The following is a 114,223-nucleotide window of genomic DNA, read 5'->3' as shown; positions in this document are numbered from 1 at the left end:
GGCCACGAGGAGCACCACCATCATGACGCCGATGCCGGTGGCCGTGACCATGAGCATGAAGCGGTGCGCCGGAGCGGTCCAGACGGTGAGGGCGGCGAGGACGACGGTCAGCACCGGAAGCCAGGTGCCGACGATGTTCAGCAGCCGCAGCGCGCTCTGGGCATTGTTGAGCTGGTCGGTCCTGAACAGGGTGACCGTGCGGTCGGGAGCCGGGATGACGGACGCCTTCTGGAAGCCCGCGTCGACCAGCCGCTGCTTGACCTGGTCCACGACGACCCCGATGTCCAGCTGCACGGTGTCGCCCTGGGCGCGCAGGGCGCCGCTCTCGTTGCCCGTCAGCATGTTGACCACCGAGGAGTGGGCCCGCTGGTTGGCGTTCACCCACACCTGCTCGAAGAAGTCGCTGGTGATCACCTTGCTGATGGTGCGGTGCACGACGTCGGTGACGGCGCTGCGCAGCGGGCCGGTCAGCGCGGAGGAGGCGTCCACGACCCGCCGGGGCGCCCCCGCGTCCGCGAGTGCCTTGGTGAGGGACGCGGTGATCGCCTGCACGTCGATCTCGTCGACGACCCGGGTGGTCAGCTTGTCGGTGACGGCGTTCTGCACGGCCGGTTCCGAGGCCAGCGGCGCCACTGTCTGCACATAGCGGTCGGTGTCGAACACCTGCGAGTGAACCCACGCGGCGACCACCGCCAGGGGAGCGAGTACGAGCGTCACGACCAGCAGCAGCGAGGCGCCCACGCGGCGCGCGCGGCGGTGCCGTACGTACGCCGCGCGCCGCAACCGCTCGTACTCCTCGCGCTCGGAGGCGCTCAGGGGCTGCGAGGACGGGGGTTCGCCGGGAGGCCCGGCGGGGGGCGGGGGCCCGGCGGGGGGTGGAGGGCCGGCGGGGGGCGGAGGGCCGGTCGAGGCCCCGCCGGGCGCCGGGGTGCCGTCGGGGGGCTGGTCGGCGCCGGAGGCTGAGGGTCCGGATGCTGGGGTCGAGGCCATGCGTCCTCCTCGGTCGTTCGGGCCGGCCGGGTGGGAGCGCCGGGTGCTGCCGTGCGTCCGTGAGTCCGTGCGGGGACGGCGGGTCGTGGACGCGACGCGCGCGAGCGGTGCCGGGTCCCGCAGGCCCGGCCCGCGCCCGCGAAGGGGCCAGGGCTCAGACGGGGGCGGCCGGGCCCGTCCGGAGTCCGCCGCGGGCCCGGCGCAGCGCCGCCCGCCAGGCGAAGGCGACGCCCACCTCCACCACTCCGAGCAGGACCAGCCACAGACCGAGCAGCCGGGTCAGCGCGACCGCCGACTCCACCGGCAGCGCGAGGACCACGATCCCCGCGACGATGCCCAGGGCCGCGGCGCCGAAGACGAAGCCGCGGTGCGGCAGCCAGCTGGCAGCGATGGCCGTATAACCGGTCAGCATCCCGGTCACCAGCCAGACGACCCCCACGATCAGCGAGAGGGCGGCGATGGTCTGCAACGGGTTGCGCAGGCACAGCACCCCGGCCAGGACGAACAGCACCGCCATGAGCAGGCCGGGCAGCCGTTCCCCCGGCTCCCGGGCGAAGGCCGCGACGAACCGGAACACGCCGGCCACGAGCAGGTAGAGCCCGATCACGACGGCCAGCACGTGCAGGGTCTCGTCCGGCCAGACCAGGATCAGGACGCCCGGCACGAGCGTGGCCAGTGCCGAGCCCAGCATCCAGCTCCAGGAACCGCCGAGCTCCGCGAGCAGGGCCTCGGGGTCACCGGCGGTGTCCGCGACCGTCCCGTCGGGCGTGTGCTCCGGTCCGGTTCGCGGCGCACGCGATGCGGTCATGGTTCCTCCTCGCGTGGTCGGTCGGGTCGCTGCCGGACCGCCTACGGGACGGTGTGCGGGGACCTCACCCCGTCACGGTGCCGCGCCCGCGTGACGGCCGGGTCACCCGTGACGGGTGATTCGACCGCACCGCCGCGGGAGTGAGGCGGGGCCCGGATCCGCGCAGCGGGCCCTCCCACGGGGAACGATCCGTGCGAGATGAGCGAACCTCCTGGTGGCGGGCCGCAGGACGCCCCGCCCGGTCAGCCCCCCGAACGGCCTCCCGGGCAGCGGGACGCCCGGCCGCGCCCGAGCCACCGGGCCGCCCTCACGTCGCTGGTCCGGAGCGCGAGCATCACCACGGCGTTCGTCCTCGCGTACTACCTGCTCCCCATGGACCAGGAGAGCACCCTGAGGACGACCACGATCCTGGTGGGCGGACTGCTGGGGGTGGGGCTGGTGTTCGGCTGGGAGGTCCGGGTGATCGCGCGCTCGCCCCATCCCCGGCTGCGGGCCGTGGAGGCTTTCGCCACCACGCTGTCGATGTTCCTGCTGCTCTTCGCCAGTGCCTACTACCTGGTGGAACGCGGGATTCCGGGCACCTTCAGCGAGTCGCTGACCAGAACGGACGCCCTGTACTTCGCGCTCACCACGTTCGCCACCGTCGGCTACGGGGACATCGTCGCGGTGACCCAGATGGGGCGCGTCATGGCGATGCTCCAGATGGTCGGAGGGCTGCTGCTCGTCGGCCTCGCCGCGCGGGTGCTGACGGCCGCCGTCGAGACGGGCCTGCGACAGGCCGACAGGAAGCCGCCCCTCGAATGAAGGGGTCGGTGACCGGCTCGGTCAGCGGCTCGGTCAGCGGCTCCGTGAAAGCCCCCGTGGCCGGCACGGTGAAGGGCTCGGTGGGCGGCTCGGTGGAGGGCGCGTCACTCCGGCAGCCGGCGCATCTCCAGGACCCGTAGCCCCAGCGACTGACAGCGGTCGAGCAGTCCGTAGAGGTGGGCCTCGTCCACCACCGGCCCGAACAGGACCGTCTGGCCGGAGATCACCACGTGGTCCAGCTCCGGGAAGGCTTCCGCCAGCGTCTCCGAGATGTGCCCGTCGACGCGGATCTCATAGCGCATGAGCTGCCCTTCCGCGGACGCGGTTGGCCGTCGGGGCTGACTGCGCCCTCCCCAGCGATACTCCGTCGAGCCGTTCCGCCGGGCCTCACCCGGCACAGGTGAGGCCCGGCGGGCCCGGTCCGGGCGGGCCCGGCAGCCCCGGCAGGCGCGGTCCGGGCAGGCGCGGTCCGGGCAGGCGCGGTCCGGGCAGGCGCGGTCCGGGCAGGCGCGGTCCGGGCGGGCGTGGTCCGGGCGGGCGTGGTCCGGGCGGGCCCGGGCGGAAAACGTCTCCGGTGCCTGGGCGTCAGTGCGTGAGCGTCAGTTTGAACGCGATGATCAGCAGGCCGATCACCAGGTTCACCGAGGCCGTCACGGCGACCAGGGCCCAGGACGCCCCGGCCCGCCGGGCCGCCGCCGCCGACCAGCCCATCTGCCCGGCCACGGCGACGGCGAGCGCCAGCCAGATCGCGCCCCGCACGTCCAGCCCCAGCAGCGGGCTGACGGCCACGGCGACGGCCGGCGGCACCGCGGCCTTGACGATCGGCCACTCGTCCCGGCACACGTGCAGCACGGTCCGCCGGTCCAGCGACTCCTGCGCCAGCCGCGCGCCGAACAGCTGGGCGTGCACATGGGCGATCCAGAACACCACCCCGGTGAGCAGCAGCAGGACGACCAGCTCGACGCGCGGGTACGCCCCGAGGGCGCCGGCGCCGACCACGACGGAGGCGGCGAGCAGGGAACCGTAGACGCCGCCGGTGTAGTCGGCGTGGGCCCTGCGCTCGGCGGCGCGGGCGCGGGCCTCGACGGTGCGGGGTCTGGGCATCTCGGCCGCTCAGTGGGGCGCCCCGGCCGCGGTGCCGGGCGTGGTAGGGGTACGGCGATCCGGCCGCCCGGCCGGCAGGCCCCCCGTGACCAGGAAGCTCGCCAGGGTGACGCCGGCGGTGACCAGGATCGCCGCCTTCAGTCCGGCGAGCTGCGCCGACGCGTAGGCGTTCGTGACCCCCTTCACCTGGGACGGCGGCAGGCCGGCCTGCTTCGCCGCCGCGCGCACCTGATCGGTGGCGACGAAACTCACCCCCGACTCCAGGGCGATGCTCGTCTGCTGACGGGCCCGTTCCGACAGGCGCGGATCGTCGGCGACGTACGTCGTGAAGGCCTGGGCCAGGGCGCCGATCAGCACGGAGCCGACGAGGGCGGTGCCCAGCGAGGAGCCGAGGTTCTGGGCCGTGAACTGCAGACCGCCGACCTCGCTGCGCTCCTCCTCGCCGGCCCCGGACTGGACGACGTTGCCCAACTGGGACGCGAGCAGTCCCATGCCCACGCCCAGCAGCGCCATCGCCCCGGCGAACTGCGCGTCGTCGATGACCGGCTTGATCGTGGCCAGCAGCCACACGACGGCCACCAGCAGACAGGTCAGCGCGAGCCGGACCATCCGCCGCGGTCCGGCGACCCGGCCGACCCGGGAGGCGACGGCCGACGCCAACAGCATGGCGACGGACACCGGCAGCAGCCGCAGCCCCGTCCGAAAGGCGTCGAACCCCTGCACCACCTGCAGGTACAGCGGGATGGCGAAGAACAGGCCAAGCAGGATGAGGTTCTGGCTCACCAGCATCGTCAGGCCGGAGCGGAGAGCGGGCCTGCGCAGCAGCGCCAGATGGACGAGCGGGTCCCGGCCGTGCGCCTCGCGCCCGCGCTCCCAGGCGTGGAACCGGACCAGGATCAGGACCCCGGCGGTGATCACGAACAGGGTGGGCGCGAAGCCGAAGACGGTGAACGGGGCGTTCCGGGGTTCGAGCCATCCCCAGGTGCTGCTCTGCAGCACGCCGAAGACGCAGAGCGCGAGTCCGGCCGCCGAGAGTGCGGCGCCCACGCCGTCCAGCCGGGGGCGCGGGCCGGTGCGGCCGGACTCGGCGACCCAGCCCCGGAGCGCCAGCATGATCAGTACGACCACGACCTCACCGGCGAACACCAGCCGCCAGGTCAGGTATGTGGTCAGCCAGCCGCCGAGCAGCGGACCCACCGCGATGCCCGCGCCGGCGAGGCCGCCGATCACGCCGTAGGCGACGGCACGGTCCGGCCCCCGGTAGGACTCCGCGACGAGCGCCGCCATGGCGGGCAGCACCATGGCGGCGCCGAGTCCCTCGACGATCGACCAGCCGAGGGTGAGCATCCAGAGGGTGGGTGCCAGGGCGGTGAGGGCCGAGCCGGTGCCGTAGACGGCCAGTCCGAGCAGGAACAGCCGGCGCCGTCCGTGGATGTCGCCGAGCTTGCCTCCGAGGATCATGAAGGCCGCCATCACCAGCGCGTAGAGCGTGATCACCGCCTGGATGGCGGTGACCTCGGTGTCGAAGTCCTCGACCAGGCGGCTGATCGACACGTTCATGACGGAGGTGTCGAGCACCATCAGGAACTGGGCCGTGCCGAGGACGATCAGAGCCCGCCAGTGCGCCACGGTGTCCACCTCGCCGAGTCGGCCCGGGTTCCGGCCGCCACGGCCGGCCGCGGCGGCGGGACGGCGCCCGCCGCTGCTCCCATGGCACCCGAGCCGCCGGCCGGCCGCCTCACCCGCGACGGGCGAGGCGCGGGGACTCGCGCGGACGCACAGGCTCACGGGCACCCGGGCACCCGGGCACCCGGGCTCACGGACGCACAGACTCAGGGGCTCAGGGGCTCAGGGGCTCAGGGGCTCAGGGGCTCGCGGAGTCACGGGCTCGGGGCTCGGGGGTGACGCCCACAGGGGCAGGACAGCCGGGCGGCTCCCGCGGCCGACACGGCTGACGTCGGCTGTGCCGTGCTCGCGGCGATCACATCAGGTGGAGCTCGCGGGCGCGTCGTACCGCGTCGTTGCGCCGGTTGACACCGAGCTTGCGGTACGCGGTCTTCAGGTGCGTCTTCACCGTGTTCACCGAGACGAAGAGGTCGGCGGCGATCTCCTCGGTCGACATCAGCTGCGCGAGGCGCTGGAGGACGTCCCGCTCGCGGGCGCTCAGCGGCTCGACGACCGGCGCCGGTGCCGGGCCGCCGGCGGGCGGCGGCCCGGGGCGCCGGCTGAGCCAGTCCGCGGCGAGCTCCTGCGCCGGCTCCGTGGCCAGCAGGGGCCGGATCCACGGACCGGCTTCGAGGAACGGACGCCGCAGCCGCTCCCGGCGGGCGTGCCGGAGCGCCTGGGTGACGAGGCGCCGGGCGGTGGCCCCGTCCCCCGCCAGGTCGGCGGCCTGGGCCCGCACCAGCAGGGCCCGGACCGTGATCGCCGGGCCGCCGTCGGGCTCCGCGGCGTGGACACCGTCCAGTACGCGCAGTGCCTCGGCGAGGCGCCCGGCCGCCAGGTGGGCCCGGGCGGCCTCCACGGCGCAGGCCGTGCGGTGGCGGGCCGCCTCGTCGAGCACCGTCAAGGCCGCCTCGGGGCGGCCCTCCGCCAGGTGCGCGGCCGAGGCGACCAGGGCCGCGTGCTCCTGCGCCCACGGGGAGGCGACGGCGGCGGTGACGCCGGACCCGGCGACTTCGAGGGCGGCCTGCGCGTCCCCGCGCGCCAGCACCAGCCGTCCGCCGACGATGATCCGCGCCGCCGCGGCCACCGGATCGGGGGCTCCGTGCCCGACGGCGGTCGCCTGGTCCAGGAGGGCCTGGGCCACGTCCAGTTCGTCGCGGTCGACCGCCACGGCCGCCAGGACCAGTTGCCCGATGCCGGAGCCGGACGGCTGCGGCACGCTGAACCGCTCGGCGTCGCTGATCGCGGCCGCCGCCTTGCGCTCCGCCCGGCTCGGCCGGCCTTCGAGGTAGTCGATCAGCGCCAGGTGGCACAGGGACTCCTCGCGCGGCAGCGCGGTCGAGGCGCCGCCGTGGGCGGCAACCACGGCCGACAGGGCGGCGCGTGCCTCCTCGAAGCGCCCCGCCCACAGGCGGGCCGCGCCCAGGTGGGTCTGGAGCAGGGCGGGCAGCTCGGGGTGCCGTTCCAGTGCTTCGGACGCAAGATCCCGCTGGGCCAGTCGCGCCTTGAGCGCCGCCCGTTCCGCTCGGCCGGGGGCACCGGTCAGCCGGGCCGCGAGAGTCTGCAGCAGGGCGCAGTTCAGGTGGACGGCCGCCGCGTCCGGCAGCTCGCGGCCCAGCTCCCGCTCGACCTGCTGCAGGTGGGCCAGGCCACGCTCGACGTCTCCCTCGGACAGGGCGCGGGCCGCCCGGACGAGGTTCGCCTCGGGGCCCTCGGCGTCCGGCGCCATCCGTGCGAACAGCTCGCCCAGGTCGTCGGAGCGCAGGCCCAGGAAGAGCTGGCCGATCGCCAGGTCGTCGACGAGGACCCGGGCGGTGAAGTCCCAGTCGCCCGCGGCGGCGCCGTGCGCGAGCGTCTCCGGCAGCGGTCCCGACCTCCGCAGCCAGGCGGCCGCCCTGCGGTGCAGCTCGCTCTCCAGCCCGGGGAAGCGGACCCGAAGATGGGCCCGGAGGATCTCCGCGAACAGCGGGTGCAGGCGGTACCACGAGTGCCCCAGGTGTTGGACGAACGCGTTCGCCCGGTGCAGCTCGGCGAGCCGGGGCTCGGCGTGCCGCTGCCCGGTCACCGCATTCGCCAGTTCGGGGCAGAACCGGTCCAGGACACTGACCCGCAGCAGCAGCTCCTGCGTCTCGGCGGACTGCCGTTTGAGCACCTCGGCGAGCAGGAAGTCGGCGACGGCGCTCTGCCCGGCCTCGAACTCCTTCAGGTACGTCTCCGGGTCGCTGCTCTCCTGCGCGGCCAGCGCGCACAGCCGCAGGCCGGCGGCCCATCCCTGGGTCCGCCCCACCAGCGCGCGCACCCCGTCCCCGCTCAGCCGCAGTCCGTGCAGGTCGAGCAGCGTGGCCGCCTCTTCGGGGGTGAAGGCCAGTTCCGCGTCGCGGATCTCGGTGATGGTGCCCAGCGCCCGGTAGCGGTGCAGGGGCAGGAGCGGCTCGGTGCGGGTGACGAGGACCAGGCGCAGGCCCTGCCCGGCATGGCGGAGAACGAACTCGAGCTGGTCCGCGATCTCCGGGGTGGTCACGAGATCGTACTCGTCGAGGATCACGACGGCGGGGCGGTCCCGGCCGCTGAGCCCGGCGGCGAGCCTGGCCAGCAGGGTGCGATCGACCCGGCTCGGGTCCGCGGGGCTGCCGACCTCGTCGACCGCCCGCATCCGCACCCCGCCGGCGCGCAGGGCCTGCAGCAGATAGGCCCAGAAGACGCCGGGGGCCTGGTCGGCCGGGTCGCAGGTCAGCCAGGCGACCGGCTGTTCCAGGTGCTCCGCCCAGTCGGCGGCCAGCAGGGTCTTGCCCGCGCCCGCGCCTCCGTTGATCATCGTCAGCGGGGTCTCCAGCGCCCGGTCGAGGTGCTCGACGAGGCGTTCACGGCGGATGAACGTGGCCGGCCGGATGGGCACGGCGAACCGGGTGCGCAGAAACGGATCGCCCACCGGGTCCCTGCGCGGGACGTCCGACTCCGGGGTGTTCTCGTTGTTCTCACCGAGTGCAGCCACGACGCTCACCACCACTGTTCGTCAGGCCATGGGCAGCGCTCTCTCGCTCATGATCTCAGTGTTTGCGCGAACGGGCGCGCGGGGCAGGGTCCGACGTCCTGTGGAGGGGGCCCACCGGATACCCCCGCGGGGTTCGCTACGTCCGCTGGACCGGGCCACCCAGACCGGTGAGGGCGCCGACCGGATCGAGGTCCGGGGTGCCTCGGGGCCACCAGTCCTCGCGCCCCGGTTCGGACTCGTAGGCGTACCAGAGCCCGTCCCGGCCCAGCCGCAGCTGGACCTGGCCGTGGGGGTGGGTGAGGTGGTTCCGCCAGGGGCGGAAGACGGGCAGGTCGGCCGCGAGGAGGAGCGGGCGGGCGCGGTCGAACCGTCCCGCCGGCGGGTCCCACGGCTCCTCCAGAACCGCCAGCCCCTCCGGGCCGCCCTGCCGCCAGGCGGCGACCGCGCGGGCCAGGTCGGCCGGGGTGCGGCCGGTGGCGGAGGCCAGCGAGGCGTACAGGGAGCGGGTGGCGGCGGTCAGCCCGGCGCCGGGACGGGCGGCGGCGAGGCGCACCGCGTCCTCCCACAGGGTCAGCTCGCCGACCGGGTCGCGGCCGGTGGTCAGCAGGGCGTGCGCCCGGGCGGCCGCGTCGGTGGCCAACTGGTCCAGCGCGAACGGGTCCGGGCCGCCCGGCGCGCCCGGGTACACCGGGGGCTGCTCCGGGTGCGGGGGCGGGGGCAGCGGGGCCGGGAGCGGCGGCAGGCCGCGCGGCGCCAGCGCGTCACCGGCAGGGACGCCCGGCAACGGCGCCGGTGCACGGTCCTGGGCGGCGCGGGCCGCGCGGGTGGCGCTCAGTCGGGAGAGGGCGTCGAGCAGCTCGCGCTCGCCCCGGCCGCGGAGCAGCAGCAGGACGAACGGGTCGGCGTCCAGCAGGCGGGCGGTCTGGTAGCAGAGGGCGGCGGCGTGCTTGCAGGGGTGGCCCCGGTCGGGGCAGCTGCAGTGCGGCTCCAGATCGCCGGGACCGGGCAGCAGGGGGACCCCGCAGTCGGCCAGGGAAGGGGGCATCTCCTTGTCGAGCAGGGCGGCGATGTGCCCCGGCCGCTCGGCCGCCGCGTCCAGGAACCGGTCCCAGGCCGCGCCGTCCAGCGTCCTCAGCCGCACCTGCACCCGGTACGGGCGCGGACGGCTCCCCTGTACGTAGGCGAGCACGAGCCCGGGGGTGACGGTGATGGCGTCCACATGCCCCTGCTCCGCGTAACCGCGCCCCCGCACCAGCCGCGCCACGTCCAGGGCGCCCTCCTCCAGCGCGGCGATCCAGGCGTTCCCCCACCAGGTCCCCGCGAACCCGGAACCGTCCGACGCCCGAGGCGCAAACGCCGGAAAGGTCCGCCGCAGCTCCCCATCGCGTCGCGGCACGGCCATGGTGTGGGGGACCCGCGGGGGTGCGGGGGGCGTCGGGGGCGCGGGGGGCATCAGGGGCGTGCGAGTCGCGGGTGGTGCCGGAGTCGCGGAGGACGCCGGAATCGCGGAGGACGCCGGAATCGCGGGAGTCGCCGGAGTCGCGGGAGCAGAGGGAGTCGCCGAGGGAGCCGGAATCGCGGCGGACTCGGGGGACGTGGGAGTCGCGGACGACGCCGGAATCACGGAGGAGGCGGGGGACGCGGAGGCGGCGTCCGCGGCGCGGACGGGGAGCGCGGGTGCAGCGGGTACGGAGGCGGCGTCCGCGGAGCGGGCGGGGAGCGCGGGGGCGGGCGGGTCGACGGGCTCGGGCGCGGACTCGTCCTGGCGCGGGTGGGTCGGCGGCCGGTGCGCCACCCGCCCGTGTGCGTCGGTCGTCCGCCGGTGCGGGGTGGGGTCGCCGGAGGGGGCGGCAGCCCCGCCCGGGGACGGGGCGGTGCCTGCGGCGGAGATCCGCGAGCGGTCCACGGCGCGGTACGGCTGCTCGGCGGACTCGGTCGCGTCCGCGCCGTCGGACCCACGGGCGTGAGTCCTTTGTGTGGCCGTGGGAGCCGTCCTCGATCGGCTTCCCGTCCCGCCGTCCGTCTCCCCCTCCCCCGGAACCGGGCCGGCCGCCGTCGAAGGCATACGGAACGCCTGGGCCACCAAGTCGCGCATCTCTTGGGCCCGCGTGCCGGCGCCCCGGCCCGACGCGTCGCCCCGCGACCGGCGGACGGCGGGCTCGGTCCTGCGACGGGGGCGGACCTCGGCCGACCCGGCTTCCGTCGCGCGCGCACCGGTCGACACGGCTTCCGTCGCGGGCCGCTGATCCGCTTGTGCCGCGTTTCGAGCCCGCGCAGCGCGCAGCGCCTCACGGGCCACGTCGGCGGGACGTGCGCCGCTCGGGCGCGCTTCTCCGCCACGAACCGGACTCCCGGCCGCATCCGCGGGTTCACCGGTGTCCTCATCCGGTCGCCCCGGCGACTCCCGCAACCCGCCGCCTGCGGGCCGCGGGAGCGCCCCGCCCCTCTGATCCCCCGGTTCGCCGGTCACTCGGGCTGGGTCGTCCGCCGCTCGGGCTCGATCGTGCGAGGGTGGCCGCGTCGCCGGACCGCCCGTTTCTGCCGTCACCGATTCCCGCGACGCGGCGACCGGGGCGGCGGGCTCCGCGGGCTCACCGGGCCGGACGAACTCCGCGCCCGCACCGCAGCCGCCGGACTCCGTACCGTCGCGGCCGGAGGACTCCGTGACCTCGCGCCTGGTGGACTCCGCCGCGGTGCTGTCGGCGCTATGTGCACCGGCACCACGGCCGACGGCGGCCGCCCCTGCACCGCGTCCAGCCACATCCGCAGCGTCACTGCGGTCGGCGGGGGCCGCCCGGTCGGCGCGCCGGTCCGAGACGGCACGGCGCAGGGCCGCGCGGGCGGCATCGGCCGGGCGGCCGGCATCGGCCGGGCGGGCGGCATCGGCCGGGCGGGCGGTATCCGTCGGGCGGGGCGGGTCGGCCGGGCGGGCGGTATCCGCCGGATGGGGCGGGTGGCTGATCGGGTCGCTCAAGGGCCGGGACGGTGCGCGTTCGGTCTCGTCGCCCGTCGCCGACTGCTGTTCGCGAGCGGCCCGCAGGGCGCGGCGGGCCGCGTCGGCGGGCCGGTGTTCCGGGTGGCCGGGTTCCGCGTGACCGGACCGCGGGGCCGTGGGCTGGTGGTCAGGCACTGGACGGCCGGATTCCGAAGTCCCGGAGTCCGGATGCCCGGGTGCCAGGTGCGCCGTGGTGGGCCGCGCGGCAGGTGCCGTGGTGTCGGCCGGCGGCTCCTGCCTGCCCGGGCCCGGGACGTCGGTGTCGGTTCGCTCGGGAGCCATCACGCCTCCCTCCGCAGCGACACCAGGTCGGACAGCTCGCGGTCGGTGAGTTCCGTGAGGGCCGACTCGCCGGAGCCGAGGATCGCGTCGGCCAGGGCACGCTTGGCGGCGAGCATCTCGGCGATGCGGTCCTCGACGGTGCCCTCGGTGATCAGCCGGTGCACCTGCACCGGCTGGGTCTGGCCGATGCGGTACGCGCGGTCGGTGGCCTGCTCCTCGACGGCCGGGTTCCACCAGCGGTCGAAGTGCACGACGTGGCCCGCGCGGGTGAGGTTCAGGCCGGTGCCGGCCGCCTTCAGCGACAGTACCAGGACGGGAATCGCCCCGCTCTGGAAGCGGTCCACCATGCGCTCGCGCTCCGGCACCGGGGTGCCGCCGTGCAGCAGGTCCACGGGGACCGCGCGGGCGGTGAGGTGTGAGGCGATGAGCCGGGCCATGCCGACGTACTGGGTGAAGACGAGGGCCGAACCGTCCTCGGCGAGCAGGGTGTCCAGCAGTTCGTCCAGCAGGGCGAGCTTGCCGGAGCGCGCGGCGAGCCGGTCCGCGCCGCCGCGCGGGTGTTCGTCCTTCAGGTAGAGCGCGGGGTGGTCGCAGATCTGCTTGAGCGAGGTCAGCAGCTTGAGCACCATGCCCCGGCGGGCGATGCCCCGGGCGGTCTCGATGGCCAGCAGTGACTCGCGCACCACCGCCTCGTACAGCGCGGCCTGCTCACGGGTGAGCGGGACCGGGTGGTCCGTCTCCGTCTTGGGCGGCAGTTCGGGGACGATGCCGGGATCGGACTTGCGGCGGCGCAGCAGGAAGGGCCGCACCAGGCGGGCCAGGCGCTCCACCGCCTCCTCGTCCTCGCCGTTCTCCACCGCGCGCGCGTGCCGGGCGCGGAAGGACTTCAGGGGGCCCAGGAGGCCGGGGGTGGTCCAGTCGAGGAGGGCCCACAGCTCGGAGAGGTTGTTCTCGACGGGGGTGCCGGTGAGGGCCACGCGCGCGGGCGACGGGATGGTGCGCAGTGCCTTCGCCGTCGCCGAGTAGGGGTTCTTGACGTGCTGTGCCTCGTCGGCGACGACCATGCCCCACGGCTGCTCGGCGAGCCGGGCCGCCGTGGACCGCATGGTGCCGTACGTGGTGAGCACGAAGCCGGCGTCGAGGCCGTCCAGGGTGCGGTCCGGGCCGTGGAAGCGCCGGACGGGCACGCCGGGCGCGAACCGGGTGATCTCCCGCTGCCAGTTGCCCAGCAGGGAGGCCGGACAGACCACCAGGGTCGGTTCCCTGCGGGCCCGCTTCAGGTGCAGGGCGATGAGGGTGACCGTCTTGCCGAGGCCCATGTCGTCGGCGAGGCAGCCGCCGAGGCCGAGGGAGGTCATCAGGTCGAGCCAGGCCAGGCCCCGCAGTTGGTAGTCGCGGAGGGTGGCGCGCAGCCCCTGCGGCGGTTCCGCGGGAGCCACCCCCGCCGTCAGCCGGGTGCGCAGCGCCGCGAGCGCGCCGACCGGGACCGCCTCGACGGTCTCGCCGTCGACGTCGGCGGTGCCGGTGAGGGCGACGGAGAGCGCGTCGACGGGGTCGAGCAGGCCCAGCTCGCGTTTGCGGGCCTTGCGGACGAGGGCCGGGTCGACGAGCACCCAGCGGTCCCGCAGGCGCACGACCGGGCGGTGCGCCTCGGCGAGCGCGTCCATCTCGGCGTCGGTGAGCTCGTCGCCGCCGAGGGCCAGTTGCCAGCCGAACCGCAGCAGTTCCTCACTCTCGAAGAAGCCGGTGCCGTCGGTCGCCGAGCCCGGCGCGGCCCGCACCACCGCGGCCGCGGTCAGGTCCTGCGCCAGGTCCCGGGGCCAGTGCACCGCCACGCCGGCCGCCGCGAGCCGGGTCGCGGCGACCCCGAGCAGGTCGGTCAGCTCGTCCTCCGACAGCGCGAGCACGTCGGCCACGTCCTGCTCGGCGAGCCGGTCCAGCGGGGGCCAGACACGGGCCGCGCGCCGCACCGCGAGCGCGGCGTCCACCTGCGCGCGGGGACCGAACGCCGTGTCGGCCTCGCCCGCCCACAGCGCGGCCGCGTCGGTCACGAGGGTCGGGTCGGCGAGGCTGTGCACCTGTACGACCGCCGCGCCCGCGTTGCGTGCCGGCCCGGCCGCGTCGCCGCCGGTCCCCGCCCCGGCGTCGAAGAGGTCGTAGGCCGCCAGGTCCAGGCGGAGCGAGATCCGCACCCCGGCGTCCATGCCGGCGGCGACCTCCGCGGCCCAGTCGTGGGCGTCCGGCAGACGCTGCGGCCTGCGGTCCGCGAAGGGCCTGCCGGAGGCGAACGGCGCGGCGGGGGTGCGGGGCAGGGTGTCGGCGACCGCGTCGAGGAAGGCGCGGACCAGCGCTTCCGGTTCCGGCAGACGGAGCGGGCCGGGGCCGGGCAGCGGGACCGCGTGGCCCTCGTACGGCAGGGCGGCGGCGATGGCGCGCAGGTGGGCGATGTCGTCCGGGTCCAGGGGGCCCGCGCGCCAGGCGTCCTGCCCGGCGGGGGTCAGGCCGGGCAGCAGGCGGCCGCGGGCGGTGAGCCGCAGCGCGTGCAGGGCGGCGGCGCCCCAGCAGGCGGTGGCGGGGTGGGCGGCCGGGTCGTGCCGCGCGCGCACCAGGTGCGGCAGCGCTTCCTCCAGGGGCAGCGCGAGCGCGGCGGCGGGCTTGCGGCGGGCGCCCGCTCCGTGCCGTCGGACGACCGTCAGTTCCGCGTGTACGGGCGGGGCGACGGGCCACACCTCGCCCTCGGGGTCCCAGAAGGCGACGCGGCCGTCGCGCGGGAGGGGGGCGGGCAGGAAGACGGAGGCGAGCCGCACGGACACGGCGTCCGCCGCCGGGTCCGCCACCGCCACGTCGCTCATACGTCCTGTCACCTCCCGCACCCTGGTCGAATCGATCGTCTTCGACTCTACGGGCGGGGTCTGACAATCGGCCCCGGCGAGGGGTCAGGGGACGGTGCGGGAGACGACGTAGACCATGGGGAGCACCGGGTTGGACATGTTGACGACCACGTCCTGAGTGGGGGCCGGGTTCTTCTGGCCGTGGTGGAGGCCCCACCACGGGCCCGGGTCCGCGAAGGTCCAGCCGGTGACCCGCCGGTCGCGGGCGCCGACGCTGATCTCGCCCCTCTTCAGATCGCTCCGGCTGACGCCCATCGCGGTGAGGAACGTCTCGAGACCGGGCTGGGTGGTCCGGAACTGGACGTAGAGGCGGCTGGTCTTCCAGTTGTTCGTCTCGTAGTAGGCGACCCGGTCCGCCGGGTGCGGGATCGGGACCTGGTAGAGGCGGCGCTGGACCTTCGAGGGGTAACCGGCGGTGAGGCCGGTCGCCGAGTACTTGGCCTCCTTGTCCTTGCCGCTGTTGCGGCTCTGGTTGGCGGAGATCACCAGGTAGCCGGCCGGGACGCCGATGAGCAGCACGATGATCAGCAGGGTGAGGGCCCTGCGGCGGTTGCGGTGGCGGCGGTCCTCGGGCCGGGGCGGCGGCTCGTCCGGGGGCGCCGCCTGGCGTGGCAGCGACATGGTCACAGGGCCTCCCGGGTCGCGCGCCGGGCCTCCGCGTACCGCCCGTAGCGCTCGTACCGCTCGACCCGGCGGCGCTTGGCGCGCCGGAAGCGCCGGGCGACCAGCCGGGCCAGGTCGGCGGCGCCCACCATGCCGGCCTCGGGACCGAGCTGGGCGCGGACGATCCGGGCCTCGGGGCGGTAGCCGCGGCCGGTGAGGTGGCGCTTGAAGGCGTCCCGCGCGGGCCCGATGAGCAGGTCGTCGGCCGCCGAGACGCCACCGCCGATGACGAAGCAGGACGGGTCGAGGGCGGCGGCCAGGTTGGCGATGCCGACGCCGAGCCACTGGCCGATGTCCTGGAGCAGCTCGACGCACATGGCGTCGCCCTCGCGGGCCAGCTCGGTGATCAGCGGGCCGGTGATGTCGGAGATGTTGCCGTTGACGCGCTCGATGATCCCGTAGGCGACCGGGGAGTCGGCGGCGGCCAGTTCGCGGGCCTCGCGGACCAGCGCGTTGCCGGAGCTGTACTGCTCCCAGCAGCCGCGGTTGCCGCAGGGGCAGCGGTGTCCGCCGGGCACCACCTGCATGTGCCCGAACTCGCCCGCGACCCCGTACTTGCCGCGCTTGACCTGCCCGTCCTCCAGGATCGCGCCGCCGATGCCCGTGCCCAGCGTGATCATGACGAGGTGGTCCTCGCCGCGGCCGGCGCCGAAGCGCCACTCGGCCCAGGCGGCGGCGTTGGCGTCGTTGTCCACCAGCACCGGGACCGACAGGCGCTCGGAGAGGCGGTCGCGCAGCGGCTCGTTGCGCCAGGACAGATGGGGCGCGAACAGCACCCGGTTGCGGTCGGCGTCGACCCAGCCGGCCGCACCGATCCCGACGGCGTGCACGTCGTGCCGGTCGGACAGGTCCAGCACCAGCTCGGCGATGGTGTCCTCGACGACCTTGGGGCTCTTGGACTTGTCCGGGGTCTCCGCGCGGAGCTTCTCCAGGATGTTGCCGTCGGCGTCGACGACGCCCGCCATCACCTTGGTGCCCCCGATGTCGATCCCGACCGTCGGCACGCGGGGCGCCGTCAGCAGCGAGCGGCGCTCGCGCGTGCCGACCGTCCGCAGGACGGGGGCGCGCCGGGAGCCGATGGGGGCGGCGAGGTCGCGGTAGGTGCTCATCGGGGCCGATTCTGCCGCACGCTCACGTCGAATGCCGCACAGGGAGGGTGGGGGCGGTGCCCCCGTCCGCCCGGCGCGAGGACGTCCGGGCAGGTCACGGGCTCGCCTCCGCACCGGCGGCCGGGGCCCCGACCCCAGTTGCAACCCCGGCCTCCGCCGCAGCCCCGGACGCACCCGTAGCCGGCGCCGTGGCCACAGCCGCACCCACGCTAAGAGACGCGACGCAGCTCATGACGCAGATCCTCCAGGTCGCTCCCGCCCGCCATCTGCCGGGCCAGCTCGTCCACGGTGATCTCCTCCCGTGTGTGATGCCCCGCCATGGCCCCGCGTCGCAGGAGGACGAACCGGTCACCCACCAGGTACGCGTGATGCGGGTTGTGGGTGATCAACACCACGCCCAGGCCCTCGTCCCGTGCGGCAGCCACATACTTCAGCACCACGCCCGACTGCTTGACGCCGAGCGCCGCGGTCGGCTCGTCGAGCACGAGGACCTTGGCGCCGAAGTGCACCGCGCGCGCGATCGCCACGCACTGCCGCTCGCCGCCCGACAGGGTGCCGATGGGCTGGTCGACGTCGCGCAGGTCGATGCCCATGCGCCGCAGTTCGGCGCGGGTGGTCCGGCGCATGAGGTCGACGTCCATGCGCTTGAAGGGGCCGCTGCCCTTGCGCGGTTCGGAGCCGAGGAAGAAGTTGCGCCACACCGGCATGAGGGGGACGACGGCGAGGTCCTGGTAGACCGTGGCGATACCGCGGTCCAGGGCCTCGCGCGGGGAGGACAGCCGGGTCTCCTCTCCCTCGATGCGCAGCAGGCCCTCGTCGTGCCGGTGCAGGCCCGAGATGATCTTGATCAGGGTGGACTTGCCGGCGCCGTTGTCGCCGAGGACGCAGGTGATCTGCCCGGGGTGGACCTCCAGGGAGACCCCTTCGAGGGCGCGCACGGTGCCGTAGCGCTTGCTGACACCGGACAGCTCCACGAGCGGTGCGGCGGTGGCGGGTACGGCGGTGTCGGTCTGCGTCACTTGGCGGCCTCCGCGCGCTTGCGGACCCAGGCGTTGAGCAGGGTCGCGAGGAGCAGCATCGCCCCGAGGAAGAACTTGAACCAGTCGGGGTTCCACTCGGCGAAGACGATGCCCTTGCTGGTCATGCCGAACAGGAGCGCGCCGACCGCAGAGCCGACGGCGCTGCCGTAGCCGCCGGTGATCAGGCAGCCGCCGATCACGGCGGCGATGATGTAGATCAGCTCGTTGCCGACGCCCTCGCCGGACTGCACGGCGTCGTAGGAGAAGAGCAGGTGCTGACCGGAGATCCAGGCGCCGAGCGCCACACCCGTGTAGAGGCCGATCCGGGTCCGGGCGACCGGTACGCCGACCGCGCGGGCCGCGTCCTTGTTGCCGCCGACCGCGAAGATCCAGTTGCCCGTGCGGGTGCGCAGCAGGATCCAGGAGGCCAGGGCGACCAGGCCGAGCCACCACACGATGGTGATCTTGAAGTCGACGCCGCCGACGGTCAGCGCGGAGGCGAAGACGGCGTGCGCGGAGGGGAAGCCCTCCATGTCGGCGATCGTCTTGGTCGAGACCGTGCCGTCGATGAGCTTGGTGAAGCCGAGGTTCATGCCGGTCAGCATCAGGAAGGTGCCGAGAGTGACGATGAAGCTCGGCAGGCCGGTCCGCGTCAGCACGAAGCCGTTCAAGGCGCCGATCGCCAGGGTGATCAGCAGCGACACGCCCGCGCCCACCCAGACGTTCGCCGTCATCTGGTAGCTGAACATCGACGAGACCAGCGCGGACGACGTCACCAGCACGCCTGCCGACAGGTCGAACTCGCCGCCGATCATCAGCAGCGCGACCGGGACGGCCATGATGCCGATCGTCGAGGACGCGTAGAGCACGGTGCTCAGGCTGGAGGCGCGCAGGAAGCCGTCCGCGGCGAACGCGAAGAACAGGAGGACGGCGAGCGCGCCGACGACCGAGCCCAGCTCGGGGCGGGAGAGCAGCTTCCGCAGCGGGGAGGCGCGCAGAATCCTTTCGTCAGCGGTGGCCCGGGGGGCGGCGGGGGCGGGGTCGCCGTCCGGCCGGCCACCTGGGGTGGCCACCGGCCTCCCACCGCGGGGGGCGTCCGGGGTGGTCTCGGGGGTGCCGTCCGTCGCGGCGCTCATCGGGTGCCCCGCTTCGTGTACTCCTCCAGCGCGGCCGCCTGCTCCTTGGTGACGATCTGCGGGCCGGTCAGCACCGGCCGGCCGCCGCCGAGGACGTCGCCGTTGTACTTGTAGAGCCACAGCAAGTCCACGGCCTGGTAGCCCTGGAGGTACGGCTGCTGGTCAACGGCGAAACCGAGTGTGCCGTCCTTCAGCTCGGCGGCGACCTTGGCGTTGAGGTCGAAGGTGTCGATCTCGGCCTTGCTGCCCGCGTCCGCCCGGGCCTTCACGGCGGTGTCCGCGTAGGGGGCGCCGAGCGTGACGACCGCGTCGACGGACGTGTCCGCCTGGAGCCCGGCCTCGATCGCGGACTGCACGTCGGGCATGTTGGTGCCGTTGACGTAGAGGTTCTCCACCGTGCCGCCGAAGGTCTTCGCGACACCGGCGCAGCGCTGCTCGTGACCGACGTTGCCCTGCTCGTGCAGGACGCACAGCGCCTTCTTGCGGCCGCGCCTGGTCAGCTCGTCGCCCACCGCCTCGCCGGCCACGGTCTCGTCCTGGCCGACATGGGTGAGCGCGCCGAAGGCCTTGGACCGGGCCGAACCGGAGTTGACCGTGATGACGGGGATGCCGGCCTTCTCCGCGCGGGCCACGGCGGCCTTGAGCGCGTCGGGCTTGGCGAGCGAGACGATGATCCCGTCGACCTTCTTGTCGACCGCCGCGTCCACGAGCTGCGCCTGCTGCTGGGCCTCGTCGTCGTGCGAGTACAGGAAGTCGACGTTGTCCTTGACGGCGGCCTGCTTGGCGCCGCTCTGCACGATGTCCCAGAAGGTGTCGCCGTCACCGGAGTGGGTGATCATCGCGAAGGTCCAGCGGGGCGTGTTCACCGCCGCCCTGCCCCGGGCCGCCGCGGCCTCGCGGGCGTCCTCCGCGCGCTTGCCGCCGGTGCTGCTGCACCCCGCGAGGGACAGCGTGACAGCCCCCGCGAGCGCGATGCCTAGCCAGGTTGGAAACCGTGCCACGAGGCCGTGCCCTTCTTGCCGTGTTCGAACGTACGCAAGGGGCCGATGACAGACTCATCAGCCCCGAACGTCGCATTATCGAACACATGCCCAGCGGCGGGGGCGGGCGGGGAGCGCCGCGCGGTCACATTGTCCGAACATTACGACGGCCGTACGGCGGTCGTGCGACAGGGGTAGGACGGTCGTGCGACGGTCCTACGGCGCCCGCGCGGCGGCCGCGAGGCGGGTCCGGGACGGCCCGGGACGGGCCCTGGGGCGGTGCGGGGCCCCCTCAGGGTCGTACGAGCAGCTGGAACTCGAAGGAGTAGCGGGACGGCCGGTACGTGTGCGTGCCGAACTCGACGGCGCGTCCGGTGTCGTCGAAGGTGGTGCGCTGCATGGTGAGCAGCGGGGCACCCTCCGCCTCGCCGAGCCGCTCGGCCTCGGCGGCGGTGGCGGCACGGGCGCCGATGGACTGCCGGGCGCTGTGCAGGGTGATCCCGGCGGAACGCATCAGGCGGTACAGGCCGGTGGCCTCCAGCTGCGCGGTGTCCAGGTCGAGCAGGCCCGGCGGAAGGTAATTGATCAGGTACGCCATCGGTTCGCCGTGCGCGAGCCGCAGCCGCTCCACCCGGTGCAGATCACCGTCCTCGGGCACGCCGAGCGCGGCGGCGATCTCGGCGGACGCCGGCACGACGGTGTTGACCAGGACCTTGGTCGCCGGGCGCTGCCCGGCCGCCTCCAGGTCGTCGTAGAGGCTGCTGAGCTCCAGCGGGCGCTTGACCTGGCTGTGCACGACCTGGGTGCCGACACCGCGGCGGCGCACCAGCAGGCCCTTGTCCACCAGGGACTGGATGGCCTGGCGGACCGTGGGCCGGGACAGCCCGAGGCGTCCGGCCAGCTCGATCTCGTTGCCCAGAAGGCTGCCGGGCGTGAGTGTTCCGTGCTCGATCGCGGCCTCCAGCTGCTGGGACAGCTGGAAGTACAACGGCACCGGAGAGCTCCGGTCCACTCGGAGCTCGATGGCCACGGTCGGGTCCACTTGAGGTTTGGGCACGGCCACGAGCGTAACGCCGTGGCCTGTTGACGGGAAGTCGTGTAGTCAGATTGTCAGGACATGCACATTGACAGCGTCCCGGGTCGGCCATCACTTTGTTTCCCATGCGCATCGGGGTCATCGGAACGGGCCGCATCGGCACCGTTCACGCGAACACACTCAGTCGCCATCGCGAGGTCGGGTCGCTGATCCTCACGGACGCCGATCCGGCACGGGCGCAGGAACTCGCCCACCGGCTGGGCGAGACGGCGGCGCCGGGCATGGACGAGATCTTCAAGTGGGGTGTGGACGCCGTGGTGATCACCACGGCGACGTCCGCCCACGCCGAACTGATCGGTCGGGCAGCACGCTCGGGCCTTCCGGTGTTCTGCGAGAAGCCGATCGCGCTGGACCTGCCGGGCACGCTGCAGGCGCTCGCCGAGGTGGACGCGGCCGGGACGGTCCTCCAGATGGGCTTCCAGCGCCGCTTCGACACCGGTTACACCGGCGCCCGGGAGGCGGTGCGCTCGGGGCGGCTCGGTCGCCTGCACACCGTCCGCGCGATGACCTCGGACCAGAAACCGCCCCCGGCGGCGTACCTGCCGCTGTCCGGCGGGCTGTTCCGGGACACCCTGATCCACGACTTCGACGTACTGCGCTGGGTGACGGGGCGCGAGGTCGTCGATGTGTACGCGGCCGGGTCCGACGCCGGGCCGGCGATGTTCCGCGAGGCGGGCGACGTCGACACGGGCGCGGCGCTGCTCACCCTGGACGACGGCACGCTCGCCACGGCGACGGCGACCCGGTTGAACGGCGCGGGGTACGACGTCCGCATGGAGCTGGCCGGTGAACTGGACCAGATCGTGGTCGGCCTGGACGACCGCACGCCGATCGCGTCCACCGAACCGACCGGGCCGCCGGCCGCGGACAAGCCCTGGACCGGGTTCCTGGAGCGCTTCGGGCCCGCGTACGCGGCCGAGTTGTGCGCCTTCGTCGAGGTCGTGCGCGGCGAACGGGCCAACCCGTGCGACGGCCGCGAGGCGCTGCAGGCACTGCGCGTCGCCGAGGCCTGCGAGCTGTCCCGACGCGAACGGCGCCCGGTCGCCCTCGCGGAGATCCCGGGGGGCCCGGGAGGCACGGCGGGAGCGGGCGCCGGGCCCCGGTGACCGGCCAGCGGGACGGCGGGGCGCCCACTTGCGGTGACCGGCGGCGCGCGGGCAGCGCGCCGGGCGCCTGCCCACGGACGGCACGGGAGTCGGAGGCCGATACCGGGGCCGGACGCCCGTGCCGTTGCCGTTGCGGTTGCGGTTGCGGTTGCCGTTGCCGTTGCCGTTGGACGGTCAACGCGTGACGGTTTTCGCGAAGTGACGCTACGGCGCGTCCTCTTCGCGGAGTCCCGCGTCATGGGCGAGCAGGGCGATCTGGACGCGGTGGTTGAAGGCGAGCTTGGCGAGGACGCGCGAGACGTGGGTCTTGACGGTGGCCACGCTCAGCCCTACCAGCCGACCGGCGCCGTTCGGCCGGCCGCTCCGCGCGCGGGCAGGCCGGCGGGGTGGAAACCGGCGCTCGGTGCGCGCCGCTTACGTCGAACGACTGGGGTCAGCCGACCTCATCCGCTGGGATGAGCTGCCCCCCGGCCGGGCTCCGGCGAGGTGCTGGTGGACGTGCTGGCCACCACCGTCAACCCGGTGGACACGTTCGTCCGTTCGGGCCTCTTCCGTACGCCGCTGAGCTTCCCGTTCGTCATCGGTCGGGACCTCGTGGGCGCGGTGGCGGCAGCGGGGTCCGGCTTCGCGGTGGGCGAGCCGGGGTGGTGCAACAGCCTCGGCCACCAGGGCCGGCAGGGCGCGGCCGCCGAGCAGGCGGTGGTGCCGGCCGTCCGGCTCCACCGGCTGCCGTGCGGCGTGCGCCCGGAGGAGGCGGTGGCCGTGTTCCATCCCGCGACCACCGCCCACCCGGCCCTCTTCACCCCCGGCGGCCTGCGCGCGGGCGACGCCGTCCTGGTCGGCGGCGCGGCGGCAACGTGGGCGGTGCGCTGCTCGAGTTGGCGGAGCGGGCGGGCGCGTGCGTGCTCGCCACCGCCTCACCGCGCGACCACGGGCACGTGCGCTCACTGGGCGCGGCCGAAGCCGTGGAGGCGCCACGCGTGAAGAAACCGGACGTGACGACCGTGTACTCGTGGTAATGACTTGCTCTCCCTGCTGACGAGCCGGCGCACTGCGGATGCATCCCGGTAGCCGGACGACTGCTGGGGCAGGACGCCTTCCCGGTTGGAAGACGGTCCCGTCCTGCGTGTACGGGTAGGGCCCGCCCTGGTCGAGCAGGTCGAGCGTTTTCCGGGAGTCAACCTCCCAGCCCGTCCGGCGCTCTCGCCGGGAGGGGCTACGGTCAGGCGTCCTCCGGGAGCTCGTAGGAGCCGTAGCGCGGGCGGCCCGCGACGTCGTACGACTGGATGGAGACGCCCGCGGCGGTGACGCGGCCGCCGGTGTGGATGAAGGCGGTGGGGACGGCCCCCTCCGCGAAGAGCCGGCGCCCCGCGCCGAGCACGACGGGGAACGTCAGCAGGTGCACGGTGTCCACGAGGTCCTGGGCGAACAGGGAGCGGGCGAGCGCGCCGCTGCCGTGGACCTGGAGCTCGCCGGCGGTGCGCTCCTTGAGGGCGGTGACCTCCTTGGCGAGGTCGCCGCCGATCACCGTGGTGCCCTGCCAGGCGGGGTCGGTCAGGGTCGAGGAGGCGACGTACTTCGGCAGGCCGTTGAGCCGGGAGGCGATGGGGTCGGCGGGGTCGGTCATTTTCGGCCAGTAGCCGGCGAAGATGTCGTACGTCCGGCGGCCGAGCAGGAAGGCGCCCGCACGGTCGAAGACCTCGGTGACGAACCGGCCGAAGTCCTCGTCGCCGTACGGAACGCTCCAGCCGCCCTGCTCGAAGCCGCCGCTGGTGTCCTCCCGGGGGCCGCCGGGGGCCTGGTAGACGCCGTCGAGGGTGACGAAGGTCGTGAGGACGAGCTTGCCCATGGGGGGCCTTCCTTCCTGGGGAGGGATCCCCGAGCCGGGATCCCCGAGCCGGTTTCCAGGGGCGGTCTCCCTGGTCATCAGCTCAGACCCCGCCGCCGTCCGCAACTCATCGGTCGATCGCCGGATTCCCCCCTGCCGGGCCGGCGCACCTCACCGGTCGCTCGGGCCGGCTCAGCCGCCCAGTTCCTGGTGGCGGGCCGCCAGGTGGGCGGCGCCCTCGTCCGTCAGGGAGCCGAACAGGCGCAGGCGGGAGATGCCTCCGTCCGGAAAGATGTCCACGCGCGCGTGGGTGCCGACGACGGGCGCGGGCAGGACGAAGCGGTGGGCGGTGTCCGGCTGGAGGCGGGTGCGCGGCAGGACCTCCGTCCACTCGCCGTCCTCCCCGTCCCGCACCGAGACGGACGCCCAGCCGGCGCTGTTCCCCTTGAGACAGGCCGTGTCGATCTCGATCGCGCGGATCCGGGACCGCGCGACGAGCCGGTAGCGGATCCAGTCGTTGCCCCGGTCGCGGCGGCGCCGGGTCTCCCAGCCGTCGTCCATCTTGCGGGAGCGCCCCGGCTGGATGGTGTTGGTGGCCGGTGAGTAGAAGCGGTCGGAGGCGTCCTCGACCCGGCCGCCGTTCTCCAGGGCGACGACGTCGAAGGTGCCGAGCACTTCCAGCCATTTCGGGTCCGGCACGACGTCGCCGTACACGCGCAGCCGCGCGATGCCGCCGTCCGGGTGCTGGTTGACCCGCAGGTGGGTGACGCGCTGTTCGGCGTCCACCGCGAAGCCGTTGGCCGCGTGGCCGCCGACAGGGGTGCGCGGCACCAGCGTCGTCCACTTCACGTCGTCGGCGAGGAGCTCCTCCGGCGAGGGGGAGCCGGGTACGCAGGTGGCCTCGATGGAGACGGCCTGCGGGTAGTTGCCGCGGAAGTGGGCGGTGTCGACGACGATGCCGCGGACCACGCCGGGCGCGCCGAGGCGGATCAGCGCCCAGTCGTGGTCGTCGGCGGTGGGCCAGGGACGCTCGGCCGAGGTGCCGCGGCGGCGCCGGGTCTCCCAGCCGTCCATGACCTTGCCCTTGTGCCCGAAGCGCTCGGGGTCGAACTCGGCACGCCCGGGCAGCAGCAGGTTCTCGCGCTCGGCGAAGAACTCGTCGTTGGCGGCGACGACTCCGGCGCCGAGCCGCCGGTCGGCGAGGTCGGCGTGGTGCGTGAAGGGGAAGTCGGCGGTGCGGTAGTCCGCGTAGGGGTCGCCCCCTCCGTACGGGTTCGCGTCGCCGGTGAAGCGGGGCCAACGGGCTTGCTGCTGCGCCGTCACGGTGATCAGGTCGTCCTCTCGGGGTCTGCCGGATGCGGATGGGGGCGCGGAGGCGCGGGGGGTCAGGGCGTTCTGGTCAGCAGGCGTCCCCTCGGCTCGGTGAACTCGCCGTCCGCCAGGATGCGTTCACCACGCAGCCAGGTGGACTTGACCACGCCGTACAGGGTGCGGCCCGCGTAGGCGGTGACGTGGTTGCGGTGCTGGAGTGCGGCCGGGTCGACTGTGAACGACTCGTCGGGCGCGAGGACGGCGAAGTCGGCGTCCCGGCCCGCCTCGATGGCGCCCTTGCGGTCGAGGCCGACGAGGGCGGCGGTGCGCGCGGACATCCAGCGGACCACGTCCTCCAGGACGTGACCGCGCCCGCGTGCCTCGGTCCACACCGCCGGCAGGCTCAGCTGCAGGCCGGAGATGCCGCCCCAGGCGGTGGCGAAGTCGTCCGTCTTGAGGTCGGCCGTGGACGGCGAGTGGTCGGTGACCACACAGTCGATCGTGCCGTCCGCGAGCGCCTGCCACAGCAGGTCCTGGTTGGCGGCCTCGCGGATGGGCGGGCAGCACTTGAACTCGCTGGCGCCGTCCGGGACTTCCTCGGCAGTCAGCGTGAGGTAGTGCGGACACGTCTCGACGGTCAGCCGTACGCCCTCCGCCTTGGCCGCGGCGATCAGCGGCAGCGCGTCGCCGGACGACAGGTGGAGCACGTGCACGCGCGCGTCCAGCCGCTTCGCCTGGGCGATCAGGCCGGCGACGGCGGTGTCCTCGGCGTCGCGCGGCCGGGAGGCGAGGAAGTCGGCGTACCGGGGGCCGCCGTGCTGCGGCGCGGCGGCGAGGTGGTGCGGGTCCTCGGCGTGCACGATCAGCAGGCCGCCGAACCCGGCGATCTCGGCCAGGGACCCTGTCAGCCGGTCCTGCGTCAGGTGCGGGAACTCCTCCACGCCCGAGGGCGACAGGAACGCCTTGAAGCCGAAGACTCCGGCGTCGTGGAGCGGGCGCAGGTCCTTGAGGTTGTCGGGCAGCGCACCGCCCCAGAAGCCGACGTCGACGTGGGCCTTGTCCCGGGCCACCTCCCGCTTGATCCGCAGATGCTCCACCGTCGTGGTCGGCGGTAGGGAGTTGAGCGGCATGTCGATCACGGTGGTGATGCCGCCGGCCGCCGCCGCGCGGGTGGCGGTCCAGAAGCCCTCCCACTCGGTGCGGCCCGGGTCGTTGACGTGCACGTGGGTGTCGACGAGGCCGGGCAGCAGGACGTCGTCCCCCAGGTCCTCCACCCGGGCCCCGGCGGGCGCCGCCGCGTCGTGGGCCAGTACGGCCGTGATCCGGCCGCCGGCGACCGCGACCGCCGCGGCGCGCGTCCCCTCGGGCGTGATGACGCGCGTCGAGCGCAGCACCAGTTCAGCGTCGGACACCCGGACCCCTCTCTCCCGCTCTCTCCTGCCAGATTTCAACGTTCTGTTGAAGAAGTCTTCTCCGCCGCCCGCACCTCGTCAAGGGGCACACCGCCCCACGGCACCCGGAGGCCGCCCATCGGCTGCCTCGAGGGCCCCCTTGACGGCTCCCCCCATCACCGCCTGGACGTTTCCACAAGGCGGAATTATAATTCCAGTGAGCAGAACGCAGGTCCGCGTAAAGCGGGGGGTCGACCGGCCCCCGGGATAGGCTTTGGCCCTTCCTGCCCGCCCTGAAAGGAACGTGCCGTGCCGACGTCCAGCGCCAGCACCACCGACTCCGCCAAGTCCTCCGCCGGTGGCGGGGTCCAGTCCCTCGAGCGCGCCTTCGACCTGCTCGAGCGGATGGCGGACGCGGGCGGCGAAGTCGGCCTGAGTGAGCTCTCCGCGAGCAGCGGACTCCCCCTGCCCACCATCCACCGCCTGATGCGCACCCTCGTGGTCTGCGGGTACGTCCGTCAGCAGCCCAACCGGAGGTACGCGCTCGGCCCCCGGCTGATCCGCCTCGGCGAGTCCGCCTCGCGGCTGCTCGGCACCTGGGCCCGCCCGTATCTGGCCCGGCTGGTCGAGGAGACCGGCGAGACGGCGAACATGGCGCTGCTCGACGGCGACGAGGTCGTGTACGTGGCGCAGGTGCCCTCCAAGCACTCCATGCGCATGTTCACCGAGGTCGGCCGCCGGGTCCTGCCGCACTCCACCGGCGTGGGCAAGGCGCTGCTCGCGCACACCCCGGACGCCGAGGTGCGGGCGCTGCTCGCCCGCACCGGCATGCCCGCCGCCACCGAGAAGACGATCACCACGCCCGAGGGTTTCCTGGCAGCGCTGGCGGACGTGCGCCGGCTCGGCTACGCACTCGACGACAACGAGCAGGAGATAGGCGTCCGCTGCCTCGCGGTCCTGGTGCCCGACTCCCCCACCGCCGCCGCGATCTCCATCTCCGGGCCGGCGGGCCGGGTCACGGAGGCGGCCACGGAGAAGATGGTGCCCATCATCCAGCAGGTGGCGGTGGAGCTGTCCCAGGCCCTGGCCAGCTCGGGCCCCACAGGCTGAGCCCCCGCGTCCGGCCTCGGGCGACCAGGGCGGTCAGCCGCCCGTCCCGCATCTCGCGTACCGCGTCCGCCTGTTGGAGGTGGGCGCGGTCGTGTGTCACCAGGACGGTCGCCGTGCCGCGCTCGCGGGTGAGCCGGGCCGGCAGGTCCACCACGACCGCCTCCCGGCGACCCGGGTGTGCCCGGCGCCGGCACGGCCGCCCGGCCGTACGGCCCGTCAGCGGCGCCGGGGCGGCTCCCCGAACAGGTCCACCGCGGCCCGGACCTCCGACAGCCCGCGGGCCAGGGCGCTGACCGAGCCGATCGAGCCGGCGATCAGCAGCAGGGAGCGGCGCAGCCGGGGCATCTCGGGTGTGCCGTGGGCCGTCATCGCGGCCAGCGCGGCGAGTTCGTCCTCGGCGATGGCACGATCGGGGAACTCCACGGGATGAGCGGCGAGTTGGCGGCGCAGTCGGGACACGGCGGTGCGCAGTTCCGCCACTTTCGGGTCCTCGCCGCTGCCGGTCACCGGCCTCTGCTCCAAGCTCCGCAACACAGCCCTCCCCGTCGCACCCCGTCGTGCGCAGTTCGCAGTGCTCCCGGCGCACACCCCTGTGGAGCGAGCGCGGCGCCGGGGGACGCGGGTCAGTAAACGCCACCCGATACGGGATGCGCCACCATGAGGACCGAAATTCAGTCCTCGCTCAAACGCACGATCGACGGGCGGTCAGGTATGCAGGACCCATGACACGCACAGACGACGAGGTGGCCGGGCTGGTGCTGGCCGCCGGCGGTGGGCGCAGACTCGGGGGGCGGCCCAAGGCGTTGCTCGAACACCGGGGGCGGCCGCTCGTGGAGCACGCGGTCGGGGTGCTGCGGGCGGCCGGCTGCACCCGCGTCCATGTGGTCCTCGGGGCGCGGGCCGCAGCCGTACGGGAGCGGGCGGAGCTGTCCGGCTGCGTGGTGGTGGAGAACCCGGACTGGGAGCGGGGCATGGGCACCTCGCTGCGGGCCGGGCTGGAGTCCCTGGCCGGTACGGGCGCCCGGTCGGCGCTGGTGCTGCTCGTCGACCAGCCCGGCATCGGGGCCGAGGCGGTGGCCCGGGTGCGCGCCGCGCACCGGGACGAGCGGTCGCTGGCGTCGGCGGCGTACGACGGGGTGCGCGGCCACCCCGTCCTGCTCGGCGCGGCCCACTGGGCGGGTGTCGCGGCGGGCGCGACCGGCGACCGGGGGGCGCGCGCCTATCTGAAGGCGCACGAGGAGGAGATCACCCTGGTCGAGTGCGGGGACGTGGCCCGGCCCCACGACATCGACACCGAGGCGGATCTGCGGCATCTGGAGTGATGCGGGGAAGGCGAACCTGGAGTGAGCGGGATGGCACCGAGCGCCACCTTGCCTCGACCCGGAGATTCTCGACATCAACAAACCATTGAACTTCCACCATGAGGAAACTAGTATCCACTGATCAGAAGCCTCCACCCGCTCCCCGGGCGCCCTCCGCCCCTTTCGTACCGCTTGGCATCCCGTGCCACGGCAGGGTGGCCAGGAACGTGGTCCGCTGAAGAAGCTCCCCGAAGGAAGTGACAGCTCATGTCCGCACCAGCGCCGTCCCCGCTGGCCATCGTCGACGCCGAGCCCCTGCCCCGCCAGGAGGAGGTCCTCTCCGACGCGGCGCTCGCCTTCGTGGCCGAGCTGCACCGGCGGTTCACCCCCCGCCGCGACGAACTCCTCGCCCGCCGCGCGGAGCGCCGCGCCGAGATCGCCCGGACCTCCACCCTCGACTTCCTCCCCGAGACGGCCGCGATCCGCGCGGACGACTCCTGGAAGGTGGCCCCTGCCCCGGCCGCGCTGGAGGACCGCCGGGTCGAGATCACCGGTCCCACCGACCGCAAGATGACCATCAACGCGCTCAACTCGGGTGCGCGGGTCTGGCTCGCCGACTTCGAGGACGCCTCCGCCCCGACCTGGGAGAACGTCGTCCTCGGCCAGCTCAACCTGATCGACGCCTATACCCGGAACATCGACTTCACCGACCCCGCGTCCGGCAAGTCCTACGCCCTGCGGCCGGACGAGGAGCTCGCCACTGTCGTCATGCGCCCGCGCGGCTGGCACCTGAACGAGCGTCACCTCGTCGACGAGCGCGGCACCGCGGTGCCCGGCGCCCTCGTCGACTTCGGCCTGTACTTCTTCCACAACGCCCGGCGCCTGCTCGACCTCGGCAAGGGCCCGTACTTCTACCTGCCGAAGACGGAGTCGCGCCTGGAGGCCCGCCTCTGGAACGACGTCTTCGTCTTCGCGCAGGACCACCTCGGCGTCCCGCAGGGCACCGTCCGCGCCACCGTCCTGATCGAGACGATCACGGCGGCGTACGAGATGGAGGAGATCCTCTACGAACTGCGCGACCACGCCTCCGGGTTGAACGCGGGCCGCTGGGACTACCTGTTCTCCATCGTGAAGAACTTCCGTGACGGCGGCGCCAGGTTCGTCCTGCCGGACCGCAACGCGGTCACGATGACCGCCCCGTTCATGCGGGCGTACACCGAACTCCTCGTCCGCACCTGTCACAAGCGCGGCGCGCACGCGATCGGCGGCATGGCGGCGTTCATCCCCTCCCGCCGGGACGCGGAGGTCAACAAGGTCGCCTTCGAGAAGGTCCGCGCCGACAAGGACCGCGAGGCGAACGACGGTTTCGACGGCTCGTGGGTCGCCCACCCCGACCTGGTGCCGATCGCCATGGAGTCCTTCGACAAGGTCCTCGGCGACCGGCCGAACCAGAAGGACCGGCTGCGCGAGGACGTCCACGTCGAGGCCGCCGACCTGATCGCGATCGACTCCCTCGACGCCCGGCCCACCTACGCGGGCCTGGTCAACGCCGTCCAGGTCGGCATCCGCTACATCGAGGCCTGGCTGCGCGGCCTCGGCGCGGTCGCCATCTTCAATCTCATGGAGGACGCGGCCACCGCCGAGATCTCCCGGTCGCAGATCTGGCAGTGGATCAACGCGGGGGTGGAGTTCGAGAACGGCGAGAAGGCCACGCCGGAACTCGCCCGCCGGGTCGCCGCCGAGGAACTGGAGAACATCCGCGCCGAGATCGGCGCCGAGGCCTTCGCCTCGGGCCACTGGCAGCAGGCCCACGACCTGCTGCTGAAGGTCTCCCTCGACGAGGACTACGCCGACTTCCTGACGCTTCCGGCGTACGAGCAGCTCAAGGGCTGACCGGGAAGCGACGTCCGGCTGCCGGCCGGTGCCCGGCCGGGCGGCGGTCGGCCGGGCGGCGCGGGTGCGGTCGGCCGGTCACCCCGTCGGCGCGCCACCGGGGTCAGCCCAGGTGCGCCGACCAGTCCTGTTCCGCGGCCGGCTTGCCGTGCAGGTCGGGGACCCGCTTGAGCCAGTCCGGCCGCCCCCGCTCGGTCCGCTCCGCGCGCCGGGCCTCCTCCGCGGCGAGCTCCTCCCGGCTGGGGAAGTCGGTCGGCAGCCAGGCCGCCGAGGCCCGCGCCCGGGCGTGCAGATGCCCGACGTACGCCGCGCGGACCTCGTCCGGCGTCGCGAAGCCCGGCTCACCGTCGAGCCAGGCGTCCGGGACCTCCGCGACGATCTCCCGCAGCAGGTCCTCGGTCACCTTGGGGGCCAGTTCGGCGTCGGCCGCCCGCACGTCCGGGGCGTAGTGGCCGAGGGCGTGGTGGCGGAAGTCGTACGCCTTCTCCGGCGACGACGTGTCCCAGCGGTGGTGGAAGACGAGGGCGGCGCCGTGGTCGATGAGCCACAGGCGCGGGGGCGCGATGCCGAGCGTGGGCCAGACCATCAGGTTCGAGCTGTGCACGGTGCGGTCGACGTTCGCGGTCAGCGCGTCGAGCCAGACGATCCGCCCCGCCTCCAGCGGGTCCACGGGGAAGCTCTTCGCGACCTCGGGGGTGAAGTCCCGCGCGCCCGGCAGGTGGTCCATGCCGAGGTTGAGGCCCCCGCTGGCGGTGTGCAGGTCGCGCACCTCCTGGTGCGGTTCGTGCCCGGCGATCGCCGGGTCGAAGTGCACCAGGACCAGCTCCGGGAAGCGCAGCCCGAGGGCACGCGCCAGCTCGCCCACGACGACCTCGGCGACCAGCGCCTTGCGGCCCTGCGCGGAGCCGGTGAACTTCACGACGTAGGTGCCGAGGTCGTCGGCCTCCACGACGGCGGGCACGGAGCCGCCGGAGTGCAGGGGTGCGACGTAACGGGTCGCGGTGACCTCTCTCAGCATCTTCCCAAGCCCCAAAGATCGCTTGCCCTGCATTTCATGACGTCAGCAGCCGGTCAATGGTAGTGCGCCCGGGGTGGGGACGGGGGCTCTAGAGGATCCCGCGCTCGCTCGCGCGCGCCAGGGCCTCCACACGGTTGCGGGCGCCCAGCTTCTCCAGCGTCCGCTGGAGATAGGTCTTGACCGTGTTCCGGCTCAGGCCGAGCACGTCGGCGATCTCCGGGTTGGTCTCGCCCATGGCCACCCTGCGCAGGATCTCGTACTCGCGGCGGGTCAGGCCGCTCTCCTTGAGCCTTCGGTTGAGCAGCACGGTGAGCAGATGGTCCGGACTGGTGCGGACCACTCTCTCCCCGGCATCGACCCGGCGGACGATGTCCACCAGGTCCGACCGCTCCGCGTCCTTGACGACCACGGCGTGCGCGCCGGCGTCGAGTGCCTCCTCCAGGGCGGCGTGCTCGGGATAGGCGGTGAAGATCACCACCTTCACGCCGGGAACACGGGTGCGCAGCTCCCGGACGACCTCGGGGGCGAGCATGTCGGGCAGGCGCAGGTCCAGCAGGACCACGTCCGGCACCAGCCGCTCGGCCTCGCTGATCGCCTCCCGCCCCGAGCTCGCGTATCCGGACACGTTGATCCAGGAGGCGTTGCCGAGCGCCAGGGCGACGCCGTCGCGGACGATGGGGTGGTCGTCCACGACCAGCACGCGCACCGTCGGCTCGTTCACGCCGGCACCCACATCTGGACGGTCACGCCGCCGTCCTCGTTGCCGCCTACGGTGACCCGGCCGCCCACCCGTTCCAGGCGCTCCGACATGGTGGACAGACCGATGCCGCCGCAGGAGCCGTCCTGCGGCGGCAGACCCGCACCGTCGTCGGCGACGGTCACACCCACACCCCCGGACAGGGCGAACACGCTCACCACGACGGAACGGGCGCGCGCGTGCTTCTCGACGTTCAGCAGGGCCTCCCGCGCCGCATCGGTCAGTGCTCTGATCCGGCCCGGCGCCAGGCCCGGCACCTGGGTCACCATGATCAGCCGGGCGATCACGCCCGTACGCTCCTGGAAGGCCCTGCAGTCACCGCGCAGCGCGACGCCGAGAGCGACCTCCTCCGGAGGCGCGTGCAGCGCGTGCAGCGACACGCGCAACGCGGCGGCCGCCTGGATCGCCTGCTCCTCCAGGTCTCCCAGACGTGCCGACACGGCGTCCCCGGCCGGCAACTCCTCGGCCAGCGTGCGGATGCCCGTGCCCAGGGTGAACAGCATGGCCCCCACGGTGTCGTGCAGGTCCAGCGCGAGCCGGCGCCGTTCCTCGTGCACGGCGACCTCCGCCGCGTGACGGGCACGCTCGGCGACCACGGCGGCCGCCGCGGCCCGGCTCGCCGCCAGTTCCAGGGCCCCGGTCGTCCGGTCGCCGAACACGGAGGTCTCCCGGTTCGCGCCGTAGAGGATGCCCAGCAGCCGGTCGTCGTGGACGACGGGCACGGCGATCATCGCGCCGAGCCCCTCGGTCTCCGCCTGCGCGTTGAAGTGGTGGGTGATGGTGTCGGAGCGGCGGTAGTCACTGACCCACAGTGGCCGGCGCCGGAGCATCACCTGCCCGCCCAGCCCGCACCCGGCGGAGACGACCAGGCCGTCCACGGCGGGCGTGCGGGCGTGGACCACGTGTCCGAGCACCAGCTGGTCGGCGCCGTCAGGTTCACCCACCCACGCGACGTCCACCCCGCTCAGCCGGGGAACGTCGTCCACGATGCGGCGCATGGCGACGGACTGGTCGAGCAGAGCGAGGACCTGGCTGTATCCCTCGGTGAGCTCGAACAGGGCGCTCGGCAGCGGCCGGTCCCGGCTCCCGTCTGACACGTTCGTCATGGTAGGTCGTCTCCCGCGGGCGGACCAGGAGTGGACGTGCGCACTCCGGGCCCACATCCTCCCCCTCCACCGGTGCCCTGACCATCTCCGAATGGAGACCTCCGAACTCATATCTCCCCCTGGAGCTACCCGCGCCCCCGTGCGGCGCCCAGGATCGCGGCACGAGCCGCAGCGGCCGGTGCGGTGGCCGAGCCGCGCACCGGCATCGAGATCTAAGGAACACCCACGCACATGCCCAGCCGCCACCCCATGCCCAGCACCATGCAGGCCGTGCCCCTGCTCGTGAGAAGACTGCTGGAGAACGGCATGAAGCTGCACGGTGGCAGTGAGGTCGTCACCGCCACCGAGACCGGCACCCGCAGCGCCGACTACGCCCGCGTCGGCCGCAACGCCGCCGCGCTCGCCCACGCGCTGGCCGGCCTCGGCGTCCGGCCCGGCGACCGGGTGGCCACCTTCATGTGGAACAACCAGGAGCACCTGGAGGCGTACCTCGCCGTGCCCGCCATGGGCGCCGTGATCCACCCTCTGAACATCCGTCTCTTCCCCGAGCAGCTCACCTACATCGCCGATCACGCCGAGGACACGGCCGTCATCGTCGACGGCTCCCTGCTTCCGGCCTTCTCCGCGCTGTTGCCCGGCATGCGCACGGTGCGGCACGTCATCGTCAACGGGGAGGCGGAGTCCGCACTCGTGCCCGGCGCCCCGGTGACCGTCCACGACTACGGGCGGCTGCTGGAGGGCCGGCCCGGGTCGTACGACTGGCCGGACCTGGACGAGAACCAGGCGGCGGCCATGTGCTACACCTCCGGGACCACGGGCAACCCCAAGGGCGTGGTCTACAGCCACCGCTCGCTGTACCTGCACTCCCTGGGCATCAGCCTGCCGGACCTGATGAACATCTCCGCCCGGGACCGCCTGCTCGCCATCGTCCCGCAGTTCCACGCCCAGGCCTGGGGCCTGCCGTACGCGGCCTTCCTCACCGGCGCCTCGCTCGCCATGCCGGACAGGTTCCTGGCACCCGCGCCGCTCGCGCGCTTCATCGCCGCCTCCCGCCCCAACAAGGGCGCGGGCGTGCCGACCGTGTGGCAGGGCCTGGCCGACCACGTCCGGCAGCATCCCGGCGCCGACATCTCCAGCCTCGAGGAGGCCGTCGTGGGCGGCTCCTCCTGCCCGCCCTCGCTGATGCGGGCCTACGAGGACGAGCTGGGCATCCGGCTGCTGCACGCCTGGGGGATGACCGAGGTCTCGCCGCTGGGCGCCCTGGCCCGCGCCCCCGAGGGCGCCGACGGAGAGGACGCCTGGCGGTACCGCCTCAGCCAGGGCCGCTTCCCGGCGCCGGTGGAGGCACGGATCGTCGGCCAGGACGGGGCCGTTCTGCCCTGGGACGGGCTGAGCGTCGGGGAGTTGGAGGTGCGCGGTCCCTGGATCACCGGCTCCTACCACCTCGACGAGGACCCGGAGAAGTTCCACGACGGCTGGCTGCGCACCGGTGACGTCGGAACGATCAGTGCCGACGGTTTCCTCACCCTCACCGACCGGGTCAAGGACGTGATCAAGTCGGGCGGGGAGTGGATCTCCTCCGTCGAGCTGGAGAACCACCTCATGGCGCACCCGGCGGTGGCCGAGGCGTGCGTCGTCGCGGTCCCGGACGACAAATGGGGGGAGCGTCCCCTGGCCACGGTCGTGCTCCGGGACGGGAGCGGCACCACGCACGGCGAGCTGCGGGAGTTCCTCGCCGGCAAGGTGGCCGCCTGGCAGCTGCCGGAGCGCTGGGTGCTTCTCGAGGCGGTGCCCAGGACGTCCGTCGGCAAGTTCGACAAGAAGGCGCTGCGCAAGCAGTACGCGGACGGGGAGCTGGCCGTCGACGTCGTCACGTGAGCCGCACCCCGTCCGAGACCATCCACCCATCTCCCCGAGGAACTGTCATGAGCCGCATGACCCCGCCCCCCGATGGGGATCCTCAGTCGGTGTCGGCCCTGTATCTGAGCCGCCTCGACCACGAGTCCCTGTATTCCGACGCGGAGCTGCTCCGGGCCATCGCCGAGACCGTCGAACGGGTCGGCGGACGGCGGGAGCTCGCCGGCCGGTACGCCGACACGCTGCGCGAGGAGGCCGCGGGGGGCGGCCTCCGGCGCGGCGAAAGGCACAGGTGGGCCCGCCGCATGGCGCGGGAGCTCGCCCGCGACCCCGTCGGTGTCGACCACCGGCTCGTGCACCGGGCGGCCGGCGGCCCGGGCACCGAGCCGCCGAGAGGGACGTCATGAGCCCGGCGGTCCCCCCGCCACCGCCGCGGGGGCCCGATCCGGGGCAGGGCCCCGGTCCATGGCAGAACTCCGGTCCGGGGCAGGACTCCGGCCCCTGGCAGGGACCGGGGTCATGGACGGACCCCGGGCCCTGGCCACGTCCCGCCGCTCCTCACGGGCGGCCGATGCCCCCGCCCCGTCCGCACCCCGCCGCGGACGGAGCACCGCGCTCGGCCGCGTACCACTCCGCGACGTACCCGGCACCGTACGTCCCCGAGCGGCCCCAGGACGATCCGGCCCTGCTTCGTCTGCGCACGGCACGCCGCCGTCCGGTCTTCACCGTGGCCGGCGCGGTCGTCGCGCTCTACCTCCTCAACGCCCTGCTGGCGAGCGAGGCGCGCGGGTTGCTGGCGGTACGGATCGCCGGGCCGCTGAACACGGGTCTGGCCATGAGCCTCCTGCAGTGCCTCACCACCGTCTGGGCGGTCCACTGGTACAACCGCCATGCCAGGACCCACTTCGACCCCGGCCCGCGTCCGGGGGACCGGTTCGGCTCGGTGGAGGACACGCGATGACCACTGCCGCATCCCTGGCCGCCGCCGGCTCGTTCCCGGTGTTCGTGGTCTTCGCGGCCTTCGTGGCCAGCGCGCTGTTCCTGGCCCTGTGGGTCACGACGGACCGGGTCACCCCGGGCGACTTCTACGTGAGCGACGGCCGGCTCACGCCGACCCGCAACGGTGTCGCGCTCTTCGGTGACTACATGTCGGCCGCGACCCTGCTCGGCTCCCCCGGGGTGGTCGCGCTGGCGGGGTACGACGGCATCTCCTACCTGCTGGGCCCGATCGTCGCCTGGGTGGTGATGCTCCTGCTGATCGCCGAGCCGTTCCACAGCACCGGGCGCTACACGATCGGTGACAGCCTGGGGCGGCGGCTGCGTCCCCGGTCCGTGCATCTGGCCTCGGGCGTCTCCGCCCTCGTCATCTCGCTGGTGTACCTGATCGCCCAGCTGGTCGGCGCCGGGGCACTCGCCGCGCCGATCCTCGGTCTGGACGGCACCGGAGCGCGGCAGATCATGGTCGGGGCGCTCGGGATCCTCATGGTGATCTACGTACTCATCGGCGGCATGCGGGCGACGACCGCCGTGCAGCTGGTCAAGGCCGTCCTGCTGCTCGGCGGTGGCGGATGGCTGGCCGTCCTCGTCATGTCGCGCTACGGCTGGAACCCGTCGGTCCTGCTGACCCGGGCGGCGGACCACAGCGGGCTGCGGGAGGCCTTCATGCGGCCGGGCGTGCGCTACGGCGACGACGGCGTGGGCAGGCTCGACTCGCTCAGCCTGCAACTGGCCGTGCTGCTGGGAGCCGCGGGGCTGCCGCACCTGCTCATGCGGCTCGGGGCGGTGCCCACCGCACCTGCGGCACGCGGATCGGTCACGGTGGCGACCCGTCTGACGGTGGTGTTCTGCCTGACGGGCGGTGTGCTCGGGTTCGGCGCGGTGGCCGTGCTCGGCCGCGGCACCATCACCGCGGACAGCGCCACGGGCAACTCCGCCGTCCTGCTCCTGACGGAGCGTCTCGGCGGGGCGTTCCTGCTCACCATGATCTCGTGCGTCGCCTTCACCACGATCCTGGCGGTGGTCGCCGGAATCGTGCTGGCCGCGTCGACCGCGCTGGCCCACGACCTCTACCAGGTCGCGCTGCGGGCGGGCAGGGCGTCGGAGAAGAGCGAACTCCTGGTCGCCAGGGGCGGGGTGCTGCTCATCGGGGTCACCGCCACGGGACTGTCCATGTACGCCCAGGGTCAGAACATCTCGTTCCTGGTGGGCCTGGCCTTCGCCGTCGCGGCCTCCGCGATCCTGCCGGCGCTGCTGTACCACCTGTACTGGAGGCGCTTCACCACCGGGGGAGCGCTCTGGAGCATGTACGGCGGACTGCTCTCCTCGGTGCTGCTGGTGCTGCTCTCCCCCGCCCTGTCCGGCGGGCCGGCGTCGCTGCTGCCGGACATGGACTTCGCCGTCTTCCCGCTCAGCAACCCGGCGCTGGTGTCCATCCCGCTCGGCTTCCTGTTCGGCTGGCTGGGGTCGGTCCTCGACCGGAGGGAACGGGGCGGGGCGGAGTACGCCGAACTGGAGGCGCGGGTCCTGCTGGGAACCGGAGCGAGCCCGTCCGGCGGAACCGGCCCGTGACAGGGAGACCGCCGGGTCACTGAGCCGCCGTGACCGATCCGCCGTCCCCCGGCCCACCTCGGGCGGGGGACGGCACATGCGTCAGAGGCCGGGCGTTCCGGCGGACGGGAGTCCCGTCAGCAGACGGTGGGCCTCCAGCGCGAGGTGGATCTCGCTCGCCCCCACCGGGTCGGCGGGTGAGCGCCCGGTGAGCTCCTGTACGCGCCGCAGGCGGTGGGTCACGGTGTTGCGGTGGCAGTACATCCGGGCGGCCGTCTCGGTGGCGGACCCGCCCGAGGCGAACCACCGGCTCAGCGTTTCCAGCAGCACGTCCCTTTCGTGCGGCGGGAGTTCGAGAACGGGGCTGAGTACCGTGCGCACCGCGTGCCGGGCCGAGTCGGGGGCGCTCACCACCATCAGGCGGACTGGTGAGTCGCCGTACGAGACCACCTCGCTGCTGCCCGGCTCGACGCAGGCGCAGGCGAGCCGCGCCTGGCGGAAGGCGCTGGGCACCTGCTCCAGGCCGTGGAAGAGAGTGCTCACCCCCACCCGCCCGGCGCCTCGCCGGCGAATGAGCTCCATGGCCTGGGCGAGGCCCCGGGGAGACCGCAGCGAGAGCAGCCCCACCTGCGCGTCCTCCTCCTGCCGCCAGACCGACCAGATGCCGAGGACCCGCAGCGCGCCCTCCACGTCGTACAGCGAACCCTCGTCCGCCGGGCGCGCCCCGGCTCCGCACTCGGCACTCACCACGGCGAAGACGCCGCGCTGCGGCAGCCGCAGCGCGTCGGCGCACTCCCACAGGTGCGTGCTCTCGTCCAGCCTGCCGTCGAGCAGCGCGGCGAGCAGCAGGCTTCTGACCTGCCGGTCGTGGTGGGCCCTTTCGGTCATGGTCTCGCGATAGGCAGTCGCCACCGCGTCGGTGAAGGCGTCACTGACCGACCAGACGGCCGTGGCGACGTACGGCATCTCCCGGGCGACGGTGTCTCCCGCCTCGCTCAGGACGCACTCCCACAGGAACCGTCCGGCCAGCCGGTAGGCGTGCGTCACCGCCGACAGCGGCACCCCGTGCTCTGCCTTGAAACGGCCGGTGTCGTGCGGCACGCGCAGGTCGAGGGCGTCCCGGCCCAGCTGGGTGACCATGGAGTGCAGGTTGTCCGCGCAGGAGGTGCGCAGCTGGTCGTGCTTCACATGGCCGTGGTCGCGGTAGGCGTCCTCCTCCTGCGTGATCCGGCAGGTGAGGAGGTCGGCGAACCGGTCGATCCCCGGCAGCAGCACGTCGACCAGCTTGCGCAGGCCGTCGTCGGTTCCCGCGCCGTCGTCCGTCCGCGCGCACGCCCCGTCGTCCGTTCGCGCGCCGTCGTCCTCGCGTACGCCGTTGTTCTGGGAGATGACAGTCATGGGAGCTCCCGCAGCGAAGTGAGCGGGACCGCCGGGCGGGCGGTCCCACCCCGTCGGGCCAGTGGCCCGGTACCGGCCGGGCCACTGGCAGGGTAGCCACGCGACGTGGCGGTGGCGAGAGGCCGCCGGCCTCAGACGCCGGCGGCCGCCGTGCCGCGGATGAGGTCGGCCGCCCGCTCCGCGATCATGATCGTCGGCGCGTTGGTGTTGCCCCGCACGACGGTCGGCATGACGGAGGCGTCGACCACCCGAAGCCCCGCCACACCGTGCACGCGCAGCTCGTGGTCGACCACCGGGCCGATCGCGCAGGTGCTCGTGGGGTGGTAGAGGGTCTGCAGCTCGCGCCGCGCGTACGCCAGGAGGTCGGCCTCGCTGTCGGACGCCGGCGTCAGGAAGTCGGCTCTGCGGTGCGCCCGCAGGGCGGGCCGCCCGACGATGTCCAGCACCAGCCGCAGCGCGCGGACCGCCGTCGCCCGGTCCTCCTCGGTGGCCAGGTAGTTGTGCAGGATGCGCGGCTTCGCGCTGGGCAGCGCCGAACGCAACAGGACCTTTCCCCGGCTGGTGGGAGCGAGCAGCACCGCGCCGACGTGGAAGGCGTGGTCGGTGGCCGCTCCCAGCCCCTCCTGGTGGAACATCGCCGGTACGGCGTGGATCTGCACGTCCGGGGCGTCGAGACCGTCGGTGGTCCGGAAGAACCCGCCGCCCTCGCCGGCATTCGAGGTGAGGGGCCCGCGGCCCTCGGTCTCCAGCAGCCGCAGGTTCTCCGGGGTCTCCGCGGTGAGCAGGGACTCGGTGTCGGTGAGGTGGACGACGGCCAGGTGCGGATGGTCCTGGAGGTTCTCGCCCACCGGCAGGTCCACTCTGGGAGTGATGCCGAGGGTGGTGAGTTCGTCGGCGACGCCGATCCCGGAGAGCATGAGCAGCTGCGGCGAGTTGTACGCGCCCGCCGAGAGGACGACCTCACGCTCGCACCGGAGCTCCTGCGTCGTCCCCTCCCGGTCCACCTCGACACCGACGGCCCGTTCCGCGTCGAAGAGGATCCTGGTGCACTGCGCCCCGGTGAGCACGGACAGGTTGGAGCGTTCTCGCGCCGGCTTCAGGTAGGCGGTGGCCGTACTGCACCGCAGGCCCCCACGCTGGGTCAGCTCGTAGTAACCGACACCGTCCTGCCCGGGCCCGTTGAAGTCGGGGTTGAACTCGTGGCCCGCCTGCCGCGCCGCCGCCACGAAGGCGTCGACGAGGGGGCTGCGGGAGCGTCCGGGGCTGACCGGGAGCGGGCCGCCGGCGCCGTGCCACTCGGAGGCGCCGCCGTGGTGGTCCTCCGAGCGCAGGAAGTACGGCAGGACGTCGTCCCAGCCCCAGCCCTTGGCTCCGGCGGCGGCCCAGGAGTCGTAGTCCCGGCGGTTGCCGCGGATGTAGATCATGGCGTTCATCGAGGAGGACCCGCCGAGCATCCGGCCACGCGGCAGATAGCGCCGCCGGTCTCCCAGGCCCGGTTCGGGTTCGGTGAGGTAGTCCCAGTCGTACTTGCTGCGGAACAGCTTGGCGAACGCGGCCGGAACGTGGATCTCCTGCGCGTCGTCGGCCGGTCCGGCCTCCACGAGCAGGACGCGTACGTCCGGGTCCTCGCTGAGCCGGGCGGCGAGCACACAGCCCGCGGAACCCGCGCCCACGATGATGTAGTCGTACATGAGGTGTCCTCTCCGGCGCCGGGGGCCGGCGGCCGACGGGCGGTCAGTGCTGGATGGCCTTGGTCTCCAGGAACTCCTCGAAGCCCAGGCGTCCGGCCTCCCGGCCGACGCCCGACTGCTTGTAACCGCCGAACGGGGCGAGGGGGTTGAAGGCGCCGCCGTTCACGTCGACCATTCCGGCCCGGATCCGCCGGGCGACGGTCCGCGCCCGCTCGGGGTCACCGGACCACACGGCGCCGGCGAGACCGTAGGGCGTGTCGTTGGCGATGGCGACGGCCTCCTCCTCGGTGTCGTAGGGAAGGATCGACAGCACGGGCCCGAAGATCTCCTCGCGGGCGATGGTCATGTCGTTGGTGACGTCGGTGAAGACGGTGGGGGCGACGAAGTAGCCGGGCCCGTCGTGCGGGGCGTCGGGGCCGCCGGTGAGCAGGGTGGCGCCCTCGGCGATCCCGGTCGCGATGTAGTCGCGGACCCGCTTGAGCTGGACGTCGGAGACCATGGGACCGATCTGCGTCTCCTCGTTCTGGGGGTCTCCGACGCGGTACCCGCGCGCCGCCTCGGCGGCGATCCGCCCGGCCTCCACGAGCTTGTCACGGGGAACCAGCATGCGGGTGAGGGCGATACAGGTCTGGCCGGAATTGAGGTAGCACTTGGCCACTCCGTCGGTGACCGCGGCCCGGAGGTCGGCGTCGTCCAGGATGATGTTGGGTGACTTGCCGCCGAGTTCGAGCGCCACCTTCTTGACGGTCCCCGCCGCGAGCGCCGCCACCCGGCGGCCGGCCCGGGTCGATCCGGTGAAGGAGACCATCGCCACGTCGGGGTGGTCCACCAGTGCCTCGCCCACCACCGGACCGTATCCGGTGACCACGTTGAACACTCCGGCGGGCAGCCCCACCGACTCGGTGATCTCCGCCAGCAGCATCGCGGACAGGGGGGCCACCTCGGACGGCTTGAGCACGACGGTGCAGCCCGCGGCCAGCGCGAGCGCCACCTTCAGCGAGACCTGGTGGAGCGGAAAGTTCCACGGCGTGATGCAGCCGACGACCCCGACGGGCTCGCGGACGACGTGGGAGTTGCCGATCTCCTCGGGCCCGAAGTCGAAGCCGGATGCCAGCTCGGCGGCGTGTCCGAAGGTGAAGACGGGCAGTCCCGACTGCAGGACCCGGCTCTCCTGGACGGGGGTACCGACCTCGCTCGCCACCAGGCGCGCGATGTCCTCCGCGCGCTCCTCCAGCGCCTGGTGGATCCGCGTCAGATAGTCCGCACGGACCTGGGGGGAGGCCTGGGACCACGTCTCGAACGCCCGGGCGGCGGCGCGCACCGCCCGGTCGACGTCCTCGGGCGTACCGGCCACGACCGAGCCGATCACCTTTTCGTCCGCGGGGTTGACGACCTCGATCGCCTCGGGGTTCGGCGCCTGCGTCCACTGCCCGTCGATGAAGTGCCCGCCGTATGCCTTCATGCCTGCGCTCCCTTGCCACCTGTCAGCCGGATGTTTCCGGGGCAGTGTGCGTGAGCCGTCACGGCGGGGTCGATGGAGCGGTGAAGCCGGATCGGCCCGCCCGATTGTGCGTCTGCACATCCGCCCGGCTGCGGGAGGGGCAGCGCGCCGAAGACGGAGCCCTCAGCGGGCCGGAGACGGAGCCTGCCCCGCGTCCCGTCAGCCGTCGCCGGCCGTGGGCCCCCGTGCGGATCCGGCGGTCTCGCCGTGCCCCTCGGCCGGGATTCACCTGCTGACCAGCGGGTTCGGCAGCGGCAGGTAGCGGGCGTCGGCGCCGGCCGCGCCCATCCAGCGCAGCAGCAGGTTCGTCTTTCCGGGGAGGGTGGGGGACGTCAGCAGGCGGGGGATCTCGGGCAGATCGTGCCGGGCCAGCTCCCGGCGGGCGGCGGACCACGGGTCGAGGCCGCGGTGGCGTTCGACGAGGGCGGCGGCGATCTCGGCGAGGTGGTTGACGACCAGGCAGTACACCAGCCGCTCCCACCCGGCCTCCCGGGACACCTCCGGCAGCAGCTTCACGCCCTCCGCGTCCCGGAAGAGCGCCTGCACGGGCGTTCCGCCGCTGTCGACCGCGATCAGCGAGTTCTGCAGATGCGCCTCCAGGACGACGCCGTGGCGGGCGAACACCGTCAGGACGGGCGGCACGACCTGGCGCAGATACGCCTCCCACCACCGCGCCGGATCCGCCGGGCCGTCGAGCGGGCTGCCGTCGAAGCCCTCGGCGAGAGCGGCGGCCAGCAGCGGGGTCGCGCCGGGCCGGACGTGCCCGCGCACCCCGTCACGGACCAGCACCGCCAGCTCCTCGTGGGCGAAGGCGGCCGTGCGGTGGCCGCGGTCGCTCAGCCAGGCCGCGGGGCCGTCCAGCTCGGCGAAGGCGCGCGTCACGGCGGTGTCGGTGCGGCACAGCCTCACCAGGTCGTGCCGCCACAACCGGCGCACGTCGTTGGTGATGCGCACATCGAGGCTGAACTTCAGGAAGAGGTCCAGGTCGGGGGCGTACACCGTGCGCACGGCCGCCGTCGGCCAGGTGCCGAAACCGGTGCTGCCCAGCCGGACGAGGCGGCCGTCCGCGAAGGCGGCGTCGAGTTCACGGCCGACGAGGTCGAGCTGCCAGGGGTGCGCGGGCAGCAGCCGGTAGCCGGGCGGGGCCTGACCGAGGGCGTCCAGGGCCGAGGTGTCGCCCTCCTCGACGACGGCGTCCTCGCGCACGCCGAGCAGCACCAGCGGGAAGCTCGCGTGCGCCTCGGGCGCGTACGGCAGCCAGGAGACGACCGGGCCGCCGCCCCGGGCCTTGGGCGCGGGGTGATAGGGATGGCCGGTGACGAGGGCCTGCTCGGAGCGCTGGTACGGGTCGCCGGGCGGCGGCGTCCGGTCGCGGGCGGCGAGCAGTGCCGCCACCGCGTCCCGGCTGTCGATCATCTCTGCGGGCAGTTCGTCGTTGGACAGGCCGGTGTGCCGGCGCAGCTCCTCGGCCACCAGTTTCACCAGTTCGGTGTGGCCGACGCGGTGCCAGGCGCCCTCGGTGTACACCTCGGGTTCGGCGGGCCGCCGTCCGCCGCGCACCCGCAGCAGCCGGCCCCCGCCCGGCAGCCGGTACACCCGCCGTCCCGCCCGGTCCGGGCGCGGCTGCGCCACCTCCCGGATCAGGCAGTTCAGCAGGGGCGCGGCCGCGTAGGCGTCGGCGCGCGCTCCGACGTCGGCGCTGGGGGGCATGAGCTCCACGCGTTCCATTCGTTCCATACGTCCAGACGGTGCGAGGGTGATCAGTATGTCTGTCCGGAGCCCGCTACCGTGACGCCCGATCCGGACCCGAGGAGCCCGACCGTGCACCGCTTTCCCACCGCCGAGGACGAGGTCGCCGAGGAGCTGGCCGCCGCCCGCCCCGGTCTCCTGCCACGGTACGCGGCGGAGCTGCCCGGTGCCCGGGCCGCCGTGCTGTCCCGGCTGTGGCGCGCACTGGCCCACGAGCCGCTGCCGTGGATCACGCGGCGCGAGACCGCGCGGGAGGGGATGGTCCTGTGGTTGTCCGACGGCCGCCGGCTGCGCGGACCGGCGGCGGACCCGTACGCCACCGGCGCGTACGTCACCGCCGTACGCCTGGGCGGGGAGGTGTACGAGGATCCGGCCCGTCTCATGACGGTCCTGCGGGTGCCGCACGGTACGGCGCTGGCCGCCGAACTCGGGCACAGCGTGGCGTCGTTGGCGCTGTCCCGGGCCGGCCGGGCTGCCGGCACCGGGACCGGACACGAGGTCGGGGGCGGGGCCGGACACGAGGTCGGGGGCGGGGACGGGGCCGGACACGAGGTCGGGGGCGGGGGCCACGTCGGGGGCGAGCACGGGCGCGAGCCCGGGGGCGAGGCTCACCCGAAGGAGTGGCCGGTCGAGGACTGGGAGTGGGAGCAGCGGGTGGTCGACGGGCATCCCTTCCACCCCAACTGCCGCTCCAGGCCCGGTTTCTCGGTCGCCGAGCAGCTCGCGTACGCGCCGGAGCACGGGCCGGTGGTGGAGCTGGGACTGGTGCCGGTGCCGGCTGCGGAGTGCCTGGTGACCGGGGTCTGGCCCAAGGACCTGCGCGACGGCGGGCGGTTGCTGGTCCCGGTGCATCCCTGGCAGGCGGCGCATGTGCTCGAGCGCGGTCGCGGAGACGGCGGGTTCGCGGCGCACCCGCTGATGTCGCTGCGCACCCTGGCGGTTCCCGGCGGCCCGCACGTCAAGACCGCGCTGACCGCCCGGCTGACGTCGTCGGTGCGGGACATCTCCGTCGCCTCGGTCGCCGCCTCGGCCGGCCTGTCGGCCTTCGGCGAGGAACTGGCCGCGCGCAGCGGCGGCCTGCTGCACGTCACCCGCACGCTCGCCGCGGCCACCGCCCACTCCCCCGACCTGGCGGCGCAGTGGCGCGAGTCGCCCCGCCGGTACGCGTCCGCCGGGGAGCACGTGCTGCCGGTGGCGGCGCTGGCGACCACCGGCCTGCCCGAGTCCCCCCTCTGGCTGTCCGACTTCACGCGCCTGGCACTGACCGTCGGCCTGCGGCTGCTGGAGCTGGGCGTGGCCCTGGAGGCGCACGGCCAGAACCTCCTCGTGGTGCTGTCCTCCTCGGGCGCGCCGCTGCGCCTGGTCTACCGCGACCTCGCCGACATCCGCGTCGGTCCCGCCCGGCTGGCCCGGCACGGCATCGGGGTGTCCGGGCTGCCCGGCCGGATCCTCACCGACGATCCGACCGCCCTGCGGCGCAAGCTGTTCGGGTCGCTGGTGGCGGGGGCGCTGGCGGGCACGGCGGGCTCGGGCCCGGCCCTGCGGGCGGCCCTGGAGACGGCCGTACGGGATCTGCCGCGCACCCCGGACCTGGTGGCGCTGTGCGAACAGCCACTGCCCGCGAAGGCGTTGACGCTGATGCGGCTGTCCCCCGGGACGCCCGGCGACCTGTGGGCGGCGCTGCCCAACCCGCTCGTTTTGGAGCCCGGGAGGTCCGGTCAATAAGATCCGCCGATGATCACAAGACAACGGCTGGCGGCAGGGGTATGTGCTCTGCTCGCCGCCCTGACGGCCGGGTTGGCCTTCCCCACGGCGGCGACGGCCGGCGAGCCGGACGGCAAGGCCGCCCCTAAGGTCGAACTCGTCCTGGACGTCAGCGGTTCCATGCGCGCGCGGGACATCGACGGCGGGTCGCGGATGGCCGCGGCGAAGCAGGCGTTCAACGAGGTGCTCGACGCCACGCCCGAGGAGGTCCAGCTCGGCATACGCACCCTCGGCGCCAACTACCGCGGCAACGACCGGAAGACGGGCTGCAAGGACACCGCGCAGCTCTATCCGGTCGGCCCGCTCGACCGCACCGGGGCGAAGACGGCGGTCGCGACGCTGGCGCCGACCGGCTGGACGCCGATCGGTCCCGCGCTGCTGAAGGCGGCCACGGACCTCGACGGCGGTGACGGCACCCGCCGCATCGTCCTGATCAGCGACGGCGAGGACACCTGCCAGCCGCTGGACCCGTGCGAGGTGGCCCGCGAGATCGCCGCCAAGGGCATCGGCCTGACCATCGACACCCTCGGCCTGGTGCCGGACGCCAAGACCCGCGACCAGCTCAGCTGCATCGCGGACGCGACCGGCGGCACCTACACCTCCGTGCGGCACAAGGAGGAACTCTCCGACCGCGTGGGTCAGTTGGTGGAGCGGGCGGCCGATCCGGTGGTGACGCCGGTCGCCACCGAGGGCGCCGGCGCGTGCGCGAACGCCCCCTCGCTGAAGTCCGGTCTCTACACCGACCGCGAGGAGTTCGGGCAGCAGCGCTGGTACCGGGTGGACGTGAACCCGGGCCAGGAGCTGCGCACTTCGGTGAGCGTGGCGGCCGACCGGGCCGTGAACCCGGACTACGGGGTGCTGCTGCGGGCGGTGACCGTGCACGGCCGGGAGATCGTGCGCGGCGAGAGCGCGGGCAACGGCCGTACCGATGTGATCTCCACGGGGCTGCGCTATCCGAAGCAGGACAGCGACGACGACAACGCACCCGCCGAGACCGTGTGTCTGCAGGTGACCAACTCCTTCTCGCCGGGCGCCGGGGTGAAGACCACACCGGGTCTGCCGCTGGAGCTGACCGTCGACGTGGTGGACGGCCCGGACCCGGCGAGCGACGTGGCCGCCTTCGGCCTCGGCCGCGGCTGGTGGCTGCTCGGCGTACTGGTATTGGCCGGCTTCGTCGCGGGTCTGCTGTGGGGCTGGCTCTCGCGCTGGCGGGTCGCGGTCTGGAGGACGAACTGATGCGTATCACCCGTGTGTTGAGCACCGCCCTGCTGGCCCTCGGGCTGGCCGCGGGCCCCGCGGCGGCCGACTCCTCCCCCTCGGCGAGCCCCTCCGGCGACGGCGGTGCGCCGACCGAGGCGGGCACGTCGTTCCGTACGGCGACCGAGATCGAGCAGGGGCAGCAGGCCACCGCGACCGGTTCCACCGGCGACTACCTGTACTGGTCCTTCCCCGCGGACGCCGGACAGCGCCCCACCGTGAAGGCCACGGTCAAGCTGCCGGACACGCACACCGCGCAGACCTGGCAGATCGACGTGTACGACGGTCTGCGCCGCCGTCAGTCCTGCCAGTACGGCGCCCAGACCCGCACCGCCGCCCCGGGCACGGCCTCCGTGGAGCTGGCCTGCGTGCTGCGCACGGTGCGCGCCTGGTCGGAACCGTGGGCGAACGACCCGCTGCCGGGCACGTACTACGTCCGGCTGACGGTGGTCGGGCTGCAGTCCTCCGACCTGGGTCTGCCGGTCCGCGCCGAGGTGCGGGCCGACTCCGCGGACATCGGCGGCGCGGCCGCGGTGGACGGCTCCCTGGCGAAGCCGCTCGTCCCCGGGATCGCGGTCAAGTCCGCCGACGACGAGGACGGTTCGGCGAGGTCGGCGGTGCTGTCCGCCGTGAAGCCGGACGACGGCTGGTCCTCCGGCTGGTGGTCCGACCGGTGGGTGTGGACGGCGATCGGCGGGGCACTGGCCGCGCTCGCCGGGGTCGGCGGCTACGCGCTGACCCGCGGATCGGGACGGCCCTCCCAGGTGCCCCCGGGCGCCTGATCTCCCCCTGGCCCCATGGAAGGCCCGCCACCCGGCGGGCCTTCTTCGCTGCCCCCGCGGCGGCCTGCCCTGCCGCTCGCCCCCTCGGCCGCGCCTGCGACCCGTGCGCTCACCGCCTCACCCCGCATCCTGCGCTCACGCACCGCGTACCGCGCTCAAGCACCGCGCCCCCCTCACGGCTGAGGGGGCGCGTCACGCCTCGCGCAGCGCCTTGGCGGGCAGGCCGTCCCCGGTCACCGACACGCGTCCGGCCCGGACCGCCTCCGGCAGGTTCGTCTCCCCGCGGCCGATGGCCGCGCAGGTGGCGGAGTCGAGGACCAGCCGGGCGTCCGGTTCCGTCGGCGCGGGGCCGTCCCCGTAGACCGGGCCGTCCTGGGCACCGGCGTGGAGGTGGAAGGTCCCCTCCTCCAGCCGGACCTCGACGAGCCCCTCCCCCGGCAGCCCGCGCAGCAGGGGCAGCGCGAACCAGTGGGCGCGCACCGCGTCGGTGGGCCGCCGCTCGCCCAGCTCGGCCTCCCCCCACGTCCCGAGCGCCTGGAGTACGGGCAGCAACGCACGCCCACGCGCCGTGAGTTCGTAGACGTAGGCGGCACCCGGGGGCGGCAGCCGGCGGCGGGTCGTCAGGCCGTCGCGCTCCATGTCCTTCAGCCGGGAGGCGAGCATGTCGGTGCTCACGCCCGGCAGGTCGGCGTGCAGGTCCGTGTAGCGGCGCGGGCCGGCCAGGAGTTCGCGGACGATCAGCAGGGTCCAGCGGTCACCGACGACGTCGAGCGCGCGGGCGGCGGAACAGTACTGGTCGTAGCTGCGGCGAGGTGACATGCGGCGCAGTCTAGCGATGTTGTTGGACTTTCCAAGCTCGCACTTGGTAAAACCAAGCAACACCAGTCACCGGAGGGGAAGCGGCCCATGGAATTCCGGCAGTCGAGCAAACTCAGCGAGGTCTGTTACGAGATCCGCGGCCCGGTCATCGAGCACGCCGACGCGCTGGAGGAGGCCGGGCACAGCGTGCTGCGGCTCAACACCGGCAACCCCGCGCTCTTCGGCTTCGAGGCGCCGGAGGAGATCCTCCAGGACATGATCCGGATGCTGCCGCGGGCGCACGGCTACACCGACTCGCGCGGTGTGCTCTCCGCCCGCCGGGCCGTCGCCCAGCGCTACCAGACCCTCGGCCTGGAGGTGGACGTCGACGACGTGTTCCTGGGCAACGGCGTCTCCGAACTGGTGTCGATGGCGGTGCAGGCACTGGTCGAGGACGGCGACGAAATCCTCATTCCGGCCCCCGACTTCCCGCTCTGGACGGCCGTGACCACCCTGGCCGGCGGCAAGGCGGTCCACTACCTGTGCGACGAGCAGGCCGACTGGTACCCCGACCTCGACGACATGGCCTCGAAGATCACCGACCGCACCAAGGCCGTCGTGATCATCAACCCGAACAACCCGACCGGCGCGGTCTACCCCAAGGAGATCCTGGAGGGCATCCTCGACCTCGCCCGCCGCCACGGTCTGATGGTGTTCGCCGACGAGATCTACGACCAGATCCTCTACGACGACGCCGTGCACCACTCGACGGCGGCCCTCGCCCCCGACCTGGTGGTCCTCACCTTCTGCGGCCTGTCGAAGACGTACCGGGTGGCGGGCTTCCGCTCGGGCTGGCTGGTCGTCACCGGCCCGAGGCAGCACGCGAAGGACTACCTGGAGGGCCTGACCATGCTGGCCTCCATGCGCCTGTGCGCCAACGCGCCCGCCCAGTACGCCATCCAGGCCGCGCTCGGCGGCCGCCAGTCCGTCCGCGAGCTCACCGCGCCGGGCGGGAGGCTGCGCGAACAGCGCGACGTGGCCTGGGAGAAGCTCAACGAGATCCCCGGTGTGTCGTGCGTGAAGCCCAAGGGCGCGCTGTACGCCTTCCCCCGCCTGGACCCCAAGGTGCACCGGATCCACGACGACGAGAAATTCGTCCTGGACCTGCTGCTGCGCGAGAAGATCCAGGTCGTCCAGGGCACGGGCTTCAACTGGCCGGCACCGGACCACTTCCGCATCCTCACCCTGCCGCACGCCGAGGACCTGGAGGCGGCGATCGGCCGTATCGGCCGCTTCCTCGGCGGGTACCGCCAGTAACGGGCGATCGGCCGTATCGGCCGCTTCCTCGGCGGGTACCGCCAGTAGCGGACGGCCGTCCCGGATGCTTCGGTACAGAGGTACGGCGACAATGGGACACCGTGCCGACGGGCACGGGAGGAAGGGCGCGACGTGGGTGATCTCTTTCTCGTCCGGCACGGGGAGACCGAGTGGTCCCGTTCCGGGCGGCACACCGGCCGGACGGACGTCCCGCTGACCGAGCACGGCCGGGAGGAGGCACGCCGGCTGGTGCCGCTGGTCCGCTCCCACCGGATCGGTGCCGCGTTCGTCAGCCCTGCGCAGCGGGCCCGGGAGACCGCCCAGCTGATCGGGGTCCAGGACGCCCGCGTCGACGCGGACCTGCGGGAGTGGGACTACGGCGGCTACGAGGGCGTGACGACCCCCGACATCCAGCGCACCCGGCCCGGCTGGTTCCTGTTCACCGACGGCGTCGCCCCGGGGCCGCCGGAGCACCCCGGGGAGACGCCCGAGCAGGTCGGGGAGCGGGCCGACCGGATGCTCGCCAAGGTGGACGCCGCGCTCGCCAACACCGAGGGCATCGTCCTGCTGGTGGCGCACGGGCACTTCCTGCGGGTGCTCACCGCCCGGCGGCTCGGCCTGGAGCCCGCCGCGGGCGCGCTGTTCCAGTTGGCCACGGGCACGGTGTGCCGGCTGGGCACGGAGCACGGTCGGCCGGTGGTCGCGGGCTGGAACATCCGGCCCGGCGGCCCCGCGTGAGCGGGCGGACGGCCGGCGCGGGCCGGACTGTCGTACCCCCGTCGTAGTCTTCGAAGTGGCCGACCGCGTGCCCGACCGCGGCGCCGGAAGGCCGTCGACCACACCGTGCACCGGCCGGACGGGGAGGAGGACGCCGTGACACGACCGCCGACCGCCGCGCAGCGCCGGGTCATCGACGCCGCCGACCCCGTGACCGGACGGCTCAGTGGCACGCAGGCGCAGCTCGCGGCCCTGGTGCGCCGGGGCCTCGCCTTCCGGCACCCGCGCCCGCCGCACGACCACTTCCTGACCCCGGCGGGACATCGTGCGCGCGAGGCGGAGCCGCAGGCCCCCGCCCCCGTGGAGGCACCCGCGCCCGCCGGCGTGTTCTCCGCGCGCGTCGGCGGCGAGGAGAAGCCCGACGGCGCCGGGCCCGCCCGGGCCCGGGAGGTGCGCAGCGCGTGGGAGGGACTGCTCGAACTGCGCCGGATGACCGATCCGCACGGCGTCACGGACCGCCCCTGCGGCTGGGAGCGTGCGCATCTGGTGCAGGCCGCCGCGCTGGCCCTGGAGGCGGACGGGCACCGTCCTGCGGGCCCGGACGGCGACGGATACCGGGTGCGGGCGACCCCGCAGCCGGAGGCGGTCGCGGTGTACGAGCCGGACCCCGCGGCGCTGCGGGCCTGCGCGGCCACGCTGGAGCGGGCGGGGTGGCAGGCGGGCGAGTACACCGAGCCGCGGACGCGACGGCGCTATCTGCTGGCCTCGCCCCGCAGGGTGTGACGGACATGCCGTGGCGGACATGCCAGGATCGGGGGCCGGAGCCCACCGAACCGCACAGGGGAGAAGGTCCAGCATGAGCGTGCCGTTTTCCGTCCGGGTGACCGTCCGCGGGTACGAGACCGACACACAGGGGCACCTCAACCAGGCGGTGTACCTCAACTACGCGGAACACGCCCGCTGGTCGCTGTTGCGGGCGGCCGGCATCAGCCAGGCCGGACTCGTCGCCCGGGGCATCGGCCCGGTGGCCCTGGAGACGACCATCCGCTACCGGCGGGAACTCCTCGCCGGCGACGAGGTGGACGTGACGTGCGCGTTCGAGTGGGGCGGCGGCAAGACCTTCCGCATCGAGCAGACGATCCGCAGGACCGACGGCACGGTCGCCGCCGAGATCACGGGTGTCGGCGGCCTGCTGGACCTGAAGGCCAGGAAACTGGTGCCCGACCCGCGGGAGCACTTCAAGGAACTCGCCGCCGACCCGGGCCTGTTCGGGCTGTAGTCGCGGGCCGTGGGCGGACGGGTGGCGGTGCCGCCCCCGCCGCGGGGCCTCGAGGGCTCGGCGGGCCGCCGCGCCGATCTCGTGGTGCGGAGGGAGGAGAGCGCCCCACCTGAGCCGGACCCCACTGACGACGGACCAAAGGGAGAACCGCGCATGACCAGCGCCACCCCTCTGCCGCGACGCGGCCTGTTCAAGGCCGGCCTGGCCGCCTCGGCCGCCGTGGTCGTTCCCGCCTCGGCGGCGGCCGCCTCGGCCGCACCCGCGGGCGGCCCCGGGGAACCACGGCGTGCCGAAGCCGAGTTGCGTGACCTGGAACGACGGTATGCCGCCCGGTTGGGCGTGTACGGGAGGACACCGCTCGTGCTGACCGTGCTGTCGTCGAAGTCCGCCCGGGACGCGCCGGTGGACAACGCGCTGATCGCCGACGCGGCCCGCGTCCTCGCGCGCGCTCTCGCCCCCGGCGAGTGACCGCCCGGGCGGGACGCGCCGAAACCGGATGCGTTCCGCCCCGGCGGCCTGCGATGCTTCCGGTCCATGGCCGTACGACGTACCAGACCCAGCCTCTGCATCTCCGTCGACATCGAGGCGGACGGGCCCATCCCCGGTCCGTACTCGATGCTGAGCCTCGGCGCCGCGGTCGCGGGGACGCAGGACGCGGACGGCTTCACGGCCGCCGATCCGACCCGGCACACCTTCTACCGCGAACTGCGTCCGATCAGTACGGAGTTCGTGCCCGAGGCGCTGGCTGTCAGCGGCCTGGACCGGGAGCGGCTCGGCCGGGAGGGGGCCGAGCCGGCGGCCGCGCTCACCGAGTTCACCGACTGGGTGCGCGAGGTGAGCGCGGGGGCGCAGCCGGTGATGTGCGGCTATCCGGCGGCGTTCGACTGGATGTTCCTGTACTGGTACCTGATCCGCTTCACCGGGACGAGCCCCTTCGGGCACTCCGGGTGCCTGGACATGAAGACGCTGTACGCCGTGAAGGCGGGCCTGCCGCTGCGGGCCGTCGCCAAGGGCACGATGCCGCGCGGTCTGCTCTCCCGCCGCAGGCACACGCACCACGCCCTCGACGACGCCGTGGAGCAGGCGGAGCTGTTCGCCAACCTCATGGCGTGGCCGGGTCCGGGGCCCGCCCCGGACGCCGGCTGACGTCGTCCCCGCTCAGTGCACCGCCGCGATCTCCTCCCCCGCCTCCATCGGATGGGTCACGTCCCGGGCCTCCCGCCCCTTGCCCAGGTGGTTGAGGACCAGGTTGAGCAGGACCGCGGTCACGCAGCCGGTCGAGATGCCCGAGTCCAGGACGATCCGCGCGGTCTCGGGGAAGGCGTGGTAGAACCCCGGCGCGGTGATGGGGATGATGCCGACGGCGAGGGAGACGGCGACGATCAGGACGTTGTTGTCCCGGTCGAGTCCGGCCCGTACGAGGGTCTGGATGCCGCTCGCCGCCACCGAGCCGAACAGGACGACGCCCGCGCCCCCGAGCACCGGGCGCGGCACGACGGCGATGAGCGAGGCGGCCATCGGGCACAGCCCCATCAGCACCAGGAAGCCGCCGCCGAAGGCCACGACGAAGCGGCTGCGGACGCGGGTCATGGCGACGAGGCCGATGTTCTGTGCGAAGGCGCTGCACATGAAGCCGTTGAACAGCGGGCTGAGCGCGGAGCCGAGGGTGTCGGCGCGCAGGCCCGCGGCGATCGTCCTCTCGTCCGCCGGGCGTTCCACGATCTCGCCCAGCGCCAGCATGTCGGCCGTGGACTCGGTCATGGAGACGACCATCACGACGCACATCGACAGGACGGCGGCGATGTGGAACTGCGGGGCACCGAAGTGGAAGGGCGTCGGGAAGCCGACGAGCCGCGCGTCCGCCACCGGCCCGAAGTCCGTGACGCCGAACGGGACGGCGACCAGGGTGCCGGCGACCAGGCCGAGCAGGACGGCGATCTGCTTGACGAAACCACGGGTGAAGCGGCGCAGCAGCAGGACGAGGACGAGGGTGATGCCCGCGAGGGCGAGGTAGGTGGTCGAACCGTAGTCGTCGGCGGCGGGGTTCGGCCCCTGGGCCCAGCCGAAGGCGACCGGCAGCAGGGAGACGCCGATGAGGGTGATCACCGTGCCGGTGACGACGGGCGGGAAGAAGCGGACCGCCTTGCAGAAGACGGGGGCGGCGAGGAAGCCGAGGAGTCCCGCCACGATCACCGCGCCGAAGATGATCGGAAGGGCGTCGGACTTGTCCTCGGTGGAGGCGACGACGGCGGTCATGGGGGCGACACCGGCGAAGGTGACTCCGTTGACGAAGGGCAGCCGGGCGCCGATCTTCCAGATGCCCAGCGTCTGCAGGAAGGTCGCGAGGCCCGCGGTGAACAGGCAGGCGCCGGTGAGGAAGGTGAGTTCGGTGCCGGACAGGCCTATGGCCGCGCCGACGATCAGGGGCGGGGCGACGACTCCCGCGTACATGGCGGCCACGTGCTGCAGACCGCTGGTCACCATCTTCAGGGCGGGGAGTTTCTCGTCGACGGGGTGGATCCCGTCGACCACGAAGGTCTCGTCAACAGGGTGGGCGGACACGGCGGCTCTCCTCCGGTCGGTTGCGCGTCGGCTCCGACGCGGGTTTCAGGGAGGTGGTGCGACGGTCGTGCGGGACCGGGGGTGGGGCCCTGGGAGGGCCCCGGGAGGGGACGGTGACCGTTCCGGGGCGCGCGCGTCCGCGCGCGCCCCGGAGGCGGCCCGCCGCGAACCCCGCTCGGGTCCACGGCTGCCGGCCGGGAGCCGTCCCTCCCGGCCGGAGTCCTGGAACTGCTCAGTTCCGCGCGGCGATCCGCGCCAGGCGCCGGGCCTCGTCCCGCGTGGAGCGGGCGATGGCGTCCTCGTCGGCGTGCAGCAGGCGCCCGTGCTCGACGATCTGGCGCCCGTCGGTGAAGGAGGCCGTCACCGGGGCGGCCGCGCCGAAGACCAGGGCGGTCACCGGGTCGGCGATGGAGGAGTGGGCCAGAGTGCCGAGGTCCCACAGCACGAGGTCGGCCAGCTTGCCCGGCTCCAGGGAGCCGATCTGGTCGGCGCGGCCGAGGACCTGGGCACCTCCGTAGGTGCCGAGGCGCAGCGCCTGGCGGGCACTCAGGGCGGTCTCGCGGTGCGGGCCGAGACGGTTGATCAGCAGGGCGTTGCGCAGTTCGGTGTGGAGTTCGCCGGACTCGTTGGAGGCGGTGCCGTCGACGCCGAGGCCGACCGGGACACCGGCGGCGAGCATGTCGGGGACGCGGGCGATGCCGGCGGCGAGACGGGCGTTGGAGGAGGGGCAGTGGGCGACGCCGGTCCCGGTCCGGGCGAAGGCGGCGATGTCGGAGTCGTTCATGTGGACGCAGTGCGCCATCCACACGTCCCGGCCGAGCCAGCCGGTGGACTCGAAGTAGTCGGTGGGGCCCATGCCGAAGAGCTCGTGGCAGAACTTCTCCTCCTCCACCGTCTCCGAGCCGTGGGTGTGCAGCCGTACGCCCTTGCGGCGGGCCAGTTCGGCGCCCTGCCTCAGCAGGTCGGTGGAGACGGAGAAGGGCGAGCAGGGGGCGACGGCCACCTGGGTCATGGCGTCGAAGGAGGCGTCGTGGTGCTCGTCGACGGTGGCCTCGGTGGCGGCCAGCGCGTCCTCGAGGCTCTCGACGGCGAAGTCCGGCGGCAGGCCGCCGTCCGACTCGCCGCGGTCCATGGAGCCGCGGGCCAGGGTGAAGCGGACGCCCATCTCGCGGGCGGCGCGGATGATGGCGCCGGACAGGTCGCCGGATCCGCGCGGGAAGACGTAGTGGTGGTCCATCGCGGTGGTGACGCCGCCGCGGGCCATCATCGCGAGCGAGCCCTGGGCGGCCGCGTGCACCATCGGCTCGTCGATGCGCGCCCAGGTCGGGTACAGCGCGACCAGCCAGTCGAACAGGTTGTGGTCGGTGGCCAGGCCCCGGGTGATCCACTGGTAGAAGTGGTGGTGGGTGTTGACCAGTCCGGGCGTGACCAGGTGCCCGGTGGCGTCGATGCGGCGGTCGACGTTCTCCAGGCCGCCGGGGGCCCTGCCCGCGCCGAGCGACTCGATGCGGTTGCCCGCGATGACGAGGTGACCGCTCTCGTACTCGGTGTCGTCGGCGTCCACGGTCGCGATCGAGCAGTTCTCGATGACGATGCGCCGGTCTGCTGCCATGGTTCGTCCTTTGCGCTGATGTGGAGAGGGCACGGCAGGACCCCGGGGGATTCGGGTGCCGTGGCCGGGAGGCGGGCTCCCGGCCACGGGTGCCGAGAATGCCGGTTCAGCAGGGGTCAGAGGTTGGTGAGGTCCGCGGGGATCCGCGCCTCGCAGCCGTCCCGCAGGACGGTGGCCTCGATCAGGCCGTAGGGCCGGTCGGCGGCCAAGTACACCTCGTTGTCGTTCTTCAGCCCGAAGGGCTCCAGGTCTACGAGGAAGTGGTGCTGGTTGGGCAGCGAGAAGCGGACCTCGTCGATCTCGCCGCGGTGGTCGATGATGCGCGAGCCCATCTGGTACAGCGTCTGCTGCAGGGAGAGGGAGTACGTGTCGGCGAAGGCCTGGAGCATGTGCTTGCGCGTCTGCTCGTAGGACTCCTCCCAGTCGGGCATCGTCCGCGCGTCGTCGGTCCAGTTGAACCGCCAGCGGGCGGCCACCCGGGTGGCCAGGATGCGGTCGTAGGCCTCCGGGAGCGTCGTGTACTTGTCCTTGACGAAGCCCCAGAACTCGGAGTCGGTCGAGTTCATCACGACGAGGTCCTTGAGGCCGGAGACCACCTCCCACGAGGAGCCGTCGTACGTGATCTGCGTCAGGCGCGTCTCCTGGCCCTTGCGGACGAAGGAGTGGGCGCCCTTCCCGGCGTGCTCGATCCGGTCCCAGGCGTACTCCTCGACCCGGATGCGGGCCCGGTGGATCGCCGCCTGGCTGGTGACGAAGTGGCGGGCGAGGTGGACGCCGAACTGCTCGGCGGACTCGATGCCGTGCTCCTTGGCGAAGGCGAACACGGTGTTCTTGGTGGTGTCGGTCGGCAGGACGTTTGCGTTGGAGCCGGAGTAGTGGACCTCCCCCATGTCACCGGAGAGGGCGACGGAGACGTTCAGGTCCTTGATGTGGTGGGTGGTGCCGTCGCGCGTGATCCTGACGACCCGGTTCTCGGCCTTGCCGTACTGGTTCTGTCCCAGAACTGCCATGTGTCTGCTAGCTCCCTCGGTAAACGGAGTAGCCGAACGGGTTGAGCAGCAGCGGTACGTGGTAGTGCTCGCCCGGTACGACGGCGAAGGTGATCGCCACCTCGGGGAAGAACACCGCGCCGGCACCGCTGTCCCGATTCGCGGGGGCGTCCTGCTGCGCCTCGGCTCGCTTCTTCTCGAAGTACGGCTCGACGGCGAAGTCCAGCCGTACGTGGGTGGTTCCCTCCGGCAGGGCCGGCAGGTCCCTGCACCGCCCGTCCGCGTCGGTCGCGGAGCCGCCGAGCGCCTGCCAGTCCGCCTCCCGGCCACCGCGGGCGAGGAGATGGACGGCGACGCCCGCGGCGGGGCGGCCGACGCTGGTGTCCAGGATGTGCGTGGACACGGAGGCGGTGGTCTCGGTGCTCATGCGGTTCCCTCTTCAAGGAGTCGGGCCAGCCGGATGCGGTTGATCTTTCCCAGCTCGGTGCGGACGATCTCCCGCTCCCGCTCCGGCGCGTTGCCGATCCGCTCCTTGACCGCGTCCCGCATCTGCTCGCCGGTCCGGCCAGTGGCGCAGATGAGAAAGACGTGGCCGAATTTCTCCTGGTAGGCCAGGTTCAGTTCCAGCATCTCCGCCCTGAGCTCGTCGGAGGCGCCGGCCATGCCCCGCTGCTCGCGGGCCGAGGCCGGGTCCCCGGGCTTGGGGCGGCCGATCGGCGGGTGGCCGGCCATCGCCTCCTGGAGGTCCTCGCCGGTCAGCTCCGCCGTGGCGGCGTCACTGGCGGCGTAGAGGTCCTCGGCGGTGGAATACGGGCGGGCTGCGAGCAGCCGGCCGTTCCATGCCGTGGAGGCGCACACCTCGTGGAGCGCGGCGCGGGCCGCGGGCTCCTCCAGGGCGTTGAGGCGGGCGAGGCCCGGGGGCGTGGCAGTCGAAGTCACGGGTGCCTCCGTGGCCGTTTCGGCCGTCGTGCTGAACGGGCTGCGTTCAGCTAACGCCCTCCGAAAGTCGACGTCAACACTTTGTTGAAAACTCGGTGTTCGAGACCGCCGCCGGGAATCGGGGCGGCGGTTCGTCGCGCGGGACGTCTTCGGGCGGGCCGCGTCCGTCCCGGGTCGGGCCCCTCTGTGCCGGTCAGGACCCCTGCCCGGGTCAGGCCCCCTTCTCGCGGTTGAGGTAGTTGTAGACGGTGAAGCGGCTCACCCCGAGCGCGCTCGCCACGGTCTCCACGCCGTGCCGCACCGAGAAGGCGCCGCGCGCCTCCAGGACCCGTACGACCTCCTGCTTGGCCTTGCGGTCCAGGTCCGCCAGCGGCCGGCCCCGCTTGCGTTCCATGGCGGCCAGGATGTGGTCGAGGGAGTCGGCCAGTTGCGGCAGGCGTACGGCGACGGCGTCGGCGCCCTGCCAGGAGAGCACCACGTCGTCGGGGCCGGCCTCGTCCGGCGGGAGCATCTCGCCGCCGATCGCGTCGACCAGCGGTTTCACGGCCGCGATGAAGGTCTCCTCACCCGCAGCGGTCACCGGTCCTCCCCGAGGACGTTGACCTGCAGCGAGATCCGGGTGGCACCGGCCTCGAGACTCCTGCGCAGCAGGGTGTCCACGGCGGTGAGCACGGCGTCGGCGCCGCCCTCGGCCGTGTTGCCGAACGGACCGACGTCGACCGCGTCCAGCTCGGCGGCCTCGATCACCTCGCGGGCCGCCAGCGCGTGCGCCGGTGCCTCGTCGAGGTCGAAGGGCTCGGTCGTGAACTCCACTTTCAGTCGCACTGTGCCCCCATGGCATCCGCTCCGACCCGCGCGTTCCGCCAGGTCCGCGGTCGGGGCCGGACCACCTCGGCCGCTTGGTGAGACCTTAACGGACGCGCGTGCGGACCCGGCCGCGGAAGACCGCCGCGGAAAACCACCGCCCGCGCGACGGACACGGCGCCCCGCCGCGTAGAGCAGATGACGCGCATCCGCACAGGGAGGGGACGGCACGGTGGCAGGGCGGACAGGCAAGGGCGCACTCCGAGGGGCGACGGGCACGGCGCTAGCGGCGGCCGCGATGGCGGCGCTGACCGCGTCCCAGGCGCCGGGCGCGTTTCCGGCCGGGACCTCGGAGCCCGCGCCGCGGGCGGCACCCGCCGATCACGGCCCCAGCGTGTCCGGTGACACGCCCTACCGCACCGGGCTCCCGCCGCTGCGGACCGGGAAGCCGAAGGAGGACAACGAGCCGGAGGTCACGGGCGGCGCCCTGCCGGCGAGCGTCTTCGCGGCCTATCGGCGCGCCGAGGCGGAGCTGGCGCGCAGCGCGCCGGGGTGCCGGCTGCGCTGGCAACTGCTCGCCGCGATCGGGCAGGTGGAGTCGGGGCAGGCGCGGGGCGGCCGGGTGGCGCCGGACGGTACGGCCGTGCCGCCGATCCTCGGGCCGAGGCTGGCCGGCGGCGCCTTCGCGGTCGTCCGCGACACCGACGGCGGCGCCTACGACGGGGACGCGGAGTTCGACCGCGCGGTCGGCCCGATGCAGTTCATCCCCTCGACCTGGGCCCGCTGGGGCGCGGACGGCAACGGCGACGGACGGGCGGACCCGGACAACGTCTTCGACGCGGCCCTCGCCGCCGGACGCTACCTGTGCGCGGGCGGGCGGGACCTGTCCGACCCGGCCGAACTGGACCGGGCGATCCTCGGCTACAACCACTCGGAGGTCTACCTGCGCACGGTTCGGGCCTGGTACGCGTACTTCCTGGACGGGCACCGGGTGGTGCCCGACCTGCCGGCCGGGTCCCCGGCGCGGCCGGAGCCGTCCCGGCGGGGGCGGCCGGAGCCCTCGCCGCGGCCGCGGGCCCACCGGCCCGGGCCGGGCGCCTCGGCGTCCTCCGCGCCGTCCGCGGCGCCGTCCGCCCCCTCCCCCACTCCGTCCGGCACGGCGGCGGCAGGGCGGGAGACGGACGCGCCGGCGCTTCCGGTCCCCACCCCGAGCCTCACGCTGAGCAACCCACTGCCCACTGACGGCCCGCTGACCAGCGACGGCGGGAATCCGATCGGCGCCACCCCCTCCCCAACCGCGGCTACCCGGCGGTAATGTCGCCACCCGCCGGACGGAACGGGTCCGGCGGGTGAGCGCAAAGGGGCCCTCATGGCGACGGACATGCCCGCGGAGACGTCCGGGGACGCGGCGGCCGGCATACAGGCGGCCCACGACCGTTGGCAGCGCATGTGGAGTCACCGTGAGCACCTGCTCAAGGTGGCCCGGCGCCGGTCGATGAGCCCGGAGGACGCCGAGGACGCCGTGCACGAGGCCATGCTGCGCGCCGCCGAGCGCCCGGACCTCGACGACGAGCGCCTCGCCGCCTGGCTGACCACCGTGACCATGCGGCTGTGCGTCGACCGGTACCGGCAGGTCAACCGGGAGGCCGAGGTGCGCAGCAGCCCCACCCTCGCGGCGCCGGTCCCGGTGCCCGTCGAGGAGGCGGTGTGCGACCGCGCCGAGGCGAAGTGGGTGGCGGTGCGCAGCGGTGAACTGCCCGCCCGTCAGGCGGAGGCTCTGCGGCTGAGGTCACAGGACCTGGACGTCGGCCAGGTCGCCGTGCGGATGGGCCTGAGCTACCGGACCGTCGAGTCGCTGCTGGCCCGGGCGCGGCGCACGCTGCGCGCCTCGCTGGCCGGGACGCTCGGGGTCGCGCTGTTCCTCATCGGGTACGGCCGGCCGCGCGCGGGCGGCAAGGCGCAGGCGGCGGCGGTCACCTCGACGGCGGCGACCCTGGTGGTCGCGGGGCTGGTGCTGCCGTTCACGCTTCACTCGGACGGAGGCGGGGGCGGCACGGACACACCGTCGCGGCGGGCGCCCGTATCCGGCGGCGCACCGGCGTTCCGGACCGACGACTCCGGGCGGTTGCCCGCCCCTGCGGTGCGGTGGCCCTCGCCCACGGCGCCCACGACCCCGCGGGGCGGCGCGAAGGCTCCGGCTACCGGCGGAACGTTCCTGCCGCTGTCCGTGCCGTCGCTGCCCGAGGTCCCGCCGTCTCCGCTGGCGGGCTTGCCGACCCCGGAGGTGCCCCAGGTGCCCTCGGTTCCGAAGGTTCCGGACCTGCCGGGCTCCTCCGCCCTCCCGTCGCTCCCGCCGCCTCCGTCACTCCCGTCCGTCGGACCCCTCACGTCGCCCCAGGTGAAGCCGAACACGTCCGCCGTGCCGTCCCCCTCGCTCTCGGCCCCCGCACCGGGCGCGCCCTCCGGAGCACTGCCGTAGGGCCTCTCCTCCGGATCTCGCCGGGGGGCCTCGGAAGGCACCGTCGCCCGGGGCCGGCCCGATCCGGAAGCAGGGCCCTGGCCCGCCGATCGCCCCGTCAAACCAGCCCGCGAAAAAAAATAGCCGGCCCCGCGACGGACGCCCCGCCCCTCCCCGTAGAGCAGGTGTACGAGCTGCTCTACGCGGGCGAAGGGTGTACCGGATGGGTGTCGAGATCTGTGTGGAAGGGCTGACCAAGTCCTTCGGTCACCAGGTCATCTGGCAGGACGTGTCGCTCACGCTGCCCGCCGGGGAGGTCTCGGTCATGCTCGGCCCCTCGGGCACGGGCAAGTCGGTGTTCCTCAAGACGCTCGTCGGGCTGCTCAAGCCGGACCGCGGATCGGTCCGGATCGCGGGCCGGGACATCACCAGGCTGCGGGAGCGCGACCTGTACGAGGTGCGGAAGCTGTTCGGCGTGCTGTTCCAGGACGGCGCGCTGTTCGGCTCGATGAACCTGTACGACAACATCGCCTTCCCGCTGCGCGAGCACACCCGCAAGTCCGAGAGCGAGATCCGGCGGATCGTGCTGGAGAAGATGGACATGGTCGGGCTGCTCGGCTCCGAGGGGAAGCTGCCCGGCGAGATCTCCGGCGGGATGCGCAAACGCGCCGGACTCGCGCGGGCACTGGTGCTCGATCCGGAGATCATCCTCTTCGACGAGCCCGACTCCGGCCTCGACCCGGTGCGCGTGGCGTACCTGAACCAGCTGATCGTCGACCTCAACGCGCAGATCGACGCGACGTTCCTGATCGTCACGCACGACATCGCCTCGGCCCGCCAGGTGCCCGACAACATCGGGCTGCTGTTCCGGCGCGAGCTGGTGATGTTCGGTCCGCGCGAGCAGTTGCTCACCAGTGACGAACCGGTCGTGCGCCAGTTCCTGAACGGACGGATGCAGGGCCCTATCGGCATGGCGGAGGAGAAGGACGCGGCCCAGGTCGAGCAGGAACTCGCCGAGCTGGACGCCCCCGCGAAGACCCCCGGCAGCGAGGCGATGACTCCCCGCCTGCTGCCGGGCCCGGGCATCTCCCGGCCGCCGCGATGGGAGGCGATCGCGAGACGGGAGGACGAGTTGCAGCGGAAGGAGGTGAGGAGCGCGTGAGCCTGTCCCCGACCGGAGCGCTGCGGCAATCGGGCAACCTGTTCGCGATGGCGCTGGACGTCGTCCGGGCCCTGCCCCGACGGCCCTTCCAGGCACGGGAGTTCATCCAGCAGGCGTGGTTCGTGGCGAGCGTCACCATCCTGCCCACGGCCCTGGTGTCCATCCCCTTCGGCGCGGTCATCGCCCTGCAGATCGGCAGCCTGACCCGGCAGCTGGGCGCCCAGTCCTTCTCCGGGGCCGCCTCGGTGCTGGCCGTCCTGCGCGAGGCCTCGCCCATCGTCACCGCGCTGCTGATCGCGGGCGCGGGCGGTACGGCGATCTGCGCGGACCTCGGGGCACGCAGGATCCGCGACGAGATCGACGCGATGCAGGTGCTCGGCATCGACCCGATCCACCGGCTCGTCGTCCCCCGCGTGCTGGCCTCGATGGTGGTGGCCGTGCTGCTGAACGGCCTGGTGTCGGTCGTGGGCGTGGCGGGCGGCTATTTCTTCAACGTCGTCCTCCAGAACGGCACGCCCGGCGCGTATCTGGCGTCGTTCACCACCCTCGCCCAGCTGTCGGACCTGTGGGCGGCGGAGTTCAAGGCGCTGGTGTTCGGGGCGATCGCCGCGATCGTCGCCTCCTACAAGGGGCTGACCGCGCAGGGCGGTCCGAAGGGGGTCGGCGACGCCGTCAACCAGTCGGTGGTGATCACCTTCATGCTGCTGTTCGTGACCAACTTCGTGATGACCGCGGTGTACTTCCAGGTCGTCCCGCAGAGGGGTTGAGCGATGTCACTTCTCGAACGCCCCCTGCGCTCCCTGGAGGAGCTGGGCACCCAACTCTCCTTCTACGGCCGCTCGCTGGCGTGGACAGGCCGTACGCTGCGCCGCTACAAGAAGGAGGTCCTGCGGCTGCTCGCCGAGGTGAGCTTCGGCCGGGGCGCGCTCGCGGTCGTGGGCGGCACGGTCGGCGTGATCGCCTTCCTGTCGTTCTTCACCGGCACCGAGGTCGGCCTGCAGGGCTACGCGGCGCTGAACCAGCTCGGCACATCCAACTTCGTGGCGTTTCTCTCGGCGTACTTCAACACCCGGGAGATCGCCCCGCTGGTGGCCGGGCTCGCCCTGTCGGCGACGGTCGGCGCGGGCTTCACGGCCCAGCTCGGCGCGATGCGGATCAGCGAGGAGACCGACGCGCTGGAGGTGATGGGCGTCCCCTCGCTGCCGTTCCTGGTGACGACCCGGATGATCGCCGGATTCGTCGCCGTGATCCCGCTGTACGTGGTCGGGCTGCTGTCCTCGTACCTGGCCGCCCGCACCATCACCACGGGCTACTACGGTCAGTCGACCGGCACCTACGACCACTACTTCCACCAGTACCTGCCGCCGGTCGACGTGCTGTGGTCCTTCGGCAAGGTGATCGTCTTCGCGGTCCTGATCATCCTGGTGCACTGCTACTACGGCTACCACGCGAGCGGCGGGCCGGCCGGGGTCGGGGTCGCGGTGGGGCGTGCGGTGCGCACCTCCATCGTCGCCGTCAACGTCCTGGACTTCTTCCTGAGCCTGGCGATCTGGGGCGCCAGCACGACCGTACGGATCGCGGGGTGACACGGGTGAGAGTGCTGAGACTCAGGCTGTACGGGATCGTCTTCCTCACCGTGCTGGCGCTGCTGCTGTCGCTCGCCGTCGCCGTCTACCGGCAGGCGTTCACCCCGGTCGTGCGCATCACGCTGGAGGCCGACACCCTCGGCAACCAGCTCGATCCGCGGGCCGACGTCAAGCTGCGCGGGCTGCTGGTCGGCGAGGTGCGGGCGGTGCACGCGGACGGCGCGAAGGCCACGCTCGACCTCGCGCTCCAGCCGGAGTACGTCCGGTACATCCCGGCGGACGTGCACGCCCGGCTGCTGCCCAAGACGCTGTTCGGCGAGAAGTACGTCGACCTCGTGGCCCCCGCCGGCTCCACGGCCCGGTCCGTGCGCGCCGGGGACGTCATCACGCAGGACCGCACGAAGGCCGGCATCGAGGTGCAGCAGCTGATGAACGACCTGCTGCCCCTGCTGCGGACCGTCCGGCCGGGTGAACTCAACGCCACCCTCTCGGCGTTCGCGACCGCCCTGGAGGGCCGCGGGGACCGGATCGGCGGCAACCTGACCCGCGTCGACGCCTACCTGCGCCGCCTGAACCCGCATCTGCCGTCCCTGAAGGAGGACATCTCGCGCCTCGCCGACGTGGCCCGGGTGTACGGCGACGCCGCGCCCGACCTGATGAACATCCTGCGCAACACCGTCACCACCAGCCGCACCATCGTGGAGAAGCAGGACCGGCTGGCCGCCGCACTGCGCGGCACCGCGACGGTCGCTGGCACCGCGCGGGACTTCTTCGACACCAACGGCGACCGGCTGATCACCCTCGGCCGGGTCTCCCGCCCCACGCTGGAGCTCTTCGCCCGCTACTCCCCCGAGTACCCCTGTCTGCTGAACGGCCTGGTCCGGCAGGAGCAGGTGTCGGAGGACGCGTTCCGCGGCGGCGAGATGCGGATCACCCTCGAAGTCGTCCGCCCGCAGGGCGCGTACCGGCCCGGCGAGGAGCCGCGGTACGGCGAGCGGTCGGGGCCGGACTGCCGGGGCATGCCCCATCCGCAGGTGCCCGGACCCAAGCCCAGACTCGACGACGGCACGTCGTCCGGTGGTTCGGACGGCTCACCGCCCGGAGGTTCCCCCGTGTCCTCGACCGCGGCCGAACAGCGCGCCGTCGCCTCGCTGGTGTCCCCCGTCCTGGGTGTCCCCGCGGACCGCGTGCCGCCCGTCACGACCCTGCTGTTCGGGCCGCTGGCCCGCGGAACGGCGGTGAGCGTCGCATGAGGACGAAGCGCCGTACGGAGACCAGCCGGGCCCGGCGAACCGCCGCGCCGCTGGTCAAGTTCAGCCTCTTCGCGCTGGTCACGATCGTGGCGACGGCTCTGCTCGCCGCCACGATCGTCAATGTCTCCTTCACCCCCGAGGACACGTACCACGCCGTGTTCAGCGACGTCACCGGCCTGGAGAAGGGCGACGACATCCGGGTCGCCGGGGTGCGGGTCGGCCAGGTCGAGGACATCGGGATCAAGGACCGGACGCTGGCGGAGGTCACCTTCACCGTCGCCGCGAACCGCCCGCTGCTCACCAGCACCCGCGCGGTCGTCCGCTACCGCAACCTGGTCGGGCAGCGGTACGTGGCGCTGACCGAGGGCGCGGGCGACGGCACCCGGCTGCGGCCGGACGGCACCATCCCGCTGTCCCGGACCCAGCCCGCGCTGGACCTCAACGCGCTGCTGAACGGCTTCAAGCCGCTGTTCGCCGCGCTCAGCCCGAACGACGTCAACCAGCTCGCCACCGAGATCATCCGGACCCTGCAGGGCGAGGGCGGCACGGTGAACAGCCTGCTCGCGCACACCGCGTCGCTCACCACGACGCTCGCGGACCGCGACCGGCTCATCGGCTCCGTGATCGGCAACCTCAACACCGTGCTGGCGACGCTCGACAAGCGCGGTGCCCGCTTCTCCGGACTGCTCACCCAGCTGCGCCGGGTGATCTCCGGGCTGTCCGCCGACCGCAAGCCCATCGGCGACTCCCTGGCGAACATCGGCGACCTCACGGACGCCACCTCCGGACTGCTGACGGACGCGCGTCCGGCGCTGAAGGACGACATCGCCGGGCTGAACCGGCTCACCGGAACCATGAACAGGAACGAGAAGACCGTGGAGGGCGTGCTGAAGCGGCTGCCGAACAAGCTCAACGCGATGACGGGGACCGCGTCCTACGGCTCGTGGTTCAACTTCTACCTCTGCGACTTCGACGGCCGCATCGTGCTGCCGAAGACGAAGCAGGTGCTCAGCCCCGAGTTCCACGTGGCGCAGGCGAGGTGCGGCGGATGAGCGGGCCCAGTCCGCGGGGCGGGTCCCGGCGCCCGCGCCCCGAACCGATGTTCACGGTGAAGGTCCTGCCGCCGAAGCTGCCGAGGCCGAGACTGCCCGGGCCTCGTGTCCCTTCGCGCGGCGGCGGACGGGCCCATCCCCAACCCCTGTTCACGGTGAAGGTCCTGCCGCCGAAGCTGCCGATGCTGCCCAAGCCGAAGCCCAAGCCGACGCCGACGCCGGCCGGGCTCGGCGCCCCTTCGGGCGGCAGCAGGCGTCCCCGCCCCGAACCGATGTTCACGGTGAAGGTCCTGCCGCCGAAGCTGCCCGGCCTCCGGCTGCGCCGGCCGCGGCTGAAGCCGTTCCGTGAGCGCAACCCCGTGGTCGTCGGCGCCGTCGGCCTCACCGTCCTCGCGCTGCTGACGGTCGCCGCGTTCAACGCCGACAGCCTGCCGCTCATCGGCGGCGGGAAGACGTACAGCGCGGCCTTCTCGGAGGCGGGCGGGCTCAAGCCGGGGGACGAGGTGCGGATCGCCGGGGTCAAGGTCGGCAAGGTGGACGGCGTCGACCTGGACGGCGACCACGTCAAGGTCACCTTCAAGATCAAGGGCGACCCGGCGATGGGCACCACGACCGGCGCGGCGATCCGGGTCAAGACGGTCCTGGGCGCCAAGTACCTCGCCCTGTATCCCAAGGGACCCGGCCGGCTGCGGCCGGACAGCGAGATCCCGCTGGGCAGGACGGTGTCCGCGTACGACGTCGTCGAGGCGTTCAGCGACCTGACGACCACGACCGAGGAGGTCGACACCCGGCGGCTCGCCAAGGCGCTGGACACGATCTCCACCACCTTCCAGGACTCGCCCGCGGAGGTGCGGGCGTCCATCAAGGGACTGTCGAGGATCTCCCGTACCGTCGCCTCCCGCGACGCGGCGCTGCACGACCTCCTCGACCACGCGCACGGAGTGACCGGCGTACTGGCCGCGCACACCAAGGACTTCTCGGCGCTGGTGAAGGACGGCGACAAGCTGTTCAAGGAGATCAGCAGGCGGCGCGCGGCGATCCACCGGCTGCTCAAGAGCTCCGCCCTGCTGGGCATCGAGCTCTCCGGACTGGTCGAGGACAACCGCAAGGAGATCGGGCCCGCCCTGAAGAACCTCAACATCTTCGTCACCATGCTCGAACGCAACCAGGCGAGCCTCGACCGCAGCGTCGAGCTGCTCGCCCCCTACATCCGGCTCTTCACCAACACCCTGGGCAACGGCCGCTGGTTCGACTCGTACATCCAGAACATGGTCGCCGCCCCGGTCGTGCCGCGGTCGGGAGGCTCGCGATGACCCGACGCCTGCCCGCCCGCCGCACCCTGGCCCTGCTCACCGCGCTCGCGGTCGTCGCCGCGCTCGCCGTGGCGCTGTGGCCGCGCTCCACACCCGTACGCGTCACCGCGTACTTCCCGCGCACGGTCGGCATCTACCCCGGCTCGGACGTCCGCGTCCTCGGCGTCCCCATCGGCCGGGTCGAGAAGATCGTGCCGGAGGGTGGCCGGGTGCGCGTGGAGCTGTCGTTCGACGAGGGGCGCAAGGTCCCCGCCGACGCGCGGGCCGCCATCATCAACTCCTCGGTGGTCAGCGACCGTTACGTGCAGATGCTGCCCGTGTACCGCAAGGGGCCGGTGCTGCGGGACGGCGCCGTCATCCCCGAGTCGCGCACGGCCGTCCCCGTCGAGCTGGACCGGATCTTCGACAGTCTGCACACCACCGCCGACGCGCTCGGCCCGAAGGGCGCCAACCAGGACGGCTCCCTCTCGCGCCTGCTCGGGGTCAGCGCGGACAACCTGGACGGCCAGGGCAGGAACCTCAACCAGACGGTCGAGGACCTCTCCCAGGCGGTCACCACGCTGTCCGACGGGCGGGGCGACCTGTTCGGCACCGTGCGCAACCTGCAGGTGTTCACGGCCGCGCTGGCGGCCCACGACAAGAGCGTACGGTCCTTCGACACCAGCCTCGCCGAGGTGGCGAAGCAGCTCTCCGGTGAGCGCAAGGACCTCGCGGCGGCGCTGCTGCACCTGGGCACGGCGCTCGGAGAGGTGTCCGACTTCGTGCGGAACAACAAGAAGTCGCTGACGTCGGACGTCAAGGGCCTGAGCAAGGTCACCAAGGTCCTCGTCACCCAACGCGCAGCCCTGGAGGAACTGTTGACGGTCGCCCCCGCCGGCCTGTCGAACCTGCAGAACGCCTACAACCCGGCGGCCGGCACGCTCGACACCCGCAACAACGCGCAGGGCCCGCAGGACCCGGCGTCCCTGCTGTGCTCCCTGCTGCGGACGACCGGGGACACGGGCGGCCGGAACCCGAGCTGCGCGGAGCTGCGCAAGCTCTTCGACTCCCTGCCCGAGGTGCCGCCGGCCCCGTCGGCGACGGGCACGGTGGACCGGACGCTCGGCGGGATCCTGGGGGCCCGGGCATGAGCGCGCCGCGCCGGGCCAGGACGGTCGCGTGGACGGCGGCCGGCTCACTGGTGCTGACGGGCTGCTCGTTCAACGGCTGGTACGACGTCCCGCTCCCCGGCGGGGCCGCCGCGGACGGCCACGCCTACCACGTCACCGTCGAGTTCCGGGACGTCCTCGATCTGGTGCCGCAGTCGGCGGTCAAGGTGAACGACGTCACCGTGGGCGCGGTGGAGAAGGTCGAACTGGACGGCTGGCACGCACGGGTGCGACTGCGCGTCGCCGACTCGGTCAAGCTGCCCGCCAACGCGGTCGCCGGCCTGCGGCAGACCAGCATGCTGGGCGAGAAGTACGTGGCCCTGGCCGCGCCGGCCGGCACCCCGCCCGTCGGACGGCTCCGCGACGGCGCCGTGATCCCGCTGTCGCGCAGCGGCCGCAACCCGGAGATCGAGGAGGTGCTGTCCGCCCTGTCCGCACTCCTCAACGGCGGCGGCGTGGCCCAGCTGAAGACGATCACGGTGGAGCTGAACAAGGCCCTGGCCGGCCGGGAGAACCGGGTCAGGTCCCTGCTGAAGCAGCTCGACACGTTCATCGGCGGACTCGACGAGCAGCGCGGGGAGATCGTCCGCGCGCTCAAGGGCATCGACCGGCTGGCCAAGCGCCTGAAGAAGGAGCGGAAGACCATCGCCCGGGCCGTCGACACGCTCCCGCCCGCGCTGAAGGTCCTCGCCGACCAGCGCCGGGACCTGACGAAGATGCTCACCGCGCTGTCGGACCTCGGCAAGACGGGCACGAGGGTCGTCAAGGCCTCGCGGGACGACACGGTGGCCAACCTGGAGCAGCTGCGGCCGATCCTGCGGCAGCTCAACAGGGCGGGCAACGATCTGCCCAACTCGCTCGAGTTGCTGACCACGTACCCGTTCCCGCGCAACGCCGTCGACGCCGTCAAGGGCGACTACGTCAACCTCCGGATCAACGCCGACCTCGACCTGGCGGGCATCTACGGCAACCTCACCGGCAAGCCCGGCAAGGGCGGCTCCGGAAAGGGGCCGGGCCCGGCGCCGTCGCTCCCGGGCCTGCCCAGCAAGCCGGGCCTGCCGAGTGTTCCCGGCCTGCCGACGCCCACGCCCCTGCCGAGCACCCCGGGCCTGCCGAAGGTGCCGAAGCCGTCGACGAGTTCCCCGCCACCGACGGACGGCGGGGGCGGGTCCCTGTGCCCACCGGTGTGCACCGCGGGCTACGACATCGCGGGCTACGGCACCGCGGGGGACGAGCGCCGCCTCCCGCCGGGGATCGACCTCGCTCTCGCCGCACTCATGCTGAAGGGGATGCAGCCGTGATCACACGTACGGTCAAGGCCCAGTTGCTCGCCTTCGCCGCGGTCACCGCCGTCGGGGTGTCGTACGTCGGTGCCGAGTACACGGGCCTGGCGGATCGCGTCCTCCACCGCGGCTACACGGTACGGGCCGACTTCGCCGAGTCCGGGGGCGTGTTCCCCGGCGCCGAGGTCACCTACCGCGGGGTGCCGGTCGGGCGCGTGGCCGCTCTGCGGCCGACCCGCTCCGGGGTCTCGGTGGCTCTGCGGATCGAGGACGGCAAGCCGCGGATCCCGGCCGACGCCCTGGCCGTGGTCGCCGACCGCTCGGCGGTGGGCGAACAGTACGTCGACCTGCAGCCCCGGCACCTGGACGGCCCGTACCTGAAGGACGGCAGCCCCATCCCGCGCGGGCACACCCGCACCCCGCTGCCCGTCACCGACCTCGTGCTCAGCCTGGACCGGCTGGTGAACTCCGTGGGCAAGGACGATCTGCGCACCACCGTCGACGAACTGGGCAAGGCGTTCGCCGGCACCGGGCCCCGGCTCGGCCGCCTGGTCGACTCCGGCAACGCGCTCGTCGAGTCGGCGTCGGACTCCCTGCCGCAGACGGTCTCGCTGATCGAGGACTCGCGCAAGGTGCTCAAGACACAGGCCGACCAGGGCTCGGCGATCAAGTCCTTCTCCCGTGACCTGGCGACGCTGACCGCGCAGGTGAAGTCGAGCGACGGCGACCTGCGCCGACTGATCGGCAACACCGCGCCCGCCGCCGAGCAGATCGACTCGCTGCTCAGGTCCACCCGGCCGCAGTTGCCGGTGCTGCTGGCCAACCTCATCAGCGGCGGCCAGGTGACCCTGGCGCGGCTGCCCGGGGTCGAACAGGCCCTGGTCACCTTCCCGGTGGTGGTCGCGGGCAGCTACACGGTCCTGCCCGGCGACGGCACCACCCACTTCGGGCTCGTCGTCAACGCCGACGACCCGCCGGCGTGCACCCGGGGCTACGGGACGCGGCGACGCGACCCCGCCGACACGAGCACGCGGGCGGCGAACACCGGCGCCCGCTGCACGGCACCGCGCGGCAGCGCGACTTCGGTGCGCGGCGCGCAGAACGCGCCCGGCGCGCAGGCTGGTTCGGGTACGGCGAACCAGTCCGCGTACGTCACCCCGTACGACCCGGAGACCGGCACCGCCACCGGCCCGGACGGGACGCCCGTCGAGATCGGCTCGACGGGCGGCGAACGGACCACGTTCGGAAAGGAGTCGTGGCAATGGCTGCTCGTCGGGCCGATGGCCTGAAAGCCGACGGCAAGGAAGCCCGCACGGAGACCGGGGGCACGGACATCGAGGGCACCAAGGCCGAGGGCGCGAACGCCGGGGGGCCGGACTCCGAGGGCACGAAGGCCGAGGACACGGACATCCGGGACACGAAGGCCGGGGACACGAAGGCCGAGGCCGGGAAAGCCGGGAGCATGCGGCGGAACCGCCGCATGCTGCTGCTCACCGGCCTGGTCGGAGTGACCGTCCTGACGGCCGTGCTGTCGGGCTGGCTGGGCGTGCGGCTGTCCGAGCGGCGCGCGGACGAGCAGCGCCGCCAGGACGTCCTGGCCGCGGCCCGCCAGTCGGCGCTGAACTTCACCTCGCTCGACTACCGCCACTACGGCCGGGACAGCGGGAACGTGCTGAAGGACGCCACCGGCGACTTCAAGAAGCAGTTCGCCGCGCAGACCGCCGAGTTGACCAAGCTGGTCGCCCGGAACAAGTCGGTGTCCGAGGGGCAGGTCCTCGAAGCGGGCATCGTGCGGTCCGACGACCACGCGGCGCGGGTCCTGGTCGTCGCGGACAGCAAGGTGACCAACACCGCCGTGCCCGAGGGACAGGCACGCACCTACCGGCTCCAGCTCGACCTCGTGCGTCAGGGCGGCCGCTGGCTGACCTCCGGCGTCGAGTTCGTGGGCTGACCGCGCCGCGTCCCGTACCACCAGGCAGCACCAGTGAGGAGAACGACCGTGGCGAACCCGACGACCCGGACCCGCGGAGCCGGCGCCCCCGCGCGGCGCACCATGACCGCGGCCGCCCGCGCGGCGGCCAAGCGTGCCGCGCGGGGGGAGCGCCCGGAGCCCGAGGCGCCCTCGGAGCACCCTGGGCACGAGGAGCGCGACACGCCCGTCGTCGCCGATGACGACTCGACGGAGGCGGACACACAGGCAGCGGCAGACGCCCAGTCAGGGGCAGCGGCAGGGACAGCGGCGGAAACGGAAGCGTACGCCGGGGCCGATACGGAGACGGATGCGGAGCCGGAGGGCGCGCCCGCCTGGCGGCCCGGGCGGCGACTGCTCACCGGGGCGCTCTGCGTTCTGCTCGTGCTGGGCCTGGTCGCCGTGGCCGTGCTCGGATGGCAGTACCGGGAGGGGCGGCGGACGGACGAGGCCCGGACCGAGGCGCTCGCGGCCGCGCGGAAGGCGGCACCGGTCGTGCTGTCGTACGACTACCGGCACCTGGACCAGGACTTCGCCCGGGCCCGCGCCTGCCTGACCGGGGCCTTCCGCCAGCAGTACGTCAAGACCACGCGGACGGTGGTGGGCCCGACCGCGAAGAAGTACCACGGCGTGGTGAAGGCGACGGTGGCGGCGCCCTCGGACGGCGGCGACCCGGCGGCCTCCGTCGTGTCGGCCACGCCGGACCGGGTCGTCGCCCTGCTCTTCGTCAACCAGGTCACCCGGAGCACCCAGGTGGAGGGTTCCCGGCTGGACCTCAACCGGGTGCGGATGACGCTGACCCGCACCTCGTCGGGCTGGAAGGTGAGCGCCGTGGACGCGCTCTGAACCGGGAGCCGGCCCTCCCCCACTCCACTGGTGCCCCCGCGCGGCTCGCGCGGGGGCACTTCTGCGTGCGCGCTCTTGACAGCCTTCCCGAGCCGACGGCAGGATTTCCGTTAAGCAGAATGTTGTTTCCGCAATACGGAATAGGAGCGGTGCCCCGATGGGATTCGCAGACCAGCGCTTCAACGTCAACCTGTCGATCCTCTTCACGGAACTCCCGCTCCTGGAGCGCCCCGCGGCCGCCGCCGCGGCCGGCTTCACCGCCGTCGAACTGTGGTGGCCCTGGGTCGACTCCCCCACCCCCGAGCGGTCCGAGATCGACGCGCTGAGGAAGGCGATCGAGACCGCGGGCGTGCGGCTGACCGGCCTGAACTTCTACGCCGGACGGCTGCCGGGCCCGGACCGCGGCGCCCTGTCGGTCCCCGGTGAGGAGTCGGAGAGGTTCCGCGCCAACATCGAGGTGGCCGCCGGCCTCGCCGAGTCGCTGGGGTGCGGGGCGCTCAACGCGCTCTACGGCAACCGCGTGGACGGCGTGGACCCGGCCGAGCAGGACGCGCTCGCGCTGGAGAACCTGGTCCTCGCGGCCCGGGCCGCCGACCGGATCGGCGCGATGCTGCTGATCGAGGCCCTGAACCGGCCCGAGTCGCCGCTGTACCCGCTGGTGTCGGCGCCGGCCGCGGTGGACGTGGCCGACCGGGTCAACGCGGCGACAGGCCTCGGGAACGCGAAGTTCCTGATGGACCTGTACCACCTGTCGATGAACGGCGAGGACCTGCCGGCGGTGATCGAGCGGTTCGCCGCGAGGACCGGGCACGTGCAGATCGCCGACAACCCCGGCCGCGGCGCCCCGGGCACGGGTTCGCTCCCGCTGGAGGACCTGCTCGACCGGCTGCGGAAGGCCGGATACGACGGCTGGGTGGGCCTGGAGTACAAGCCGGGCGACCGGCCGAGCGCCGAGTCCTTCGCCTGGCTGCCGGCCGAGGCCCGCGCCGCCCGCTGAGCGCCGATCCCACGACACAGCAGACCAGTCAGAGAGGCCCTCGCATGACCACTCTTCCCAAGATCGCCTGGATCGGCCTCGGCATCATGGGCTCCCCCATGTCCGAGAACCTGGTCAAGGCGGGTTACGACGTCACCGGTTTCACGCTGGAGCGGGAGAAGCTGGACCGTCTGGCCGCCGCCGGCGGCACCGCGGCCGGCTCGGTCGCCGAGGCCGTCCGGGACGCCGACGTGATCATCACGATGGTGCCCGCGTCCCCGCAGGTCGAGGCCGTCGCCTACGGTCCGGACGGCATCCTCGACAACGCGCGCCCGGGCGCCCTGCTGATCGACATGTCCTCGATCACCCCGCAGACCTCCATCGACCTGGCCGCCGCCGCCGGGGAGAAGGGCATCCGAGTCCTCGACGCCCCGGTGTCGGGCGGTGAGGCCGGCGCGATCGAGGCCGTACTGTCGATCATGGTCGGCGGTGAGCGGGCCGACTTCGACGCGGCGAAGCCGATCTTCGAGGTGCTGGGCAGGACCGTCGTGCTGTGCGGTCCGCACGGCTCGGGCCAGACGGTGAAGGCCGCGAACCAGCTGATCGTGGCGGTGAACATCCAGGCGTGCGCCGAGGCCGTGGTGTTCCTCGAGAAGTCGGGCGTGGACCTGAGGGCGGCACTGGACGTCCTCAACGGCGGGCTGGCCGGCTCGACCGTGCTGACCCGCAAGAAGGACAACTTCCTGGACCGGGACTTCAAGCCCGGCTTCCGTGTCGACCTGCACCACAAGGACATGGGCATCGTCACGGACGCCGCCCGAACCGTGGGCGCGGCCCTGCCGGTCGGCGCCGTGGTGGCCCAACTGGTCGCGTCCCTGCGCGCCCAGGGCGACGGCGGCCTCGACCACTCCGCCCTGCTGCGGGCCGTGGAGCGCCTCTCCGGCGCCCGGATCTGACCCGCGGCCCCCAGAACTCCGGGTGGCGCCGCCGCCGACACCTGTCCTGTCGCGCCCGGGCGGCGGCGCCACCCGGAACCATCCACGACCGACCGGGACGACAGTCCGAGGACTGAAGTCCCCGAGACCGCGCGCGGAGTCCGACGGAGATCGTGACTCCCCGCGCAGCCCGCGCGGTCCGCCGGCGACCCGGACGAGGGGTGGCCGGGCAGTGGCCGCGCGGGCGGGGCGAGGACCGCGGCGGTGTGCGAGCCAGTGCGGTGGTGAAGGTCCCGGACCGTCCTCTCGACCAGAGGGAGAACGCTTTCCGGAGCCGTCGCATCCGCCGCGGTCCCAGCCCATTCCGTCCCCTCGGCCGTGCGCCACGCGCACCGCGTGTGCCATGTGCGTCACGCACGCCTCGTACGCCATGCACGCCTCGTACGCCAGGTGCGAGACCCCCGACCCCGTCCGGCGGCGCGAACGTCCTGTCGCGCCCAGCCTCGCGCCGTCGGACGGCCAGAACCGGCCACCTCATCGGCCCCCTCACCGGTCGCGAGCGCCGGACGCGGAGGACAGCCCGCGTCCGGCGCCTTCCGTCGTCCTCCGGGGTGCGGACCCGGGCCGCCGGCAGCAGCCTGAAGGCATGGACAGCCCCGCGCAGCATCCGCACATCGTGGTCCACGCCCCGGCCCTGGACGGCTCCCGGCGGGTCACCGAGGGCGATGTGACCCTCGGGCTCGCGTCCCATCTGGACGACGTCGTCGAGATCCTCCGGCTGGCGGACCTGGACCGCGTCGAGGTGGAGGAGAGCGATCTCATCGAGTGGCAGGGCGGCGGCCCGGACGACTGGCCGGGTCTGACGGAGCACGACGACGTCTGAGCCCCGCGCCCGGGACGGGCCCCCGCCCCGGCCCGCGTACGGCGATGTGCGTGCGCGCCCGGCCCCGCGTACGGCGATGTGCGTATCCCGGCTACGGCATGCTCAAATCAACCTCTGAACCCGGCGGAAGACGCTTCGAGCACTGCCCGCGCAGGGAACATTCACCCCACACGGGGCCCGCCGGCACGGGGGCGGCGGGCCCCGCGCCACGTGGGGGGTCTCATGGACGGCGTGCCGGCGAACCAACTCGGGCCACACGAAGTCGCGTTGCTGCGCGGCGGTTCCCGCGCCGCCGTCCAGGTCTGCGTCCTGGCCCTGCATCTGCACGGCGCCGTCGGCGCCGGACGCGGCGGCACGATGCGGGTCACCGTACGGTCCCCGGGCGGTGCAAGGGAGTTGCCCGCCCTTCCTCCGCTGACGAAGGCGGTGCACGCGGCGCTGTACCGGCCCGCGGGAATGGGGCAGTTGCTGGAACGGCGTGGCGTGGTCCGGGCCCTCGCCGCCCTGCGGCGCGATCTCCGGGCCGCGGGGCTGCTGCGTGCCGTCCCGCCCGGCCGCACGGCCCGCGGCCGGCGCGCGCTCCGCGCCCTGCGCGGGGAGCATCCGCAGCCCTCGGCCCGGGCCGGCCTGTCCACGGAAGCCGTGCTGCTCGCGGTCGCCCTGTACGGCGACCGGGCCCTGACCTCGCTCGTGCCGCGCTTCACGCGGGAGGCCGGGCTCGTCGGGCGCGGCGGAACCACCGAGCGCGCGTGGCCGGAGTCCTGGAGCGGCGGGGGCGGGGACGGGGTCGGCTCCGGCTGCGGCACGGTGTGACCGGAGCAGGAGCCGGAACCGGAGCCGGTACGGCGGGCGCGCGTCGACGCGAAAGGCCGGCCCACCTACAGGGTGAGCCGCCCTTTACCGCGCCCGGCTGACGCCCCATCAGTTTTACGGCCTCAGCGTCCTGATGGCGGTCGGCGCGTGACCCGGCTCGGTCGCGATCTCCTCGAACTCGACGACGTCGCCGATGTCGTTGGTCGTCGACATCGAGATGTTGGTGACCCGCTCCAGGAGGGCCTCCACGACGACCGGCACCCGGTACTCGGCGGCCAGCTTCTTGGCCTGCTCGAAGGCCGCGCCGAGCTCGCCGGGGTCGGTGACGCGGATCGCCCTGCAGCCGAGGCCCTCGGCCACCTTGACGTGGTCGACGCCGTAGACGCCCAGCTCGGGCGAGTTGATGTTCTCGAACTCCAGCTTGACCTGGAAGTCCATGTCGAACGCCCGCTGCGCCTGGCGGATCAGGCCGAGGTAGGAGTTGTTCACCAGGACGTGGACGTAGGGGATCCGGTGCTGGGCGCCGACGGCCAGTTCCTCGATCATGAACTGGAAGTCGTAGTCGCCGGAGAGGGCGACGACCTGCGCCCCCGGGTCGGCCTTCGCCACCCCGAGAGCGGCCGGTACGGTCCAGCCGAGGGGTCCCGCCTGGCCGCAGTTGATCCAGTGCCGGGGCCGGTAGACGTGCAGCATCTGGGCGCCGGCGATCTGCGAGAGGCCGATGGTGGAGACGTACCGCGTCTCCGGTCCGAAGGCCTTGTTCATCTCCTCGTAGACGCGCTGCGGCTTGATCGGGATGTCGTCGAAGTGGGTACGGCGCTGGAGCGTCGCCCTCTTCTCCTGTGTGGACGCCGCCCAGGCGGAACGGTCGGGCAGTCCGCCCCGCGCCCTCACCTCCTGTGCCACATCGACGAAGAGCTCCAGCGCGGCCCTCGCGTCGGAGGCGATGCCGTAGTCGGGGGCGAAGATCCTGCCGATCTGGGTGGGCTCGATGTCGACGTGCACGAAGGTGCGGCCGGCCGTGTAGACGTCGATGCGGCCGGTGTGGCGGTTGGCCCAGCGGTTGCCGATGCCGAGGACGAAGTCGGACTCCAGGAAGGTCGCGTTGCCGTAGCGGTGCGAGGTCTGCAGGCCGACCATGCCCGCGTTCAGCTCGTGGTCGTCCGGGATGGCGCCCCAGCCCATCAGGGTGGGGACGACCGGAGTGCCCGTCAGCTCGGCGAACTCCACGAGGAGTTCACAGGCGTCGGCGTTGACGACGCCGCCCCCGGCGACGATCAGCGGCCGCTCGGCGGCGTTCAGCATCCCGAGCGCCTTCTCGATCTGCACGCGGGTCGCGGCGGGCTTGTAGACCGGGAGCGGCTCATAGGTCTCCGGGTCGAACTCGATCTCGGTCTGCTGGACGTCGACCGGCAGGTCGATCAGGACGGGACCCGGGCGGCCGGAGCGCATCAGGTGGAACGCCTGCTGGAAGACGCCGGGGACCTGCGCCGCCTCCAGGACGGTCACCGCCATCTTGGTCACCGGCGTGGCGATGGAGGCGATGTCGACGGCCTGGAAGTCCTCCTTGTGGATCACGGCGGTCGGCGCCTGGCCGGTGACGCACAGGATCGGGACGGAGTCGCCGATGGCCGAGTACAGGCCGGTGATCATGTCGGTGCCGGCGGGGCCCGAGGTGCCGATGCAGACGCCGATGTTGCCGGGACGCGTACGGGTGTAGCCCTCGGCCATGTGCGAGGCGCCCTCGACGTGCCGGGCGAGGGTGTGGTGGATGCCGCCGGAAGCCTTGAGCGCCGCGTAGAAGGGATTGATCGCCGCGCCCGGCACCCCGAAGGCGTCGGTGACGCCCTCGCACTTGAGGATCTCAACTGCCGCGCGGGCAGCGGTCATTCGAGCCATCGAGTACTCCTGCTTCGGCTGTCGGATTCGCACTCCGTCGCGCCCCGCGGAAGCTTCTTCCGTATAATGGAAAGTACTTTCTGCAATCTGGAAGCAATGTAGGCGCGGCGGGCCAAGGGCGTCAAGAGACGGCAGCCGGGGGGGGCGGGCGGTACGTGAAGCGGCGGACAGACCGGGGGCGGCTGGAGCACGATGGGACCGCTCCCTCGATCCGACGTCCTGGAGTGGGCCCATGCCCGAGAGCGTGCCGGTGCGCTGCCCGGCCTGTCGGCGCGAGCACGTCTACACCGCGCCGTCCTATCCCTGCGCGTGCGGGGCGCCGGTCGCCCCGTCGCTGGACCGGAGCGGCGCGCCCGCCCCGGTCGCCCACCGCGTCTGGGACGAGGACTGGATCACCGTCCGCTGCGGATCGTGCGGCCGCCGCGACCAGTGGCCCCGCCCGGAACTGGGCTGCCCGTGCGGGACGTTCCTGCGGATCCCGCTGAGGGAGGCGGCACCGGCGGCGGGGTCCGCACCCGCCGAGAGCGTCCCGGCCGCCCCCGCTCCCCCGCCGCGCCCCGCCTTCCAGCCCGTCACGATCCGTACCGCACGTGACGCGGTCACCGCCGCCGCGCTCTATCTGCGCTGGCTCGGCTACGAGGACATCCGCCGCTCCGACCAGCGGCCCCCGGCCGGCGTCGGCCTCGCCGCCCGGGGGCTGCTCGCCCAGGTCGACCCGGCGGTGCGGCCGGCCTCGCTGCGGGACGTGGAGTGCCTGTGGCTGACGGCGATGACGGAGTCCGCGGGCTGCGCCTACTTCTCCCTGGCCGGATACACCGACGACGCCCGCGGCCGCGCCGACGCGCTGGGCATCCCGCTGTTCGTCCTCGACCTCACGGGCACCCCGCAGCCGGTGAACGAACCGGCCGCCACGCTGCGCTCCACGGGCGCCTGAGCGGCCACCGCACCGGCATGGGCGGGACCCCGGCAGCCTTGTGCGCCACCGACTGCGCACGCGACCGGGGCCCGCCGTCGAGCATGTGTCTCATGCTCCGTCGGATACGGTTCACACCCCGTACTCCTCCCGCAGCTCGACCTTGCGCACCTTTCCCGACACCGTCATCGGGAAGGCGTCCAGGACGCTCAGCCGGGTCGGGACCTTGTAGTGCGCCAACTGCCCCTCGCAGAAGGCCCGGACGTCCTCCAGCGTCAGCGGGTCGGCCGGGTCGAGCGGGATGACGCAGGCGAGCACCTCCTCGCCGTACCTCTCGTGCGGCACGCCGACGACCTGCACGTCGCGGATCTTCGGGTGGCCGTAGAGGAACTCCTCGATCTCGCGCGGGTAGATGTTCTCCCCGCCCCGGATGATCATGTCCTTGATCCGGCCGACGATCTCGACGTACCCGTCCTCGCGCATCACCGCGAGGTCGCCGGTGTGCATCCAGCCGGCCGGGTCGACGGCCTCGGCGGTCTTCTCCGGCTCGTCCCAGTAGCCCAGCATCACGCTGTAGCCGCGGGTGCACAACTCGCCCGCGGTGCCGCGCGGCCGGGTCACCCCGGTCGCCGGATCGACGATCTTCACCTCGATGTGCGGCAGCACCCGGCCCACCGTGCCGGTGCGGTGGTCGAGGTCGTCGTCCATCCGCGTCTGGAGGGAGACCGGGGAGGTCTCGGTCATGCCGTAGCAGATGGAGACCTCCGCCATGTGCATCTCGGTGACCACCCGCTTCATCACCTCCACCGGGCAGGGCGAGCCCGCCATGATCCCGGTGCGCAGCGAGGACAGGTCGTAGCCGGCGAAGTCCGGGAGGTTCAGCTCCGCGATGAACATGGTCGGGACGCCGTAGAGCGAGGTGCAGCGCTCCTGCTGCACGGCCTCCAGCGTGGCCTTCGGTTCGAACGACGGCGCCGGGATGACGATGCAGGCGCCGTGCGAGGTCGCCGCGAGGTTGCCCATGACCATGCCGAAGCAGTGGTAGAAGGGCACGGGCAGGCAGACCCGGTCCTGCTCGGTGTAGCCGACCGTGCGCCCCACCCAGTAGCCGTTGTTGAGGATGTTGTGGTGGGAGAGCGTGGCGCCCTTGGGGAAGCCCGTGGTGCCCGACGTGTACTGGATGTTGACAGGGTCGTCGCAGCTCAGCTCGGCCGCGGCGGCGGCCAGGCGTTCCGGCGGCACCGCGGCGGCGCCCGCCGTCAGCGCGTCCCACGACAGGTCGCCTATGTAGACGGTCTCCCGCAACTCGGGGCATTTGCCGCGGACTTGGTCGACCAGAGCCCGGTAGTCGCTGTTCTTGTGGGCCTGGGAGGCGATCAGGACCGAGATGCCCGCCTGCCGGAGGACGTACTCCAGCTCGTGGGCGCGATAGGCGGGGTTGATGTTCACCATGATCGCGCCGATGCGGGCAGTGGCGTACTGGACCAGCACCCACTCGGGGCAGTTGACCGCCCAGATCCCGACCCGGTCGCCCTTGGCCACGCCCTTGGCGAGCAGTCCGAGGGCCACCTCGTCGACCGCCGGGCCGAACTCGGCGTAGGTCCAGCGGCGTCCGGAGGGCACGTCGACGAGCGCCTCGCGGTCGGGATACGCGGCGACCGCCCGGTCCAGGTTGGCGGCGATGGTGTCGCCGAGCAGCGGCGTGGCGCTGGTCCCGTGGCTGTACGACGGCTCGCTCACCGGAAGTCCTCCTCGCGGTACTCCTGCTCCGAGCCGGCGGCCGTGGCCTCGCGCAGCTCGATCCGGCGGATCTTGCCGGAGACGGTCTTGGGCAGCGCGCCGAACTCCAGGCGGCGGACGCGCTTGTAGGGAGCGAGGACCTGGCGGGAGTGCTCGAAGAGCACCTTGGCGGTGTCGAGGCCGGGCTCCCAGCCCTCCGCCAGCACGACGTACGCCTTGGGCACGGCCAGGCGCAGCGGGTCCGGCGCGGGCACGACGGCCGCCTCGGCCACCGCCTCGTGCTCCAGCAGGGCGCTCTCCAGCTCGAAGGGGGAGATCTTGTAGTCCGAGGCCTTGAAGACGTCGTCGGCGCGGCCGACGTAGGTGATGTACCCGTCCGCGTCCCGGGAGCCGATGTCCCCGGTGCGGTAGTAGCCGCCCGCCATCGCCTCGGCCGTGCGGTCCGCGTCGCCGTGGTAGCCGGTCATCAGCCCGGCCGGCCGCTCGGACAGGTCGAGCGCGATCTCGCCCTCGTCGGCGCCCGGTGCGCCCGAGACTGGGTCGAGCAGCTCCACGCGGTAGCCGGGGCTGGGCCGTCCCATGGAGCCGGTCTTCAGGGGCTGGCCGGGGCTGTTGGAGACCTGCACGGCCGTCTCGGTCTGCCCGAAGCCGTCCCGGATGGTCACCCCCCAGGCGCGCCGCACCTGCTCGATGACCTCGGGGTTCAGCGGCTCACCGGCGGCCACGACCTCGCGGGGCGGGGTGCCCAGCTGGCTCAGGTCGGCCTGGATGAGCATGCGCCACACGGTCGGCGGGGCGCAGAAGGTGGTGACCCCGGCGCGCTCGATCTCGGCCATCAGCCGGGCCGGGTCGAAGCGGGTGTAGTTGTGGATGAAGACGGTCGCCTCCGCGTTCCACGGCGCGAACAGGTTCGACCAGGCGTGCTTGGCCCATCCCGGCGAGGAGATGTTGAGGTGCACGTCCCCGGGCCTCAGGCCGATCCAGTACATGGTCGCCAGGTGCCCGATCGGGTACGAGGTGTGGGTGTGCTCGACCAGCTTGGGGCGGGCGGTGGTGCCCGAGGTGAAGTACAGCATCAGCGGGTCGTCGGCGAGGGTCGGGCCGTCCGGCACGAACTCGGCGGGGGCCGCGTGGGCGTCCTCGTACGGCTCCCAGCCCTCCTCGGGCAGGCCGCCGACGCAGACGCGGGTGTAGGCGCCGGGGACGTCGGAGAACTTGCCGGTGTCCTCGGCGCGCACGATCACGTGCTTGACCTGGCCACGCTCGACCCGGTCACGCAGGTCGGCGGGGCCGAGCAGCGGGGTGGCCGGGATGACCACCGCGCGCAGCTTCATCGCGGCCAGCGCCGTCTCCCAGAGTTCGGCCTGGTTGCCGAGCATGACGAGGATGCGGTCCTCGGCGGCGACGCCCCGCGCGTGGAGCCAGTTCGCGACCCGGTTGGAGCGCTCGGCCATCTCGGCGAAGGAGATCCGGGTCTCGGTGCCGTCCTCCTCGACGATGTGCAGGGCGGTGCGGTCGTTCCCCTCGGCGACGGCGTCGAACCAGTCCAGCGCCCAGTTGAAGTGCTCGGGGCGGGGCCACTCGAAGCCCGCGTAGGCCGTGGCGTAGTCCTCGCGGTGTTCCAGCAGGAAGTCCCGCGCCCTGCGGAAGACCTCGGTCGCCGTCGTCATCCGTCCTCCTCGCTCCCGTGGTGCCGGACCATTGCCGGGCGGCTCTCTGCCATCGTGTAATCCGTGATGGAGGTCTCACTACCCCCGAACGGGGGTGTGGGCTCGCACAGGGGCCGCGACGAAGGGGCGAGCAGGTGACATCGGACGCGTCCGCAGCGGTGGACATTCGGGGCGCGCTGCTGCGGCTGCGCCGGGCGACGGGGCTGCCGGTCGCCTTCGGCGGGGTGGTGGAGTCCGGCCGGCCGCGGGTGCGGATCACCGAGCTCAGCGGCACGACGACGCTCGCGCTCAGCGCCCTCGCGGTGACCTCGGGCAACGGTCTGGGCGGCAAGGCGGTGGCCCTCGCCCGCCCGTGCGCGGTGACGGACTACTCCTCCTCCCGGCACATCAGCCACGAGTACGACGTCCCGGTCGCCGCCGAGGGGCTGCGCTCGGTGCTGGCGGTGCCGGTCGTGGTGCGGCGCCGGGTGCGCGGGGTGCTGTACGGCGCGCTGCGCACGGCCCAGCCGCTCGGCGACCGCACGCTGAGCGCCGCCGTGGAGGCGGCGCGGGACGTGGAGCAGGCGCTGGTGGTGCGGGAGGAGGCGCGCGGGCTGCTGGCGGCGGTGCGGCCGGCCGCGGACCCCCACGCCGCCGGTGTCGTCCGGGAACAGGTCCGGGAGGCCCACGCGGCGCTGCGCGCGCTGGCCCCGCGGATCACGGACCCGGCGCTGCGCGCCGAGCTGCTGGACGCGTGCGCCCTGCTGACGGGGGCCACGCCGGCGTGCGGGGTGGGTCTGGCGCCCCGTGAGCTGGACGTCCTGGCCTGTGTGGCCGCCGGGGCGACGAACGCGACGGCCGCCGCCCGCCTCGGACTGAGCCCGGAGACCGTCAAGGGCTACCTCCGCTCGGCGATGCGCAAGCTGGGCGCCCACACCCGGGGAGAAGCGGTGGCGGCGGCCCGCCGGGCCGGGGTGCTGCCGTAGGACCGGGCGCCGCGGTACGCCGCTGCCGCCCGCCGGACGTCGTGCGCGGAGTACGGTGGGGCCGGGCGTGGGAGTGGTGGCGGCGGGGTTGTCGGTGGGCGGTTCGTATTCATTCGGCGGTGCGGTGAATTCACCGCGGCCGCGCTGCTGTTATTTCCCTCACCGTCCCGCGGGTCCGAATTTCAAGGACGCGTTGCCTAGAATTTGCCCCGGACACGACACACGAGGGGAGCGGTGACCGTGCGACGGGACTTCAAGGACCCTGCGAGCTGCCGCTCCGACCAGGTCATCGGCCGGGCGGAGCCGTCGGCCGCGGCGCGCGAACATCTCGCCCGTGGCGGCAGCGTGCTGCTCCACGGCCCCGCCGGAATAGGAAAGTCGACCGTGCTGCGGGCAATGGCGGCGGAATATGCCCCGGCGGCCCGGACCGTGTTGCGCTGCTCCGCCACGGAGTCCGAATCGCACCTGCCCTTCCTGGCGCTGGCCGACCTGCTCGGCCTGGTCCTGGACGAGGTGTCCGGCAGGCTGCCCGCCGCCCAGCGCACCGCCCTGGAGTCGGCGCTCACCGGCCGCGGCGAGTCCACCCTCCAGCGCGACGGCCTCGCGCTGCGCCTGGCCGTGCTGTCCGCCCTGCGGGCGCTCGCCGCCGAGGGCCCGGTCCTGATCGTCGCCGACGACCTGCAGTGGCTGGACCCGGCCAGCGCCGAACTGCTCGGCTTCGCCGCCCGCCGCCTGGGCGAGACGCCCGTGCAGATGCTGTGCGCGGTGCGCACCGAGGGCCAGGAGTACGACCGCCATCTGCGGGCCTGCCCGCCCGACACCCTGGCCGTCCGGCTGGGCCCGCTCTCCCGCACCCAGGTGTCCTCGCTGCTCGACCTGCGCGGCTACACCGGGCTGCCCCGCTCCACGGTCCGCGACATCCACCGCACCAGCGGCGGCAACCCTCTGTTCGCGCTGGAGCTGGGCCGGGCCATGGCCGAGAGCCCGACCGCGCCCCGCCCGGGCGAGCCGCTGCCGGTGCCGACCTCGCTGCGCGCCCTGGTGCTGAGCCGTCTGGAGATGCTCTCCGGCGAGGCGCGCCGGACCCTGCTCGTGGCGAGCGCGGGCGCCCGTCCCACGCCCGCCCTGCTGCGCGCGGCCGGCCGGGAGAACGCCGAGGCGGAGTGCGCCCAGGCGGCCGAGCTGGGGCTGCTGACGACGGACCCGGAGGGCCCGGCCGTACGGTTCGCGCACCCGCTGATCTCCGCGGCGCTGTACGCGGAGGCGCCCGCACAGGAGCGGCGCGCCGCGCACGCCGCGCTGTCCACCGCCGCCTCCGACCCGATCGAGCGGGCCCGGCACCTGGCGCTGGCCACCACCGGCACCGACCCGGAGGTGGCCGCCCGGCTCGCCGGGACGGCCGCCCTGGCCCGGGACCGCGGGGCGCCGTCGGTGGCCGCCTCGCTCGGGCTGCTCGCGGCCCGCCACACCCCGCCGGACAGCGTGCCGGGCCCGGACGACCGGCGTCTGCAGGCCGCCGAGGACGCCATCACCGCCGGAGAGGTGGACCTCGCCCGGGACATCGCGCGGGAGGTGCTGACCCGGGCGACGGTGCCCGCGGACCGGGTGCGGGCCTGGATGGTGGTGATCGAGGCCGCCGGGCAGGCCCTCGGGGACGTGGACGCGGTGTTCCCGCAGGCGCTGGCCGACGCGGGCGACGACCCGCGGCTGCTGGCCCTGGTCCACTACCAGCTGGCCTGGCGGGGGCTGGTCGTGGAGGGCGACTTCGAGGTGGCCCGGCGGGAGGCCGCGCACGCGGCGCAGCTGGCCGCGCGCGGCCGGGACCGCAGGACCGAGCTCATGGCGCTCGCCTTCCAGTCGTCGACCGAGACCCTGATGGGGTACCCCGACGCCCCCGCGACCATCAAGCGGGCGCTGAAGGAGCCGCAGGACCCGTACGTGGCGTGCCACCACAACGGCGTCGGGTCGGCCCGGTTCCGCTGGCTGCTGATGAGCGACCAGCTCGCGGAGGCCCGGACGACCATCACCACGCTGCTGCGCGAGGTGCGGCGGCGCGGCATGGTCGAGAGCGAGGTGCACTTCGTGCGCATGCTGGCCGAGACCGAGCTGCGCTGCGGGCACTGCGGCCGCGCCCTCGACCTGGCCCGGGAGAGCCTGCGGATGGCCCGGGACACCGGGATCGGCGAGAGCGCCTCCGCCATGCTGGCCGCCATGGCCGAGGCCTCCGGCGGGGACGCGGAGCGCGCCCAGACCCTGGCCCGGGAGGCGGTGGGGCACGCCGAGGAGGACGGCGACCCGATGTACCTGTCGCGCGCCCTGGCCGCGCTGGGCTACGCCCAGCTGGTCGCCGGGGACGCGCCGGCCGCGGTCGCCTCGCTGCGCCGGGTGCGGGAGCTGGAGTCGGCGCTCGGCATCACCGACCCGGCGCGCGGCCGCTGGCACGGCGACCTCGCGGAGGCGCTGGTGCAGGCCGGGGAGCCGGCCGAGGCGCAGGACGTGATCGACGTGGCGCGCGAGCACGCCCTGCGGCTGGACCGGGAGAGCGTGCTGGCCGTGCTCGACCGGTCCGAGGCGCTGGTCCGGGCGGCCCGCGGCGACCAGGAGGGGGCCGTGGCCCAGCTGACGTCCGCGCAGGACCGGCTGGCGAAGCTGGGGCACGGGCTGGAGGAGGCCCGGGCGGCGTTCGCGCTGGCCCAGCTGCGCACCCTCCCGGGGGCTCCCGGCTCCGCTCGGGCAGGGGGGAACCCCGTGCCGGGACCGACGTCGTACGACGAGGCGGCGCGCCTGTTCCGGCGCTGTCGCGCGCTGCCCTGGCTGGGCCGGGTGGACGCGGCCGCCGTCGCCCGTCCGGCCCAGCCGGAGGTCACGCCCGCGGCGCTGGACGGGCTGGCCGCCATGGAGCGCCAAGTGGCCGCGCTGGTCATGGAGGGCGCGACCAACCGGGAGATCGCCGCGCGGCTGTTCGTCAGCGTCAAGACCGTCGAGGCGACCCTGACCCGCGTCTACCGCAAGCTGGGGATCCGTTCCCGGGTGGACATCGTCCGATTGGCGGCGGCCCGGCGCGCGAAGTGAGGGCGGCCCGGGTTAACTGCCTGGAGTGGGCCCCGTGTCGGACGCCGCCGTCGGCGCACCGAGCAGGACCGAGGGTTTTCCCTGCCCAACTCCCCTAGGGGCTTCCCTCATTGGGGCGGGTTGCACCGGGCCCTAGCGTAAGAGCCGTGCCGCTCGCCCGGGCATACGGGGGTCTGTCCCGAGACCCCCGTGCTCTACCGCCCGGCGCCCCCCACCGGCCAGCCCACGAGGAGACGCATGTTCGGCCTCACCCGCGCCAGACAGACGGCCGCGCTCGGCGCGGCCACCGCTGCCGCCGCCGCGACCGCGCTGCTCACCGCTCCCTCCGCCGCCGCCCTTCCCCAGCCCGTCGTCGGCGGCACCACGACCACGACCGGCGCGTACCCGTTCGTCATGCAGATCACGGACGCGTCCGGCAACCAGTTCTGCGGCGGCACCCTGGTCGCGCCCACGAAGGTGGTCACCGCCGCCCACTGCATGGCCGGCGAGACTCCCACCGGTGTGCGCGTGGTGGGCGGCCGCACCTACCTGACCGGCACCGACGGCACGGTGAGCAAGGTCGGCCGGATCTGGATCGACCCGGACTACACGGACGCCACCAACGGCGACGACGTGGCGGTGCTGACCCTGTCGACCTCGATGCCGTACACCACGGCCCCGTACGTGTCCTCCGACGACGGCGGCGTGTACGCGGCCGGCACCACGGCGCGCATCCTCGGCTGGGGCACCACGTCCGAGAGCGGCAGTTCCTCCAACCAGCTGCGGACCGCGACCGTGCCCGTCGCGTCCGACTCCAGCTGCGCGAATTCCTACGGCTCCGACTTCGTCGCGAGCGACATGGTGTGCGCCGGGTACTCCTCCGGCGGCGTAGACACCTGCCAGGGCGACAGCGGCGGTCCCCTGCTCATCGGGGGCGTCCTGGCAGGGATCACTTCCTGGGGCAACGGCTGTGCGGAGGCGGGTTACCCGGGTGTGTACACCCGGCTGACCACCTTCTCCAGCCTGGTCACCGCGCAGGTCACCTCGTGACCGGCTGACGGTTCGACCCCCAGGTCAGTGCCAGGGGGCGTTGCGGGCCTCCACGAGCGGCCCGCAACGCCCCCTATCCATGTCCGGCGCCCCCTGCTCCCGGTCCGTTCCGTATCCTGCTCGGTGACCCGCGGACCCGGGGACCGTCGAGCGGCGTCCGCGACGCCCGAGCGGCGCGCCTTCCCCGGGCTCCCGGCCCCGCTCGCGCAGGGAGGTTCCCCATCGCCTCGAAGAACGGCAGGAAGTCCGTCTGGCGCCGCATGGCGGCCGTACCGCCCCGGCCGTCCGCCGCGTCGTCCCCGGAGTCGTCCGCCATGTCGTCCCCGCGGCCGGCCGGGGAGCCGGCCGAGGTGGCGAGCGTGGTGCAGGCGGCCCTGTACCGCGACGGCGTCCGGGTCTCCTCCCCCGCCTCCCTCGCCGAGACCTTCCGGGAACTGCGCGAGCAGCCCCAGGGGATGGCGTGGATCGGGCTCGCCCGTCCCACGGAGAGCGAACTGCTCTCCCTGGCGTCGGAGTTCGACCTGCATCCGCTCGCGGTCGAGGACGCCATGGAGGCCCACCAGCGGCCCAAGCTGGAGCGCTACGGCGACACCCTGTTCGTCGTCCTGCGGGCCGCGCGCTACCTCGACGCCCCCGAGCAGGTCGACTTCGGCGAACTGCACGTGTTCGTGGGCCCGGACTTCGTGATCACCGTGCGCCACGGTGCCGCCCCCGACCTCTCCGCGGTCCGCCGCCGCATGGAGGAGACACCGGACCTGCTGAAGCTGGGCCCGGAGGCGGTGCTGTACGCGATCCTCGACGCGGTGGTGGACGGCTACGCGCCGGTCGTGGCCGGCGTCCAGAACGACATCGACGAGATCGAGACCGAGGTGTTCGGCGGCGATCCCCAGGTCTCCCGCCGCATCTACGAACTCTCCCGCGAGATGGTCGAGTTCCAGCGCGCCACCCGCCCCCTGGTCGGCATGCTGCACGGCCTGATGGCGGGATTCTCCAAGTACGGCACGGACGAGGAACTTCAGCGGTACCTGCGGGACGTCGCCGACCACGTCACCCACACCAGCGAGCGGGTCGACGCCTTCCGCCAGGCCCTCACCGAGATCCTCACCGTGAACACCACCCTGGTCACCCAGGAGCAGAACGCGGAGATGCGGGCCCTGGCGGAGGCGGGGTTCGAGCAGAACGAGGAGATCAAGAAGATCTCGTCGTGGGCGGCGATCCTCTTCGCCCCCACCCTGGTCGGGACGATCTACGGCATGAACTTCGCGCACATGCCGGAACTGCACTGGGTGTTCGGGTATCCCTTCGCCATCCTCCTGATGGCCGTCGTGTGCGTCACCCTGTACGTCGTCTTCAAGCGGCGGGACTGGCTCTGAGGGGCCGGCCGCTCAGGCGGGGCCGGCCGGCGGGGCCGCCTCCCAGCCGGTCCAGTGGTGGACGGTGACCGCGATCACCGGGCCGTCCGGCGGCTCGTCCTGGTACTGCAGGTATTTGCGCTGGAGCCGGGTGAGCGCGTCCTCGTAGGCCCGCCGGACCTCGGGGTGCGCCGCGTCGGGCGTCACGATCCGCGCGCCGCCGTCGGCGCGGACCCACCACAGCCGGCCCCAGTCCTCGTCGTAGGCGTCCGCAAGCAGGCACACGGCGGGGGTGACGGCGACGTTGTGCAGCCGTTTCAGCCCGGACGTGCTCTTGGGCTTGCGGTCGACCGCGGTGACGATCTCGTCCTCACCGTGGGCGGCGAACACCACCGGCACCAGGTGGGGGCGCCCGGCCGCGTCCACCGTGGCCAGCCGTGCCACCCGGGCGGCGGCGAACCGCCGCCGCGTCTCTTCGGGGTCCATCTGCGGCACGGATGTCTCCTCTCCCGGGTCGCGTCGGGGCGGACTCTCTTCCGTCTTCCGCCCCGCGCCGGGTACCCCGGCCGGACCCGGGCGACAACATGAGGACGTCTTCCGGGGCAGGAGACCCGGAAAATAGCTCACATTTTCGAAAACGCTCGGCGCGCGTCCCGGCACCCCACCCCGCCCCGTCACGCCTTCCGCACGCTGGGCCAACCGTGTGACCTGGGGACGAACAGGTCGGGAAACAGGCCGCGTTGCCTACGATCGACCTGTGGTCACCTTCTTCCTCGAACGCACCGCCCCGCTGTCCATCGACGAGGCGTGGCGCCGGCTCACCCAGTGGTCCCGCCACGCCGACGTGGTCCCGCTGACCCGCATCACCGTGGTCACGCCCGAGCCGACCGGCGAGGGGACACGCTTCGTGGCCCGTTCGGGGATCGGCCCGCTCGCCTTCGACGATCCCATGGTGGTCACCGTCTGGCACCCGCCGGCCGACGGCGAGGCCGGCCTGTGCCGCCTGGAGAAACGGGGCCGTGTCGTCAAGGGCTGGGCGGAGATCGAGGTACGGCCGGGCCCCGGCGGCCGCACCCGGGTGCGCTGGCGCGAGGAGGTGCGGATCGCGTGCCTCCCCGGCCTCTTCGACCCGGTGGTGGAACGGACGGCACGCACCGTGTTCGGCCGGGCGGTGAACGGGCTGCTGCGGCGCCCGTGACGACCGCCGACCCGCGGCCGGGCCTGCGGGTCGCCGTTGTCCGGCTGGTGTGCCGTCACCCCGGCGCGGGGGTGGCGTCCGGCGCCGTCGCCCGGGCCCTGGCGGCATCGTCCGGCGCCGTCGCCCGGGCCCTAGCGGCATCGTCCGGTGTCGTCCCCCGCGCCGTCATGGCGGCATCCGGCACCTTCGTCCGCGTCGGGGCGCCGTCGTCCGGGGGAAGCAGGCGGAACCAGACCGAGCGCCGGGCCACGGCCAGGACCAGCCGTTCGCGCGGCGGACGCGGACCGACCGGCCGCCACACGAGGGCGGTGTCACCCGCCGAGCCGGAGCGCGTCCGCAGGGCCACCACGTCGTCCCGGCCGAGCAGCGCGTGGCGGAACAGGGTGTGGCTGCCGCTGTCCTCGACGAGCGTGTCGGGCGTCCAGCCGTGTTCCGCGAGCCGGGCCAGGACGGCGGACGCGCGAACCGGACTGCCTCACCACGCGGTTGACGGGTGACCGGCCGCGTCGACTCATGCCACCGACCCCATCCGACGCGCCGGCGCCGACACGTCGTCGTGGTGGATGGGTGTGTGCGCGCCGGCCAGGGAGACCCCGCTGCCGCCGCGCCGGTCCGCGACGATCTCGGCGGCGATGGACAGGGCCGTCTCCTCCGGGGTGCGGGCGCCGAGGTCGAGGCCGATGGGCGAGTGGAGGCGGGCCAGCTCCAGCTCCGTGACGCCCTCTTCGCGCAGCCGCTCGTTGCGGTCCAGGTGGGTGCGGCGGGAGCCCATCGCGCCGACGTACGCCACCGGCAGGCGCAGCGCCCGCTTGAGCAGGGGGACGTCGAACTTGGCGTCGTGGGTCAGCACGCACAGCACGGTACGGCCGTCCGTGTCCGTGCGTTCCAGGTACCGGTGGGGCCACTCGACGACGATCTCGTCGGCGTCGGGGAAACGGGTCGGCGTGGCGAAGACCGGACGGGCGTCGCACACCGTGACGTGGAAGCCCAGGAACTTGCCGGCGCGGACCAGCGCCGACGCGAAGTCGATCGCGCCGAAGACGATCATCCGGGGCGGTGGCACCGAGGACTCCACCAGGAGGGTGAGCGGGGCCCCGCAGCGGGAGCCCCGCTCACCGATCTCCAGGGTGCCGGTGCGTCCGGCGTCCAGGAGGGCCGCCGCCTCGCCCGCCACCGTGCGGTCCAGCTCCGGGTGGGCGCCGAAACCGCCCTCGTAGGTGCCGTCCGGGCGGACCAGCAGGGCCCGGCCCCTCAGTCCGCCCGGGCCGGAGACGATCCGGGCGAGCGCCGCCGCCCCGCCGCGCCCGGCGGCGGCCAGCGCGGCGGCGAGGACGGTACGGACCGGGTCGGCGGCCCGTACCGGGGTGACGAGGACGTCGATGATCCCGCCGCAGGTCAGGCCCACGGCGAAGGCGTCCTCGTCGCTGTATCCGAAGCGCTCCAGGACGGTCTCGCCGTCCTGGAGCGCCTGCCGGCACAGCTCGTACACCGCGCCCTCCACACAGCCGCCGGAGACCGAGCCGATCGCCGTGCCGCCGGCGTCCACCGCGAGGGCGGCGCCGGGGCGGCGGGGCGCGCTGCCGCCCACGGCCACCACGGTGGCCACGGCGAAGTCGCGGCCCTGCCCGAGCCACCGGTTCAGGTCCTCGGCGATGTCCAGCATCTGTCGGTCTCCTTCAACAGCGTCTGTGTGCGGTGTGACTGACGGGATGTCAGTGCACGCCGAGCCAGCTCTCGATCGGGTGGAGGGCGAAGTACACCAGGAAGATCACCGCCAGTCCCCACATGAAGGCCCCGATCTCCCGCGCCCGGCCCTGGGCGGCCTTGATGGCGACGTAGGAGACGACACCGGCCGCCACACCGGTGGTGATGGTGTACGTGAAGGGCATCAGGACCACGGTGAGGAACACCGGGATCGCGGTGGCGCGGTCGGCCCAGTCCACGTGCCGGGCGTTCATCAGCATCAGGGCGCCGATGACCACCAGGGCGGCGGACGCGACCTCCTGGGGGACGATCGCGGTGAGCGGGGTGAAGAACAGGCAGGCCGCGAAGAACAGGCCGGTGACCACCGAGGCGAGGCCGGTACGGGCGCCCTCGCCCACGCCGGTCGCCGACTCGATGAAGACGGTCTGGCCGGAGCCGCCCGCCACGCCGCCGATCGCGCCGCCCGCGCCGTCGATGAACAGCGCCTTGGACAGGCCCGGCATGCGGCCCTTGTCGTCGGCGAGTCCGGCCTCGGTGCCGACGCCGATGATGGTGGCCATCGCGTCGAAGAAGCCGGCCAGCACGAGGGTGAAGACGATCATGCCGACCGTCATCGCGCCGACCTTGCCCCAGCCGCCGAACTCCACGTGCCCGAAGAGCGAGAAGTCCGGCATCGAGACCGCGCTGCCGTGCAGTTCGGGGGCCCCGGCGGCCCACGCGCCGGCCTTGACGACCCCGGCGGCGTTGAGGACGGCGGCGACGGCGGTGCCGCCGACGATGCCGATGAGGATGGCACCGGGGACGTTCCGGGCCTGGAGCACGAAGATCAGCAGCAGGGTGCCGGCGAAGAGCAGCACGGGCCAGCCGGCGAGCTCGCCCGCCGGGCCGAGGGTGACCGGGGTGGCCTTGCCCTGGTGCACGAAGCCGGACTTGTAGAAGCCGATGAGGGCGATGAACAGGCCGATGCCCATGGTGATCCCGTGCTTGAGCGCCAGTGGGATCGCGTTCATGATCATCTCACGCAGGCCGGTGACGACCAGCAGCATGATGACCACGCCGTAGATCACGCACATGCCCATGGCCTGCGGCCAGGTCATCTGCGGGGCGACCTGGGAGGACAGGACGCCGGAGACGGAGAGGCCGGCGGCGAGGGCGAGCGGCACCTTGCCGAAGAACCCCATCAGCAGGGTGGTGAAGGCCGCCGCGAACGCGGTCGCGGTGATCACGGCCTTCTGGCCGAGGGTGTCCCCCGCCGCGTCCTTGCCGGACAGGATCAGGGGGTTGAGCAGCAGGATGTACGCCATCGCCATGAAGGTGGTGACGCCGCCGCGCACCTCGCGCGCGATCGAGGACTCCCGCAGGGATATGTGGAAGTAGCGGTCGAGCCAGGACCGGCCGGCCGGGACGCGGGTTCCCGCGCCCGCGTCCTCGGCTGTGGTCCTCGGCTCCACGGATTGCTGGGTCATGGGCCATCTCCCAAGGTTCACAGGGGCACCCGGCGCCCGCGAGGGCGTACGGGATTTGGGAATGGACGACCCGGGGGACGGCCCGAGACGAACATGGAGGGGTGGGACCCGGGGGACACGGGCCGCCCGGGGTGACGCACCTGCTCAACTCCCGCAGGATCACGTGCCGGTGAGGTGCTCCGGCCGTACCGGCGTGCGGTTGAGCTCCAGCCCGGTCGCGTTCCGGATCGCCGCGAGGACGGCCGGGGTGGACGACAGGGTGGGGGCCTCGCCGACGCCGCGCAGCCCGTACGGCGCGTGGTCGTCGGCGAGTTCGAGCACGTCGACGGGGATGGTCGGCGTGTCGAGAATGGTGGGGATGAGGTAGTCCGTGAAGGAGGGGTTCCGCACCTTGGCGGTCTTCGGGTCGACGACGATCTCCTCCATGACCGCGATGCCGAGACCCTGGGTCGTGCCGCCCTGGATCTGGCCGACCACGGACAGCGGGTTGAGCGCCTTGCCGACGTCCTGGGCGCAGGCCAGCTCGATCACCTTCACCAGGCCGAGTTCGGTGTCCACCTCGACGACGGCGCGGTGCGCGGCGAAGGAGTACTGCACATGGCCGTTGCCCTGGCCGGTGCGCAGGTCGAAGGGCTCGGTGGGCCGGTGCCGCCACTCCTCCTCGACCTCGACGGCCTCGTCCTCCAGGACCTCGGCCAGGTCGGCGAGCACCTCGCCGGCGCCGGTGACGACCTTTCCGCCCTCCAGCAGCAGTTCGGCGGTCGCCCAGGCCGGGTGGTGGGAGCCGAACTTGCGGCGTCCGATCTCCAGGACCTTCTCGCGGACGAGTTCGCACGCGTTCCTCACGGCGCCGCCGGTGACGTACGTCTGCCGGGAGGCCGAGGTGGAGCCGGCCGAGCCGACCCTGGTGTCGGCCGGGTGGATGGTCACCTGGGCGACGCCCAGCTCGGTGCGGGCGATCTGCGCGTGGACGGTGACGCCGCCCTGGCCGACCTCCGCCATGGCGGTGTGCACGGTGGCGACGGGCTCACCGGCGAGGACCTCCATGCGGACCTTGGCGGTGGAGTAGTCGTCGAAGCCCTCGGAGAAGCCGACGTTCTTGATGCCGACCGCGTAGCCGACCCCTCGTACGACGCCTTCACCGTGCGTGGTGTTGGACAGGCCGCCGGGCAGCTGCCGGATGTCCGCACCCTCGGAGCTCTCCCACTGGCGCTCGGGCGGCATCGGCATCGCCTTGACGCGGCGCAGGAGTTCGGCGACCGGGGCCGGGGAGTCGACCAGTTGCCCGGTCGGCATGATCGTGCCCTGGGACATCGCGTTGAGCTGCCGGAACTCCACCCGGTCCATGCCGACGGCGTCGGCGAGCTTGTCCATCTGCGCCTCGTAGGCGAAGCACGCCTGCACCGCGCCGAAGCCGCGCATGGCGCCGCAGGGCGGGTTGTTGGTGTAGAGGGCGATGGCCTCGATGTCCACGTCGTCGACGACGTAGGGGCCGATGCCGAGCGAGGAGGCGTTGCCGACGACCGCGGGCGAGGCGGAGGCGTACGCGCCGCCGTCGAGGACGATACGGCACTTCACGTGGGTCAACTTGCCCTCGCGCGTGGCCCCGTGTTCGTAGGACAGCTTCGCGGGATGGCGGTGGACGTGGCCGAAGAAGGACTCGAAGCGGTTGTAGACGATCTTGACGGGCTTGCCGGTGCGCAGCGCGAGCAGACAGGCGTGGATCTGCATCGACAGGTCCTCGCGGCCGCCGAAGGCGCCGCCGACGCCGGCCAGCGTCATCCGCACCTTGTCCTCGGGCAGGCCGAGCACGGGCGCCATCTGCCGCAGGTCGCTGTGCAGCCACTGGGTGGCGACGTAGAGGTGGACGCCGCCGTCCTCCTCCGGCACGGCGAGACCGGACTCGGGGCCGAGGAAGGCCTGGTCCTGCATGCCGAAGGTGTACTCGCCCCTGACGACGAAGTCCGCCTGCCTCGCGGCCTGTTCCGCGTCGCCGCGCACGATCGGCTGGCGGTGCACGATGTTGGGGTGCGGGACGTGGGCGACGTGGTGGTCGGTGCGGTTGTCGTGGACCAGGATCGCGTCCGGGGCGGTAGCGGAGGCCTCGTCGGTGACGACCGGCAGTTCCCGGTACTCGACCTTGATCCTTGCGGCGGCGCGGCGCGCGGTCTCCGGGTGGTCGGCGGCGACGATCGCGACCGGCTCGCCGTGGTGGCGGACCTTGCCGTGGGCGAGGACCGGGGTGTCCTGGATCTCCAGGCCGTAGTGCCTCACCTCGGTCGGCAGGTCGTCGTAGGTCATGACGGCGTACACACCCGGCAGGGCGAGGGCCTCGCTCGTGTCGATGGAGACGATCTCGGCGTGCGCGACCGTGGAGCGCAGGATCTGGCCCCAGAGCATGTCCTCGTGCCACATGTCGGAGGAGTACGCGAACTCGCCGGTGACCTTGAGGGTGCCGTCCGGGCGGAGCGTGGACTCGCCGATGCCGCCCTTGGTCTGCGAGCCCTGAGTGATCTTCGTCGGAGCGCCGGTGGGGGCACCGCCCTGCTCGGACGTGGTGGAGAGGTCGGGGGACGGCATGGTCAGACCCCCTCGGACTGCCGGGCGGCCGCGAGGCGGACCGCGTCCATGATCTTCTCGTAGCCCGTGCAGCGGCACAGGTTGCCCGACAGGGCCTCGCGGATGTCCGCGTCGCTCGGGTCCGGGTTGCGCTCCAGCATCTCGTCGGCGGCGACCAGCAGCCCCGGGGTGCAGAAGCCGCACTGGACGGCGCCGGCGTCGATGAACGCCTGCTGGACGGGCGAGAGTTCCCCGCCCTCGCCGGTCCGGGAGCCGGTGCCCTGGGCCTGCCATCCCTTGGCCTCGTCCAGTGAGGTGCCGGGGGCGTCCGTGCCGCAGGCACCCGTGCCGCGGGCGCGCTGCCCGGCGAAGTCGGCCAGACCCTCCACGGTGAGGACCTCACGGCCCTCGGCCTGCCCGGCGGCGACCAGGCAGGAGCAGACGGGCACGCCGTCCAGGCGGACCGTGCAGGAGCCGCACTCGCCCTGCTCGCAGGCGTTCTTGGAGCCCGGCAGGCCGAGGCGCTCGCGCAGGACGTAGAGCAGGGACTCGCCCTCCCAGACGTCGTCGGCCTCCTGCGGGCGTCCGTTGACGGTGAAGTTGACACGCATTACGCAGCTCCCTCCGAGGTGCGGCGGGCGCCGCGGTACGACTCCCAGGTCCAGGTCAGGGTCCGGCGGGCCATGACGCCGACCGCGTGGCGGCGGTAGCTCGCGGTGCCCCGGACGTCGTCGATCGGGTTGCAGGCGGCGGAGCAGAGCTCGGCGAACTGCTTGGCGACCGAGGGGGTGATGATCCTTCCGTTGTCCCAGAAGCCGCCCTCGTCGAGCGCGGCGGCGAGGAAGTCCTCGGCGGCCCGGGCGCGGACGGGAGTGGGCGCGGCCGAGCCGATGCCGGTGCGGACGGTGCGGGTCCCGGGGTGCAGGGCCAGACCGAAGGCACAGACCGCGATGACCATGGCGTTGCGGGTGCCGACCTTGGAGTACTGCTGCGGGCCGTCCGCCTTCTTGATGTGGACGGCGCGGATCAGCTCGTCGGGGGCGAGCGCGTTGCGCTTCACGCCGGTGTAGAACGCGTCGATCGGGATGCGGCGGGTGCCGCGCACCGACTCGGCCTCGACCTCGGCGCCCGCGGCGAGCAGGGCCGGATGGGCGTCGCCGGCCGGCGAGGCTGTGCCGAGGTTGCCGCCGACGCCGCCGCGGTTGCGGATCTGCGGGGAGGCGACCGTGTGCGAGGCGAGCGCCAGGCCCGGCAGCTCGGTCCGCAGGTGCTCCATGATCTTGGTGTACGGCACCGAGGCACCGAGCCGCACGCTGTCCTCGCCGACCTCCCACTCGTAGAGATCGCCGACGCGGTTCAGGTCGAGGAGGTACTCGGGCCGACGGTGGTCGAAGTTGATCTCGACCATCACGTCGGTGCCACCCGCAATCGGCACAGCGGTGGGGTGCTCCGCCTTCGCGGCGAGCGCCTCCTCCCAGCTGGCGGGGCGAAGGAAGTCCATGACCGGCTCTCTTCTTCGTCTCGTGGGGCGTACAGATCGAGCCAATCCGTGTGCGGCGGCCGAGGCTCTTTCCTGTGCTGTTTACGCGGAGTGCCGTCAGTACACAGCTCTGTGCGCCGGAGGGGTCAGTCACCGAAACCATGAAGGAGTTGGCTGGCCAGGGCGGGCATCTTGTAGATTCGTATGAACGGAGGCCGGCCGTAACCTCTCGGCTTTCCCCTGGAAACAGAGGGGACGGCCCTCACCTCGGCGGAACCTGCTCACCGGCCGCACGGCCGGGCTCGCCACAAGACCTCTCACAGTTTTCTAGACACAGAACGGCGGCGACGAGAATGCGGCTGCGCGCACTGCTGGACACCGATGCGCTGGGCCTGAAACTGCTCGGCGGCCAGGAGGAGCTGGAGCGCACCGTGCGGGGCGTGATGACCACCGACCTGCGCGATCCCAGCCGCTATCTCTCCGGCGGTGAGCTGGTGCTGACCGGTCTGGCCTGGCGGCGCGACGCCGACGACTCCGAGCCGTTCGTACGGATCCTCGTGCAGGCCGGCGTGGCCGCGCTGGCCGCCGGTGAGGCCGAGCTGGGCGAGGTGCCCGAGGACCTGGTGACGGCCTGCGCCCGGCACCGGCTGCCGCTGTTCGCGGTGCACGAGTCGGTGGCGTTCGCGACGATCACCGAGCACGTCGTCCGGCAGGTGTCCGGCGAGCGCGCCGGGGACCTCGCGGCCGTGGTGGACCGGCACCGCCGGATGATGACGTCCGGCCCGGCCGGCGGCGGCCCGGACGTGGTCCTGGACCTGCTCGGCTCCGACCTGGACCTGCGGGCCTGGGTGCTCTCCCCCGCCGGACGGCTGATCGCCGGGGCCGAGGGGGCGGGACCGGCGCTGCCCGCCGAGGTGTGCGGCACGCTCGCCGCCGAGCACCTGTCGGCCGCCCGGACGGGGCGGCGCGGCCCGCACCGGGCGACCGTGGGCACCACCACGTACTCGCTCTTCCCGATCCGCGGCACCGGCCGTACGTCGCAGGGTGCGCAGGCCGCGCGGGACGTGCGCGAGACGGTGCTGTCGGACTGGCTGCTGGCCGTGGAGGCGGACGCGAGCGACTGGCCCGCGGAGCGGCTGGACCTGCTCCAGGGCGTCACCCAGCTGATCGCGGTCGAGCGGGACCGCCGGGACGCGGCGCGCACGGTGCGGCGGCGGCTGGCGCAGGAGGTGCTGGAACTGGTGCAGGCGGGCGCGGCGCCCGCCGAGATCGCCGCACGCCTGCGGGTCGCGGCGCCGGTGCTGCTGCCCGGGCTCGGCGCGGCCCCGCACTGGCAGGTGGTCGTGGCCCGGGTGGAGTGGGACGGCGCCGAGATCGACGGCGGCCCGGTCGCCCAGTCCCTGCTGGAGGAGCTCCTGGTCGCCCCCGCCCCGGGTCCGTCGGGCGAGGCGCACTCCGGCGGCGCCGAGTCCGCCGACCGGATCGCCGTGGCCCACACCGGCGACGAGGCGGTCGCCCTCGTTCCGCTGCCGGCCGTCCCGGCCGAGCACGAGGGCTCCGAGCCGGGCATCCTCGCCGACGCGCTCCTGGAGTCCGTACGCGATCCGCTGTCGGCCGGCCTCGACGGCGACGGGCGGGTCACCCTCGGCGTCAGCGCGGCCGTGCACTCGGCGGAGGGGCTGCGCGGGGCGCTGGAGGAGGCACGGCACGCGCGGCGGGTGGCCGCCGCACGGCCCGGCCGGGTCTGCGCGGCGGGACACCAGGAGCTCGCCTCGCACGTGCTGCTGCTCCCGTTCGTGCCGGACGACGTGCGCCGCGCCTTCACCGCCCGGCTGCTCGACCCGCTGCGGGACTACGACCGACGGCACCGCGCCGAGCTGATCCCGACCCTGGAGGCCTTCCTCGACTGCGACGGGTCCTGGACGCGGTGCGCGACCCGGCTCCACCTGCACGTCAACACGCTGCGGTACCGGGTCGGGCGGATCGAGCAGTTGACGGGGCGTGACCTGGGACGCCTGGAGGACAAGCTGGACTTCTTCCTGGCGCTGCGCATGAGCTGAGGCGGGCCGGGCCCCCGGCGGCGGACGACGGACGGGCGCGTCGCGCGCCCGCCGTCGCACGACTTTGTGAAATCCTTCACCCACCCTCTTGGCCGGGCCACGGAATTCGTGCTGAGATGCGGCCACCACTCAAGGCTCGATGGCGTGCTCGGGGAGGGCAACGTGGCGCATACCGCCATGTCTGGTAACGGAACGACCGCTGGTGACGATCCACTCCAGACCGCGGTATGGCGGCTGCGCTCACGCGCGTGCTGGGCCGACGCCGCAGCACTGCTCCAACCGGTCACTGCGGCCGCCGCGCTCCAGCGGGCCGCCCTGCTGGTGGAACGGTGCCTGTACACCGAACAGGGCTGGGAGGAGGCGGAGGACGCGCTGCGCACCGCCGAGGCCCTGGCGCACAGCGACGAGGAGCGGGGCGCGGCCGCTTGTGAACGAGGGCAACTTGCCTACGCGGCCACGCTGCACACCGTGCGGGACCGGGCGGACGAGGCGCGCGCCGCGCTGGGCCGGGCCGCGGCCCTGATCCCTCCGGGGGCGTCCGGACGGGCGCTGCTGGACTTCCGGCGCGGCCTGCTCGCCGAGAACCTCACCCGGTCCCCGCAGGCCGCGCGCGCCGCCTACCGCCGGGCGCACGCGGGCGCAACCGCCCACGCGGACCCGCTGCTGCTGTCCTTCACCTGGCGGCACCTGGCCGGACTCGCCCTGCGGGACGGCGAGTTGGCAGAGGCACGGCTCGGCTTCGCCGAATCCCTCCGGATCCGCGAGGAGTTGGGCTACCTGGTCGGCACGGCCCCGGCCCTGGCGTCCCTGGCGGACGCGGAGGCGGAACCGGAGGCGTCCCGCCTGCGCGAGGAGGCCCGCCGTCTCTACCGCCTCCTCGGCGGCGTACCCACCTGGCTCTCCCGCCATCTGGCCACGCCCCCTCCGGCCGCGGGGGCGGCGGCCACGGCTTGAGAGCCGCCGGGCGGGGTTCGCGGCACTGCCGACAGCCGGAATATAGGGAATGTCGCCCCTTCCGGAAGTGGTGTTGCTCAGAGGAACCTGAGAGGTTGCCGTGACAGGGTGACGAATCCGAACACGCGGGCGGATGCACCATGCCCGCCTGCACCCCCCACGGCCGCCCCCGGAGGAGCGCCTGATGAGTCTGATCAACGGCCTGCCCGCGCACGTTCTGCTGGTCCACATCGTCGTCGTCCTGGTGCCTCTGAGCGCGCTGGTCCTGGTCGTCTGCGCGATCTGGCCGCAGGCCGCCCGGCGGCTCGGCCTGGCGCTGCCGATCCTCGCCCTGGTCGCCCTGGCGAGCGTGCCCCTGACGACCGAGGCCGGTGAGTGGCTGGAGCGGCACGTGGACAGCGACCCGCTGGTCCGCAACCACGCCGAGCTGGGCGACGGGCTGCTCCCGTGGGCGATCGGCCTGTTCGTGCTGGCGGCCGGCGTCTGGTGGATCGCCCGCCGCACTCCGGCCGAGGGCACGGGCGCGCGCCCGGGTTCGGTGCTGCGGATCGTCGCGGCCGTGCTGTCCGTGGCGGTGGCGGCCGGCGCGACCGTCGACGTCTACCGCATCGGCGACTCCGGGGCGAAGGCCGCGTGGCACGACGCCTACTCGAAGACGCCGGCCAAGGGCGACGGCGACAAGGGCGACGGCGACGAGGGCTGACCGCTCCGCGCGGGCGCCGCGCCGTCCGGTCAGGGGGCGCACGGCGCCCGCGCGGTTCGGGCCCGGCCGGGGGCGGCAGTCTCCGGCCGGGCCCGCTTCCGTCGTGGCGGCCCGTACTGCGTACGACGGTCGGCCGGGGGCGCTCGGCGCCTTGCCGGTCCGTACGGAGCAGGACGGTCGGCCGGGGCGCTCGGCCACGCCGGTCCGTACCGCGTGAAGAGGTACGGCCGGGCTCGCTTCGGGCCGGCAGCGCCCGTACGGCGTACGACGTCCGGGCCGGGCCGCTCAGCCCGCGCAGGCGAAGTGCTCGTGCACCAGTGAGCGCACGACGTCCGGGTCCCGCGCGACCAGCGCGTCCAGCAGGGCCGTGTGCTCCGCCGCGTCGGCGATCAGGTCGGCGCGGGCGGGACCGACGGGGCCGCCGACGAGGGGCCACTGGGCGCGCCGGTGGAGGTCCTCGGCGACGCGGACGAGCTGTTCGTTGCCGGTGAGGGAGAGCACCCCGCGGTGGAAGGCACGGTCGGACTCGGCGTAGGTCGCCCGGCAGCCCGAGGACGCGGCCCGGACGGTCGCCTCCGCGAGCGGCCGGAGCTCCGCCCAGCGCTGCGGCGGCACGGTGCGCGCCAGCCGCAGCAGCACCGGCACCTCGATGAGGGCCCGTACCTCGGCCAGCTCGGCCAGCTCACGGGCGCCGCGCTCGGCCACCCGGAAGCCGCGGTTGGGCACCACCTCGACGGCGCCCTCCTGGGCGAGCTGCTGCATCGCCTCCCGCACCGGCGTCGCCGAGACGCCGAAGCGCTCGCCGAGCGCGGGCGCCGAGTACACCTCGCCGGGCCTCAGGTCTCCGGCCACCAGGGCGGTGCGCAGGGCGTCGAGGATCTGGCCGCGCACGGAGGAGCGCCGCACGACGGGGCGGGGGGCCGGCAGGGGCCGCTCGCTGTGCGTGTGCTCGCCCCGGGCGCTCGCTGCCGGGACGTTTCCTTCGTCCCGCTCGCGCCGCACGGCGGCGGGCTGCGGCTGCGGCGGCACCCGCGCCGCGAACGGCCGGACCTCCGGCGCTCCGGTCCCGGCGGAGTCCTGCGCGCCCTGCTTCACGGTCACTCCTCCGGGCTTGTGGGTGCTTGCGGTCATTACGACGGGTTGTTACTCGTCCGTCAAGCACCTTAGGCCCAAGAGAGCGATCGTTCACATTTCACATGATTCAAATAAGGTAAGACTTACTTCATTCGAACGCGCGTCGGCCGCTCGCACATCCCTGCCCCGCCGGCCGCGACGGGCGCGGCGTACCACCGCGAGACGGCCACACGGAACACGCCCACGCCGTAGGCTCATCCACACCCCGCCACCGGCACGGTCACGGCGACTTCACAATTTCCTCACCTGTCGCGGGAACTTTCCGCGGAACCATCCGTACGGGTAGTCTTATTCGAACTCAACTCCCGCCGCTCAAGCGGCAGTTCGAGCAAAACGCTGCCCTGGGCAACCCCTCGCGCTTCCTTGGCGACCTCTTGCCCCGAAACCCCCTGAGGCGCGGCGGGATTGGGTCACTATGGCGGGCGTTACGCCCTATCCCAATGCAAGGGACCCCAGATGAGATTGACCGACATATCGCTGAACTGGCTGCTTCCGGGCGCCGTACTGCTCCTGGGCATGCTGGCGGCGGTTGCGGTGCTCGCGCGCGGCAAGCGCTCCTCCGGGGAGAAAGCGAGCGCGGACGACTCGTGGGAGCGCAGCGAGGAGCGCCGCAGGCGGAAGGAAGCCATCTACGGCACGGCCTCCTACGTGCTTCTGTTCTGCTGTGCGGCGGTCGCCGCCGCACTCTCGTTCCACGGCCTGGTCGGCTTCGGCCAGCAGAACCTCGGCCTCACCGACGGCTGGGAGTACCTGGTGCCGTTCGGGCTGGACGGCGCGGCGATGTTCTGTTCCGTGCTCGCGGTGCGCGAGGCCAGCCACGGTGACGCGGCGCTCGGCTCCCGCATACTCGTGTGGACGTTCGCCGGCGCCGCGGCCTGGTTCAACTGGGTGCACGCGCCGCGGGGCCTGGGACACGCGGGCGCCCCGCAGTTCTTCTCCGGCATGTCCCTGTCCGCGGCGGTGCTGTTCGACCGCGCGCTGAAGCAGACCCGCCGGGCCGCGCTGCGCGAGCAGGGACTGGTGCCGCGTCCGCTGCCGCAGATCCGTGTGGTCCGCTGGATGCGCGCGCCCCGCGAGACCTACAAGGCCTGGTCGCTGATGCTGCTGGAGGGCGTGCGCAGCCTCGACGAGGCGGTCGAGGAGGTCCGCGAGGACCAGCGCCAGAAGGAGGAGAACCGGCGGCTGCGGCGCGAGCAGCAGCGCGTCGAGCGGGCGCAGCTCAAGGCCATCAGCCGCGGGCACCGGGGCTTCGTCGGCCGCGGCGGCCGGCAGGTCGAGACGCAGGCCCTGGAGCGGGGCTCCTCGCAGGTCACCGCGGAGCCTGCCATATCCGCGGCGGAGCAGCTGCCCATGCGCGCGCGTCCCTCCCTGCAGCCCGTCCGCAAGGCGTCTGACCCGATCACCGTCGACCTCACCGCGGAGGACGACACGATGGCCCTGCCGCGTCTGGACTCGCTGGAGCGCAAGCTCAAGGATCTGGAGCAGCAGTTCGGCTGAGTCCGGGCCACGGCCACGGCTGCCGCACGGCCCGCCGGGTCCGGCGCACGGCCACTGAGCGAAGGGGCGCGTCCCGTGCGGGACGCGCCCCTTCGCCGTCCCCGCACACCGATCGCGGCCGTCCCCCGAGCACCCACCGAGTGCCCGCCCAGCAACGACCGAGGACCGGCCGGGGCTCGAATCAGGCCGCTTCCGCGCCCAGTTCGAACCATACGGACTTGCCGACCCGGTGCGTACAGACTCCCCACGCGTCGGCGAGGGACTGCACCAGCACCAGGCCCCGGCCGTGCGTGTCCTCGTCGGCGCCCGGCAGACGGAGCCGCGGCCTGCGGGACACGAAGTCCCGGACCTCCACGCGCAGTCCGCGCGGTGACACCGTGGCCGTCAGGATCGCGTCGTCGTCGGTGTGGACGAGCGCGTTGGTGACGAGCTCGCTGGTGAGCAGTTCCGCGACCGCCGAGGTGCCCGGCTTCCCCCAGTGCCGCAGCAGGTCGCGCAGTTCCCTGCGGGCCTCGGGCACGGCCCGCAGGTCGGCCCGCCCCAGTCTGCGCCTCAGCTGAGGCGCCGGGGCCCGGTCCGAGGCGCCGTCGTCCTGGTCCTCCGCCACTTCCTCAGCCGTCTGAGCCGAGGAGGCCCCGACTGTCCCGGGACCGCCCCCTCGTGCCTGCCTCTTCATGACCCCCGCCCGCGTGCCGACGTCGGTTCCCCCAGCTCGAACACGTTCACGGGGATGCATGCCCCACGGCACACTCGCCGAGTCATCCCGCCGCGCCGACGACCGGGTGTTCGGCCACCACTGCGACACCCCGCGACCGGCCGGGGCGCGGACGCCGACCGGCCGACGGAGGTCCTCGATCCCCCGCCCCCGTCCCCGCGGCTACAGCTCCGGGGAGCCGATGACCGGACGGCATGGGCCCAACTGCCGACCGGCGTCTGCCGATTCCGCCGTAGCCGACGGGGCGGGACGCTCGACGCGGACGCGCGGGCCGGCCGGTGACGCGAGTCCGGGCACGGCGCGGTCGCTCGCGCAACCCGGCTCGCCGTCAACGAAGTTGGCCGAAGGACGACCGTCGTGAATCGGTACTAAGGCGCCCGCCCCGTCGATCCGGCGCCCGAGCGGCGGTCACGGACGCGGCAGGTTGCGCAGGTTGGACCGGGCCATCTGAACCATCCGGCCGACGCCGCCCTCCAGTACGACCTTCGAGGCCGACAGCGCGAAGCCGGTCACCATCTCGCGGCGGATCTTCGGCGGGATGGACAGCGCGTTGGGGTCGGTGACGACGTCGACGAGCGCCGGGCCCTTGTGCCCGAAGGCGTCCTTCAGGGCCGCAGCGAGCTGCTTGGGCTTCTCCACCCGGATCCCGTGGGCGCCGCAGGCGCGGGCGACGGCCGCGAAGTCCGGATTGCGGTTCACCGTGCCGTAGGCGGGCAGGCCCGCGACCATCATCTCCAGCTCGACCATGCCGAGGGAGGAGTTGTTGAACACCACCACCTTCACCGGCAGTCCGTGCTGCACCAGGGTCAGGAAGTCGCCCATCAGCATGGAGAACCCGCCGTCGCCGGACATGGAGATCACCTGGCGGTCCCGGTCGGTGAACTGCGCGCCGATCGCCATCGGCAGCGCGTTCGCCATCGAGCCGTGGGAGAACGAACCGATGATGCGGCGGCGGCCGTTGGGCGAGAGGTACCGGGCCGCCCAGACGTTGCACATGCCGGTGTCGACGGTGAACACCGCGTCGTCGTCGGCGACTTCGTCCAGCACGGAGGCCACGTACTCGGGATGGATGGGGACGTGCTTCTCCACCTTCCGCGTGTACGCCTTCACCACGCCCTCGAGCGCGTCCGCGTGCTTCCTGAGCATCTTGTCGAGGAAGCGCCGGTTCTCCTTGGTGCGCACCCGCGGGATGAGACAGCGCAGCGTCTCCTTCGCGTCGCCCCACACCGCGAGGTCGAGCTTGCAGCGGCGGCCGAGGTTCTCCGGCCGGACGTCGATCTGGGCGATCTTCACATCGTCCGGCAGGAAGGCGGTGTACGGGAAGTCGGTGCCGAGCAGGATCAGCAGGTCGCACTCGTGGGTGGCCTCGTAGGCGGCGCCGTAGCCGAGCAGGCCGCTCATGCCGACGTCGTAGGGGTTGTCGTACTGGATCCACTCCTTGCCGCGCAGCGCGTGCCCGACCGGTGACTTGATCTTCCCGGCGAGCTCCATCACCTCGGCGTGCGCGCCCGCCGTACCGTTGCCGCAGAACAGGGTGACCCGGTCGGCCTCGTCGATCATCTCGACCAGCTTGTCGATCTCCGCGTCACCGGGACGGACACTCGGCCGGGAGGTGACGATGGCGGTCTGGGCGGCCTTCTCCGGCGCGGGCTGGTCGGCGATGTCGCCGGGCAGGGCCACCACGCTGACTCCGCGGCGTCCGACCGCGTGCTGGATGGCGGTCTGCAGCAGCCGCGGCATCTGCTGCGGGTTGGAGATCATCTCACTGTAGTTGCTGCACTCGCTGAACAGGCGGTCCGGGTGGGTCTCCTGGAAGTAGCCGAGGCCGATCTCGCTGGAGGGGATGTGCGAGGCGAGGGCCAGCACCGGCGCCATCGAACGGTGGGCGTCGTACAGCCCGTTGATGAGGTGCAGGTTGCCGGGGCCGCAGGAGCCGGCGCAGGCCGTCAGCTTACCGGTGATCTGCGCCTCCGCGCCCGCCGCGAAGGCGGCCGTCTCCTCGTGGCGGACGTGGATCCAGTCGATGGCGGCGTTGCGGCGGACCGCGTCGACCACGGGGTTGAGGCTGTCGCCGACGACGCCGTAGAGGCGCTTCACGCCGGCGCGGACGAGGATGTCTACGAACTGCTCCGCGACGTTCTGCTTGGCCATGGTTCCTGGGCTCCCCTTCGGTCTCCTGCGGTTCCCTCTGGGTCCATGAATCCACAGCCGCCGCGTTCACGCCTCCCACACGGCGGCGGCCGTACGGTCGTCCGCGTAGCCCTTGACCCGGACCTGGGTGTCCGCCAGGAAGGAGGCGAGGCCTGGCGGATGAGGGCCGGACCACCGGCGCTTGAGGTACGCGCACAGTTCCGTCTCGCCGCGCAGCGGCTCGGCCAGACCGCCGGTGCACATCAGGAACGTGTCACCCGGCCGGGCTACGGAGGCCCGGAAGCGGAAGGGTTCGCGGGGCGGTTGCGGGTCCGGTTCGTACGGGCTCGGCGGGGTGCCGATGCCGAAGTCCATGGTGAGCCGGTCGCCGTCCTGCGTCTCGCCCGGCCGCGCCCCGAAGCCGGCCACGGCGTCGCCGGCCGTCTCGGACACCCGCGGCTCGATGTCCTGCCACTCGCCGTCCCGCAGCCGGAACAGGCCGCCCGCGCCGACGCCGAAGAAGACGCGCGTACGGCACCGCGGATCCGCGGGCAGGAGCAGACAGCGCAGCGTGGCCGTGTACCCCTCCGGGTCGATGCCCTGTTCGACGGCGCCGGCCCGGAGTCTGCCGAGGCTGCGGTCGGTGAGGCGGTGCAGCCCGGACTTCAGGTCGCCGCGGCGGGCGGCCCGGATGTCCTCGGCGAGCCGGCCGTGGCTGCGGCCCACGGCCTGTGCGATCCACTGGCACACCTCGCTGGCGGCGCGGTGCGCTCCCGGGGTCGCGCGGGCGCCCGTCGCCATCGCCACCAGGACCAGCGCCTGTTCTCCGGCGCCGAACCGCGCGGTGAGCAGGGCGTCCCGGCGCGGTTCGCCCCGGTAGCGCGCGGAGTCCCCGCGGAGGGAGACCGCCCGCACGGTGCAGGCCCCGTAGCGCGCCCCGTCCAGCACGGTGTCCGGCACCAGATCGCCGAGCGCGTCGGGCTCGGCGAGGGGGAGCGCGGTCGGCTCGGCGTCGTAGGTGGGCGGGCGGGTGCCGACGTAGTCCACTGGGATGGCGAAGTCGGCGGGGGGCGCCTGCTCGACGGGGGCGGCGGAGAGGGCGTCCGGAGGGGCGGGTCGGGAGATCGACGGGGGTTCGGGGCGGCTGGGCCCGGGGGCGGGCGCGGCGTCCGCGCGGCTCTGTCCGGGGGCGGGCACGGGCTTGTCGGCGGCAGCGGTGGGCGGTGCGTCGGGGCGGAGCGGCGGTGGGCTCGGCGGGGCGGGGGTGCCGCGGTCGTCGGCGGGCGCGCCGGGGCCGGTGCCGGGGCGGCCGGACCCTGTGCCGACGCGCGGTGGCACGGGAGGCGGCGGGGGCGCGGAGGGTTGCGGAGGCGCCGAGGGCTGCGCGGGTGCGGGCGGCTGGGGTGGCATGGAGGGCTGCGCGGGGGCGGCCTGGGGCGAGGGAGCGGGCGCGGAGGACCTTCGGGGGTCCGAGGGAGGAGAGGCGGCGCTCGCGGGGGACGGAGGAACCCCGGGGGGCGGGGGCGGCGCGGCAGGGGATTGCGGGACCGCGGCGGCGGGCGCCGACGGTGGGGGCGGAGCGGCAACGGGGGGCGCCGGCGCGGCGGCGGGGTCCGAGGGCGTATGCGCGCCTGTCCCGGACGCCGTGGGGCTGCTGGGAGCCCGGTCGGTGGAGCCGGAGGACCCGACGGGCACAGACGCCTCGTCCGGTCGCCGGGAGTCGCGGTCGGCGGAACGGGACGGCTCGGCGGGCAGGCGTTCTCCGGCCGGTCGCCCGGAGTTGCGGTCGGCCGGACCGGACGGCCGGAGCGAGCGGCCCGCCTCCGGTCGCCGTGAGTCGCGGTCGGCGGGACGGGGTGGCTCGGCGGCCTGACGAGCCCCGGGCGGTCGCCGGGAGTCAGGTTCGGCGGTGGCCTCCGGCTGCCGTGGGACGTCCGGGAAGGCGGCCGGTCCGGACGGTGTGGCCGGAGGCGCCTCCCAGGAGGCGCGCTGCCACCAGTCCGGGCCGGGGCCCGGCGGTGCGTCGGCAGGGGCGTGTGTGCCGGATGGGCCACGATCCGGCGGGGCATCCGACCCGGACGAGCCGCGGTCCGGCGAGCTGTACGTCCCGGAGGAGTCGTGGTCCGGCGGGCCGGGGTCGGCGAGTGTGCGGGGTGGGGGTCCTCCCTCCCCCGGCGCGGGTGCGCGAGCGGGCCCGGAGGCGGGCGGGGCCGCGTCCTCCGGGGCCGCTCCCCCGGTGTGCGCGGCGCGCGGCGGCCTGTCCAGCGTGCCCGCCGCCGAGGCGTACCGGTCGTCCAGGGAGTCCCCCGCGGCCGTGGGCCCGGTGTCCTCCGCGCAGTCGTCCTCGTACAGCTGCTCCCACCAGTCGTCCCCCGGACCGGTGGGCCTTCCCCCCTGCTGGCTCATGCCCCAATTTTCCACCGCACGGGCCGCCTGAAAACGGGGCGTCCGGAAAATCCGGCGGGCGCCCGCCTTTCGAACGGCGTGTCGGACGACGCATCGAACTGCGGTACGAAACAGGGCCACCGGGCGGCCCCACCCCCCACGGGAGGACCGCCCGGCAGCTCCGGAGTGACCCGGTCCGGATTCTCCGGGTGCCGTCGCACCCCTCGGCCCGGATCACGTTCTGGGTGCCGTCCGCGCGGCTGGGCGGGCGGACGGCCGAAACACCGTCGTCCGGGCCACCCGCCGAGTGGGGCCCGCCCCGCCGGGAACCCGCTCTGCGGGCCGGGTTCGCCGTCCGTGCGGATTCCGGGCGTGGCCCGCATCCACGCAGGCCACACGCTTTCGGCCGGACTCGTCGGGTGCCGTCGATGCTTCGGTGGCGCCACCTTGTCAGAGGGACTGGTGCTACGGCGATGATGGGCCGAGGCGGGTTTGCGCCGTGGCTGTTTTCCGCCACCACGCCGACCAGGCCCGCCACGCCCGCCCCGGGGGCCGAACCCCGGAGGCCGGAAGGGGAGGAACGAGAGCTGATGCTGGCTGCGATAGGCCTGGACGAGACGCACGAGTCGGCGTACCGGGCCCTGGTGTCCGTGGGCGCCGCCGAGGTGCCCGATCTCGCGCGGCGCCTGATGCTCGGCGAGCAGGACACCGAACGCGCGCTGCGCCGCCTGGAACGGCACGGACTCGCCGCCCAGTCCTCGGCCCGCCCCGGACGCTGGGTCGCGGCACCGCCCGGCGTGGCGCTGGGCGCGCTGCTCACCCAGCAGCGGCACGAGCTGGAGAAGGCCGAGCTGGCGGCCGCGCTGCTGGCCGAGGAGTACCGGGCGGGCGCCGCGGAACCAGCCGTGCACGACCTGGTGGAGGTGGTCACCGGCGCCTCCGCCGTCGCGCAGCGCTTCCTCCAGCTCCAGCTGGGCGCCACCGAGGAGGTGTGCGCGCTGGTGACCGGCAACCCGATCGTCGTCTCGGGGTCCGAGAACGAGGCCGAGAAGCAGGCCGCCGCGCGCGGGGTCCGCTACCGGGTCGTGGTGGAGCGTGCCGTACTGGACCGGCCGGGCGGCATCGCCGAGCTGACCGCGGCGCTCAGCCGTGACGAACGGGTGCGGGTGATGGACGAGGTGCCGACGAAGCTGGTGGTCGCCGACCGCACGCTGGCGATGGTGCCGCTCACCTCGCACACCGCCGAGCCCGCGGCGCTCGTCGTGCACGCGAGTGGGCTGCTGGAGCTGCTGTCCGGGCTGTTCGAGTCGGTGTGGTGCGGAGCGCTGCCGCTGAGCCTCGGGGCGTCCGGCGTCACCGAGCAGAGCCCGGACGGCCCCGACGGCACCGATCTGAAGGTGCTCTCCCTGCTCCTGGCCGGCCTCACCGACGCGAGCGTCGCCAAGCAGCTCGACCTGGGCCTGCGGACCGTGCAGCGCCGGGTGAAACGGCTGATGGAGCTGACGGGGGTGACCACCCGTCTGCAACTGGGCTGGCACGCGTACGAGCGCGGCTGGGTGGCCCGGGAACGCCAGGGCTGACCGCCACGCGCCCGCGCGGACCCGGGAACGGCCGGGGGACGGCGGCTCTCGGGCCGCAGAAAGCACCGACCAGCGGACCGGAGGACAGCCCGGGGACGGCCTCGCTCGGACCGCAGAAAGCACCGACCAGCGGACCGGAGGACGGCCCGGGGACGGCCGGGAGACGGCGGAAACCCGGGCCGGGGCACGGTTGGCCTGCGGGGACTCGGGTGCTCCGGCACTCTGGGCAGATGGGAGTGTGGGAACTCCTGCTGGTCGGCCTGGTTCTCCTGGCCGGCCTGTGCGGAGTGCTGGTGCCCGGGGTGCCGGGGTCGTGGCTGGTATGGGCCGCGGTCCTGTGGTGGGCGCTGACGGTTCCTCAACCGGTGGCCTGGGGAGTCCTGGTGGGTGCCACCGCCGCGCTCCTCCTCTCCCAGGTGGTGCGCTGGGCCCTGCCGCCCCGTCGGCTGCGCGAGAGCGGCGCCACCCCGCGCATGGCCGTGTACGCCGGTACCGGGGCCCTCGCCGGTTTCGTCCTCGTCCCCGTGCTCGGCGCGATTCCCGGATTCCTGGGCGGCGTCTACCTGCACGAGCGGCTGCGGCTGGGCCGGCACCGGGAGGCGATGGCCGCCCTGGGCACGGTGATGCGCTCGGGCGGGACCGGCGTACTGGTGGAACTGTTCACCTGCCTGCTGATCGCGGCGGCCTGGGTGGGCGCCGTCGTCCGGGGCTGACCCCGGCTCGGGAACCACCCGCGCGGCCCACCCTCCCCCGCCAGGTCCGCGGCACCGGGCCGTGGATCCGGTGCGCCAGGAGGCAGGGAAGTGCTTCGCTGGTGTCATGACCGACTTCACCGAGGCAGAGCGGGCGTACCTGAGGACGCAGCGGCTGGGACGGCTGGCCACCGTGGACCCGCGGGGACAGCCGCAGGCGAACCCCGTCGGCTTCTTCCCGCAGGACGACGGAACCATCCTGATCGGCGGCCACGCGATGGGCCGTACCAAGAAGTGGCGCAACCTGCGGCACAACCCGAGGGCCGCCCTGGTGGTGGACGACATCGCCGGCCTCGACCCGTGGCGGGTCCGCGGCGTCGACATCCGCGGCGAGGCCGAGCTCCTGGTCGGGACATACGAGTTGGGCCCGCACTTCAGCGAGGAGGTGATCCGCCTCCATCCGCGGCGGATCCACAGCTGGGGGCTGGAGGACTGAGCCGGGGACGCGGGCGCCGGGATCCGGCGGGTCCAGGCCGAGGCCGCACCGTCGTCGACGAGCCGGCCCCGGCGTCAGAGCGGTCGTGAAGGGCCCGTGGGCAGCGCGCCCTCCACGGTGAGCAGCCGCACCTTCCGCTCCAGGCCGCCCGCGTAGCCGGTCAGGGTGCCGTCCGCACCGATCACCCGGTGGCAGGGACGCAGCACGAGGAGGGGGTTGGCGCCGATGGCTCCGCCCACGGCCCGTACGGCCGCGCGGGAGGCCCCGACGCGGGCGGCGATCTCGCCGTACGTCGTGGTGGCGCCGTAGGGGACGGAGTCGAGGGCGGCCCAGACCCGCTCCCGGAACGCGGTGCCGTGGGTGCGCAACGGCAGCCGGAACTCCTTGAGTTCACCGGCGAAGTAGGCCGCGAGCTGCTCCTCGGCCGAGCGGAAGGGCCCGGGATCGTGCCGCCAGGTGTCCGCGACCTCGCGGCCGCCCTTCTGGCCGGGCACGGACAGCGAGGTCAGTGCCCCGGCCCGGTCGGCGGTGAGGAGCAGCGGGCCGAGGGGGCTGTCGGTCCGCGTCCAGTAGGTCATGTCACTGCTCGCCGTGTTCGGGGTCATGTCACTGCTCGTCATGTTCGGGGGCGTGCTCATCGGATCTCCAACTCCCCTGCCTCACGCAGGTGTTGTACGGCGTAGGAGCGCCAGGGGCGCCAGCTCTCGGGGGCGGTCACGCCGGGCGGGGCCACGTCGGGGTCGCCGAGGGCCCGGGTGCGGACGGCGGCGGCCGTGGCGGCCTCCAGGCCCGGCACGGCGAGCAGGGCCCGGTGCGCCTCGTCCCGGTCGGCGCCCGCGTCCAGGCGTACGGTCCCGTCGGCGAGGGCGGCCGCCAGGGCGCCCAGGGGGCCCTCCGGCTCGGCCTCGGCGAGGGCGCCCGGCTCGGGGAAGAGGTGGGTGAGGGTGCCACTGGGAGCGTCCAGGGTCTTGCCGCAGCGCCGGACCAGCTCCGCGGCCTCGGCCGGCCGCACCAGCGCCCGTATCGCGCTCTCCTCCGGATCGACGGCGCCGGGCGACCGCAGGCCCGGCCGCGCGTCGACCAGCGGGGCCAGCCGCGGGTCGGCGGCCAGCCGCTCGTCGACGGCGTACGGGTCGGCGTCGAGGTCGAACAGGCGGCGCAGCCGCTGTACGGCGGTGGTCAGGTCGCGCGGGTCGGTCAGGTGCAGACGGGCCTCCAGCCAGCCGCCCGGACGGGCGCCGCCGGCGGCCCTCGGAGTTCCGGGCCGCTCGTCGACGGCGGCGATTCCGGTGCCGTACGGCAGGCGGAGGGTGCGCCGGTACGTCCGTGCGCCCGGGACGCCGCTCACCTCCTCGACCCCGGCCACGGCCTCCCGCTCCAGCAGGTCGAAGACGGGGCCGGGCCGGTAGGGCCCGCGGTGGGCGAGGCGCAGCGGGATTCCGGTGGTGGGGGCGGCGGTGCGCCGGTCCCTGGTGCGGGGCGCGGCGGCGCGCAGTTCGCTGGGGGTGGCCGCGTACACGGCACGGACGGTGTCGTTGAACTGGCGCACGCTGGCGAAGCCGGCGGCGAAGGCGATCCGGGTGACCGGCAGATCGGTGGTCTGCAGCAGGACGCGCGCGGTGTGCGCCCGCTGGGCGCGGGCGAGCGCGACGGGACCGGCGCCGAGCTCGGCGGTGAGCTGCCGCTGCACCTGCCGGGCGCTGTAGCCCAGCCGCGCGGCGAGACCGGCGACTCCCTCCCTGTCGATCACGCCGTCGCCGATCAGCCGCATCGCCCGGCCCACGGCGTCGGCCCGCACGTTCCACGCGGCGGAGCCGGGGACCGCGTCCGGGCGGCACCGACGGCAGGCGCGGAAGCCCGCGGCCTGCGCGGCGGCGGCCGTGGCGAAGAAGCGCACGTTGGGCCGCCGCGGCGTGACGGCCGGGCAGCTGGGACGGCAGTAGATCCCGGTCGTCACGACGGCGAAGAAGAACTCGCCGTCGAACCTGCCGTCCCGGCTGCGCACCGCCTCGTACCTGGTGTCCTCGTCTCTCACAGGGTCCAGTGTCCGCCCCCGGAGCGGGCGCGCGCTGGCGGATATCGGACATGGCGCTGGCGGAGGACGTACCAGGGTGGGCGACGTACCAGGGTGGGCTAGGAGCAATACTGGTGATTTAGGCTGTTTTCCGGCTGGTTGAAGTGGCTCTGGTTGGCTCGACCAGCCGGACCGTCGGGGTGTCTGGCCGTGGTGGGCTG

General features: G+C 73.5%; 96 protein-coding genes and 2 pseudogenes (1 of these 98 cut by a window edge). 49 read left to right on the top strand and 49 right to left on the bottom strand.

The genetic code is table 11. From position 1 onward, the window contains the following. Positions 1-990, bottom strand: partial view of a hypothetical protein gene (locus tag ACF1A5_RS10985; RefSeq protein ID WP_392192532.1) — the 5' portion only. The gene continues 486 nt to the left of window position 1, outside the view; the window shows 990 of its 1,476 coding nt (coding positions 1-990); its start codon is at positions 988-990; the stop codon falls past the left edge of the window. Positions 991-1,144: 154 nt separating this feature from the next. Further along, positions 1,145-1,798, bottom strand: coding sequence for an HdeD family acid-resistance protein (locus tag ACF1A5_RS10980; protein ID WP_392192531.1), 654 nt, complete (start codon positions 1,796-1,798; stop codon positions 1,145-1,147). A 198-nt stretch (positions 1,799-1,996) separates the two neighbouring features. On the opposite strand from ACF1A5_RS10980, the gene ACF1A5_RS10975 reads away from it, so the two are divergent. Continuing rightward, entirely contained in the window at positions 1,997-2,602 is a 606-nt protein-coding gene (locus tag ACF1A5_RS10975) for a potassium channel family protein (protein ID WP_392192530.1), read from the top strand. A 104-nt stretch (positions 2,603-2,706) separates the two neighbouring features. On the opposite strand, the gene ACF1A5_RS10970 is transcribed toward ACF1A5_RS10975, so the two are convergent. From ACF1A5_RS10970 to ACF1A5_RS10915, 12 genes are all read right to left on the bottom strand, one after another. Beyond that, on the bottom strand, positions 2,707-2,904 hold the full coding sequence (locus ACF1A5_RS10970) for a hypothetical protein (RefSeq protein ID WP_356183934.1): 198 nt from the start codon (positions 2,902-2,904) through the stop codon (positions 2,707-2,709). A 283-nt stretch (positions 2,905-3,187) separates the two neighbouring features. Next, the gene (locus ACF1A5_RS10965; protein WP_392192529.1) at positions 3,188-3,706 is read right to left on the bottom strand and encodes a hypothetical protein; all 519 of its coding nucleotides are present in this window, start codon (positions 3,704-3,706) and stop codon (positions 3,188-3,190) included. A 9-nt stretch (positions 3,707-3,715) separates the two neighbouring features. Further along, a complete protein-coding gene (locus ACF1A5_RS10960) occupies positions 3,716-5,335 on the bottom strand; it encodes an MFS transporter (RefSeq protein ID WP_392192528.1) in 1,620 nt (539 codons plus the stop codon). Positions 5,336-5,687: 352 nt separating this feature from the next. Further along, on the bottom strand, positions 5,688-8,363 hold the full coding sequence (locus tag ACF1A5_RS10955) for a LuxR C-terminal-related transcriptional regulator (RefSeq protein ID WP_392192527.1): 2,676 nt from the start codon (positions 8,361-8,363) through the stop codon (positions 5,688-5,690). Between the two features lie 136 nt (positions 8,364-8,499). Further along, entirely contained in the window at positions 8,500-10,428 is a 1,929-nt protein-coding gene (locus ACF1A5_RS10950; RefSeq protein WP_392192526.1) for an SWIM zinc finger family protein, read from the bottom strand. A 1,211-nt stretch (positions 10,429-11,639) separates the two neighbouring features. Then, positions 11,640-14,492 (bottom strand): SNF2-related protein, encoded by a 2,853-nt coding sequence (locus tag ACF1A5_RS10945; protein WP_392192525.1) that lies wholly within the window; start codon positions 14,490-14,492, stop codon positions 11,640-11,642. Positions 14,493-14,576: 84 nt separating this feature from the next. Then, the gene (locus ACF1A5_RS10940; protein WP_392192524.1) at positions 14,577-15,158 is read right to left on the bottom strand and encodes a sugar kinase; all 582 of its coding nucleotides are present in this window, start codon (positions 15,156-15,158) and stop codon (positions 14,577-14,579) included. Next, positions 15,155-16,303 (bottom strand): ROK family glucokinase, encoded by a 1,149-nt coding sequence (locus tag ACF1A5_RS10935; protein ID WP_392192523.1) that lies wholly within the window; start codon positions 16,301-16,303, stop codon positions 15,155-15,157. The genes ACF1A5_RS10940 and ACF1A5_RS10935 overlap by 4 nt, the downstream gene beginning before the upstream one ends. 209 nt (positions 16,304-16,512) lie before the next feature. Continuing rightward, positions 16,513-17,322, bottom strand: coding sequence for an ATP-binding cassette domain-containing protein (locus ACF1A5_RS10930; protein WP_392192522.1), 810 nt, complete (start codon positions 17,320-17,322; stop codon positions 16,513-16,515). Continuing rightward, a complete protein-coding gene (locus ACF1A5_RS10925) occupies positions 17,319-18,458 on the bottom strand; it encodes an ABC transporter permease (protein ID WP_392192521.1) in 1,140 nt (379 codons plus the stop codon). The genes ACF1A5_RS10930 and ACF1A5_RS10925 overlap by 4 nt, the downstream gene beginning before the upstream one ends. Further along, entirely contained in the window at positions 18,455-19,459 is a 1,005-nt protein-coding gene (locus ACF1A5_RS10920; RefSeq protein ID WP_392192520.1) for a sugar ABC transporter substrate-binding protein, read from the bottom strand. Before ACF1A5_RS10920 ends, ACF1A5_RS10925 begins: the two co-directional genes overlap by 4 nt. A 271-nt stretch (positions 19,460-19,730) precedes the next feature. Continuing rightward, a complete protein-coding gene (locus ACF1A5_RS10915) occupies positions 19,731-20,480 on the bottom strand; it encodes a GntR family transcriptional regulator (protein ID WP_392192782.1) in 750 nt (249 codons plus the stop codon). Positions 20,481-20,599: 119 nt separating this feature from the next. Here ACF1A5_RS10915 and ACF1A5_RS10910 point away from each other — a divergent pair, with 119 nt between their 5' ends. Then, positions 20,600-21,640 (top strand): Gfo/Idh/MocA family oxidoreductase, encoded by a 1,041-nt coding sequence (locus ACF1A5_RS10910; protein WP_392192519.1) that lies wholly within the window; start codon positions 20,600-20,602, stop codon positions 21,638-21,640. A 204-nt stretch (positions 21,641-21,844) separates the two neighbouring features. Here the strand turns inward: ACF1A5_RS10910 and ACF1A5_RS10905 are convergent. Next, positions 21,845-21,967: pseudogene (locus ACF1A5_RS10905) on the bottom strand (LuxR C-terminal-related transcriptional regulator); the annotation flags it as partial. A gap of 76 nt (positions 21,968-22,043) precedes the next feature. Between ACF1A5_RS10905 and ACF1A5_RS10900 the strand changes: the two are divergent. Next, positions 22,044-22,611: pseudogene (locus ACF1A5_RS10900) on the top strand (alcohol dehydrogenase catalytic domain-containing protein); the annotation flags it as partial. A 251-nt stretch (positions 22,612-22,862) separates the two neighbouring features. On the opposite strand, the gene ACF1A5_RS10895 reads toward ACF1A5_RS10900, so the two are convergent. From ACF1A5_RS10895 to allB, 3 genes are all read right to left on the bottom strand, one after another. Next, positions 22,863-23,489 (bottom strand): dihydrofolate reductase family protein, encoded by a 627-nt coding sequence (locus tag ACF1A5_RS10895; RefSeq protein ID WP_392192518.1) that lies wholly within the window; start codon positions 23,487-23,489, stop codon positions 22,863-22,865. A 171-nt stretch (positions 23,490-23,660) separates the two neighbouring features. Continuing rightward, the gene (alc, locus tag ACF1A5_RS10890; protein ID WP_392192517.1) at positions 23,661-24,791 is read right to left on the bottom strand and encodes an allantoicase; all 1,131 of its coding nucleotides are present in this window, start codon (positions 24,789-24,791) and stop codon (positions 23,661-23,663) included. 62 nt (positions 24,792-24,853) lie between these two features. Further along, positions 24,854-26,191 carry an allantoinase AllB gene (allB, locus tag ACF1A5_RS10885; protein ID WP_392192516.1) on the bottom strand — a complete coding sequence of 446 codons (1,338 nt, stop codon included), beginning with the start codon at positions 26,189-26,191 and terminating at the stop codon, positions 24,854-24,856. A gap of 288 nt (positions 26,192-26,479) precedes the next feature. Between allB and ACF1A5_RS10880 the strand changes: the two genes are divergently transcribed. Beyond that, positions 26,480-27,280, top strand: coding sequence for an IclR family transcriptional regulator (locus ACF1A5_RS10880; RefSeq protein WP_392192515.1), 801 nt, complete (start codon positions 26,480-26,482; stop codon positions 27,278-27,280). 216 nt (positions 27,281-27,496) lie between these two features. Here ACF1A5_RS10880 and ACF1A5_RS10875 read toward each other — a convergent pair whose 3' ends face one another. Next, positions 27,497-27,814 (bottom strand): DUF5955 family protein, encoded by a 318-nt coding sequence (locus ACF1A5_RS10875; RefSeq protein WP_392192514.1) that lies wholly within the window; start codon positions 27,812-27,814, stop codon positions 27,497-27,499. Between the two features lie 188 nt (positions 27,815-28,002). Between ACF1A5_RS10875 and ACF1A5_RS10870 the strand changes: the two genes are divergently transcribed. Then, positions 28,003-28,602 carry an NTP transferase domain-containing protein gene (locus ACF1A5_RS10870; RefSeq protein WP_392192513.1) on the top strand — a complete coding sequence of 200 codons (600 nt, stop codon included), beginning with the start codon at positions 28,003-28,005 and terminating at the stop codon, positions 28,600-28,602. 246 nt (positions 28,603-28,848) lie between these two features. Then, entirely contained in the window at positions 28,849-30,474 is a 1,626-nt protein-coding gene (gene aceB, locus ACF1A5_RS10865; RefSeq protein WP_392192512.1) for a malate synthase A, read from the top strand. A 103-nt stretch (positions 30,475-30,577) separates the two neighbouring features. Here the strand turns inward: aceB and ACF1A5_RS10860 are convergent, their stop codons facing one another. From ACF1A5_RS10860 to ACF1A5_RS10850, 3 genes are all read right to left on the bottom strand, one after another. Next, on the bottom strand, positions 30,578-31,492 hold the full coding sequence (locus ACF1A5_RS10860; protein WP_392192511.1) for a HipA family kinase: 915 nt from the start codon (positions 31,490-31,492) through the stop codon (positions 30,578-30,580). 88 nt (positions 31,493-31,580) lie between these two features. Continuing rightward, positions 31,581-32,213, bottom strand: a complete 633-nt coding sequence (locus tag ACF1A5_RS10855) for a response regulator (protein WP_392192510.1) — start codon at positions 32,211-32,213, stop codon at positions 31,581-31,583. Beyond that, a complete protein-coding gene (locus ACF1A5_RS10850; protein ID WP_392192509.1) occupies positions 32,210-33,346 on the bottom strand; it encodes a GAF domain-containing protein in 1,137 nt (378 codons plus the stop codon). Before ACF1A5_RS10850 ends, ACF1A5_RS10855 begins: the two co-directional genes overlap by 4 nt. A 258-nt stretch (positions 33,347-33,604) precedes the next feature. Here ACF1A5_RS10850 and ACF1A5_RS10845 point away from each other — a divergent pair, with 258 nt between their 5' ends. The 4 genes from ACF1A5_RS10845 to ACF1A5_RS10830 all read left to right on the top strand — a co-directional run bounded on the left by ACF1A5_RS10845 (position 33,605) and on the right by ACF1A5_RS10830 (position 37,780). Then, a complete protein-coding gene (locus ACF1A5_RS10845; protein WP_392192781.1) occupies positions 33,605-35,233 on the top strand; it encodes a long-chain fatty acid--CoA ligase in 1,629 nt (542 codons plus the stop codon). Positions 35,234-35,280: 47 nt separating this feature from the next. Then, on the top strand, positions 35,281-35,619 hold the full coding sequence (locus tag ACF1A5_RS10840; RefSeq protein WP_392192508.1) for a hypothetical protein: 339 nt from the start codon (positions 35,281-35,283) through the stop codon (positions 35,617-35,619). Positions 35,620-35,783: 164 nt separating this feature from the next. Then, positions 35,784-36,173: a DUF485 domain-containing protein gene (locus ACF1A5_RS10835; protein WP_392192507.1), complete on the top strand. Its 390-nt coding sequence runs from the start codon at positions 35,784-35,786 to the stop codon at positions 36,171-36,173. After that, complete coding sequence (locus ACF1A5_RS10830; RefSeq protein WP_392192506.1) at positions 36,170-37,780, top strand: cation acetate symporter; 1,611 nt, start codon at positions 36,170-36,172, stop codon at positions 37,778-37,780. Before ACF1A5_RS10835 ends, ACF1A5_RS10830 begins: the two co-directional genes overlap by 4 nt. Before the next feature lie 81 nt (positions 37,781-37,861). On the opposite strand, the gene ACF1A5_RS10825 is transcribed toward ACF1A5_RS10830, so the two are convergent. The 4 genes from ACF1A5_RS10825 to ACF1A5_RS10810 all read right to left on the bottom strand — a co-directional run bounded on the left by ACF1A5_RS10825 (position 37,862) and on the right by ACF1A5_RS10810 (position 44,077). Beyond that, entirely contained in the window at positions 37,862-39,157 is a 1,296-nt protein-coding gene (locus tag ACF1A5_RS10825; RefSeq protein WP_392192505.1) for a PucR family transcriptional regulator, read from the bottom strand. A gap of 131 nt (positions 39,158-39,288) precedes the next feature. Continuing rightward, entirely contained in the window at positions 39,289-40,848 is a 1,560-nt protein-coding gene (locus tag ACF1A5_RS10820; RefSeq protein ID WP_392192504.1) for a GMC family oxidoreductase, read from the bottom strand. 43 nt (positions 40,849-40,891) lie between these two features. Next, positions 40,892-42,310 carry an aldehyde dehydrogenase family protein gene (locus ACF1A5_RS10815; protein ID WP_392192503.1) on the bottom strand — a complete coding sequence of 473 codons (1,419 nt, stop codon included), beginning with the start codon at positions 42,308-42,310 and terminating at the stop codon, positions 40,892-40,894. 264 nt (positions 42,311-42,574) lie between these two features. After that, positions 42,575-44,077, bottom strand: a complete 1,503-nt coding sequence (locus ACF1A5_RS10810) for an IucA/IucC family protein (RefSeq protein ID WP_392192780.1) — start codon at positions 44,075-44,077, stop codon at positions 42,575-42,577. Positions 44,078-44,170: 93 nt separating this feature from the next. Here ACF1A5_RS10810 and ACF1A5_RS10805 point away from each other — a divergent pair, with 93 nt between their 5' ends. From ACF1A5_RS10805 to ACF1A5_RS10795, 3 genes are read left to right on the top strand one after another with little or no spacing between them, the layout of a single operon-like run. Beyond that, positions 44,171-45,823: an IucA/IucC family protein gene (locus ACF1A5_RS10805; RefSeq protein WP_392192502.1), complete on the top strand. Its 1,653-nt coding sequence runs from the start codon at positions 44,171-44,173 to the stop codon at positions 45,821-45,823. Between the two features lie 9 nt (positions 45,824-45,832). Then, positions 45,833-47,098: a VWA domain-containing protein gene (locus ACF1A5_RS10800; RefSeq protein WP_392192501.1), complete on the top strand. Its 1,266-nt coding sequence runs from the start codon at positions 45,833-45,835 to the stop codon at positions 47,096-47,098. Next, the gene (locus ACF1A5_RS10795; protein WP_392192500.1) at positions 47,098-47,901 is read left to right on the top strand and encodes a hypothetical protein; all 804 of its coding nucleotides are present in this window, start codon (positions 47,098-47,100) and stop codon (positions 47,899-47,901) included. The genes ACF1A5_RS10800 and ACF1A5_RS10795 overlap by 1 nt, the downstream gene beginning before the upstream one ends. A 192-nt stretch (positions 47,902-48,093) precedes the next feature. On the opposite strand, the gene ACF1A5_RS10790 is transcribed toward ACF1A5_RS10795, so the two are convergent. Then, positions 48,094-48,720, bottom strand: coding sequence for a winged helix-turn-helix transcriptional regulator (locus tag ACF1A5_RS10790; RefSeq protein ID WP_392192499.1), 627 nt, complete (start codon positions 48,718-48,720; stop codon positions 48,094-48,096). A gap of 87 nt (positions 48,721-48,807) precedes the next feature. Between ACF1A5_RS10790 and ACF1A5_RS10785 the strand changes: the two genes are divergently transcribed. The 6 genes from ACF1A5_RS10785 (at position 48,808) to ACF1A5_RS10760 (ending at position 53,158) form a co-directional block, all read left to right on the top strand. After that, on the top strand, positions 48,808-50,016 hold the full coding sequence (locus ACF1A5_RS10785; RefSeq protein ID WP_392192498.1) for a pyridoxal phosphate-dependent aminotransferase: 1,209 nt from the start codon (positions 48,808-48,810) through the stop codon (positions 50,014-50,016). Between the two features lie 132 nt (positions 50,017-50,148). Beyond that, a complete protein-coding gene (locus ACF1A5_RS10780; protein WP_392192497.1) occupies positions 50,149-50,754 on the top strand; it encodes a histidine phosphatase family protein in 606 nt (201 codons plus the stop codon). A 135-nt stretch (positions 50,755-50,889) separates the two neighbouring features. Next, positions 50,890-51,516 (top strand): hypothetical protein, encoded by a 627-nt coding sequence (locus ACF1A5_RS10775; protein WP_392192496.1) that lies wholly within the window; start codon positions 50,890-50,892, stop codon positions 51,514-51,516. Between the two features lie 73 nt (positions 51,517-51,589). Beyond that, positions 51,590-52,012 (top strand): acyl-CoA thioesterase, encoded by a 423-nt coding sequence (locus ACF1A5_RS10770; RefSeq protein WP_392192495.1) that lies wholly within the window; start codon positions 51,590-51,592, stop codon positions 52,010-52,012. A 153-nt stretch (positions 52,013-52,165) separates the two neighbouring features. Next, positions 52,166-52,480, top strand: a complete 315-nt coding sequence (locus tag ACF1A5_RS10765; protein WP_392192494.1) for a hypothetical protein — start codon at positions 52,166-52,168, stop codon at positions 52,478-52,480. 66 nt (positions 52,481-52,546) lie between these two features. Next, positions 52,547-53,158, top strand: a complete 612-nt coding sequence (locus ACF1A5_RS10760) for a 3'-5' exoribonuclease domain-containing protein (protein ID WP_392192493.1) — start codon at positions 52,547-52,549, stop codon at positions 53,156-53,158. 12 nt (positions 53,159-53,170) lie between these two features. On the opposite strand, the gene ACF1A5_RS10755 is transcribed toward ACF1A5_RS10760, so the two are convergent. The 7 genes from ACF1A5_RS10755 to ACF1A5_RS10725 form a co-directional block, all read right to left on the bottom strand. Next, the gene (locus ACF1A5_RS10755; RefSeq protein ID WP_392192492.1) at positions 53,171-54,574 is read right to left on the bottom strand and encodes a nucleobase:cation symporter-2 family protein; all 1,404 of its coding nucleotides are present in this window, start codon (positions 54,572-54,574) and stop codon (positions 53,171-53,173) included. A 232-nt stretch (positions 54,575-54,806) separates the two neighbouring features. Next, positions 54,807-56,186, bottom strand: a complete 1,380-nt coding sequence (locus ACF1A5_RS10750) for an 8-oxoguanine deaminase (protein WP_392192491.1) — start codon at positions 56,184-56,186, stop codon at positions 54,807-54,809. 116 nt (positions 56,187-56,302) lie between these two features. Continuing rightward, positions 56,303-57,196 (bottom strand): factor-independent urate hydroxylase, encoded by an 894-nt coding sequence (gene pucL, locus ACF1A5_RS10745; RefSeq protein WP_392192490.1) that lies wholly within the window; start codon positions 57,194-57,196, stop codon positions 56,303-56,305. 7 nt (positions 57,197-57,203) lie between these two features. After that, positions 57,204-57,602, bottom strand: coding sequence for a hydroxyisourate hydrolase (gene uraH / locus ACF1A5_RS10740; RefSeq protein ID WP_392192489.1), 399 nt, complete (start codon positions 57,600-57,602; stop codon positions 57,204-57,206). Beyond that, positions 57,599-58,114, bottom strand: coding sequence for a 2-oxo-4-hydroxy-4-carboxy-5-ureidoimidazoline decarboxylase (gene uraD, locus ACF1A5_RS10735; RefSeq protein ID WP_392192488.1), 516 nt, complete (start codon positions 58,112-58,114; stop codon positions 57,599-57,601). The genes uraH and uraD overlap by 4 nt, the downstream gene beginning before the upstream one ends. A 211-nt stretch (positions 58,115-58,325) precedes the next feature. Then, the gene (locus ACF1A5_RS10730; protein ID WP_392192487.1) at positions 58,326-58,694 is read right to left on the bottom strand and encodes a helix-turn-helix domain-containing protein; all 369 of its coding nucleotides are present in this window, start codon (positions 58,692-58,694) and stop codon (positions 58,326-58,328) included. After that, a complete protein-coding gene (locus ACF1A5_RS10725; RefSeq protein ID WP_392192486.1) occupies positions 58,691-58,939 on the bottom strand; it encodes a hypothetical protein in 249 nt (82 codons plus the stop codon). Before ACF1A5_RS10725 ends, ACF1A5_RS10730 begins: the two co-directional genes overlap by 4 nt. A 211-nt stretch (positions 58,940-59,150) precedes the next feature. On the opposite strand from ACF1A5_RS10725, the gene ACF1A5_RS10720 reads away from it, so the two are divergent. The 17 genes from ACF1A5_RS10720 to ACF1A5_RS10640 all read left to right on the top strand — a co-directional run bounded on the left by ACF1A5_RS10720 (position 59,151) and on the right by ACF1A5_RS10640 (position 76,595). Then, the gene (locus ACF1A5_RS10720) at positions 59,151-60,233 is read left to right on the top strand and encodes a lytic transglycosylase domain-containing protein (RefSeq protein ID WP_392192485.1); all 1,083 of its coding nucleotides are present in this window, start codon (positions 59,151-59,153) and stop codon (positions 60,231-60,233) included. Positions 60,234-60,287: 54 nt separating this feature from the next. Further along, positions 60,288-61,397: a sigma-70 family RNA polymerase sigma factor gene (locus tag ACF1A5_RS10715; RefSeq protein ID WP_392192484.1), complete on the top strand. Its 1,110-nt coding sequence runs from the start codon at positions 60,288-60,290 to the stop codon at positions 61,395-61,397. Positions 61,398-61,599: 202 nt separating this feature from the next. After that, positions 61,600-62,538 (top strand): ABC transporter ATP-binding protein, encoded by a 939-nt coding sequence (locus ACF1A5_RS10710; protein WP_392192483.1) that lies wholly within the window; start codon positions 61,600-61,602, stop codon positions 62,536-62,538. Further along, positions 62,535-63,305, top strand: a complete 771-nt coding sequence (locus ACF1A5_RS10705; protein WP_392192482.1) for an MlaE family ABC transporter permease — start codon at positions 62,535-62,537, stop codon at positions 63,303-63,305. Before ACF1A5_RS10710 ends, ACF1A5_RS10705 begins: the two co-directional genes overlap by 4 nt. 3 nt (positions 63,306-63,308) lie before the next feature. Next, on the top strand, positions 63,309-64,124 hold the full coding sequence (locus ACF1A5_RS10700) for an ABC transporter permease (RefSeq protein ID WP_356195560.1): 816 nt from the start codon (positions 63,309-63,311) through the stop codon (positions 64,122-64,124). Between the two features lie 5 nt (positions 64,125-64,129). Further along, on the top strand, positions 64,130-65,377 hold the full coding sequence (locus tag ACF1A5_RS10695; protein ID WP_392192481.1) for an MCE family protein: 1,248 nt from the start codon (positions 64,130-64,132) through the stop codon (positions 65,375-65,377). Then, positions 65,374-66,429: an MCE family protein gene (locus ACF1A5_RS10690; RefSeq protein ID WP_392192480.1), complete on the top strand. Its 1,056-nt coding sequence runs from the start codon at positions 65,374-65,376 to the stop codon at positions 66,427-66,429. The genes ACF1A5_RS10695 and ACF1A5_RS10690 overlap by 4 nt, the downstream gene beginning before the upstream one ends. 272 nt (positions 66,430-66,701) lie before the next feature. Beyond that, positions 66,702-67,742: an MCE family protein gene (locus ACF1A5_RS10685; RefSeq protein ID WP_392192779.1), complete on the top strand. Its 1,041-nt coding sequence runs from the start codon at positions 66,702-66,704 to the stop codon at positions 67,740-67,742. Then, positions 67,739-68,872, top strand: a complete 1,134-nt coding sequence (locus ACF1A5_RS10680; protein WP_392192479.1) for an MCE family protein — start codon at positions 67,739-67,741, stop codon at positions 68,870-68,872. The genes ACF1A5_RS10685 and ACF1A5_RS10680 overlap by 4 nt, the downstream gene beginning before the upstream one ends. Beyond that, on the top strand, positions 68,869-70,191 hold the full coding sequence (locus ACF1A5_RS10675) for an MCE family protein (RefSeq protein ID WP_392192478.1): 1,323 nt from the start codon (positions 68,869-68,871) through the stop codon (positions 70,189-70,191). Before ACF1A5_RS10680 ends, ACF1A5_RS10675 begins: the two co-directional genes overlap by 4 nt. Further along, the gene (locus tag ACF1A5_RS10670; protein ID WP_392192477.1) at positions 70,188-71,462 is read left to right on the top strand and encodes an MCE family protein; all 1,275 of its coding nucleotides are present in this window, start codon (positions 70,188-70,190) and stop codon (positions 71,460-71,462) included. The genes ACF1A5_RS10675 and ACF1A5_RS10670 overlap by 4 nt, the downstream gene beginning before the upstream one ends. After that, positions 71,435-72,124, top strand: a complete 690-nt coding sequence (locus tag ACF1A5_RS10665; RefSeq protein ID WP_392192476.1) for a hypothetical protein — start codon at positions 71,435-71,437, stop codon at positions 72,122-72,124. The genes ACF1A5_RS10670 and ACF1A5_RS10665 overlap by 28 nt, the downstream gene beginning before the upstream one ends. Before the next feature lie 48 nt (positions 72,125-72,172). After that, on the top strand, positions 72,173-72,988 hold the full coding sequence (locus tag ACF1A5_RS10660) for a hypothetical protein (protein WP_392192475.1): 816 nt from the start codon (positions 72,173-72,175) through the stop codon (positions 72,986-72,988). 157 nt (positions 72,989-73,145) lie between these two features. Beyond that, positions 73,146-73,985: a TIM barrel protein gene (locus ACF1A5_RS10655; RefSeq protein WP_392192474.1), complete on the top strand. Its 840-nt coding sequence runs from the start codon at positions 73,146-73,148 to the stop codon at positions 73,983-73,985. 44 nt (positions 73,986-74,029) lie between these two features. Beyond that, entirely contained in the window at positions 74,030-74,920 is an 891-nt protein-coding gene (locus ACF1A5_RS10650; RefSeq protein ID WP_392192473.1) for a 2-hydroxy-3-oxopropionate reductase, read from the top strand. A gap of 625 nt (positions 74,921-75,545) precedes the next feature. Then, positions 75,546-75,782, top strand: a complete 237-nt coding sequence (locus tag ACF1A5_RS10645; RefSeq protein WP_392192472.1) for a hypothetical protein — start codon at positions 75,546-75,548, stop codon at positions 75,780-75,782. Positions 75,783-75,860: 78 nt separating this feature from the next. Continuing rightward, a complete protein-coding gene (locus ACF1A5_RS10640) occupies positions 75,861-76,595 on the top strand; it encodes a TIGR04222 domain-containing membrane protein (protein ID WP_392192471.1) in 735 nt (244 codons plus the stop codon). Positions 76,596-76,709: 114 nt separating this feature from the next. On the opposite strand, the gene gcl is transcribed toward ACF1A5_RS10640, so the two are convergent. Continuing rightward, positions 76,710-78,494 (bottom strand): glyoxylate carboligase, encoded by a 1,785-nt coding sequence (gene gcl / locus ACF1A5_RS10635; protein ID WP_392192470.1) that lies wholly within the window; start codon positions 78,492-78,494, stop codon positions 76,710-76,712. Positions 78,495-78,726: 232 nt separating this feature from the next. Between gcl and ACF1A5_RS10630 the strand changes: the two genes are divergently transcribed. After that, the gene (locus ACF1A5_RS10630; RefSeq protein WP_392192469.1) at positions 78,727-79,428 is read left to right on the top strand and encodes a hypothetical protein; all 702 of its coding nucleotides are present in this window, start codon (positions 78,727-78,729) and stop codon (positions 79,426-79,428) included. A 111-nt stretch (positions 79,429-79,539) separates the two neighbouring features. Here the strand turns inward: ACF1A5_RS10630 and ACF1A5_RS10625 are convergent, their stop codons facing one another. Continuing rightward, the gene (locus ACF1A5_RS10625; protein ID WP_392192468.1) at positions 79,540-81,147 is read right to left on the bottom strand and encodes an AMP-binding protein; all 1,608 of its coding nucleotides are present in this window, start codon (positions 81,145-81,147) and stop codon (positions 79,540-79,542) included. Then, positions 81,144-82,817 carry an AMP-binding protein gene (locus tag ACF1A5_RS10620; protein WP_392192467.1) on the bottom strand — a complete coding sequence of 558 codons (1,674 nt, stop codon included), beginning with the start codon at positions 82,815-82,817 and terminating at the stop codon, positions 81,144-81,146. The genes ACF1A5_RS10625 and ACF1A5_RS10620 overlap by 4 nt, the downstream gene beginning before the upstream one ends. Before the next feature lie 134 nt (positions 82,818-82,951). On the opposite strand from ACF1A5_RS10620, the gene ACF1A5_RS10615 reads away from it, so the two are divergent. The 4 genes from ACF1A5_RS10615 (at position 82,952) to ACF1A5_RS10600 (ending at position 89,256) form a co-directional block, all read left to right on the top strand. Next, entirely contained in the window at positions 82,952-83,782 is an 831-nt protein-coding gene (locus tag ACF1A5_RS10615) for a LuxR C-terminal-related transcriptional regulator (protein ID WP_392192466.1), read from the top strand. Between the two features lie 234 nt (positions 83,783-84,016). Beyond that, positions 84,017-86,854, top strand: coding sequence for an ATP-binding protein (locus ACF1A5_RS10610; RefSeq protein ID WP_392192465.1), 2,838 nt, complete (start codon positions 84,017-84,019; stop codon positions 86,852-86,854). Positions 86,855-87,091: 237 nt separating this feature from the next. Continuing rightward, entirely contained in the window at positions 87,092-87,883 is a 792-nt protein-coding gene (locus ACF1A5_RS10605) for a S1 family peptidase (RefSeq protein ID WP_392192464.1), read from the top strand. 260 nt (positions 87,884-88,143) lie between these two features. Further along, complete coding sequence (locus tag ACF1A5_RS10600) at positions 88,144-89,256, top strand: magnesium and cobalt transport protein CorA (protein ID WP_392192463.1); 1,113 nt, start codon at positions 88,144-88,146, stop codon at positions 89,254-89,256. Positions 89,257-89,268: 12 nt separating this feature from the next. Here the strand turns inward: ACF1A5_RS10600 and ACF1A5_RS10595 are convergent, their stop codons facing one another. After that, on the bottom strand, positions 89,269-89,730 hold the full coding sequence (locus ACF1A5_RS10595) for a TIGR03668 family PPOX class F420-dependent oxidoreductase (protein WP_392192462.1): 462 nt from the start codon (positions 89,728-89,730) through the stop codon (positions 89,269-89,271). Positions 89,731-89,992: 262 nt separating this feature from the next. Between ACF1A5_RS10595 and ACF1A5_RS10590 the strand changes: the two genes are divergently transcribed. Next, a complete protein-coding gene (locus ACF1A5_RS10590; protein WP_392192461.1) occupies positions 89,993-90,433 on the top strand; it encodes an SRPBCC family protein in 441 nt (146 codons plus the stop codon). A 511-nt stretch (positions 90,434-90,944) separates the two neighbouring features. Here the strand turns inward: ACF1A5_RS10590 and ACF1A5_RS10585 are convergent. The 5 genes from ACF1A5_RS10585 to ACF1A5_RS10565 form a co-directional block, all read right to left on the bottom strand. After that, positions 90,945-92,096 (bottom strand): XdhC family protein, encoded by a 1,152-nt coding sequence (locus tag ACF1A5_RS10585; protein ID WP_392192460.1) that lies wholly within the window; start codon positions 92,094-92,096, stop codon positions 90,945-90,947. A 49-nt stretch (positions 92,097-92,145) separates the two neighbouring features. Further along, positions 92,146-93,603: an NCS2 family permease gene (locus ACF1A5_RS10580; RefSeq protein WP_392192459.1), complete on the bottom strand. Its 1,458-nt coding sequence runs from the start codon at positions 93,601-93,603 to the stop codon at positions 92,146-92,148. A gap of 159 nt (positions 93,604-93,762) precedes the next feature. Continuing rightward, positions 93,763-96,183 (bottom strand): xanthine dehydrogenase family protein molybdopterin-binding subunit, encoded by a 2,421-nt coding sequence (locus ACF1A5_RS10575; RefSeq protein ID WP_392192458.1) that lies wholly within the window; start codon positions 96,181-96,183, stop codon positions 93,763-93,765. 2 nt (positions 96,184-96,185) lie between these two features. Continuing rightward, entirely contained in the window at positions 96,186-96,773 is a 588-nt protein-coding gene (locus tag ACF1A5_RS10570) for a (2Fe-2S)-binding protein (RefSeq protein ID WP_392192457.1), read from the bottom strand. After that, positions 96,773-97,663, bottom strand: coding sequence for an FAD binding domain-containing protein (locus tag ACF1A5_RS10565; RefSeq protein WP_392192456.1), 891 nt, complete (start codon positions 97,661-97,663; stop codon positions 96,773-96,775). The genes ACF1A5_RS10570 and ACF1A5_RS10565 overlap by 1 nt, the downstream gene beginning before the upstream one ends. Positions 97,664-97,995: 332 nt before the next feature. On the opposite strand from ACF1A5_RS10565, the gene ACF1A5_RS10560 reads away from it, so the two are divergent. The 3 genes from ACF1A5_RS10560 to ACF1A5_RS10550 all read left to right on the top strand — a co-directional run bounded on the left by ACF1A5_RS10560 (position 97,996) and on the right by ACF1A5_RS10550 (position 101,359). Then, positions 97,996-99,702 carry a PucR family transcriptional regulator gene (locus ACF1A5_RS10560; RefSeq protein WP_392192455.1) on the top strand — a complete coding sequence of 569 codons (1,707 nt, stop codon included), beginning with the start codon at positions 97,996-97,998 and terminating at the stop codon, positions 99,700-99,702. Between the two features lie 162 nt (positions 99,703-99,864). After that, positions 99,865-100,656, top strand: coding sequence for a hypothetical protein (locus ACF1A5_RS10555; RefSeq protein WP_392192454.1), 792 nt, complete (start codon positions 99,865-99,867; stop codon positions 100,654-100,656). A 184-nt stretch (positions 100,657-100,840) separates the two neighbouring features. Continuing rightward, entirely contained in the window at positions 100,841-101,359 is a 519-nt protein-coding gene (locus ACF1A5_RS10550) for a DUF2231 domain-containing protein (protein ID WP_392192453.1), read from the top strand. 285 nt (positions 101,360-101,644) lie between these two features. On the opposite strand, the gene ACF1A5_RS10545 is transcribed toward ACF1A5_RS10550, so the two are convergent. Then, the gene (locus ACF1A5_RS10545) at positions 101,645-102,454 is read right to left on the bottom strand and encodes a GntR family transcriptional regulator (RefSeq protein ID WP_392192778.1); all 810 of its coding nucleotides are present in this window, start codon (positions 102,452-102,454) and stop codon (positions 101,645-101,647) included. Positions 102,455-102,949: 495 nt separating this feature from the next. Between ACF1A5_RS10545 and ACF1A5_RS10540 the strand changes: the two genes are divergently transcribed. Beyond that, positions 102,950-103,990, top strand: coding sequence for a DUF2637 domain-containing protein (locus ACF1A5_RS10540; RefSeq protein WP_392192452.1), 1,041 nt, complete (start codon positions 102,950-102,952; stop codon positions 103,988-103,990). 181 nt (positions 103,991-104,171) lie between these two features. Here the strand turns inward: ACF1A5_RS10540 and ACF1A5_RS10535 are convergent, their stop codons facing one another. The 3 genes from ACF1A5_RS10535 to ACF1A5_RS10525 all read right to left on the bottom strand — a co-directional run bounded on the left by ACF1A5_RS10535 (position 104,172) and on the right by ACF1A5_RS10525 (position 108,173). Next, entirely contained in the window at positions 104,172-104,666 is a 495-nt protein-coding gene (locus tag ACF1A5_RS10535) for an ATP-binding protein (protein ID WP_392192451.1), read from the bottom strand. A gap of 447 nt (positions 104,667-105,113) precedes the next feature. Beyond that, positions 105,114-106,856, bottom strand: coding sequence for a pyruvate dehydrogenase (locus ACF1A5_RS10530; protein WP_392192450.1), 1,743 nt, complete (start codon positions 106,854-106,856; stop codon positions 105,114-105,116). 66 nt (positions 106,857-106,922) lie between these two features. Continuing rightward, the gene (locus ACF1A5_RS10525; RefSeq protein ID WP_392192449.1) at positions 106,923-108,173 is read right to left on the bottom strand and encodes a protein phosphatase 2C domain-containing protein; all 1,251 of its coding nucleotides are present in this window, start codon (positions 108,171-108,173) and stop codon (positions 106,923-106,925) included. Between the two features lie 1,637 nt (positions 108,174-109,810). Between ACF1A5_RS10525 and ACF1A5_RS10520 the strand changes: the two genes are divergently transcribed. The 3 genes from ACF1A5_RS10520 to ACF1A5_RS10510 all read left to right on the top strand — a co-directional run bounded on the left by ACF1A5_RS10520 (position 109,811) and on the right by ACF1A5_RS10510 (position 111,988). Further along, positions 109,811-110,800: a helix-turn-helix domain-containing protein gene (locus ACF1A5_RS10520; protein ID WP_392192448.1), complete on the top strand. Its 990-nt coding sequence runs from the start codon at positions 109,811-109,813 to the stop codon at positions 110,798-110,800. Between the two features lie 230 nt (positions 110,801-111,030). Beyond that, a complete protein-coding gene (locus ACF1A5_RS10515) occupies positions 111,031-111,513 on the top strand; it encodes a DUF456 domain-containing protein (RefSeq protein ID WP_392192447.1) in 483 nt (160 codons plus the stop codon). A gap of 106 nt (positions 111,514-111,619) precedes the next feature. Then, a complete protein-coding gene (locus ACF1A5_RS10510) occupies positions 111,620-111,988 on the top strand; it encodes a PPOX class F420-dependent oxidoreductase (RefSeq protein WP_392192446.1) in 369 nt (122 codons plus the stop codon). A 74-nt stretch (positions 111,989-112,062) separates the two neighbouring features. Here ACF1A5_RS10510 and ACF1A5_RS10505 read toward each other — a convergent pair whose 3' ends face one another. Together ACF1A5_RS10505 and ACF1A5_RS10500 are read right to left on the bottom strand one after the other, a co-directional pair. Continuing rightward, a complete protein-coding gene (locus tag ACF1A5_RS10505; protein WP_392192777.1) occupies positions 112,063-112,608 on the bottom strand; it encodes a methylated-DNA--[protein]-cysteine S-methyltransferase in 546 nt (181 codons plus the stop codon). 14 nt (positions 112,609-112,622) lie between these two features. Beyond that, positions 112,623-114,023: a bifunctional transcriptional activator/DNA repair enzyme AdaA gene (locus tag ACF1A5_RS10500; protein WP_392192445.1), complete on the bottom strand. Its 1,401-nt coding sequence runs from the start codon at positions 114,021-114,023 to the stop codon at positions 112,623-112,625. Positions 114,024-114,223 lie beyond the last annotated feature (200 nt).

Origin of the sequence: Streptomyces sp. NPDC014864 (assembly GCF_043081525.1) — a bacterium.
Taxonomy (GTDB): Bacteria; Actinomycetota; Actinomycetes; order Streptomycetales; family Streptomycetaceae; genus Streptomyces.
This window is presented reverse-complemented; position numbering and strand designations above follow the sequence as displayed.

What these genes read in the sequence shown, in the direction of transcription:
- ACF1A5_RS10980 (WP_392192531.1), bottom strand. Translation starts at nt 1,798, where the DNA reads ATGACCGCATCGCGTGCGCCGCGAACCGGACCGGAGCACACGCCCGAC.
- ACF1A5_RS10975 (WP_392192530.1), top strand. Translation starts at nt 1,997, where the DNA reads ATGAGCGAACCTCCTGGTGGCGGGCCGCAGGACGCCCCGCCCGGTCAG.
- ACF1A5_RS10970 (WP_356183934.1), bottom strand. Translation starts at nt 2,904, where the DNA reads ATGCGCTATGAGATCCGCGTCGACGGGCACATCTCGGAGACGCTGGCG.
- ACF1A5_RS10965 (WP_392192529.1), bottom strand. Translation starts at nt 3,706, where the DNA reads ATGCCCAGACCCCGCACCGTCGAGGCCCGCGCCCGCGCCGCCGAGCGC.
- ACF1A5_RS10950 (WP_392192526.1), bottom strand. Translation starts at nt 10,428, where the DNA reads ATGCCTTCGACGGCGGCCGGCCCGGTTCCGGGGGAGGGGGAGACGGAC.
- ACF1A5_RS10945 (WP_392192525.1), bottom strand. Translation starts at nt 14,492, where the DNA reads ATGAGCGACGTGGCGGTGGCGGACCCGGCGGCGGACGCCGTGTCCGTG.
- ACF1A5_RS10935 (WP_392192523.1), bottom strand. Translation starts at nt 16,303, where the DNA reads ATGAGCACCTACCGCGACCTCGCCGCCCCCATCGGCTCCCGGCGCGCC.
- ACF1A5_RS10925 (WP_392192521.1), bottom strand. Translation starts at nt 18,458, where the DNA reads ATGAGCGCCGCGACGGACGGCACCCCCGAGACCACCCCGGACGCCCCC.
- ACF1A5_RS10910 (WP_392192519.1), top strand. Translation starts at nt 20,600, where the DNA reads ATGCGCATCGGGGTCATCGGAACGGGCCGCATCGGCACCGTTCACGCG.
- ACF1A5_RS10895 (WP_392192518.1), bottom strand. Translation starts at nt 23,489, where the DNA reads ATGGGCAAGCTCGTCCTCACGACCTTCGTCACCCTCGACGGCGTCTAC.
- ACF1A5_RS10870 (WP_392192513.1), top strand. Translation starts at nt 28,003, where the DNA reads ATGACACGCACAGACGACGAGGTGGCCGGGCTGGTGCTGGCCGCCGGC.
- aceB (WP_392192512.1), top strand. Translation starts at nt 28,849, where the DNA reads ATGTCCGCACCAGCGCCGTCCCCGCTGGCCATCGTCGACGCCGAGCCC.
- ACF1A5_RS10860 (WP_392192511.1), bottom strand. Translation starts at nt 31,492, where the DNA reads ATGCTGAGAGAGGTCACCGCGACCCGTTACGTCGCACCCCTGCACTCC.
- ACF1A5_RS10845 (WP_392192781.1), top strand. Translation starts at nt 33,605, where the DNA reads ATGCCCAGCACCATGCAGGCCGTGCCCCTGCTCGTGAGAAGACTGCTG.
- ACF1A5_RS10840 (WP_392192508.1), top strand. Translation starts at nt 35,281, where the DNA reads ATGAGCCGCATGACCCCGCCCCCCGATGGGGATCCTCAGTCGGTGTCG.
- ACF1A5_RS10835 (WP_392192507.1), top strand. Translation starts at nt 35,784, where the DNA reads ATGCCCCCGCCCCGTCCGCACCCCGCCGCGGACGGAGCACCGCGCTCG.
- ACF1A5_RS10830 (WP_392192506.1), top strand. Translation starts at nt 36,170, where the DNA reads ATGACCACTGCCGCATCCCTGGCCGCCGCCGGCTCGTTCCCGGTGTTC.
- ACF1A5_RS10825 (WP_392192505.1), bottom strand. Translation starts at nt 39,157, where the DNA reads ATGACTGTCATCTCCCAGAACAACGGCGTACGCGAGGACGACGGCGCG.
- ACF1A5_RS10820 (WP_392192504.1), bottom strand. Translation starts at nt 40,848, where the DNA reads ATGTACGACTACATCATCGTGGGCGCGGGTTCCGCGGGCTGTGTGCTC.
- ACF1A5_RS10815 (WP_392192503.1), bottom strand. Translation starts at nt 42,310, where the DNA reads ATGAAGGCATACGGCGGGCACTTCATCGACGGGCAGTGGACGCAGGCG.
- ACF1A5_RS10810 (WP_392192780.1), bottom strand. Translation starts at nt 44,077, where the DNA reads ATGGAACGCGTGGAGCTCATGCCCCCCAGCGCCGACGTCGGAGCGCGC.
- ACF1A5_RS10800 (WP_392192501.1), top strand. Translation starts at nt 45,833, where the DNA reads ATGATCACAAGACAACGGCTGGCGGCAGGGGTATGTGCTCTGCTCGCC.
- ACF1A5_RS10795 (WP_392192500.1), top strand. Translation starts at nt 47,098, where the DNA reads ATGCGTATCACCCGTGTGTTGAGCACCGCCCTGCTGGCCCTCGGGCTG.
- ACF1A5_RS10790 (WP_392192499.1), bottom strand. Translation starts at nt 48,720, where the DNA reads ATGTCACCTCGCCGCAGCTACGACCAGTACTGTTCCGCCGCCCGCGCG.
- ACF1A5_RS10785 (WP_392192498.1), top strand. Translation starts at nt 48,808, where the DNA reads ATGGAATTCCGGCAGTCGAGCAAACTCAGCGAGGTCTGTTACGAGATC.
- ACF1A5_RS10770 (WP_392192495.1), top strand. Translation starts at nt 51,590, where the DNA reads ATGAGCGTGCCGTTTTCCGTCCGGGTGACCGTCCGCGGGTACGAGACC.
- ACF1A5_RS10765 (WP_392192494.1), top strand. Translation starts at nt 52,166, where the DNA reads ATGACCAGCGCCACCCCTCTGCCGCGACGCGGCCTGTTCAAGGCCGGC.
- ACF1A5_RS10760 (WP_392192493.1), top strand. Translation starts at nt 52,547, where the DNA reads ATGGCCGTACGACGTACCAGACCCAGCCTCTGCATCTCCGTCGACATC.
- ACF1A5_RS10750 (WP_392192491.1), bottom strand. Translation starts at nt 56,186, where the DNA reads ATGGCAGCAGACCGGCGCATCGTCATCGAGAACTGCTCGATCGCGACC.
- pucL (WP_392192490.1), bottom strand. Translation starts at nt 57,196, where the DNA reads ATGGCAGTTCTGGGACAGAACCAGTACGGCAAGGCCGAGAACCGGGTC.
- uraH (WP_392192489.1), bottom strand. Translation starts at nt 57,602, where the DNA reads ATGAGCACCGAGACCACCGCCTCCGTGTCCACGCACATCCTGGACACC.
- ACF1A5_RS10715 (WP_392192484.1), top strand. Translation starts at nt 60,288, where the DNA reads ATGGCGACGGACATGCCCGCGGAGACGTCCGGGGACGCGGCGGCCGGC.
- ACF1A5_RS10710 (WP_392192483.1), top strand. Translation starts at nt 61,600, where the DNA reads ATGGGTGTCGAGATCTGTGTGGAAGGGCTGACCAAGTCCTTCGGTCAC.
- ACF1A5_RS10700 (WP_356195560.1), top strand. Translation starts at nt 63,309, where the DNA reads ATGTCACTTCTCGAACGCCCCCTGCGCTCCCTGGAGGAGCTGGGCACC.
- ACF1A5_RS10690 (WP_392192480.1), top strand. Translation starts at nt 65,374, where the DNA reads ATGAGGACGAAGCGCCGTACGGAGACCAGCCGGGCCCGGCGAACCGCC.
- ACF1A5_RS10685 (WP_392192779.1), top strand. Translation starts at nt 66,702, where the DNA reads ATGTTCACGGTGAAGGTCCTGCCGCCGAAGCTGCCCGGCCTCCGGCTG.
- ACF1A5_RS10680 (WP_392192479.1), top strand. Translation starts at nt 67,739, where the DNA reads ATGACCCGACGCCTGCCCGCCCGCCGCACCCTGGCCCTGCTCACCGCG.
- ACF1A5_RS10675 (WP_392192478.1), top strand. Translation starts at nt 68,869, where the DNA reads ATGAGCGCGCCGCGCCGGGCCAGGACGGTCGCGTGGACGGCGGCCGGC.
- ACF1A5_RS10665 (WP_392192476.1), top strand. Translation starts at nt 71,435, where the DNA reads ATGGCTGCTCGTCGGGCCGATGGCCTGAAAGCCGACGGCAAGGAAGCC.
- ACF1A5_RS10655 (WP_392192474.1), top strand. Translation starts at nt 73,146, where the DNA reads ATGGGATTCGCAGACCAGCGCTTCAACGTCAACCTGTCGATCCTCTTC.
- ACF1A5_RS10650 (WP_392192473.1), top strand. Translation starts at nt 74,030, where the DNA reads ATGACCACTCTTCCCAAGATCGCCTGGATCGGCCTCGGCATCATGGGC.
- ACF1A5_RS10645 (WP_392192472.1), top strand. Translation starts at nt 75,546, where the DNA reads ATGGACAGCCCCGCGCAGCATCCGCACATCGTGGTCCACGCCCCGGCC.
- gcl (WP_392192470.1), bottom strand. Translation starts at nt 78,494, where the DNA reads ATGGCTCGAATGACCGCTGCCCGCGCGGCAGTTGAGATCCTCAAGTGC.
- ACF1A5_RS10630 (WP_392192469.1), top strand. Translation starts at nt 78,727, where the DNA reads ATGCCCGAGAGCGTGCCGGTGCGCTGCCCGGCCTGTCGGCGCGAGCAC.
- ACF1A5_RS10620 (WP_392192467.1), bottom strand. Translation starts at nt 82,817, where the DNA reads ATGACGACGGCGACCGAGGTCTTCCGCAGGGCGCGGGACTTCCTGCTG.
- ACF1A5_RS10605 (WP_392192464.1), top strand. Translation starts at nt 87,092, where the DNA reads ATGTTCGGCCTCACCCGCGCCAGACAGACGGCCGCGCTCGGCGCGGCC.
- ACF1A5_RS10600 (WP_392192463.1), top strand. Translation starts at nt 88,144, where the DNA reads ATGGCGGCCGTACCGCCCCGGCCGTCCGCCGCGTCGTCCCCGGAGTCG.
- ACF1A5_RS10585 (WP_392192460.1), bottom strand. Translation starts at nt 92,096, where the DNA reads ATGCTGGACATCGCCGAGGACCTGAACCGGTGGCTCGGGCAGGGCCGC.
- ACF1A5_RS10580 (WP_392192459.1), bottom strand. Translation starts at nt 93,603, where the DNA reads ATGACCCAGCAATCCGTGGAGCCGAGGACCACAGCCGAGGACGCGGGC.
- ACF1A5_RS10575 (WP_392192458.1), bottom strand. Translation starts at nt 96,183, where the DNA reads ATGCCGTCCCCCGACCTCTCCACCACGTCCGAGCAGGGCGGTGCCCCC.
- ACF1A5_RS10570 (WP_392192457.1), bottom strand. Translation starts at nt 96,773, where the DNA reads ATGCGTGTCAACTTCACCGTCAACGGACGCCCGCAGGAGGCCGACGAC.
- ACF1A5_RS10565 (WP_392192456.1), bottom strand. Translation starts at nt 97,663, where the DNA reads ATGGACTTCCTTCGCCCCGCCAGCTGGGAGGAGGCGCTCGCCGCGAAG.
- ACF1A5_RS10560 (WP_392192455.1), top strand. Translation starts at nt 97,996, where the DNA reads ATGCGGCTGCGCGCACTGCTGGACACCGATGCGCTGGGCCTGAAACTG.
- ACF1A5_RS10550 (WP_392192453.1), top strand. Translation starts at nt 100,841, where the DNA reads ATGAGTCTGATCAACGGCCTGCCCGCGCACGTTCTGCTGGTCCACATC.
- ACF1A5_RS10540 (WP_392192452.1), top strand. Translation starts at nt 102,950, where the DNA reads ATGAGATTGACCGACATATCGCTGAACTGGCTGCTTCCGGGCGCCGTA.
- ACF1A5_RS10535 (WP_392192451.1), bottom strand. Translation starts at nt 104,666, where the DNA reads ATGAAGAGGCAGGCACGAGGGGGCGGTCCCGGGACAGTCGGGGCCTCC.
- ACF1A5_RS10530 (WP_392192450.1), bottom strand. Translation starts at nt 106,856, where the DNA reads ATGGCCAAGCAGAACGTCGCGGAGCAGTTCGTAGACATCCTCGTCCGC.
- ACF1A5_RS10520 (WP_392192448.1), top strand. Translation starts at nt 109,811, where the DNA reads ATGCTGGCTGCGATAGGCCTGGACGAGACGCACGAGTCGGCGTACCGG.
- ACF1A5_RS10515 (WP_392192447.1), top strand. Translation starts at nt 111,031, where the DNA reads ATGGGAGTGTGGGAACTCCTGCTGGTCGGCCTGGTTCTCCTGGCCGGC.
- ACF1A5_RS10510 (WP_392192446.1), top strand. Translation starts at nt 111,620, where the DNA reads ATGACCGACTTCACCGAGGCAGAGCGGGCGTACCTGAGGACGCAGCGG.
- ACF1A5_RS10505 (WP_392192777.1), bottom strand. Translation starts at nt 112,608, where the DNA reads ATGACGAGCAGTGACATGACCCCGAACACGGCGAGCAGTGACATGACC.